The organism is Chthoniobacterales bacterium (assembly GCA_018883245.1).
In the GTDB taxonomy this organism is placed as follows: domain Bacteria; phylum Verrucomicrobiota; class Verrucomicrobiia; order Chthoniobacterales; family JACTMZ01; genus JACTMZ01.
In genome coordinates this window covers 1-112838 of record VEQL01000001.1, presented here as the reverse complement: position 1 = coordinate 112838, position 112838 = coordinate 1, and the positions used below count along the sequence as shown (strand labels likewise).

General features: G+C 61.6%; 112 protein-coding genes and 2 pseudogenes (1 of these 114 running past the window's edge). 76 read left to right on the top strand and 38 right to left on the bottom strand.

What is annotated here, in order from left to right:
* Nucleotides 1-720, top strand: partial view of an FAD-dependent oxidoreductase gene (locus FGM15_00570; GenBank protein MBU3664360.1) — the 3' portion only. It extends 624 nt beyond the left edge of the window; 720 of the gene's 1344 nt are visible here — the last part of the coding sequence; its start codon lies beyond the left edge, outside the window; the stop codon is at nucleotides 718-720.
* A 44-nt stretch (nucleotides 721-764) separates the two neighbouring features.
* Here the strand turns inward: FGM15_00570 and argS are convergent, their stop codons facing one another.
* Nucleotides 765-2477: an arginine--tRNA ligase gene (gene argS, locus FGM15_00565; protein MBU3664359.1), complete on the bottom strand. Its 1713-nt coding sequence runs from the start codon at nucleotides 2475-2477 to the stop codon at nucleotides 765-767.
* Entirely contained in the window at nucleotides 2477-2944 is a 468-nt protein-coding gene (locus FGM15_00560; protein MBU3664358.1) for a PTS sugar transporter subunit IIA, read from the bottom strand. Before FGM15_00560 ends, argS begins: the two co-directional genes overlap by 1 nt.
* A 106-nt stretch (nucleotides 2945-3050) precedes the next feature.
* Between FGM15_00560 and FGM15_00555 the strand changes: the two genes are divergently transcribed.
* Entirely contained in the window at nucleotides 3051-4421 is a 1371-nt protein-coding gene (locus tag FGM15_00555; GenBank protein MBU3664357.1) for an aspartate aminotransferase family protein, read from the top strand.
* Here the strand turns inward: FGM15_00555 and FGM15_00550 are convergent.
* From FGM15_00550 to FGM15_00505, 10 genes are all read right to left on the bottom strand, one after another.
* A complete protein-coding gene (locus FGM15_00550) occupies nucleotides 4418-4795 on the bottom strand; it encodes an NADH-quinone oxidoreductase subunit A (protein ID MBU3664356.1) in 378 nt (125 codons plus the stop codon). The two genes, FGM15_00555 and FGM15_00550, sit on opposite strands and share 4 nt — an antisense overlap.
* 12 nt (nucleotides 4796-4807) lie before the next feature.
* A complete protein-coding gene (locus FGM15_00545) occupies nucleotides 4808-5107 on the bottom strand; it encodes a hypothetical protein (protein ID MBU3664355.1) in 300 nt (99 codons plus the stop codon).
* 69 nt (nucleotides 5108-5176) lie between these two features.
* Entirely contained in the window at nucleotides 5177-5728 is a 552-nt protein-coding gene (locus FGM15_00540) for a hypothetical protein (protein MBU3664354.1), read from the bottom strand.
* Between the two features lie 6 nt (nucleotides 5729-5734).
* Nucleotides 5735-6190, bottom strand: coding sequence for a tRNA (cytidine(34)-2'-O)-methyltransferase (locus FGM15_00535; protein MBU3664353.1), 456 nt, complete (start codon nucleotides 6188-6190; stop codon nucleotides 5735-5737).
* Nucleotides 6184-7626, bottom strand: coding sequence for an aldehyde dehydrogenase family protein (locus tag FGM15_00530; protein MBU3664352.1), 1443 nt, complete (start codon nucleotides 7624-7626; stop codon nucleotides 6184-6186). The genes FGM15_00535 and FGM15_00530 overlap by 7 nt, the downstream gene beginning before the upstream one ends.
* Nucleotides 7623-8849, bottom strand: coding sequence for a hypothetical protein (locus FGM15_00525; GenBank protein ID MBU3664351.1), 1227 nt, complete (start codon nucleotides 8847-8849; stop codon nucleotides 7623-7625). The genes FGM15_00530 and FGM15_00525 overlap by 4 nt, the downstream gene beginning before the upstream one ends.
* A 3-nt stretch (nucleotides 8850-8852) precedes the next feature.
* The gene (locus tag FGM15_00520; protein ID MBU3664350.1) at nucleotides 8853-9611 is read right to left on the bottom strand and encodes a type III pantothenate kinase; all 759 of its coding nucleotides are present in this window, start codon (nucleotides 9609-9611) and stop codon (nucleotides 8853-8855) included.
* Between the two features lie 9 nt (nucleotides 9612-9620).
* Nucleotides 9621-10265 (bottom strand): uracil-DNA glycosylase, encoded by a 645-nt coding sequence (locus tag FGM15_00515; GenBank protein MBU3664349.1) that lies wholly within the window; start codon nucleotides 10263-10265, stop codon nucleotides 9621-9623.
* Nucleotides 10262-11041, bottom strand: coding sequence for a methylmalonyl-CoA decarboxylase (gene scpB / locus FGM15_00510; protein MBU3664348.1), 780 nt, complete (start codon nucleotides 11039-11041; stop codon nucleotides 10262-10264). Before scpB ends, FGM15_00515 begins: the two co-directional genes overlap by 4 nt.
* A gap of 46 nt (nucleotides 11042-11087) precedes the next feature.
* A complete protein-coding gene (locus FGM15_00505; protein MBU3664347.1) occupies nucleotides 11088-12722 on the bottom strand; it encodes a tetratricopeptide repeat protein in 1635 nt (544 codons plus the stop codon).
* Nucleotides 12723-12831: 109 nt separating this feature from the next.
* Here FGM15_00505 and FGM15_00500 point away from each other — a divergent pair, with 109 nt between their 5' ends.
* The 4 genes from FGM15_00500 to FGM15_00485 all read left to right on the top strand — a co-directional run bounded on the left by FGM15_00500 (nucleotide 12832) and on the right by FGM15_00485 (nucleotide 15596).
* Complete coding sequence (locus FGM15_00500) at nucleotides 12832-13692, top strand: hypothetical protein (GenBank protein ID MBU3664346.1); 861 nt, start codon at nucleotides 12832-12834, stop codon at nucleotides 13690-13692.
* 72 nt (nucleotides 13693-13764) lie between these two features.
* On the top strand, nucleotides 13765-14376 hold the full coding sequence (locus FGM15_00495; GenBank protein MBU3664345.1) for a LemA family protein: 612 nt from the start codon (nucleotides 13765-13767) through the stop codon (nucleotides 14374-14376).
* 13 nt (nucleotides 14377-14389) lie between these two features.
* The gene (locus FGM15_00490; GenBank protein ID MBU3664344.1) at nucleotides 14390-15154 is read left to right on the top strand and encodes a TPM domain-containing protein; all 765 of its coding nucleotides are present in this window, start codon (nucleotides 14390-14392) and stop codon (nucleotides 15152-15154) included.
* Nucleotide 15155: 1 nt separating this feature from the next.
* Nucleotides 15156-15596, top strand: a complete 441-nt coding sequence (locus FGM15_00485; protein ID MBU3664343.1) for a hypothetical protein — start codon at nucleotides 15156-15158, stop codon at nucleotides 15594-15596.
* A 7-nt stretch (nucleotides 15597-15603) separates the two neighbouring features.
* Here the strand turns inward: FGM15_00485 and FGM15_00480 are convergent, their stop codons facing one another.
* Nucleotides 15604-16416, bottom strand: coding sequence for a hypothetical protein (locus FGM15_00480; protein ID MBU3664342.1), 813 nt, complete (start codon nucleotides 16414-16416; stop codon nucleotides 15604-15606).
* Nucleotides 16417-16627: 211 nt separating this feature from the next.
* Here FGM15_00480 and FGM15_00475 point away from each other — a divergent pair, with 211 nt between their 5' ends.
* From FGM15_00475 to FGM15_00420, 12 genes are all read left to right on the top strand, one after another.
* Nucleotides 16628-17164 (top strand): MotA/TolQ/ExbB proton channel family protein, encoded by a 537-nt coding sequence (locus tag FGM15_00475; GenBank protein ID MBU3664341.1) that lies wholly within the window; start codon nucleotides 16628-16630, stop codon nucleotides 17162-17164.
* Between the two features lie 5 nt (nucleotides 17165-17169).
* Nucleotides 17170-17586: a biopolymer transporter ExbD gene (locus FGM15_00470; GenBank protein MBU3664340.1), complete on the top strand. Its 417-nt coding sequence runs from the start codon at nucleotides 17170-17172 to the stop codon at nucleotides 17584-17586.
* Nucleotides 17587-17590: 4 nt separating this feature from the next.
* Nucleotides 17591-18541: a TonB C-terminal domain-containing protein gene (locus tag FGM15_00465; protein ID MBU3664339.1), complete on the top strand. Its 951-nt coding sequence runs from the start codon at nucleotides 17591-17593 to the stop codon at nucleotides 18539-18541.
* Nucleotides 18542-18636: 95 nt separating this feature from the next.
* Nucleotides 18637-19683: a type I glyceraldehyde-3-phosphate dehydrogenase gene (gene gap / locus FGM15_00460; GenBank protein MBU3664338.1), complete on the top strand. Its 1047-nt coding sequence runs from the start codon at nucleotides 18637-18639 to the stop codon at nucleotides 19681-19683.
* Between the two features lie 58 nt (nucleotides 19684-19741).
* Nucleotides 19742-20986, top strand: a complete 1245-nt coding sequence (pgk, locus tag FGM15_00455; protein ID MBU3664337.1) for a phosphoglycerate kinase — start codon at nucleotides 19742-19744, stop codon at nucleotides 20984-20986.
* 25 nt (nucleotides 20987-21011) lie between these two features.
* Nucleotides 21012-22610 (top strand): HDIG domain-containing protein, encoded by a 1599-nt coding sequence (locus FGM15_00450; GenBank protein MBU3664336.1) that lies wholly within the window; start codon nucleotides 21012-21014, stop codon nucleotides 22608-22610.
* Between the two features lie 123 nt (nucleotides 22611-22733).
* Nucleotides 22734-23186, top strand: coding sequence for an rRNA maturation RNase YbeY (ybeY, locus tag FGM15_00445; protein ID MBU3664335.1), 453 nt, complete (start codon nucleotides 22734-22736; stop codon nucleotides 23184-23186).
* Nucleotides 23187-23196: 10 nt separating this feature from the next.
* Nucleotides 23197-23796, top strand: coding sequence for a hypothetical protein (locus tag FGM15_00440; protein MBU3664334.1), 600 nt, complete (start codon nucleotides 23197-23199; stop codon nucleotides 23794-23796).
* Nucleotides 23793-24083, top strand: coding sequence for an ATP-dependent Clp protease adapter ClpS (clpS, locus tag FGM15_00435; protein MBU3664333.1), 291 nt, complete (start codon nucleotides 23793-23795; stop codon nucleotides 24081-24083). The genes FGM15_00440 and clpS overlap by 4 nt, the downstream gene beginning before the upstream one ends.
* Before the next feature lie 3 nt (nucleotides 24084-24086).
* A complete protein-coding gene (locus tag FGM15_00430) occupies nucleotides 24087-24566 on the top strand; it encodes a DUF2017 family protein (protein MBU3664332.1) in 480 nt (159 codons plus the stop codon).
* A 7-nt stretch (nucleotides 24567-24573) separates the two neighbouring features.
* The gene (gene recO / locus FGM15_00425; protein MBU3664331.1) at nucleotides 24574-25110 is read left to right on the top strand and encodes a DNA repair protein RecO; all 537 of its coding nucleotides are present in this window, start codon (nucleotides 24574-24576) and stop codon (nucleotides 25108-25110) included.
* Between the two features lie 38 nt (nucleotides 25111-25148).
* Complete coding sequence (locus FGM15_00420; protein ID MBU3664330.1) at nucleotides 25149-25862, top strand: tetratricopeptide repeat protein; 714 nt, start codon at nucleotides 25149-25151, stop codon at nucleotides 25860-25862.
* Here the strand turns inward: FGM15_00420 and FGM15_00415 are convergent.
* Nucleotides 25857-26609, bottom strand: a complete 753-nt coding sequence (locus tag FGM15_00415; protein MBU3664329.1) for a methyltransferase domain-containing protein — start codon at nucleotides 26607-26609, stop codon at nucleotides 25857-25859. The two genes, FGM15_00420 and FGM15_00415, sit on opposite strands and share 6 nt — an antisense overlap.
* A gap of 241 nt (nucleotides 26610-26850) precedes the next feature.
* Between FGM15_00415 and lysA the strand changes: the two genes are divergently transcribed.
* Nucleotides 26851-28155, top strand: coding sequence for a diaminopimelate decarboxylase (gene lysA / locus FGM15_00410; GenBank protein MBU3664328.1), 1305 nt, complete (start codon nucleotides 26851-26853; stop codon nucleotides 28153-28155).
* Between the two features lie 6 nt (nucleotides 28156-28161).
* Here the strand turns inward: lysA and FGM15_00405 are convergent, their stop codons facing one another.
* Nucleotides 28162-29289, bottom strand: a complete 1128-nt coding sequence (locus FGM15_00405) for a DUF1460 domain-containing protein (protein ID MBU3664327.1) — start codon at nucleotides 29287-29289, stop codon at nucleotides 28162-28164.
* Between FGM15_00405 and FGM15_00400 the strand changes: the two genes are divergently transcribed.
* From FGM15_00400 to sufD, 4 genes are read left to right on the top strand one after another with little or no spacing between them, the layout of a single operon-like run.
* Nucleotides 29161-29613: a transcriptional repressor gene (locus tag FGM15_00400; protein ID MBU3664326.1), complete on the top strand. Its 453-nt coding sequence runs from the start codon at nucleotides 29161-29163 to the stop codon at nucleotides 29611-29613. The two genes, FGM15_00405 and FGM15_00400, sit on opposite strands and share 129 nt — an antisense overlap.
* Nucleotides 29614-29617: 4 nt before the next feature.
* Entirely contained in the window at nucleotides 29618-30385 is a 768-nt protein-coding gene (sufC, locus tag FGM15_00395; protein MBU3664325.1) for a Fe-S cluster assembly ATPase SufC, read from the top strand.
* 15 nt (nucleotides 30386-30400) lie between these two features.
* Nucleotides 30401-31810 carry a Fe-S cluster assembly protein SufB gene (gene sufB, locus FGM15_00390; protein MBU3664324.1) on the top strand — a complete coding sequence of 470 codons (1410 nt, stop codon included), beginning with the start codon at nucleotides 30401-30403 and terminating at the stop codon, nucleotides 31808-31810.
* 19 nt (nucleotides 31811-31829) lie between these two features.
* Nucleotides 31830-33146 carry a Fe-S cluster assembly protein SufD gene (sufD, locus tag FGM15_00385; GenBank protein ID MBU3664323.1) on the top strand — a complete coding sequence of 439 codons (1317 nt, stop codon included), beginning with the start codon at nucleotides 31830-31832 and terminating at the stop codon, nucleotides 33144-33146.
* 7 nt (nucleotides 33147-33153) lie between these two features.
* Here the strand turns inward: sufD and FGM15_00380 are convergent, their stop codons facing one another.
* From FGM15_00380 to FGM15_00370, 3 genes are read right to left on the bottom strand one after another with little or no spacing between them, the layout of a single operon-like run.
* On the bottom strand, nucleotides 33154-34389 hold the full coding sequence (locus FGM15_00380; GenBank protein ID MBU3664322.1) for a 2-oxo acid dehydrogenase subunit E2: 1236 nt from the start codon (nucleotides 34387-34389) through the stop codon (nucleotides 33154-33156).
* 5 nt (nucleotides 34390-34394) lie between these two features.
* Nucleotides 34395-35360, bottom strand: coding sequence for an alpha-ketoacid dehydrogenase subunit beta (locus FGM15_00375; GenBank protein MBU3664321.1), 966 nt, complete (start codon nucleotides 35358-35360; stop codon nucleotides 34395-34397).
* A complete protein-coding gene (locus tag FGM15_00370; GenBank protein MBU3664320.1) occupies nucleotides 35357-36319 on the bottom strand; it encodes a thiamine pyrophosphate-dependent dehydrogenase E1 component subunit alpha in 963 nt (320 codons plus the stop codon). Before FGM15_00370 ends, FGM15_00375 begins: the two co-directional genes overlap by 4 nt.
* A gap of 183 nt (nucleotides 36320-36502) precedes the next feature.
* Here FGM15_00370 and FGM15_00365 point away from each other — a divergent pair, with 183 nt between their 5' ends.
* From FGM15_00365 to FGM15_00280, 18 genes are all read left to right on the top strand, one after another.
* Nucleotides 36503-38566 carry a hypothetical protein gene (locus FGM15_00365; protein ID MBU3664319.1) on the top strand — a complete coding sequence of 688 codons (2064 nt, stop codon included), beginning with the start codon at nucleotides 36503-36505 and terminating at the stop codon, nucleotides 38564-38566.
* Nucleotides 38567-38569: 3 nt separating this feature from the next.
* Nucleotides 38570-39532 carry an ABC transporter permease gene (locus FGM15_00360; GenBank protein MBU3664318.1) on the top strand — a complete coding sequence of 321 codons (963 nt, stop codon included), beginning with the start codon at nucleotides 38570-38572 and terminating at the stop codon, nucleotides 39530-39532.
* Nucleotides 39529-40428, top strand: a complete 900-nt coding sequence (locus tag FGM15_00355) for an ABC transporter permease (protein ID MBU3664317.1) — start codon at nucleotides 39529-39531, stop codon at nucleotides 40426-40428. Before FGM15_00360 ends, FGM15_00355 begins: the two co-directional genes overlap by 4 nt.
* Nucleotides 40425-41267, top strand: a complete 843-nt coding sequence (locus FGM15_00350; GenBank protein MBU3664316.1) for an ABC transporter ATP-binding protein — start codon at nucleotides 40425-40427, stop codon at nucleotides 41265-41267. The genes FGM15_00355 and FGM15_00350 overlap by 4 nt, the downstream gene beginning before the upstream one ends.
* 38 nt (nucleotides 41268-41305) lie before the next feature.
* A complete protein-coding gene (locus FGM15_00345; protein ID MBU3664315.1) occupies nucleotides 41306-42049 on the top strand; it encodes a ribonuclease PH in 744 nt (247 codons plus the stop codon).
* The gene (gmd, locus tag FGM15_00340) at nucleotides 42046-43053 is read left to right on the top strand and encodes a GDP-mannose 4,6-dehydratase (GenBank protein ID MBU3664314.1); all 1008 of its coding nucleotides are present in this window, start codon (nucleotides 42046-42048) and stop codon (nucleotides 43051-43053) included. Before FGM15_00345 ends, gmd begins: the two co-directional genes overlap by 4 nt.
* 23 nt (nucleotides 43054-43076) lie before the next feature.
* A complete protein-coding gene (locus FGM15_00335) occupies nucleotides 43077-43340 on the top strand; it encodes a 50S ribosomal protein L28 (GenBank protein ID MBU3664313.1) in 264 nt (87 codons plus the stop codon).
* 43 nt (nucleotides 43341-43383) lie between these two features.
* Nucleotides 43384-43587: a hypothetical protein gene (locus tag FGM15_00330; GenBank protein ID MBU3664312.1), complete on the top strand. Its 204-nt coding sequence runs from the start codon at nucleotides 43384-43386 to the stop codon at nucleotides 43585-43587.
* 87 nt (nucleotides 43588-43674) lie between these two features.
* Entirely contained in the window at nucleotides 43675-44868 is a 1194-nt protein-coding gene (gene lhgO, locus FGM15_00325; GenBank protein MBU3664311.1) for an L-2-hydroxyglutarate oxidase, read from the top strand.
* 49 nt (nucleotides 44869-44917) lie between these two features.
* Complete coding sequence (locus tag FGM15_00320) at nucleotides 44918-46000, top strand: hypothetical protein (GenBank protein ID MBU3664310.1); 1083 nt, start codon at nucleotides 44918-44920, stop codon at nucleotides 45998-46000.
* Complete coding sequence (hisB, locus tag FGM15_00315) at nucleotides 45997-46584, top strand: imidazoleglycerol-phosphate dehydratase HisB (GenBank protein ID MBU3664309.1); 588 nt, start codon at nucleotides 45997-45999, stop codon at nucleotides 46582-46584. Before FGM15_00320 ends, hisB begins: the two co-directional genes overlap by 4 nt.
* A gap of 2 nt (nucleotides 46585-46586) precedes the next feature.
* The gene (gene hisH / locus FGM15_00310; GenBank protein MBU3664308.1) at nucleotides 46587-47246 is read left to right on the top strand and encodes an imidazole glycerol phosphate synthase subunit HisH; all 660 of its coding nucleotides are present in this window, start codon (nucleotides 46587-46589) and stop codon (nucleotides 47244-47246) included.
* 3 nt (nucleotides 47247-47249) lie between these two features.
* Nucleotides 47250-47990 carry a 1-(5-phosphoribosyl)-5-[(5-phosphoribosylamino)methylideneamino]imidazole-4-carboxamide isomerase gene (gene hisA / locus FGM15_00305; GenBank protein ID MBU3664307.1) on the top strand — a complete coding sequence of 247 codons (741 nt, stop codon included), beginning with the start codon at nucleotides 47250-47252 and terminating at the stop codon, nucleotides 47988-47990.
* 68 nt (nucleotides 47991-48058) lie between these two features.
* Entirely contained in the window at nucleotides 48059-48484 is a 426-nt protein-coding gene (locus tag FGM15_00300) for a hypothetical protein (GenBank protein MBU3664306.1), read from the top strand.
* A 54-nt stretch (nucleotides 48485-48538) separates the two neighbouring features.
* Entirely contained in the window at nucleotides 48539-49408 is an 870-nt protein-coding gene (locus FGM15_00295) for a prephenate dehydrogenase/arogenate dehydrogenase family protein (GenBank protein MBU3664305.1), read from the top strand.
* A complete protein-coding gene (aroA, locus tag FGM15_00290; GenBank protein MBU3664304.1) occupies nucleotides 49405-50700 on the top strand; it encodes a 3-phosphoshikimate 1-carboxyvinyltransferase in 1296 nt (431 codons plus the stop codon). The genes FGM15_00295 and aroA overlap by 4 nt, the downstream gene beginning before the upstream one ends.
* Nucleotides 50687-51367: a (d)CMP kinase gene (gene cmk, locus FGM15_00285; GenBank protein ID MBU3664303.1), complete on the top strand. Its 681-nt coding sequence runs from the start codon at nucleotides 50687-50689 to the stop codon at nucleotides 51365-51367. The genes aroA and cmk overlap by 14 nt, the downstream gene beginning before the upstream one ends.
* Nucleotides 51352-51990 carry a 1-acyl-sn-glycerol-3-phosphate acyltransferase gene (locus FGM15_00280; protein MBU3664302.1) on the top strand — a complete coding sequence of 213 codons (639 nt, stop codon included), beginning with the start codon at nucleotides 51352-51354 and terminating at the stop codon, nucleotides 51988-51990. The genes cmk and FGM15_00280 overlap by 16 nt, the downstream gene beginning before the upstream one ends.
* On the opposite strand, the gene FGM15_00275 is transcribed toward FGM15_00280, so the two are convergent.
* The 7 genes from FGM15_00275 to FGM15_00245 all read right to left on the bottom strand — a co-directional run bounded on the left by FGM15_00275 (nucleotide 51983) and on the right by FGM15_00245 (nucleotide 58255).
* Nucleotides 51983-52576, bottom strand: coding sequence for a prepilin-type N-terminal cleavage/methylation domain-containing protein (locus FGM15_00275; GenBank protein MBU3664301.1), 594 nt, complete (start codon nucleotides 52574-52576; stop codon nucleotides 51983-51985). The two genes, FGM15_00280 and FGM15_00275, sit on opposite strands and share 8 nt — an antisense overlap.
* Before the next feature lie 41 nt (nucleotides 52577-52617).
* Nucleotides 52618-54810 carry a 1,4-alpha-glucan branching protein GlgB gene (gene glgB / locus FGM15_00270; GenBank protein ID MBU3664300.1) on the bottom strand — a complete coding sequence of 731 codons (2193 nt, stop codon included), beginning with the start codon at nucleotides 54808-54810 and terminating at the stop codon, nucleotides 52618-52620.
* A 76-nt stretch (nucleotides 54811-54886) separates the two neighbouring features.
* A complete protein-coding gene (locus FGM15_00265) occupies nucleotides 54887-55984 on the bottom strand; it encodes a type IV pilus twitching motility protein PilT (protein MBU3664299.1) in 1098 nt (365 codons plus the stop codon).
* Between the two features lie 3 nt (nucleotides 55985-55987).
* Complete coding sequence (locus tag FGM15_00260) at nucleotides 55988-57118, bottom strand: PilT/PilU family type 4a pilus ATPase (GenBank protein ID MBU3664298.1); 1131 nt, start codon at nucleotides 57116-57118, stop codon at nucleotides 55988-55990.
* 22 nt (nucleotides 57119-57140) lie between these two features.
* Nucleotides 57141-57473: a hypothetical protein gene (locus tag FGM15_00255; GenBank protein MBU3664297.1), complete on the bottom strand. Its 333-nt coding sequence runs from the start codon at nucleotides 57471-57473 to the stop codon at nucleotides 57141-57143.
* On the bottom strand, nucleotides 57470-57874 hold the full coding sequence (locus tag FGM15_00250) for a hypothetical protein (protein ID MBU3664296.1): 405 nt from the start codon (nucleotides 57872-57874) through the stop codon (nucleotides 57470-57472). Before FGM15_00250 ends, FGM15_00255 begins: the two co-directional genes overlap by 4 nt.
* A 15-nt stretch (nucleotides 57875-57889) precedes the next feature.
* Entirely contained in the window at nucleotides 57890-58255 is a 366-nt protein-coding gene (locus FGM15_00245; GenBank protein MBU3664295.1) for a DUF883 domain-containing protein, read from the bottom strand.
* A 47-nt stretch (nucleotides 58256-58302) separates the two neighbouring features.
* Here FGM15_00245 and nuoF point away from each other — a divergent pair, with 47 nt between their 5' ends.
* Nucleotides 58303-60183 (top strand): NADH-quinone oxidoreductase subunit NuoF, encoded by a 1881-nt coding sequence (gene nuoF, locus FGM15_00240; protein ID MBU3664294.1) that lies wholly within the window; start codon nucleotides 58303-58305, stop codon nucleotides 60181-60183.
* Between the two features lie 45 nt (nucleotides 60184-60228).
* On the opposite strand, the gene FGM15_00235 is transcribed toward nuoF, so the two are convergent.
* Complete coding sequence (locus tag FGM15_00235) at nucleotides 60229-61059, bottom strand: hypothetical protein (protein ID MBU3664293.1); 831 nt, start codon at nucleotides 61057-61059, stop codon at nucleotides 60229-60231.
* Here FGM15_00235 and FGM15_00230 point away from each other — a divergent pair.
* The 6 genes from FGM15_00230 (at nucleotide 61058) to infA (ending at nucleotide 66478) form a co-directional block, all read left to right on the top strand.
* Nucleotides 61058-62071, top strand: a complete 1014-nt coding sequence (locus tag FGM15_00230; GenBank protein MBU3664292.1) for a hypothetical protein — start codon at nucleotides 61058-61060, stop codon at nucleotides 62069-62071. The two genes, FGM15_00235 and FGM15_00230, sit on opposite strands and share 2 nt — an antisense overlap.
* A gap of 85 nt (nucleotides 62072-62156) precedes the next feature.
* Nucleotides 62157-64265 (top strand): sodium-translocating pyrophosphatase, encoded by a 2109-nt coding sequence (locus FGM15_00225; protein MBU3664291.1) that lies wholly within the window; start codon nucleotides 62157-62159, stop codon nucleotides 64263-64265.
* 109 nt (nucleotides 64266-64374) lie between these two features.
* Nucleotides 64375-64599, top strand: coding sequence for a DUF2191 domain-containing protein (locus FGM15_00220; GenBank protein ID MBU3664290.1), 225 nt, complete (start codon nucleotides 64375-64377; stop codon nucleotides 64597-64599).
* A complete protein-coding gene (locus FGM15_00215) occupies nucleotides 64596-64976 on the top strand; it encodes a PIN domain nuclease (protein ID MBU3664289.1) in 381 nt (126 codons plus the stop codon). Before FGM15_00220 ends, FGM15_00215 begins: the two co-directional genes overlap by 4 nt.
* A 178-nt stretch (nucleotides 64977-65154) precedes the next feature.
* Nucleotides 65155-66255, top strand: coding sequence for a hypothetical protein (locus FGM15_00210; GenBank protein MBU3664288.1), 1101 nt, complete (start codon nucleotides 65155-65157; stop codon nucleotides 66253-66255).
* Nucleotides 66256-66259: 4 nt separating this feature from the next.
* Nucleotides 66260-66478, top strand: coding sequence for a translation initiation factor IF-1 (infA, locus tag FGM15_00205; GenBank protein MBU3664287.1), 219 nt, complete (start codon nucleotides 66260-66262; stop codon nucleotides 66476-66478).
* A gap of 7 nt (nucleotides 66479-66485) precedes the next feature.
* On the opposite strand, the gene FGM15_00200 is transcribed toward infA, so the two are convergent.
* The gene (locus tag FGM15_00200; GenBank protein ID MBU3664286.1) at nucleotides 66486-67733 is read right to left on the bottom strand and encodes an NADH-quinone oxidoreductase subunit D; all 1248 of its coding nucleotides are present in this window, start codon (nucleotides 67731-67733) and stop codon (nucleotides 66486-66488) included.
* Between the two features lie 231 nt (nucleotides 67734-67964).
* Between FGM15_00200 and FGM15_00195 the strand changes: the two genes are divergently transcribed.
* Complete coding sequence (locus FGM15_00195) at nucleotides 67965-68612, top strand: DedA family protein (protein ID MBU3664285.1); 648 nt, start codon at nucleotides 67965-67967, stop codon at nucleotides 68610-68612.
* Here the strand turns inward: FGM15_00195 and rlmN are convergent.
* Nucleotides 68603-69754, bottom strand: coding sequence for a 23S rRNA (adenine(2503)-C(2))-methyltransferase RlmN (rlmN, locus tag FGM15_00190; GenBank protein ID MBU3664284.1), 1152 nt, complete (start codon nucleotides 69752-69754; stop codon nucleotides 68603-68605). The two genes, FGM15_00195 and rlmN, sit on opposite strands and share 10 nt — an antisense overlap.
* Here rlmN and FGM15_00185 point away from each other — a divergent pair.
* From FGM15_00185 to FGM15_00155, 7 genes are read left to right on the top strand one after another with little or no spacing between them, the layout of a single operon-like run.
* Nucleotides 69753-70229 carry a hypothetical protein gene (locus FGM15_00185; GenBank protein MBU3664283.1) on the top strand — a complete coding sequence of 159 codons (477 nt, stop codon included), beginning with the start codon at nucleotides 69753-69755 and terminating at the stop codon, nucleotides 70227-70229. The genes rlmN and FGM15_00185 overlap by 2 nt on opposite strands.
* Nucleotides 70230-70276: 47 nt before the next feature.
* Nucleotides 70277-71440 carry an ABC transporter substrate-binding protein gene (locus tag FGM15_00180; GenBank protein MBU3664282.1) on the top strand — a complete coding sequence of 388 codons (1164 nt, stop codon included), beginning with the start codon at nucleotides 70277-70279 and terminating at the stop codon, nucleotides 71438-71440.
* 17 nt (nucleotides 71441-71457) lie between these two features.
* On the top strand, nucleotides 71458-72333 hold the full coding sequence (locus FGM15_00175; protein MBU3664281.1) for a branched-chain amino acid ABC transporter permease: 876 nt from the start codon (nucleotides 71458-71460) through the stop codon (nucleotides 72331-72333).
* Nucleotides 72333-73307, top strand: coding sequence for a branched-chain amino acid ABC transporter permease (locus FGM15_00170; protein MBU3664280.1), 975 nt, complete (start codon nucleotides 72333-72335; stop codon nucleotides 73305-73307). The genes FGM15_00175 and FGM15_00170 overlap by 1 nt, the downstream gene beginning before the upstream one ends.
* Nucleotides 73304-74080: an ABC transporter ATP-binding protein gene (locus FGM15_00165; GenBank protein MBU3664279.1), complete on the top strand. Its 777-nt coding sequence runs from the start codon at nucleotides 73304-73306 to the stop codon at nucleotides 74078-74080. The genes FGM15_00170 and FGM15_00165 overlap by 4 nt, the downstream gene beginning before the upstream one ends.
* Nucleotides 74073-74789, top strand: a complete 717-nt coding sequence (locus FGM15_00160) for an ABC transporter ATP-binding protein (GenBank protein MBU3664278.1) — start codon at nucleotides 74073-74075, stop codon at nucleotides 74787-74789. Before FGM15_00165 ends, FGM15_00160 begins: the two co-directional genes overlap by 8 nt.
* A 38-nt stretch (nucleotides 74790-74827) precedes the next feature.
* Nucleotides 74828-76879, top strand: coding sequence for a carbon starvation protein A (locus FGM15_00155; protein ID MBU3664277.1), 2052 nt, complete (start codon nucleotides 74828-74830; stop codon nucleotides 76877-76879).
* A gap of 10 nt (nucleotides 76880-76889) precedes the next feature.
* Here FGM15_00155 and alr read toward each other — a convergent pair whose 3' ends face one another.
* Both alr and FGM15_00145 read right to left on the bottom strand, forming a co-directional pair.
* Complete coding sequence (gene alr / locus FGM15_00150; protein MBU3664276.1) at nucleotides 76890-77996, bottom strand: alanine racemase; 1107 nt, start codon at nucleotides 77994-77996, stop codon at nucleotides 76890-76892.
* A complete protein-coding gene (locus FGM15_00145) occupies nucleotides 77996-78427 on the bottom strand; it encodes a hypothetical protein (GenBank protein ID MBU3664275.1) in 432 nt (143 codons plus the stop codon). The genes alr and FGM15_00145 overlap by 1 nt, the downstream gene beginning before the upstream one ends.
* A 75-nt stretch (nucleotides 78428-78502) precedes the next feature.
* On the opposite strand from FGM15_00145, the gene FGM15_00140 reads away from it, so the two are divergent.
* The 3 genes from FGM15_00140 to FGM15_00130 all read left to right on the top strand — a co-directional run bounded on the left by FGM15_00140 (nucleotide 78503) and on the right by FGM15_00130 (nucleotide 87781).
* Nucleotides 78503-82282 (top strand): hypothetical protein, encoded by a 3780-nt coding sequence (locus FGM15_00140; protein MBU3664274.1) that lies wholly within the window; start codon nucleotides 78503-78505, stop codon nucleotides 82280-82282.
* 194 nt (nucleotides 82283-82476) lie between these two features.
* Nucleotides 82477-86895 carry a fibronectin type III domain-containing protein gene (locus FGM15_00135; protein ID MBU3664273.1) on the top strand — a complete coding sequence of 1473 codons (4419 nt, stop codon included), beginning with the start codon at nucleotides 82477-82479 and terminating at the stop codon, nucleotides 86893-86895.
* 46 nt (nucleotides 86896-86941) lie between these two features.
* A complete protein-coding gene (locus FGM15_00130; GenBank protein ID MBU3664272.1) occupies nucleotides 86942-87781 on the top strand; it encodes a hypothetical protein in 840 nt (279 codons plus the stop codon).
* Here FGM15_00130 and xth read toward each other — a convergent pair.
* Genes xth through FGM15_00110 form a run of 4 tightly spaced genes read right to left on the bottom strand, consistent with a single transcriptional unit; the run spans nucleotide 87771 to nucleotide 91510 of the window.
* Nucleotides 87771-88532 carry an exodeoxyribonuclease III gene (xth, locus tag FGM15_00125; GenBank protein MBU3664271.1) on the bottom strand — a complete coding sequence of 254 codons (762 nt, stop codon included), beginning with the start codon at nucleotides 88530-88532 and terminating at the stop codon, nucleotides 87771-87773. The genes FGM15_00130 and xth overlap by 11 nt on opposite strands.
* A complete protein-coding gene (ligA, locus tag FGM15_00120; protein ID MBU3664270.1) occupies nucleotides 88529-90532 on the bottom strand; it encodes an NAD-dependent DNA ligase LigA in 2004 nt (667 codons plus the stop codon). Before ligA ends, xth begins: the two co-directional genes overlap by 4 nt.
* Nucleotides 90498-91130 (bottom strand): VanZ family protein, encoded by a 633-nt coding sequence (locus FGM15_00115; protein ID MBU3664269.1) that lies wholly within the window; start codon nucleotides 91128-91130, stop codon nucleotides 90498-90500. Before FGM15_00115 ends, ligA begins: the two co-directional genes overlap by 35 nt.
* A complete protein-coding gene (locus FGM15_00110) occupies nucleotides 90929-91510 on the bottom strand; it encodes a L,D-transpeptidase (GenBank protein MBU3664268.1) in 582 nt (193 codons plus the stop codon). The genes FGM15_00115 and FGM15_00110 overlap by 202 nt, the downstream gene beginning before the upstream one ends.
* A 341-nt stretch (nucleotides 91511-91851) precedes the next feature.
* Here FGM15_00110 and FGM15_00105 point away from each other — a divergent pair, with 341 nt between their 5' ends.
* The 12 genes from FGM15_00105 (at nucleotide 91852) to FGM15_00050 (ending at nucleotide 106517) form a co-directional block, all read left to right on the top strand.
* Nucleotides 91852-92559, top strand: a complete 708-nt coding sequence (locus FGM15_00105; GenBank protein ID MBU3664267.1) for a response regulator transcription factor — start codon at nucleotides 91852-91854, stop codon at nucleotides 92557-92559.
* A gap of 8 nt (nucleotides 92560-92567) precedes the next feature.
* Nucleotides 92568-93851: a hypothetical protein gene (locus FGM15_00100; protein ID MBU3664266.1), complete on the top strand. Its 1284-nt coding sequence runs from the start codon at nucleotides 92568-92570 to the stop codon at nucleotides 93849-93851.
* Between the two features lie 23 nt (nucleotides 93852-93874).
* Complete coding sequence (locus tag FGM15_00095) at nucleotides 93875-94489, top strand: hypothetical protein (protein MBU3664265.1); 615 nt, start codon at nucleotides 93875-93877, stop codon at nucleotides 94487-94489.
* Between the two features lie 325 nt (nucleotides 94490-94814).
* Complete coding sequence (locus FGM15_00090; GenBank protein ID MBU3664264.1) at nucleotides 94815-95444, top strand: hypothetical protein; 630 nt, start codon at nucleotides 94815-94817, stop codon at nucleotides 95442-95444.
* Nucleotides 95445-95510: 66 nt separating this feature from the next.
* On the top strand, nucleotides 95511-96419 hold the full coding sequence (gene miaA / locus FGM15_00085) for a tRNA (adenosine(37)-N6)-dimethylallyltransferase MiaA (protein MBU3664263.1): 909 nt from the start codon (nucleotides 95511-95513) through the stop codon (nucleotides 96417-96419).
* Nucleotides 96416-97687: a GTPase HflX gene (hflX, locus tag FGM15_00080; GenBank protein ID MBU3664262.1), complete on the top strand. Its 1272-nt coding sequence runs from the start codon at nucleotides 96416-96418 to the stop codon at nucleotides 97685-97687. The genes miaA and hflX overlap by 4 nt, the downstream gene beginning before the upstream one ends.
* Nucleotides 97688-97808: 121 nt before the next feature.
* Nucleotides 97809-98585, top strand: a complete 777-nt coding sequence (locus FGM15_00075) for a hypothetical protein (GenBank protein MBU3664261.1) — start codon at nucleotides 97809-97811, stop codon at nucleotides 98583-98585.
* Nucleotides 98586-99007: 422 nt separating this feature from the next.
* Complete coding sequence (locus FGM15_00070) at nucleotides 99008-101587, top strand: choice-of-anchor D domain-containing protein (protein ID MBU3664260.1); 2580 nt, start codon at nucleotides 99008-99010, stop codon at nucleotides 101585-101587.
* A 7-nt stretch (nucleotides 101588-101594) separates the two neighbouring features.
* The gene (locus tag FGM15_00065) at nucleotides 101595-102533 is read left to right on the top strand and encodes a PEP-CTERM sorting domain-containing protein (protein ID MBU3664259.1); all 939 of its coding nucleotides are present in this window, start codon (nucleotides 101595-101597) and stop codon (nucleotides 102531-102533) included.
* A gap of 277 nt (nucleotides 102534-102810) precedes the next feature.
* Nucleotides 102811-103500: a PEP-CTERM sorting domain-containing protein gene (locus FGM15_00060; GenBank protein MBU3664258.1), complete on the top strand. Its 690-nt coding sequence runs from the start codon at nucleotides 102811-102813 to the stop codon at nucleotides 103498-103500.
* A 113-nt stretch (nucleotides 103501-103613) separates the two neighbouring features.
* Nucleotides 103614-105356, top strand: a complete 1743-nt coding sequence (locus FGM15_00055; protein MBU3664257.1) for a hypothetical protein — start codon at nucleotides 103614-103616, stop codon at nucleotides 105354-105356.
* 468 nt (nucleotides 105357-105824) lie between these two features.
* Nucleotides 105825-106517 carry a choice-of-anchor E domain-containing protein gene (locus FGM15_00050; GenBank protein MBU3664256.1) on the top strand — a complete coding sequence of 231 codons (693 nt, stop codon included), beginning with the start codon at nucleotides 105825-105827 and terminating at the stop codon, nucleotides 106515-106517.
* Nucleotides 106518-106574: 57 nt separating this feature from the next.
* Here FGM15_00050 and FGM15_00045 read toward each other — a convergent pair whose 3' ends face one another.
* Complete coding sequence (locus tag FGM15_00045; protein ID MBU3664255.1) at nucleotides 106575-107147, bottom strand: hypothetical protein; 573 nt, start codon at nucleotides 107145-107147, stop codon at nucleotides 106575-106577.
* A 274-nt stretch (nucleotides 107148-107421) separates the two neighbouring features.
* Here FGM15_00045 and FGM15_00040 point away from each other — a divergent pair, with 274 nt between their 5' ends.
* From FGM15_00040 to FGM15_00025, 4 genes are all read left to right on the top strand, one after another.
* A complete protein-coding gene (locus tag FGM15_00040) occupies nucleotides 107422-108186 on the top strand; it encodes a hypothetical protein (protein MBU3664254.1) in 765 nt (254 codons plus the stop codon).
* A gap of 513 nt (nucleotides 108187-108699) precedes the next feature.
* Nucleotides 108700-109776, top strand: a complete 1077-nt coding sequence (locus FGM15_00035; GenBank protein MBU3664253.1) for a PEP-CTERM sorting domain-containing protein — start codon at nucleotides 108700-108702, stop codon at nucleotides 109774-109776.
* Nucleotides 109777-109921: 145 nt separating this feature from the next.
* Entirely contained in the window at nucleotides 109922-110137 is a 216-nt protein-coding gene (locus tag FGM15_00030) for a ribbon-helix-helix protein, CopG family (protein ID MBU3664252.1), read from the top strand.
* Entirely contained in the window at nucleotides 110134-110538 is a 405-nt protein-coding gene (locus tag FGM15_00025; GenBank protein MBU3664251.1) for a putative toxin-antitoxin system toxin component, PIN family, read from the top strand. Before FGM15_00030 ends, FGM15_00025 begins: the two co-directional genes overlap by 4 nt.
* 58 nt (nucleotides 110539-110596) lie before the next feature.
* Here FGM15_00025 and FGM15_00020 read toward each other — a convergent pair.
* The 3 genes and pseudogenes from FGM15_00020 to FGM15_00010 all read right to left on the bottom strand — a co-directional run bounded on the left by FGM15_00020 (nucleotide 110597) and on the right by FGM15_00010 (nucleotide 112308).
* A pseudogene (locus FGM15_00020) lies at nucleotides 110597-110857 on the bottom strand (hypothetical protein).
* Complete coding sequence (locus FGM15_00015) at nucleotides 110847-111062, bottom strand: hypothetical protein (protein MBU3664250.1); 216 nt, start codon at nucleotides 111060-111062, stop codon at nucleotides 110847-110849. Before FGM15_00015 ends, FGM15_00020 begins: the two are co-directional and overlap by 11 nt.
* A gap of 661 nt (nucleotides 111063-111723) precedes the next feature.
* Nucleotides 111724-112308, bottom strand: coding sequence for a hypothetical protein (locus tag FGM15_00010; GenBank protein MBU3664249.1), 585 nt, complete (start codon nucleotides 112306-112308; stop codon nucleotides 111724-111726).
* A gap of 153 nt (nucleotides 112309-112461) precedes the next feature.
* Between FGM15_00010 and FGM15_00005 the strand changes: the two are divergent.
* Nucleotides 112462-112554 (top strand): annotated as a pseudogene (locus FGM15_00005) (PEP-CTERM sorting domain-containing protein).
* The last annotated feature ends 284 nt before the right edge of the window (nucleotides 112555-112838 follow it).

Genomic DNA, 112838 nt, shown 5'->3' with positions numbered 1-112838 from the left:
TTCCTCGCGGCCCGCGGGCCGGACAGCATTATGGGTGACCGGACGGTGGAGACGATCCAGCGGCTGAACGCGTCGGGCACGCACGTGCTGCCGCGGGCGAAGATCTTTCTGTTCGAGACGCCCCGCCCTGGTGAATTGCTGTGCAACGCGACCCGGGTGATCGGCCGCGACGGCCGCGAGCTCGATCCCGTTCGGATCGCGGACCTCACCGAGGCGGAGATCGAGGGCCGCAGGCAGGTGCGCGAGGTCGAGCGATTCCTCCGGGAACACGTGCCAGGCTGCGAGAGCGCGTGGCTCAACGACACCGGCGTGCAGGTCGGGGTGCGCCAGACTCGCCAGATCCTCGGCGTGATGACGCTGGGCGTCGACAATATCGTCGGCAAGGCCCGCTTCGACGGGGGCATCGCTCGCAGCCCCTGGCCGGTGGAACTGCACAGCGGCGAAAAGCCGCGCCTGGTGTGGATCTTTGACGACTACTACGAGGTGCCCTACGAATGCTTCGTGCCCCGGCACGGCGAATCGCTGTTGATGGCGGGGCGGTGCCTCTCGGCCCAGCACGAGGCGATGGCCTCAGCCCGCGTGACGGCGCAGTGCTTCGCCTACGGCCACGCGATCGGCCACGCAGCGGCCATGGCGCTGCGCGAGAATCTGCCGCCGCGGGCCATCGCGGGCCGCGAGTTGCGTGCCGTCTTGAACCGCGACGGCGCCCGCCTCGACTGAGCACCTTTGGTCCCAATGCTGCGCGGGGCCGGATCTCGCGCTCGTCACATCCGCTCCGGGACTTCGACGCCTAGAAGGTCCAGTCCCTGCCTGAGCACGCGAGCGGTGGCGTCGCACAGCACGAGCCGCGAGTGCTGCGTGTCGCCCTCGGACTTCAGCACAGGGCAAGCCTCGTAGAACGCATGGAACGCGTTGGCTGTCTCGAAAAGATGGTTGGCGAGAAGGTTGGGACGGAACTCGTTGAGGACCAGCGGGACGGTCTCGCCGAACTGCAGGAGTTTTTTCGCAAGCGCGAGTTCCGAAGGTTCGGTGAGGCGCACATTTGTCGTGTCGCCGAGTTCGGAGCCGAGCTTGCGGAAAATCGAGCGCACTCGCACGTAGGCATTCTGCAGATACGGGGCCGTGTTGCCCTGCAGCGACAGCATCTTTTCCCAGGAAAAAACATAATCGGTCATGCGGTGCTGGGAGAGTTCCGCGTATTTGACAGCGCCGAGTCCGACGATGCGGGCGGTGCGTGCTTTCTCCTCCGCGGGCAAATCCGGATTTTTTTCCTCGATCAGCGCCCGGGCGCGCGCTTCCGCCTCGTCCACAAGGTCGCGCAGCGGGACATTGTCGCCCGAGCGCGTTTTCATGAGTTTGTGGTCGTCGCCCAAAATGCTTCCGAAGGCGATGTGTTCGAGATCAACCGCTATTCCCATGCGCCGCGCGGCAGCGAAGACCTGCTGGAAATGGAGTTGCTGCGGCGCCCCGGTCACATACCAGATGGCGTGCGGATCCCAGCGTTCGAGACGGTATTCGATCGTGGCCAGATCCGTCGTGGCGTAGAGGAAGCCACCGTCGCTTTTCCGGACGAGGCAGGGCTTGTCGGCCAAGGCGGGAATGTCGGCAAAGAAAATGCAGGCCGCGCCCTCGCTGATCTGCGCGATTCCGGCGGAGAGGAGCTTGTCCACCATCGGGCCAAGCGCGGGATCGTAGAAACTTTCGCCCAGGCGCTCGTCGAATTTGATGCCGAGCCTGTCGTAAATGTCCTGGAACTCGGCCCAGGACATTTCGACGAGCTGTTTCCATATGGCTCGGTTCTCCTCGTCCCCCTGCTGCAGCTTGACCAGTTCCTCGCGGGCTTGCCTGTGCACCGCGGGATCGGTCTGTTCGAGGGCGTTGACCTCGCGGTAAAGTCGCGTCATTTCCGCGACGGGGTCGCGCCCGAGCGCCTCGCGGTCGAGAAGATGTTTCCATCCGTAGAGCACCTTTCCGAACTGCGTGCCCCAGTCGCCGAGATGGTTGTCGGTGACAACTTCGTGCCCGGCGAAACGGGCGATTCGCGCGAGCGCGTCGCCGAGGATGGTGCTGCGGATGTGGCCCACGTGCATCGGCTTGGCGACGTTGGGCGAGCTGAAGTCGATGACGATGCGCCGCGGGTCCGCGGTGGCCGGGACGCCGCAGCGCGGATCGCCGGCGAGATCCTGCAGCTTGCGGCTGATCCATCCGGGTTGCAGCCGGAAATTCAGGAAGCCCGGGCCGGCGATTTCCGGACGCTCGCAAATGTCGTCCGCCTCGAAGTAGTCGGCGATTTTCGATGCCAGTTCGCGGGGGTTGGTCTTGGCCGCCTTGGCCAGAATCATGGCGGCATTGGTCTGGTAATCGCCGAAGCGCGTGTCGGCCGCGGCCACGACTTCACCGCGCTCGGGTGGCAATCCTGCCGCCACCATGGCTTCGTGCAGCCGTCTGGTCAGCACGGCCTGCGGCGTGCTGTTCATCAGCGGTTGCCGCCGCGGTTGGTGAAAACCTGCAGGATGGCTGCCGCATCGGGCGCGGCGGCAAGCTCCTCGCGCACTTTGCGGTCGTTGAGGAATTTTGCGATGGCGGCCAGGGTGCGGAGATGCACCTGGAACTGGTCGCGCGGGACGATGAAAAGCACGATGAAATGCACGAGTTCGTTGTCCAGGGAGTCGAATTCGATGCCTTTGTCCGAGCGGCCGAATCCGGCCACGACTTCCGTGACGTGTTCCGACGACGCGTGCGGGATGGCGATGCCGAACCCGATGCCTGTGCTCATCGTCTCCTCGCGCTGCTTGAGGGCTGCAAGGATATTGTCGCGATATTCGGACTGTATTCGTCCGCGCGAAACGAGAAGATCCACGATTTCTGTGATCGCCGGCCACCTCTCCGTGGCCTTCATTTCGGGAATTATCTGCCCGATCGTGAGCAAACTTGACAGGGTCATGCGCCTTGACCCGCCACGTTAGCAACGTGCCGACGCGAGGCAAGATTGATTTGGCCCCTTGGAAGTGCGGATGACAGGGACGTGCGGCGCTGTTAGAGGTGAATAAATGCTGCCGGAGTTGCGCACCGAGATCCCTGGCCCGCGCTCGCGCGAATTGGGGCTGCGCCTGCGCCGTGTCGAGTCCCGCAACATCACCATGGTGAACGAGCGTTGGCCCGTCTTCTGGGAACGTGCTGCGGGCGTCAACGTGTGGGATGCGGACGGCAACCGTTTCCTCGACTTCACTTCCGGTTTCGGTGTGGCGGGCCTTGGTCACTCGTTCGAAGCGGCACGCGAGGCGGTGGCCGCGCAATCGCAGCGTCTGATCCATGCGATGGGGGATGTGCATCCGGCCGAAGCGAAGGTTGAGCTTTGCGAGAAACTTGCGGAAATAACCTTCGGACGCTGGGGTGCGGGGCCGGCGAAAGTGATCCTCGGCAACACGGGGTCTGACGCGATCGAAGCGGCGCTGAAGACTGCACTGATGCACAGCGGGAAGCCCGGGGTTCTCGTTTTCGAGGGCGCCTACCACGGTCTGGGCTACGGTGCGCTCGAAGCTTCGGCGCTGGGGTTTTTCCGAGATCCTTTCCGCGCACAGCTCGGTCGTTTTGCCGTGGCTTTGCCTTACCCGTATTGCTACCGCTGCCCGCTCGGCCACGGCGGGGCATTCGCCCTCGCGGGCGGTGAATTTCCCAACTGCAGCACGGGATGCCTGGAGGAACTGCGCCGGAGGATTTGCAGCGAGCTGCGGAAGCGTGAAATCGGCGCCATCCTTGTCGAGCCGATCCAAGGCCGCGCCGGCGAGATTGTGCCCCCCCGCGATTTTTTGCGACTGCTGCGCCGCATCTGCGACGAGGAAAAAATTCTCCTTGTCGCGGACGAGATCTATACCGGGCTCAACCGCACGGGCCGGCTGTTCGCCTGCGACCACTCCGGTGTCGTGCCCGACCTTGTTTGCGTGGGCAAAGCACTCACTTCCGGATTTCCGCTCTCCGCCTGCGTTGGTCGCGCCGATGTGATGGACGCTTGGCCCGATTCCACCGGAGAGGCGCTGCATACGAGCACTTTTCTGGGCAACCCGCTTGGTTGTGCGATGGCTTTGGCCTCGCTGAACGAGCATGCCAAGCCGGAGACTGCCGAGCGCGTGCGGACGGCTGCCAAGCATCTGCGCACCGGTCTCGAGGCCATACCCTCGCCGCGCATTGGACAGGTGAGGGGAGCAGGCCTGCTCTTCGGCATGGAACTTGTGGATTCATCAGGCGCGCCGGATGCCAAGGCGGCTGCGGATTGCGTGATGGGGGGTCTGCAAGCGGGGCTGATCCTCCTCGCCGGCGGGCGCCAAGGCAACGTGCTCTCGTTTACGCCGCCCTTCGGTATCGCACCGGAGGAGTCGGACTTCCTTGCCGCTCGGATCGGCGGGTTGCTCGGCGCTGATTAATTGCGCCAGTCCAGCGCGCCTTTTTTGATGGCGTAAATGTAGCCTGCTGTCAGCACGGCGACAAAGCCTGCCATGCTCCAGAAAATGACGGCGCCGTGCTGTGCGAGAAACTCGCGGTAAACAACGGCCCAAGGATACATGAAGACGATCTCGATATCGAAAAGTATGAACAGCATGGCCACGAGGTAGAACTTCACGCTGAACCTCGGGGCGGCGGCATCACGCACGGGAATGCCGCATTCGTAAGCCATGTCCTTCGCTGCGCTGCGGCGCCCGGCGCGCCCGGCCACCATGCTCGAAATGAAAATGGCGACGGCCAGCCCGATAGCCGTGATCAGATGCAGCGCGAGCGGCAGGTATTGCTCGGTGAGCATCGGCAATGCGCGTCAGCGTGCCGGCGCGTCTGCCGTATCCAGTGCGTTGGCCAGCGAAGCGAGCCCGCGGTATTTTTTGCCGGTCTTCTTGACCATGCCGCGGGAGACAAGATTCTGCAGTTTTTCGTAGGCGCGAAGCCGGAGCATTTCCTCGCCCCCGCTGGCGGCGCCGCGTTTGCGCAGCTTCTCGTGCACAAGATCGAAGAGCTGTTTGAACTCGAAAGATGTTTTCTTCGAGAGGACGCTGACCAGCTCTTCGGTCACCAAATCAGGCAATCGGCGTGAAAACGCACTCTTTCTCTGTATTGGCATAGTGAGCGAATATACGCCGACCGTGGGTTTGGGGCCAGCAAAAATTGACCGATTTGCACAAAAATCGGCCTAAATCGCGCCTAATTCTTTTGCCAAATCTCTGACTGACAATGCGATATGATCGGTTCCGCTGTCCGGAGGCTGGCTTGGGCCGCGGTGACCCCCGCCCAACATGCGGACCAGGATCCGCGGGCGTCCGGGCACATCATAAACATTCCAATAGCGGATCCGGCCGGCCTTGTGCAGGGCTTTGGCCAGAGCCAGGAATTTTTGCTCGATCATGGGTTGGTGCTCGGCGCGGCAGAGTGCCACGACGAGATCCGCCTCGGTGAGGTCCTCGACATCCAGAGCGAGGGGATCGCGGGGTTCGCCGGCCGCGGACTCCATGCCGCGGCCCCTGAGATAAGACACCACATGCTCGGAGATGCCTTTCAATTCTCCGGTCTGCAAAAGTCCGCGCGACTCGGCCTCCCAAGCCAAGCCCGCTGCCGAGGCTTCGGCATTGAACAGAATTTCCGCCAAACGGCTGCGGTAATAGTTTCCGCTGCAGATGAAAAGGACGCGTTTTTTTCGCGGCAATCCGGGCGCTGCGTAGCCCGCTGGTTTTTGCTCACCTTCCATGGAACATCATTTACCTGCCCGGATTTGCCTGCATGCCTCGTAAAGGACAATGCCCGCCGCCGCCGCCAAATTCAAGCTGCGCGCCTCCGCCTGCATGGGGATGGTCAGCAGATGCCCTTGCTCGGCGGCGAGCAGGCTTTCCGGCAGACCGCGCGTCTCTCGTCCGAAGACCAGATAATCGCCGTCCCGGAACTGCGCGTCCCAATACGGATGCCCGGTTTTGGTCGTAAGAAAATGAAAACGACCGTCCGGTGCGGCGGAGCGCAACTCATCGAGCGAAGACCACTGCACGATGTCGCATTTTTCCCAGTAGTCCATCCCCGCCCGGCGCAGGGCGGGCTCGTCGATGCGGAATCCCAGTGGTCCGACCAGATGCAAACGCGAGCCCGCGGCGAGGCATGTGCGCGCGATGTTGCCCGTGTTTTGCGGGATTTCCGGCTCGACCAGAACGACGTTCAGCATGTCCGTCTCTTTCCGCCCTCGTTGACCACGAGCGATTTGAGTGCGGTCATTTCCTCCATCGCGTAGCGCACGCCTTCGAGCCCGCACCCGCTGTCTTTCACCCCGCCGTAGGGCATGTTTTCCGTGCGGAAAGTCGGCACTTGGTTGACCAGGACCGCACCGGCTTCCAACTCGTCGTAAGCCCGCGCGATTTTCGCTTCATCCTTGGTGAAGACGCCCGCTTGCAGGCCGAAGCGCGATTCGTTCGTCGCCGAAAGCGCTTCCGCAAAGTCGCCGTAGGCGCGCAGCGCGGCGACCGGTGCAAAAGCCTCTTCGCACCAGATCGCGGAGTCTGTCGGGACGTTTTCGAGGACGACCGGATGGAGCACTTGGCCTTCCACGCGGAGCGGGGTGAGCATCCGCGCGCCGTGCGCTTGGGCATCCGCGATGCGTTCCAGCGCCAGTTCCAGCGCCCCGCCGGTGATCATGGGTCCGACGACCGTGTGAGGATCGCGAGGATCGCCGGCCGGCGCCGACTCCGGAAGCCGCGCGAGCAATTCGTGTTTGAAACCGTCGTAGATGCGCTCGTGCACGAAGATCCTTTGCACGCTGATGCACGACTGACCCGCGTAAGCGAAGGCGCCGGCGGCAATTTTTTCCACGTGGGATTTCCAATCCGGGTCCGGTTCGACGATGCACGCCGCGTTTCCGCCCAGTTCGAGCGTCACGCGCTTTTTCACCGCTTTTGCTTTGAGCTGCCAGCCGACATCCGCGCTTCCGGTGAAGCTGAGCATTTTGATCCTCGCATCACCGAGAAGCCCGGCGACGCGGCCGTGGTCGAAGGGAAGGACGTTGATCTGGCCCGGCGGCACGCCGCACTCCCGCAAAACTCCGGCCAAACGCAATGCGGCCGAAGGTGCGCGGGGCGACGGCTTCAGGAGCATGGTGTTGCCCGCGGCGATGCACGGGGCGATTTTGTGCGCCACGAGGTTGAGGGGGAAATTGAATGGCGTGATGCCGAGGACCACGCCGAGCGGAAAGCGCCGCGCCGTTCCATGGTGCCCTGCGCCTGCCGCCGTGGCTTCCATGTGAATATCGAATGTGCACGGCTCCCTCGCGGCATCCGCAGCCGCGGCGAAAGTCGTCACGGCGCGTTGCACCTCGGCCCGGGCCAAGCTCACGGGCTTACCCGCCTCGGAAACGATGATCTCCGCGAATTCGTCGGCGCAGCGAGCGATGCACCGGGAGATTTTTAGCAGCAAAGCCGCGCGCTCTTCGGCGCCAACATGGCGCGTCGTGAAAAAGGTTTTGTGCGCGAGCGCCAGCGCCTCTTCGATCTCGCGCGGACCGGCCATGCAGACACGGGCTGCGACAGATCCGTCGTAAGGGTTGGCGACCTCGAGGATTTCCCCCGTCGCCACCTCGCTGTCGCCGAGCAGGAACGGCGCCGGTTTCATAGGCGCTCGGTTTCGCGCTTTTCGACAAAGACCGGAAGGCCTTCGTGGCTGAAGTGCGACATCAGTTCGTCGGGATGCAGGGCCTCGGGCATCATCACCCCGCGTTCTTTGATCTTGCCCTCGACGAGCAGTCGCGCGGTCAGCGCCGCGGGTATCCCCGTCTGCACGAGCGTGAGCGAGTAGCCGTGCTTGGCGTAACAGTCGTGGTGGTTGTCCATCGTGTAGATGAAGTATTCCACGTGCCGCCGGTTGATCGAGCCGCGCACTTCGGTGCCGACGCAAGAGTAGCCGTCCACCGTCGAACCGAGCTGCGCGGGCTTGGGCAGGGCGTGGGTTGCCACGCGCACGGGGGAAACTTCCGAGCCGTCCACCTTCACTTTTTTCCACGTGTCGAGATCGAGGAGACCGAGAGACCGCGAGAGGTTTTTCACCTTGTCGCTCACGCTGTATTTGAAGACCGAGTAGCGCACGCCTTTGCGCACGAAAGGCGGATGCAGCCCGAGACTCACGCCTTCCTCGTGCGCCACGGCATAGGTCGGTTGAAGGCCGATCGGCTCGGGGAAACGTATCCACTCGAACTCCGACTCCAGCGGTTTGCCGGCCGTGACTTTCCCGTTTTTGACGAAATACGGGGTGGCTCCGAGTTCCTCGAAAAAAGTTTCCGGCGAGAACAGCACGGCAAAGCGGTATCCTTTGACTTCCGCGTTGTCCGCATCGAGGACGCGGATACTCGTGGCCGTGTCGAGGCGATCGACGGCCCAGCGGGCGAAGACGTTCACCGCGCCGGGATCCATACCCATGCACAGGATGCCGGCAAGATTTCCCGCGCGGAAAATCGCGTCGAAGTTTTCGATCTCGGTGTCGAAGGAGTTTTTCGACGAGCGGCGCGCTCCCGGCGGCGCATAAATGTCTGCCGCCATGTCGATGTAATGCGACCCGGCATCCGCGCACGCGGTGAGCACGGCATGGTTGGTCGCGCAGTTGGCCGCGTTGCAGGTGACTGCGACTTTGTGCTGCCGCATCAGAGCCGCGGTGCTTTTGGTGTCCGTTGCGTCCGCGCGCACGACGACAAAACGGTTGCGGGGAATGCGCTTGGCCAGCTGCTCGGCGAACACCGGGTCGCGGTCGGCGCAGACGATGGTGTCGATGGAATCATAGCCGTGCAGTTTCTGGGCGATGACCGAACCCACGCCGCCCATGCCGATGACCATCGCGTTAGCCATTTATTAACCCTCTGTTTCCATCTGGTCTGCCAGCGCGGCAATGCCGCGCAGTGTCCACAGCGTATCGACATTCGCGCTCAGTCCGGTGAGGCGCTTCACGATCCGCGCATCTCCGCCGGTGAAGATGATCTTGGGCCGCCGTTGACCGAAGTTTTCGGCGCAGAGTTTTTCCAGCATACGAGAAACCAGCGCGGCGTATCCTCCCGCCATACCCGCACGAAGCGCCTCGTTCGTGTTGCGTCCGGTCCAGCGCCGCGGCCGCACATCCTGCGCGGACGGCAGTAGCGCGGCGCGCGACTCGAGCGCGTCGGACAACGTGCCCCATCCCGGCGCGATGGCGCCGCCGGTGTGGCATCCGCCTTGATCGAGGACGTCGAATGTCGCGGCGGTGCCGAATGACGCGACGATGAGGCCGCGGCGGTGGCAGCGGAACGCCTCGGCCATGTTCGCCAAGCGGTCGGCGCCGATCGTCCGACGATCGACGAGCGTTTTGAACTCCAGCGGCGTGCGGGGACCGATCAAAAGAATCCCAGGACACGCCGTGCGCAGGATGCGCGCGACACCCGGAACGACGCAGGCCGCTGCGGTTCGTTCCGGCCGGATTTTTTTGCACAAGGCTTTCACTTGCGCGGCGGTGAGCGAGGCTGTCGGCAGGGTGGCAAGGATTCGCGGACGGAGGTTCCCCTGCGATTTCACCGCGAACTTCACCGCGGAGTTGCCCGCGTCGACGAGCAGGATCGGGTAGGCGCGATTCTTTGCCACGGATCGATTTTAGCGCGAAACGGTGCCGAGAACACCGCTTTCTCCCCGACTCAAGCTCCGCATGGCAGGGTGCGAGGATAGCAACCGGAGTGCGCGGCGCAGCAGAGTCTTCCCGGGTTCCGTGCGGTGCCAGGTCGATGCGCCCGAGGGATGGGGCAGGGCGACGAGATCGAATTCAAACCCGGCGCGTTCCGCGCGGATTTTGCGTCCGATCACCCCGGCGAGTTTCTCCGCCTGAAAGAATTGCGCGATGGCGAGTTTCCCCACCGGGATCACGAGTTCCGGACGCAGCAGGGCGATTTCGCGATCCAGCCACGGGGCGCAGTTGGCGATTTCCTCTTCATCGGGAACGCGGTCGCCGCTTCCCTTCGGATGCTTGCCGGGAAAGCAGCGGCACACCGCAGCCATGTAAATATTGCCCCGGAAAAATTCCTCGCCGAATCCGCAGGCATCCTCGAACCAGCGGAAAAGCGTTTTGCCCGCGGTCCAGGCAAACGGCCGCCCGAGCTGCGGTTCCTTCACTCCCGGTGCCTGGCCGACGAGCATCACTTTGCTGCGCACGGGTCCGCCCGACACCGGCGCCGACGCCATGCGCGGGCACTTGCGGCAGGCGTGCAACTCCGCCACGTGCGCATGGAGCGTCCGTGCGGTCATCGCCCCTTGAATCGCGGAGGCCTTTTTTCTTTGAAAGCGCGGATGCCCTCGGCGTAGTCCTCGCTGTCATAAACACGACGGCGGATCGCCTGGATCTGCTCGGCGGTCTCGGCGTCGATGTGATGCCCGCGTGTGAGCAGGCGGAATTCCGCCTTGAGCGCCCGCACGGCAAGCGGGGCGTTGGCCGCGATGGCGCCGGCGATCTTCATCGTGCATTCCTCGAGCTGGTAGGGCGGCACAACGTGGTTGACGAAGCCGTTGTTCCACGCGTCGCCAACCGGCACGGGTTCGGCGGTGAAGAACATTTCCTTGGCTTTGTTGACTCCGATGATGTTGGTGAAGTGGATCAGGCCGGAGGCGTTGTAGGGAATGCCGATCTTGGCGGGGGTCATGGCGAAGGTGCTTCCCTCGGCCGCGATGACGATGTCGCTGGAAAAACAAAGGTCGCAAGCGCCACCCCAGACGGACCCCTCGACCATGGCGATGACCGGGACCGGGCAGTCCTGGATCTTGCGCAGCAAGGTCTCGAGCGAGTCGAAGTAGGCGAGGGGGTCGCGGCGCGGCTCGGGCAATTCGTTGATGTCGTGGCCCGCAGACCACACCTTCGCGCCGGGTGCCGCGCGAAGCACGAGCACATTGGCCCCGTCGGACACCAAGCCGTCGAGCGCATCCATCAGCTCCTGCATCATTTCGCGGTTGAGGCAGTTCTTTTTGTCCGCTCGGTTGAACTGCATCACGCCGATGCTGCCGGAAAGCGTCCGTTCGATCAGTGCCATCGCATCCGTTGCTACGGCACCCGCCCCGCCGAGTAAAGTCCGGCCGTCAGTGCGTTTCGACGGGCTGCATCAGCGCGGAAAGCTCCTCCGCTGCCTCGCGGTTGCCGGGCTCCAGTCTGACGAGGACGCCCAAGGCTTCGATCACGCCCTGCTTGTTGCCGCATTGCGCTTCCATCCGGGCGAGATTGGCCGCCGAGCCGGGTGTCGCGCGCAGCGCCAGCGACCGGCGCATGAGCGCCACAGCCTCCTGCCGCCGCCCGAGTTTCCACACGATGACCGCAAGATCGTTGTGCGCTTCGGCGCTGTCCGGTCTCCGCGCGATGACTTGCCTCATCAACGGTTCCGCCTCCGCGGTGCGTCCGCGGTCGTCGAGCGCCGACGCGTAATTGTGCATCGCTTTCCAGCTCTCCGGGTTGACCGCCAGTGTGTCGGCAAAAAGTTTCAGGTCCTCCGACCACAGCGGGAGTCTCCACGCGCTGAGGAAGCCGAGCATCACGGCGCAGGCGACGACAGCAGCATCGATCCAGCGGCGGTTGGTTTGAACGAGGATCATCGATGCGGCGAGCGCCGGTCCGAGCATCGCGAAATAGGCGTAGCGATCGGCTACTGTGCTAACGACTTGGAAATTGAAAGGAACGAGACCCAGCGTGGGGAGCAGCGCGGCGGCGAAAATCCCGAAGGGAACCAGATAGACGCGCAGGGGCTTGAATGCGGCGAGCGCGGCAACCACGGCGCACGGCACGATCCAGATCCACCATAGCAAACCGGATGCCATCATGCTGTCGGGCGAGCGCCCATAGTCGGCCGCCAAGGCAGCGGGCCACAACGCTTTCCCGATATAGAAAGTCAGCGCGTCCGCCGCGACCAAAGGCCTGACCCACACGGGGACAAGTCCTGCGGCGAGTTCGGCGGCCCACTGCGCGCTGCTTGTGATGAGAACCCACGCGGCGCCAATGGCAAGCCAGGGCCCAAGCGCCGTGGCGATTTTGCGCCAAGGCCACGTGAAGGGTGCGACGGCGAGAATCCCGGCGACCAAAGGCAGCGATACCCCGGCCGGCTTGGCGGCCAGCGAGGCAACGAAAAGCAGTGTTGCTACGCCCCAGCGCGCGGGCGTGAGACGTTCCGCGCCGAAAAGAACCGCGAGCGAGGCGAGTCCGAGGCATCCTCCCAGCACGTCGCGCAGTCCCGAGACCCACGCCACGGGTTCCACTTGGAGCGGGTGCAGGGCGAAAATCGCCGCGCCGACCGCCGCGGCGAGGTCCGCGCGCCCACCGGTCGCGCGCGGGAAGAAGCGGACGGCAGTTCGTCGCAGGAAGACGAAGACCAGCACTGCCGAAACGGAGTGTGCCGCAACATTCGCCCCGTGGAACCACGCAGCGTTAATCGGACCCGATACAATCGGAATCCCGTCCCACCACCTTGATGCCGCCGCCATCGCCGCCCACACGGAGTAGGTAAGCGGGATGTAAAGCTGCTGCCAAGGCCCCGACCAGAGCGCCCGGATCCCGGACCATGAAAGCTGCGCCACGTGCGGGTTGGCGTGGACGTGGATGTCGTCGTCCCAGAAAGGAAAAAACGGGAATCGCACTGCCGGAAGAAAAAGAGCCAGCGCGACCATTGCCACCGCCAGCCCCCAAGCCCATGCGGGCACCGTTGGGCGTCTCGACTCCATGACCCCCATTCATCGCACAAAGGACGCCCCCGGATCCACACTTGGAAAATCGGCTTCCCCAAGGCGGGGCTTTCGCTTTCAAATACGACTTCACTCCAAACTCATAAATTTTGACGAAATGAAACCTTCTTCCCCGCTCGCCCTTATACTTTCCATCGCATCAGTCGTCGGCGTGTTGATTCTGTTGCTGCTTTACTTCGGGCAGCGCAGTGCTGCCCGCGAACTTCGCGCCATGGTCCTGAGCGATCGCGCCAACGCGGCCCTTAGTGCCAATGCGGGCGCGGACGCCGAGACCATGCTTGCTGAAGTTTACGAACTCAAGCCGTCCACCCCGAACCTCTGGCGCCGTCGCGCCATCGCCCGCATGATGGCCGGCCAGAATTTCGAAGCTATCACCGCTGCGCGCGAACAACTCAAAGCGAATCCCGGGGACACGGGGATGTCCGCGCTTTTGGGTGCGGCGCAGATCCTGACCAAGGACTACGATGGTGCCGACCAGACTTTGACTGCAGCGCTTCAGCTCGCGCCGAACCAGCGAGATCTGGTGCAAAATCTTTCCGAGCTGCGGCGGTTGCAAAAACGTCCGGCCGATGCCGCCAAGCTCATCGACCAATATCTGGCGCAAAATCCCGGTGATGGCTTCTTCCAATACAAGCGCGCCATGGCCGATGTGGCCGGCGACCTTCCCGCGCAGCGCCGCAAAGAAATCGCCGAAGCCATCGCCGCCGGCAACGGCACCGCTGGAATTTACGTGGTCGGTGCCGCGATCGATTTCCGCGACGGCAAGCCCGATGCCGCCCGGCAGAAACTCGAGATGGCCAATCAGCGTTCGAGTGCGCAGGACATGCGCACGATGCTCGAGGACGAGTTTTTCCGCGATCACATCCAGTTCAACGCTCCCGGTGCGGCCGCCGGCCAATCCGCCGCGCCTGCGCGCTCTCCCGCGGCGTCACCGTCGCCCGCAGCCTCGCCGAGGTAATTCGCACCCGGCGCGGTCCCGCGCAATTTCTCCTCGCCGCAGGCAGGCACACCCGCCATACAGGGCGAAGCTATGAAAAACCTCCGGCTTCTCACTTTGGTTTTGGCCTTCGTGCCGATCCTGCTCACCGGCTGCGGATACAATCGCCTCGTCGGCTTGCGCCAGCAGACCGACAGCAGCTGGGCCGACGTGGAAAACGTCTATCAGCGGCGCGCGGACCTCGTGCCGAATCTCGTCAAAACGGTCGAAGGCGCGGCAAACTTTGAAAAATCGACGCTTACCGATGTTATTCAGGCGAGGCAGCAGGTGACGAATGTCAAAATCGATCCGAACAGCCCGCCGGCCACGCCCGAGGCCATGGCCGCTTTCCAGCAGACGCAGGATGCGCTTTCCGGCGCGCTCTCCCGTCTGCTCGTCACGGTCGAGCGCTACCCCGAACTGAAGGCCAACGCGAATTTCCAGAATCTTCAGGTGCAGCTCGAGGGCACGGAGAACCGCATCGCGGTCGAACGCCGAAAGTTCAACGAGTCGGTGCAGCAATACAACACGGCCATCAAACAGTTTCCGACGATCGTTTACGCCGGTTTCCTCGGGTTCAAAGAGCGTCCGTATTTCGCCGCGCGCGCCGGGGCAGACCAAGCGCCCGATGTGAATTTCAACTTCGGCGGACCGCCGGGGTCCTGACCTGCGCAAAGTCGTGCGCGCTCGCGTTCTCAGCGCGTTGTTCCTGGTCGCCGCGGTGCTGTCTGCGCCGGCGCGCCAGACGCCGCTTCCGCCGCCGCCCGCGGACTACGTGCTCGACCGCGCGGGGGTGTTCAGCCCCTCGCAAAAAGCGGCGCTGGCGGCCGAGTTGGCGCAGTTCGAGCGCGAAACATCGAACCAGCTTTGGGTCTGCGTCCTGCCGGAGGTCCCGGAGGACTTTGCGATGGAGGATTTCACCCAGCGCACAGCCGAGGCGTGGGGTGTCGGGCGCAAGGGCCGGGACAACGGGATCGTGCTTTTTGTTTTTCCCCAGTCGCGCCAGATGCGTGTCGAGGTGGGCTACGGGCTCGAAGGTGCCGTGCCCGATGCCCTCGCCAACGGGATCATCAACGCCGAAATGGTTCCGTCCTTCCGCGCGGGCGACATGGCCGGCGGGATTTTGCGCGGTGCGGGCGCGCTCATGGCGGCAGCGCGAGGCGAATACCGGGGCAGCGGGCGCACCGCAGCCGAGGAGCAGCAAACTGAGGCGGACCCCGCAGCGTCGCTGGTTTTTTGGATCATTCTGATCATCATCCTTATCATCGTCGTGCGTCGCAGCCACAGTCACGGCGGGACGGTTTATTCGCCGCGTGGACGTCGTGACGTCTTTTTCCCGGGAAATTTCGGTGGTGGCGGCTTCGGCGGTGGAGGTGGGTTCGGGGGAGGATCGATCGGAGGAGGCGGCGGTTTCGGCGGCGGGGGAGCCAGCGGGAGGTGGTGAAATGAACGCGCGCGAATTTCTTTCCACGATCGACGAGGACGCCGTGCTCGAGGCGGTGAGGCGCGCCGAGCAGCGGACCTCCGGCGAGGTGCGTGTGTTTGTCTCGCGCCGGCGTTTGCGGTGGCGCGAAGCCAAACAATGTGCGCTGCGTGAATTCCGCAGGCTGGACATGGATTGCACGCGGGAGCGTAACGCGGTGCTGATTTATCTGGTGCCGTCCGACCGCGCATTCGCTGTCATCGGCGACGACGCGGTTCATGCGAAATGCGGGCAGTCGTTCTGGGATGAAACCGCCAAAGCCATGGAGGCGGACTTTGCGGCGGGGCGGTTCACCGAAGGTCTTGTCGCAGGCATCCGGCGTGCCGCCGATCTGCTCGCGGAGCATTTTCCGCGTGGCCACGGCGACCGCAACGAGTTGCCGGATGCTTTGGCTGGGGATTGAGCTGCGCTTATTCCCGCGTGCTGGCGGAGCCTGATTCGAGCATTTTCTCGAAGAGTGCATTCAATGCCGCGGCCGGCAGCTCGAGCGGTTGCGATCCTTCGTCCGGTTGCCATGCGGCCTCGGGGAGCCATTCGGCGAAATTGATTTTTTCCACCTGCAGATCGATCGCGTAGCCCGTGCTTTCGATGGCCACACGCACCGGACGGTAATCGGGCGCAATCCATGCGCGCGCGGTGAAATCGGGAGCCCTGATGGCATTGCGCACGTCCGGCAAAAGCGCAAATTGCAACATGCGCAGCGAGGAGCCTTCTTCGATGCCGAGATCTTTCACGTCGAAAACGAGCGGAAGGAAAGCGAGCATTTTGGTGTCGAGAGCCAGCGGCACGAGCGGCGGCGAAACGGGGTTTGCTTCGCTTTTCCGTCCGCCATCAAGTCCTGCCGAGGCAGCCAGCGCACCCATCGTCTCCGCGGGAACGGCCCAAAGTTCCGTGCCGTTGCGACAGGCGGTGAGGACGGCTCCGTTGGCTGCAACATCGACCCTGAGGCGGTCGGGTGCCTGCACCGCGAGACGGAAGCGCGCGCCCTTGGCCGGAACCAGCGGACCGGTGGCGTCGGTCACTAGGCATTCCGCAACCATTGCGCCGGACGGCTTCCCGTTGTCGCCGAAAACGGCTGCGGAAATCGGGGCGATCGCTTTGGCGAAAACATCGTAAGCGGTGCCTTCCGCGGCCGGGGCCCCGTGACATGGTCCCGCCAAAAGAACCCCCGCGAGAATCTTGCACGCGGCGCGTGCCGTTCTACACTGCGGTGCGAAGCGCATGGACTTTCTCTTCGTTCCGAAATTCGTCGCCGCAGACGGACTGTTTTTCGCCTTCCAGGAGTCCACGGTCGCGGGCCACGCGGTCGTTGTCGCGCTTTTCCTCGCTTCGATTTTCAGCTGGTCGGTCATCATCACGAAATTCCGCATGATCCGGTTTGCCCGCAAGCAAACCCAGAGATTTTTCTCCGTCTTCCGCAAGGACCGCCAGCCGCTGCGTCTTTACGAGACGGGCATTTCTTTCGAAGGTTCGCCGGCCTTCGAGGTTTACCGTGCGGGCTGTGCGGAACTGGCCCTGCAGATGCTCGGTTCGCCCGAGGTCGATGACACATTCGCGGCACGCGTCGAGGTGGCGGACAAAATCACGCCGGCGCAGATGCGCGCGGTGAGCGTGGCGATGGAACGCGCGGTGGGCGAAGCCGGTCTGCGGATGGAATCACAGATGATCATTCTCGCCACGGCGGTGAGCGGATCGCCCTTCCTCGGCTTGCTCGGAACGGTGTGGGGCGTGATGGACGCCTTTGCCGGCATCGCCGTCGCCGGAACGCCGAACCTCGCGGCGATGGCGCCCGGCGTGGCCGGAGCCCTCGTCACAACGGTGATCGGACTGCTCGTGGCGATTCCGGCCATGTTCGGTTACAACTTCCTCATCACCAGCCTGCGCGCCCTCATCGTGCAGACCGACAATTTCGCGGCCGAGCTTTCCTCCGAGTTCGAGCACCGCTTCGTCAACTTCAACCGCGGGGGCTGAGGGACATGCGTCGCTATTCGGACAAGCAGGCGCTCTCCACCTTGTCGGAGATCAATATCACGCCCCTGCTCGACCTCGCCTTCGTGCTGCTGATCATCTTCATGATCACCACGCCGCTGCTGGAGAACAGCATGGATCTCGTGGTGCCGACGAGCGGCGAGGCGGACAAGCCGGTCGATACCCAGAAGGTGCAGACCGTATCGATCGACAGGAACGATGTGCTCAAGCTGAACATGAATGCGGTCACGCCCACCGCTCTCGAGCAGCAACTCATCGCCTTGCGCGCCAAAGATCCGCAGGTCGCCGTGGTGGTGCGCGCGCACAAGGATTTGCCCGTGCAGAAGTTCATCGGCGTAATGGATGTCATTTCGCGCGCCGGCATCATGAAGGTGGGGGTTATGACACGCCCCTCGGAAGACTGACGCCATGGGCGACCCCCGCTTCCGGCGCACGGTGTTCGCCGTGGCGATGCTGCATGCGCTCGTCATCGGCACCCTCGTCTGGTGGAGCACGCGGGAGATCAAAGTCCGGCAGGGCAAGGCGGAAATAAGCTGGTTCAATCCGGCCCAATTTTCCGCGCCGGATTTCCTGCCCGAGGCGGACGAAGAGGAAGCGGAAGAAACAAAGGAAGAAGCAAAACCGGCGCCGTCGGCGACTCCGGAACTCACGGCTCCTCCCGGAAAGAGCGATATCACGCTTCCAACGCCCACACCCACGCCGACCCCTACACCTACACCGACGCCTACCCCGACACCCAAAGCGACGCCGAAGCCGAGTCCGAAGCCAACCCCGAAACCAAGCCCCAAGCCGTCGCCGAAACCCTCTCCAAAGCCGACTCCTAAGGCCACGCCCAAAGCCAGTCCGAAGCCCTCGCCCAAACCTTCACCGAAGGCTTCGCCCGGTGCCTCGCCAAAATCTTCGCCGAGTCCTTCACCCAAAGCCTCGCCCGGCACAGGTGCATCGGACGCTCCGCCCGGCGAGGTTCGTAAGGCGGAAGCCTCAGGTTTATCGGGCTCGCGGACTGCCGGTGCAACGGCCGGAGGTTCCTCCGGCGGGGGAACCGGCGCGGGCGGAGCCGGTGGAGGCACGGCCAACTTCGGCACCTATCACGAGCATATCCATGACCGCTTTTTCAGCGTTTGGGACCAGCCGACCAGCATTGCCAGCTCCGCCCAATTCACTACCGGCCTGCGCATCCGCATCGAAGCGGATGGGCGCATCTCCAGCTTTAAAGTGGTCCGTTCGTCTGGAAACGTGGTTATGGATGAAAGTGTTCTGGCCGCTGCAGCCAAAGTGCAAAAGATCAACAGCCCGCCCGGCGCACTTCTATCATCTGGCGGCGCTTACGAAGTGACTATTAATTTTGAGCTTGAGTGAACTCATGTTGCAGTCACGTTCCTTTCTTGACCTGTCTGCACAGCTTTCTTTCAATGGCGGATCTCCTCGGGCATCAACACACAGACACATAAAAAATGACTAAAATTGGTATCAATGGGTTCGGGCGCATCGGGCGTCTGGTCTTCCGCGCCATCGCGGAACAGGGCTTGCTCGGCAAAGATTTCCAAGTTGTCGCGGTCAATGACCTCGTCCCCGCCGACAACCTTGCCTACCTCCTCAAATACGATTCCACACAGGGGGCGTTCAAGGGCACGGTCTCGAGTGAGAAATCTTCGGCTGCCGCCGCGGAGGACGACGTCCTTGTGGTGAACGGTCAGAAAATCAAATGCCTCGCCGTCAAAGAGGGTCCGGCGGCGCTCCCGTGGAAAGATCTCGGGGTGGACGTTGTTCTCGAGTGCACGGGTCTTTTCACCGATGCCGAAAAAGCCAAGGGTCACCTGGCGGCCGGGGCCAAAAAAGTCATCATCTCCGCGCCCGCCAAAGGCGAAGACATCACGGTTGTCCTCGGGGTCAACGACGACAAATACGACGCGGCCAAGCATAACATCATTTCCAACGCGAGCTGCACGACCAACTGCCTTGCGCCGGTTGTTTACGTCCTTCTCAAGGAAGGCTTCGGCATCGAAGAAGGTCTCATGACCACGGTGCACAGCTACACCGCGACGCAAAAGACCGTCGATGGTCCGTCCAAGAAAGACTGGAAAGGCGGGCGTGCCGCGGCGATCAACATCATCCCCTCGACCACGGGTGCGGCCAAGGCCGTCGGCCTCGCCATCCCCGAGATCAAGGGCAAGCTGACCGGCATGTCTTTCCGCGTGCCGACACCCACCGTGTCGGTGGTCGACCTCACGGTCAAAACTGTCAAGGAGACCAGCTACAAAGAAATCTGCGCGGCTATGAAAAAAGCCAGCGAGACCTACCTCAAGGGCATCCTCGCTTACACCGACGACGAAGTGGTCTCTTCCGACTTCATCCACAACACGGCCTCGAGCATTTTCGACGCCGGCTCGGGCATCGAGCTCAACAGCCGCTTCTTCAAGCTCGTGAGCTGGTATGACAACGAGTGGGGCTACAGCAACCGCTGCGTGGACCTGCTCAAGAAAGTCGCGGCCAAACTCTAAAAGACCAACTTCACCGCGGCGCCCGGGGCAACCCGGGCGCCGTTTCCATCCCCAAGCCATGGCCAAATTCAAAACTCTTCGCGACCTCGATTTCGCCGGCAAGCGGGCGCTCGTCCGCGTGGACTTCAACGTGCCGCAGGACAAGGCATCCGGCGCCATCACCAACAACCAGCGCATTGTCGCCGCGCTGCCGACCATCCAGCATGTGCTCGATCACGGCGGCTCCGTCGTGCTGATGAGCCATCTCGGGCGCCCCAATGGCCGGAAAGTGGAAAAATTCACCCTCAAGCTCGTCGCGGCGGAATTGGAAAAACTGCTCGGACGCCCTGTCAAATTCGTTCCCGAGTGCTCGGGCTCCGTGGCGGAGGCAGCGTGCGCGAACCTGAAACCCGGCGAGGTCGTGCTCCTCGAGAATTTGCGCTTCCACATCGAAGAGGAAGGCAAGGCGAAGAAGGATGACGGCACATCGGTGAAAGCTGACCCCGCCAATGTCACGGCGTTCCGTGCCAGCCTGAGCAAGCTCGGCGATGTTTACGTGAACGATGCTTTCGGCACGGCGCACCGCGCGCACTCGTCGATGGTCGGTGTCGATCTCCCGCAGAAAGCCGCCGGCTTTTTGATGGAAAAGGAACTCAACGCTTTCGCCGCGGTGCTCGAGCATCCGAAGCGTCCGCTGCTTGCCATTCTCGGCGGTGCGAAGATCGCGGACAAAATTCCCCTCATCACCAACCTCATCGAAAAAGCCGATGAGATCATCATCGGCGGCGGCATGGCTTACACGTTCAAGAAGGTCCTCGACGGCATGGAAATCGGCGGAAGTCTTTTCGATGCCGAGGGCGCCAAGATTGTCGGTGATCTCGCGGCAAAGGCGAAGGCACGCAACGTGAAGCTGATCTTCCCCGTGGATTACGTCTGCGCCGACAGTTTTTCGGCCGACGCCAAAACGCAGCCTGCCGATGACGCTTCGGGGATTCCCGCCGGATGGGAAGGGCTCGACGCCGGTCCGAAATCCATCGCGCTTTACCGCGAGGCGATCCTGCGCGCCAAAACAATCATCTGGAACGGGCCTCCGGGAGTTTTCGAGTTCGACAAGTTTTCGGGCGCGACCAAGGCCATGGCCGAGGCGGTGGCGGAAGCCACGGCCAAGGGCGCGACAACGGTCGTGGGCGGGGGAGACACCGCGACGGCGGCGAAAAAATTCGGCGTGGCCGACAAGGTCAGCCATTGCTCCACCGGCGGCGGGGCCAGCCTCGAATTCCTCGAGGGCAAAGAGTTGCCCGGCGTTGCCGCGCTCGGGGGCTGAAAGCACCTCGCGGCTTGCGCGCAGCATGCCGCGGACTCGTATGCTCAAATTCCTTCATCGGCAGCAGTTGGTCAAAAAAGGCCTCGCCTGCGGAAAGTCGCGGCGGAAAGTCGAAAATAGTCCGCTGCGCGAGGCATTGGCCTGCGGTTGGCTGCCGCGGGTGGTCGTTTTCGTCGCCTTCGCCGTCGGACTCGGATTTCTCATCTTCAGCGGCGGAGCGCAGGAGGAGCCGCTCAAGAAATTCCTCATCTGCCTGCTGGTTTTCGCCATCTCCATCGCGCAGCTCTGGATCAACCATCCGCAGGCGTTCTACCGCAACTCGAGCCTCGCCCTCATTTATTTCATCCTTCTGCTGCAGCTCGGCACGATCAAGGGGCTTCTCGTGCTCGCCGACACGGGACGCATCGACCTGCAGCTCGTGCCGATGCTCATTCCCTACGCCTTCGCTCCGCTCGTGTTTTCCGTTCTGCTCGGGCGTCACCTCGGGCTCTTCGGCGCGATGGTCGTCAGCCTCTGGGGCGCGTTTCTCATGCCGGTCATCGACACGGTGTTCCTCGTCATTTCGCTGATCTCCGGCGCCGTCGCCGTTCTTTGCACCTTGCAAGTTCGCCGCCGGGGCCAGCTTGTCCGCGCCGGGCTCTACGTCGGCCTTTCCGTCTGGCTGCTCGCCGCGATCTTCGGCCAGATCGGTCCGGCCATCATCACCGCGCCGCAACTCACCGACTGGGCCATGGTCGGATGGCAAACGCTGGCCGCTTTCGGGGTCGGCGTGGGCACGGCGGTGCTTGTGAGCGGGATTCTCCCGGTGCTCGAGCACATCTTCGGCATCACGACGGACATCTCGTGGCTCGAGTCGGCCGACCTCAACCATCCTCTGCTCAAGCGCATGACGCTCGAGGCGCCCGGCACTTACCACCACAGCCTCGCGGTGGCCAATCTCGCGGAAGCGGGAGCGGAGGCCATCGGCGCCAACCCGACGATGTGCCGCGTGTGCTCGTATTTCCACGACATCGGCAAGCTCGTGAAGCCGGAATATTTCACGGAGAATATGGCGCCGGGCGAAAATCCCCACGACGATCTCGCGCCTTCGATGAGTTCGCTCATCATCATCTCGCACGTCAAAGAGGGCGTGGATCTGGCACTCAAGCACCAGCTCAACGACCGTGTGGTCGATGTCATCCGCGAGCATCACGGCAATTCGCTGGTGCGATTCTTCCACGACCGAGCCCTCAAGCAGGCGGAGGACGCCCGCCTCGGTGGGAAAATCATGAACCTGCGTGCCGAGGACGTGCCGGCGGTGCGTGAGGAGAACTTCCGTTATCCGGGCCCGAATCCGCAAACGCGCGAAAGCGGCATCGTCTGCCTCGCCGACGCGGTGGAAAGCGCTTCGCGTGCGCTCAAACATCCCACGCCCCAACGGGTGGAAGATCTGGTCGATGAGGTGATCGAGCGGAAAATGGACGAAGGGCTGCTCGACGAGTGTCCGCTCACGCTTGATGACATCCGCAAGCTCGGGGCCAGCTTCCGCTTCACTCTCCTCAACATGATGCACAGCCGCATCGCCTACCCGCAGGACGACGAGGCGCCGGTGAAGTCCGACGCCCAACGCAAGGCGACAGCGTGAAAGATCGTGCTCCGGCGGGATCTCTCCTTGTGCTCTGCGTGGGCCGGTTCGGTTGAGCCACTGGACACCCATCCGGCCTCCTCTGTTCTTGGCAGAAGCTCTGCCCGCCCTTAAGGAAAGTTTGTGGCTGCGCAACCCGTCCTTGTCTGGTCGAACCGCCAGCGGACGGTTCCGGCACGTCAACTGCGCCTCGCACGCGTCAGCCGTGCGTTGCAAAACGCGCTACCCTTGATTCTCGATGCGGCGCGCAAGGGATCCGTGCTCGCGAGGTTGCCGGAAGTTTGGTTCGTCATCGTCTCGGATGCACGCATCACGGATTTGCACGACCGTTTCCTCGGTGACCCTTCGCCTACCGATGTCATTACGTTCCAGCATGGCGAGATCGCTTTGAGCGCGGAGACTGCCCGTCGCGAGGCGCGGGCGAGGGGACTGGGCGTCCCGGAGGAAATCGCCCGCTACGCTGTTCATGGTCTCCTGCATCTCGCGGGCTGGGACGACGGCACACCATCGTCAGCATCCTCGATGCGAGCCACGCAGGAGAAAATTTTGCGACGCGCATGCCGCGGCGTGTGCTAACTTGCGGGGCATGTCCCACACCGTTCCCGCCGATCAGACTGCCGCGGAGCTATCCGCCTGGTGGCGCCTGATCGAACTGTGTCTTCCGCTGCACGACACCTGCGGTGCGCTCACCTTTCGGCCGTCCGGTGCCGAAACCATCGGTTCGGACTGGGACGAGTGGCTGGTGGGTGTTTATTTTCCGGTCTTGAGTCCGGCTTTCGAGCAGCTTCTGGCTGCCGCCTGCGCGCAGGATCTGCAGGCCGTGCGCGCCGCCGATACCGATCTGGGCAAATCGCTCGCGCCCGCGTGCGCGCGGTCGAGCCTCGGCGTCGGACGCCGTGTGCTTTCCGACTGCCTGCCGCCCCAAGGCGCCAAGTTGCTGGAAAATCTGCGGCTCTGGGCGGAGCAAGACACGACGGCCGGACACGCCGCCACCGTTTTCGCTGTGCGGGGCCAGGTTTTCCATCTTCCCGGCGTGCAGCTGGCGGCCGCTTTTCTCCTCGCTGAATGCGTCCTCGGTGCGGAGGCCGCCGGTGTCACGCTCCCGGCCGCGCGTGCCGCCGAACTGGTGCGAGGCGGCTTGGCCGGATCGCGGCGCGATGCCGCGGTGCAGCTCATGGCCGTATGACGGGGACCGCGGTTCTCACGGAAGTCGAGACGCGGGATGAAGATGCCGTGGCTCCGCCGTGGAATGTCGTGGTCCACAACGACCCTGTGAATCTCATGTCCTACGTCACGATGGTCTTCCAGCGCGTGCTCGGGTTTCCACGTGACAAAGCCACGCGCCATATGCTCGAGGTGCACCACAAGGGGCGGTCGCTGGTCTGGACGGGCGAACGCGAAAGAGCCGAAGCGATCGTCGAGCAGCTTCACGGATATCTCCTGCTTGCCACGCTCGAGCAGGCCGAGGTTTGACCCATGCGCTTCCTGCGGACCGACACAGGCGTTGTGGAGTTGCGCGAAATGCACCCTTTTTTCGCCGGCCTTGTCGCCGAACTCCCCCGGGTGGCCGCGCGCCATGAAAAGGCGCAGTCCCGCCTTTATCCCGATCCCGCGGGAGACGGCGCCGACCAAGAGTTGCGCCGCGATTGGGAGGAGCATGTGCGGCCGGGCTTGGAAAAACTTTTTGCCGCGAGCCGCGAGATCGTGGCCGGCGATGTCGCGTCCATGCGTCCGGATCAGGAGGACAACCGGCTTGTCATTCCGCGCGACCATATCGACGCATGGCTCAACGCTCTCAACCAGGCCCGTCTCGCCATCGTCGAGGAAAACGGATTCGTCGAGGCCGACCTGGACCACCGCGAGCCCCCGGATCTTGGCACGCCGCGCGGGCTGTTGCTTCTGAAGGTCCATTTTTACGCGCATCTGCAGGAGCTGCTTGTGGAAGCGATCGGCTGAGCGAGTCATGCAGTCCGCCGAATCGACGCACGCGATTCTCCTGCGCAGGGTGCGTTTCGGGGAGACGAGTTTCGTCCTTGTCTGGCTGTCGGCGGACCACGGGAAAATACGCACGGCCGCACGCGGCACCGGCCGCCGCGACAGCAAACTGCGCGGCCGCATTGATCTCTTTTACCGCGCGGAGATCCAGTTCGCCCCGGGGCGCAAATCCGATCTTCATTCGCTGCGCGAGGTCAGGCTGATCGAAACATGGGAAGGCTTGCGCGAGTCGTATGCCCGCCTCCTTGCGGCCTCTTATTTCGCGGAGCTGTGTGACCTGCTCTCGGAGCCGGGCCATGCGACCCACGGTCTGTTCGATCTGCTCTCGCGGGCTCTGGCGCATCTGTGCATGCATGATCCGACGCGGAGGGCGGTCGAGCACTTCGAATCCGAGGTCTGTCGCGTGCTCGGTTTCGGCCATGCCAACAACGCGCTGGGTGCGATCGAGTCCCATGCCGGACGTGTGCCTTCCACCCGCCGCCGGCTCTTTGGCTGTTTTTCGTAAAGCGGCTCGGGGGATTGCCGTCCCTTCGCGGCGCATATATGCTCGTTGTCATGGCCCGGACGCTCCCCTCGGATGACGTCGCGGCGGGTCGCGGGGAAAAAGCCTCGTCTTTGGAGGTTTCCGGCGATGCCGCTTCCGCGCGCGGGGACCGCAAAGAAGCGCTTTCGTGCTGGTCCGAGGCTTTGGAGATCTTCACGGACCAAGCTGCTCGCGATTCGGCAGCGCGGGTCGCCTTGAAGCTGGCGATGACAGAGGAGACTCTCGGGGAGTCCGCCTCCGCTTGCACACACTACCGGCAGGCCGCTGATTCATACGCGCAGGCGGGAGAAGCCCGACGTGTTCCCATGTGCCTGAACAATCTGGCCATGCTGCGCAAAATATCGGGTGACTTGGAAGAAGCGGCATCGCTCCTCGAAGAGGCTTTGGAATTGGCCGCGAATTGCCACGGGCAGCTTCATGCCGAGACCGCCCTCATCGCAAGCAACCTTGGCGCGGTTCTGTGCGAGCGGGGGGATCTTCTCGGTGCCGAGCAACGCCATATGCAGGCTCTGGGCATCCGTGAGCAGCTCTTCGGCCCCACGCACCCGGACGTCGGGCTGACTCTCGGGCACCTTGCTGTCATACACCAAGTGCGCGGTGACGACGAGCGTGCCCGCTCCTTTTACTCGTCGGCTCTGGCAATACTCGATGAATTTCCCGGTTTGCACGAAGCCGAGCGCGCCGTGCTCCGCGAAAATCTCGAGGAACTATGAAACGTCTCGCCGGCGCGGCGGCTTTTGCCGGAGTTTGACGGTCACCCATTTGCCTCGCCGGGTTGTTTGCTCCTCGGCGAGACCGAGTGCGACGAAGGCAGCGACGGTTTCCTGTTCTTGGGCCCGCAGAATTCCCGAAAGCACAAGGCAGCCGCCGGGTGCGACGGTGCGCGCGATCCGCGGCGCGGCGGCGCGGAGGATTTCGCTGAACACGTTGGCCACCACGACCGGATGACGGGTGCGGCCCGGATTCCACTTAAGAAGGTCCGCAGCCTCGACGGTCACGCGCGTGCAGCGATTGCGGTGCACGTTGGCCTGTGCGGCCCGCACAGCGCGCGGATCGTGGTCGAAAGCCTCGACGCGCGCGGCGCCGAGCTTCTCCGCGGCGATGGCGAGAATGCCGGACCCCGTCCCGATATCCAGCATGGTCCATCCGCAACCGAGCGATGCTGCCTCGTGCCTCAAAAATCTTAGGCACGCGGATGTTGTGGCGTGCTCGCCCGTGCCGAAGGCCATGGCCCCGCCGATGCGAAGCAGGATGTGGGGCTTCGGCAGCGTGGAGGGCCAGATCCCATGCGTGTCCATCACAGCGAGATCCCCCGCCAGTCGCAGAGGCTTGCGCGGGGCGCCCGCCCGCGTTGCAATCCTTATAACGTCGATTTTGTCGACGGCTCCCCCGAAATCCCGTTTTGCCTTCCGTAGTGGTGCAGCATCTGCGGAATAAACCTCGAACCGGATCGTTTTCATTCCGGGACGTCCGGTGACGGCGATATTTTCCGGCCCCAAAAAGGACAGGCGGTTCCGCCAAACGTCTTCCCGCGCCGGATCGACACGCCGGACCCAGCGCCAACAATATCGGGTGGGGCGGGCTTGTTTCACCGGATCACGTTGAGGCGCGCAGGTTGCGCGGGCAAGCCCCCTTGCTGCACCTTGGGCGGCGAGGCTTATTCTTCAATTTTCGCGCGGGCGTGACTACATTGGCCGGCTTATGCACGAATTTGCTTACCGCGACGGGCGCCTTTTCTGCGAGGGCGTTTCCTTGGAAGGCTTGGCGGACGAGCACGGCACGCCGCTTTACGTTTACAGCGCGAAGACCATACGCGAGCACTATCGGCGGCTCGATGGGGCGCTCGAAGGCCTCGATCACCGGGTGTGCTTCGCCATGAAGGCCAATTCGAATCTCGCCGTGCTCGATCTTCTCGCGCGCGAGGGCGCAGGTTTCGACATCGTGTCCGGCGGCGAATTGTTCCGCGTGCTCAAGGCGGGCGGAAGAGCGGATCTCTGCACCTTCGCCGGCGTCGGCAAGACGCGCGAGGAAATCGAATACGCCCTCGAACAGGGCGTTTACTCGTTCAATGTGGAATCGGAGCCGGAACTCGAGTTTATCAACGAGATCGCGGCCGCCATGGGGAAAAAAGCACCGGTCGCCCTGCGCGTGAATCCCGACGTTGATGCCCAGACGCACAAATACATCTCGACCGGCAAAAGCCACAACAAGTTCGGTATCGGCATCGATCGTATCCTCGGCATCTACAAAGAGGCGTCGAAATTGCCCTACCTGCAGCTGCGCGGAATCCAAACCCACATCGGTTCGCAGATTTTGGAAACAACGCCTTTCGTCGAGGCCGTGCGCAAGCTCGTGCCGATCGTCGAGGAGCTGAAGAAACTTCACGGCATCGAGTTTTTCAGCATCGGCGGGGGTGTCGGGATTATTTACCGCGGAACTTTGGAAAGCGGTGCCCCGGATTGGTGGAAGCGTGCGGATGAAGACGGCGGGAAGCGTATCGGTTTCGACGACTACGCAAACGCCCTGGTTCCTTTGCTGCAACCTCTGGGTTTGAAAATCCTTCTCGAACCCGGACGCAGCCTCGTCGGCAACGCCGGCGTCCTGCTGGCTTCCGTGCTTTATGTGAAGCGCACACCCGCCAAGACATTCGTCATCACCGATTCCGGCATGAACGACCTCATCCGTCCGGCGCTCTACGAGGGGCACCACGAAATTGTGCCGCTCAAAGAACCGGCAGCAGGTGCGCCGCTTAGTCCGGTCGATGTGGTCGGCCCGGTTTGCGAAAGCGGCGACTTCTTCGCGCAGGATCGCGGGTTGCCCGAGGTCGCCGCGGGCGACCGTCTCGCGCTGCTCAGCGCGGGCGCCTACGGGTTTGTCATGGCCTCGAATTACAACTCGCGCCGCTTGCCCGCGGAAATTCTCGTCGATGGCGACAAGGTGCTGATCGTGCGCGAGCGCCAGACGTGGGACGACCTGATCGCGGGGGAGAAAATCGCGGCTGCCTGAACCGCGTCAGCGCGCGGCCATTTCCTGCGTTGGCGGAAGATCCAGCGGGCGCACCACGTAGATGCCTGCGTGCGTGCTGAACTTGTTGAGGTAATCGCTCAGGCGCGAGTCGAGCACGACTTTGCGGTAGTTTTTCGAGGCGTGGAGAAAACGCAGATCGCCGCTTTTGTCGCGCGAGGCGATGCCGACATGGGACGTGTAGGATCCGTGCCAGTTGGTCACGATGCAGACAATGTCGCCGTTGCGGAGTTTGGATTCGATACCCGGCACCCTCGATTTCGGGATGTAGCTGATACCGCGGCGCGAAAGCTCGTTTTCGATGCGGATAAATTCGGGAACCATCGAGGGATCAGCGCGCAACTGGCGGTAGAGGTGCGGCTTGGCACCCATGTCCTGCATGTCGCGATGAAGCTTCACGCCCCCCAGCGAAGGTGTGACATTCTGCACGAGACCGCGCGCCTCGTTGTCGTAAAGCCATTGCTCGAGATGGTGCAACCGCGAATCGAAGCGTCCGGTGCAACGGCCGCCGCGGTAGCGGTCGATTTCGATCAGTCGCAGCATCTCCTGCGGGGAATACGGGGGCGGATGCATCGCAACCAGGCGACCCATGGCCAGAGCCGTCTCGAACAGCGTCCAGCAATCCATGCCGTTCATGTTGACCGAAGGCGCCTCGATGCGGTCGTGCAGCTCGAGCGTGTAGTTCACGTAAGGGGTCCCCTGCAGCGCGAGGGCGAACTTGTTGACGCGCTCGCCGAGCGGCAGTGCACCCCATCCTGCATCGTAGCCGCGCTTCATCAACTGATGGAATTTCGCCGGTCCGACAAAAGTTTTTTCCAAAGGGAGGCCGGCAGCGGCTGCAAGCGAAGAACAGAAGAAGAGAAGTGACAGCGAGGCAAGAAGGGGTCTCATGGGCGGCAAGATAGCACACTGCGGAAGCATTGCACTGCCGTCCTTATTAAGAATTATTCTTGAAATAAATTGTCCGGCCTCTAGCTTCCCGCTTCCATGACCGCTGTCACCGCCAGCTCCAAGCGTCAGCTCAAGCGCTACGAAGAGTCGATTGCGCAGGACGGCCTGCGCCTCACCCGCCAGCGCCGGCACGTTTACGAGGTGCTCCTGGGCCGCCAGGACCATCCGACAGCCATGGAAGTTTTTCTACGGGCCAAGCCGCGGATGAAGACGCTTTCGCTGGCCACAGTTTACAACGTCCTCGAAACGCTGGCCGACCGCGGCCTGGTGCGCAAAGTGCACCTCGACAGCGGATCGACCCGCTATTGCGCCAACAACTCCAAGCACGGACACTTCACCTGCACTTCCTGCGGCGCGGTGATGGATTTGCCGCTGTTGCCCGGTGCGCAACTTGAAAAACTCCATCAGCTGCCCCGGGGATACACGGTGACGCAGCAGGAGGTTTCGCTGCACGGTCTCTGCGCAAGCTGCCGCAAAAACCACAACTGAGCTTATGAAACACCTGAAAATCGAAAACCTTCATGTCAGCATCGGCGACCGCGAGATTCTCCGCGGCCTCTCCCTCGACCTGCCGACCGGACAAGTGCACGCCATCATGGGCCCGAACGGCTCGGGCAAGAGCACGCTGGCCAAAGTCATCGCCGGCCATCCCGACTACACTGTCACATCCGGCAATATTCTTTTCGACGGCGAGAGCATCCTCGAGATGGAACCCGACGAGCGCGCGCGCAAAGGCATCTTCCTCGCCTTCCAATATCCGAGCGAAATCCCGGGCGTAACCATCGCCAATTTCATCCGCGCGGCCCTTCAGGCCCGCTTGCCCGAGGGTGAAGAACTCGAGGCCACCGATTATTACGCCAAGCTCTACGAGAAGATGGACCTCCTCGAGATGCCCCGCCAGTTCACCTCGCGCTCGGTCAACGAGGGCTTTTCCGGCGGCGAGAAAAAACGCTGCGAGATCCTGCAAATGGCCATGCTCCAGCCGACGTTCGCTTTGCTTGACGAGACGGATTCCGGCCTCGATATCGACGCGCTCAAGATCGTTTCGCACGGCGTGAACTCCCTGCGCGGACCGGACACCGGCATGCTGGTCATCACGCACTACCAGCGGCTGCTCAATTACATCGTTCCGGACGTCGTCCACGTGATGGTCAACGGCCGCATCGTCGAGAGCGGCACGAAGGAACTCGCCCTCAAGCTTGAAGCCGAGGGCTACGACTGGGCCAACGAACCCGAGGCGGAGGAAGCCGCTGCACGTTGAACCGGAGGACAAACCATGAGCGACGCACAGACCCAACTGGAAATCGACCGCGAGAAGGGCAACTTCCGCTACGACGTCGATTACGAATTCGACGCCGGCACCGGGCTTACCGAAAAGACCATCGACTACATCAGCGGCGTCAAAGGCGAGCCCGATTGGATCCGCGAATTCCGCAAGGACGCGCTGAAAAAATTCCTCGAGAAGCCCATGCCCACCCATTGGGCCTCGAAGGACCTCGAGAACATCATTTTCGACAACATCCGCTACTACCTTGCGCAGGGGCAGAAGCCCAAACGCTCGTGGGACGAAGTGCCCGATGAAGTTAAGAAGACTTTCGAGCGTCTCGGTATTCCCGAGCAGGAGCGAAAGTTCCTCGCGGGCGTGGAAGCGCAATTCGACAGCGAGGCGGCCTACTCCAATATCAAGGAAGCGGTCGGCAAGCAGGGCGTCATTTTCGTCGGCAGCACCGAGGGCCTCAAGGAGCACCCGGAAATTTTCCGCAAGTGGTTCGGCAAGGTCATTCCGACCGGCGACAACAAATTCAGCGCGCTCAACAGCGCGGTCTTCAGCGGCGGCTCGTTCATCTACGTCCCGCCCGGCGTCAAAGTCTCGCACCCGCTCCAAGCCTACTTCCGCATCAACGCGGAAAACTTCGGACAGTTCGAACGCACCCTCATCATCGCCGACGAGGGCTCCGAGGTCACCTACATGGAAGGTTGCACCGCACCGAAGTTCGACACGGCCACGCTGCACAGCGCGGTCGTCGAGCTGGTCGCGCTCAAGGGCGCGAAAATCCAATACATCACCGTGCAAAACTGGTCGAACAACGTGTTCAATCTCGTGACCAAGCGCGGCCTGGCCATGGAAGATGCCGAGGTCAAGTGGATCGACTGCAATATCGGTTCGCGCCTAACCATGAAATATCCGGGCGTCGTCATGAAGGGGCGCCGCGCCCGCGGCGAAGTGATCTCCATCGCCTTGGCCGGCGATGGACAGCACCAGGACACCGGCGCGAAAATGATCCACGCCGCCGACGAGACCACGAGCAACATCGTGTCGAAGTCGATCAGCGTTGGCACCGGTCGTGCCACTTACCGCGGACTGGTCAATGTCCCGCGCCACCTCAAAGGCTGCAAAAACAACACCGAGTGCGATGCGTTGCTTATCAACAGCAACAGCCGCACCGACACGTATCCGGCCATCACCGTGCGCGGCACCGGCAACGCCTGCCAGCACGAGGCCAGTGTCAGTCAGGTCAGCGAAGAGCAGATCTTCTACATGCAGCAACGCGGACTCACCGAGGCGCAGGCCATGAGCCTCAGCGTGAACGGATTCGTCAACGATCTCGTGCGCCAATTCCCCATGGAATACAGCGTCGAACTCAAACGCCTGATCGATCTCGAAATGGAAGGGTCGGTCGGCTGAGCAGTCCGGAGGGCTGAACATGATTATGGCTACCGCACCTGTTTCCGGCGTCCCCTTGATGGAAGGCGCCCTTGTCGAAGGTAATTGGCCCGAGTGGTTCGTCGCGTCGCGTCAGCGCGGATGGGAGGATTTCCAAAGACTCCCAGCGCCCGCGGCGAAGGACGAAAAATGGCGTTTTTCCAACGTCAAAGCCCTCGCGCTCGACGGCTTCCGTTATCCCGCGGCGGTGACTGATGCCTCTGCGCTGGTCGAACGCTCAGTTGGGCTCGGCGAATCCGCAGCCCGGTTCGTTTTCGGCAACAATCGTCTTCTGTCTGCCACCGCTCCCGCCGCGGATCTGGTCAAAGCCGGTCTTGTGGTCATGACCCTCGAGGAAGCTGCCACGAAACATGCTGATCTCGTGCAAAAGCATTTCATGGCGCAGGAAGCCAAACTCGGCTCGGCCAAATACGCCGCGTTACACCGCTCGGGTCCGGTCAGCGGCGTCTTCATCCGCGTGCCCAAAGACCTCATCGTCGAGAAACCGATCGAGATTTTCCATTGGGTCGAAGGTGAAAACTCCGCCGTTTTCCCGCACACGCTCGTCGTCTGCGAACGCCACAGCAAAGCGACGGTCGTCGATTGCTTCCGCAGCGCCGATGACGCTGCTGCCTTCGTCTGCGGGGTCAACGACCTCGTTGTCGAGGACGGTGCCAAGCTGAACTACGTCGGCGTGCAGCAATGGAGCGCCGGCACCACCGCGTTCCATCTGAACTCCACCACGGTCGGACGTGACGCGTCGTGCCTCGGCATGCAGGTCAATCTCGGCGGCAAATTCGTCCGCAACGAGAGCTACAGCCGCATGGTTGCCGAGGGTGCGCGCAGTGACATGCTCTCGGTCAACATCGCGTCGAACGAACAGATGATCGACCAGCGCACCTTCCAGGATCACGCCAAGCCGAATGCCACGAGTGATCTGCTTTACCAGAACGCCCTGACCGGCAAAGGCCGCACCGTGTTCTCCGGCGTCATCCGCGTCGAACCCGGCGCGCACAAGACGGATGCCTACCAGAAAGTGCGCAACATCGTTCTGAGCGACGATGCCGAAGCCAACAGCATGCCCGGCTTGGAAATCGAAGCCGACGATGTCCGTTGCACGCACGGAGCGACCACCGCGCAAGTCGATGACCGCGAGCTGTTCTATCTGCAGGCGAGGGGTATCCGCCCCGAGACTGCGCGGCAATTGCTCGTCATGGGATTCTTCAACACCGTCCTCGACCGCCTTTCGGACACCACACTCCGGGGCCACATCGAGACTCTTGTCGATAAACGCCTCGCCACTGCTCTCCGCAGTTGAGTTTCGTTCAAAGTTGTTCGGGACTGTTGAGTAAGTCTGCTATGCGGGTGAGCAGGCGGCCGGCGGCGCCGCCGTCGAGCACGCGGTGATCGAAGCTCAAAGTGAAGCGCGCGACGGTGACAGGCACGAACTGGCTTTTCTCTTTGTCCCATTTCGGCTCGATGCGCCCGGCGCCGAGTCCGAGGAGCACAGTCTGCTCGGGCAGGGGAATCGGTGTGGCCAAAGTCAGGCCGAAGGTGCCGTAATTGGTCACGGTGGAAATGCACTGTCCCATGTCGGCCGGCGTGAGCCGGCGCTGGCGCGCGAGTTCGACCAAGCGCGCGTAAATCGGGACCAGTTCTTTCAGCGTGTGCTTGTCCGCATTCCTTATAACCGGCACTAGCACCCCGTCCTCGGCTTCGACCGCGAAGCCGATATCGATCGAGCCAGGATGGATCACCTGGCTGCCGATGAGGCGTCCGGCTGGCGCGCTGTTTTCCGAAAGCGCCATGGCCAACGCGCGCAGTGCATAAAGTGAAACGCCGGCTTTTTCCGCGGACGCTTTACGGTGAGCGAGCATCTTGTCCAGTTCGACGGGCAAGACCACAGTGGCCAAGGGGCGCGTCCAACTGCGGCGCATCGCGTCGGCCACGGCCACGCGCATGGAAGAAGCTTCGGTGACCTTCTGCTGGTCGAGATTTTCCATGAACCGCTCGAAGTCCTCGATGGTCACGCGTCCTCCCGCGCCGCTACCGGCCACGCCGGCCAGATCGGCGGCGCTGAGTCCGAGTTCTGTCATGCGCGCCTTCATGCGGGGGGAAAGATATGACGCACCTCCGGCATGGGCGGGAACGGGAAGACCTTTGATGACAGGTTCGGGCTTGTCCGAATGTTTCACCTCGGGCTTGGCCACGCGTTTTTTCTTCGGGGCTTCGGGAGCGCCGGCCGGCATGGAGCCGACGGGTTGTCCGTTGGCCGCGGTCTCCTCCGGCTCGAGGTAGCCCATGCGTTCCGCGTCCTCGTCCGACACCTCGAGATAGCCGAGGGTCGCGCCGACGGCATAACTTTCTCCCTCTGCCGCGCGCAGTTCGACGAGTTTGCCGCTGCAGGGGGCCACCACGCCCATGACCGCCTTGTTCGTCTCGACTTCCATCACGTCCGTGTCGCCGACGATGTCGTCTCCGGGTTTGGCGATGAGACGAACGATGGTGGCCTCGGCGATCGATTCGCCGAGTTGGGGCATGAGCAGAGGAATGCGGGCCATGGGAATTATTGGGTGAGAAGCTGGCGCAGTCGCGCGGCGATGGTGGTGGCGGTCGGCCGGTGCGCCGCCCACAAATCCGGATGGTAAGGCACGGGCGTTTCTTTGGCGTTGAGGCGCATCGGTGCCGCGTCGAGAAGACCGAATCCTTCGGTGGCCACGCGCGCAATGACTTCGGCGGTCACGCCGCCCCACGGCCATGCTTCGCCGACAGCGAGCATTCTTCCTGTGCGCGCGACCGAGGCGAGAACGGTGTCGGTGTCGAGAGGTTTGACCGTGCGCAGGTCGATGACTTCTATTTGCCAGCCTTCTTGGACGAGTTCCTCGGCCGCCTGCAGCGACTCGTGGAGCATTGCGCTGTAGGTCACGACGGTCGCGTCGCGACCGGCGCGGGCGATGCGCGCCTTGCCTGCGGGCATGGCAGTGTCGGGAAGTTTTTCGGCTTTGAGGTGGTAATAGAGTAGCTTGTGCTCGCAGAACACGACGGGATCGTCGATCGACACAGCTTCAAGAAGCATGCTGTAGGCGTCCTCGACCGTCGCCGGTGTCATAACGACAATACCGGGATAGTGCGAATAAATCGCTTCCATGCTCTGGCTGTGGAAGGGACCCGCGCCGAGTGTGCCGCCGCTGGGCAGGCGCACAACTATTGGGCAGGGAACATCCGTGCGGTAATAGAGCGTGGCCGCCTGGTTGACGATCTGGTTGAAGCCGACGGTCGAAAAGTCGGCGAACTGCATTTCCACGATGGGCCGAGCGCCTTCGATGGCGGCTCCTATGGCCATGCCGACGATGGCATCTTCGCTCAGCGGCGAGTCCATGACGCGACCGGGAAATTCGGCGGCGAGATTTTTCGTCGCTTTGAACGCGCCACCGAAGACACCGACGTCCTGACCATAAATGAACACGCGCGGATCTTCGGCCAGCGCTTTTTCCTGTGCGGCGCGGATCGCTTCGAGATAGGTGACGCTCATTCTTCCTCCGCTCCGGAATGCCCGTCGATGAGCCGCGCGGTGGAAATGGCGCACCATTCCTCCGCGGACGGATCGGGTCCTTTTTCGCGCTGTGCTTTGTTCAGTGCCGCTTCGACTTCGGCCTGTGCCTCCTTGGTCCAGGCCGCGATGTCCTCGGGGCGGGCGAGCCCGTTTTCGGCGAGTTGGTTCGCGCCGACTTCGAGGCAGTCGCGTCCCACGTTGGCCTTGCGCAGGCTGGCATCGACGTAGCCGGCGTCGTCGTGCTCGCCGTGGCCGACAAGACGCAGGAGTGTGGCAACCACCATCTGAGGTCCGTTGCCCTCGCGGGCGGACTGGACCGCCATGTGCAAAGTCTCGAGGCACGCCGCGGGATCTGTGCCGTCGCATTTGTAGCCTGCAATCCCGTATCCGGCGGCTTTGTCCAGCAGGTCGCCGCAGGCGAACTGGCGGTTGTTCGGCGTGGAGTATGCGTATTGGTTGTTCGCGATGACGACGACGAGCGGCAAGCGCTCGACGGCGGCGAGGTTGATGCCCTCGTGGAAGGCGCCCGTGGATGTTCCGCCGTCGCCGATCGAGGTGACCCCGACAACTCCCGTCTCACCGCGCAATCGCCGCGCGTAAAGTCCGCCGGCCACGACGGGAACCATCGCACCGAGATGGCTGATCATCGCGTAATAGCCTTCGCGCGGGCGGCCGCGGTGGATATTGCCGTCGCGTCCGCGCATGGGGCCTTGGGCTGATCCGAGATAGGTGCGGAAGGTGTCGAGCACGGTGTCGCCGAACGCAAGGCGTCCGGCCTGATCGCGGATGAGCGGGCCGAAGATGTCGCCTTTGCGCAGAAAAATGGCCGAGGCGGTGCTGAGTGCTTCCTGCCCTTTGCCGAGGAACACTCCGCCCTTGATCATGCCGGCTCGATAAAGGCTCGCCAGCTTGTCCTCCGTGGCCCGCGCGAGCAGCATGTTGCGGTAAGCGCGGACGTAGAGCGCAGGGTCGTTGGCCGACTGTGTGTTGGCACCCGCGTTTTCCTTGACTGCCGTGACCATCAGAATGCGCGAGCATAGCCTCCATGGCGGGTGCGCTGCAAAGGCAAAAGGGGAGCCTTTTGGCTCGCGATGGCAGTTGCATAAGGGAAAATGCGCGCGATGCCACGTTTGCGAACGTTGATAACGGGGGTCCCCTTGCTGCTTGCGGCGGTCACGGCCGTGGCGCTTTGGACCGTGGCCCGGGTCTCGGTGCAGAAGAAAAACGAGATGTATATCGGAAGCATCGGGGAGCCAGCCACCCTGAACCCGATCCAGGCATCGGATTCGGCATCGGGTTCGGTGACCGGGGTTATTTTCAACGGCCTGCTCAAATACAATGCCGACTTGGAGATCGTGGGGGACCTTGCTTCGGACTGGCAGCTGAGCCAGCAGAGCACGTTTTTCTTCGCCGGTCCGGGCGAGGCATTGCAGGCTGCGGCGAACATGGAATCGGCGATGACCGACCGCGCCGCCCTGCATCTCGAGCGCTACCGCGCCGAAGGCAACAGGCTGATTCTCGAGCTTTCGCTGCCGGGTGTGCGGGACTCGGAAAAACTCGCGGGTTTGTTCGGCGATGCGCGGCCGATTCCTGTCCACACCCTGGCCGTGGTGTCGCCGCAGCCTTTGGGCAAGGCGCTCGAGGAGTTCGCCGCCGCCGACCTGGCCGCGCGTGTCGTGCGCATCTGGAGCAACGGAAATTCGGGCGAGCTGGTTTTTCTCGGCAACGCGGAAACGACCAAGGACCGCCTGCGCTCTTTCCTCGGCAACCCGGACGGGTTGATTATCGAGCCGGTGACCGCGCCGCCGTTTCTCGCGGAGCCGCAGATTCTTTTCCGGCTTCACGACAATGTGCGCTGGCATGACGGTGCGTCTTTCACCTCGCGCGACGTGAAATTCACCTACGACGCGATCATGGACGATCGCGTGGCGTCGCCGCGCAAGCCGGACTACGAGTTGGTGCTTTCGCTGGACACCCCGGACGAGCGCACGGTGCGCGTCGTTTACCGGCGACCGTTTTCTCCGGCCCTGGAAAGCTGGATGATGAGCATGTTGCCGGCGCATCTGCTGGCTGGCGTGGCGCCGGACCGCTGGCCGCTGGTTTTCAACCGTTCGCCCGTGGGCACCGGCCCGTTCAGGTTCGCCGAGTGGAAAACAAACCAGTTCGTCCGTGTCGAGCGCAACGACGACTATTTCCTCGGGCGTCCGCATCTGGACGGCATCGTTTTCCGAACATTGCCCGACCCGCTGACGCTCCGGCTGGCTTTCGAGACGCGTCAGGTGGATTTCTGGTCGGCCGACCCATGGGCAGTCGGAAGCTTCAAGGACGATCCGCGTTTCACCGTGTTCACTTCTCCCAGCAATTCTTACAATTACATCGGCTGGAATTTGCGCCGCCCGATGTTCCAAGACTTGCGGGTGCGCGAAGCGATGGCGCACGCGGTGAATACCGGCGACATGATCCGTCACGTGCTTTACGGCTATGGCACGCAGAGCACGGGGATCTTCACGCCGGAAATGTGGTTCTTCAACCCGCGCGTCCGGCCGCTCTCCTACGATCCGGAAAAGGCCAAACGGTTGCTCGACGAGGCCGGATGGTTGCCCGGGCCCGGCGGCATCCGCACGAAGGACGGCCAACGCCTGGCGTTCACCCTCATCACGAACAACGGCAACGCCATCCGCAGCGACATTGCCACGCTGGTGCAGGCCGGTCTCAAGGCGGTGGGTATCGAGGTGAATGTGGAGATGTATGAGTGGGCCGTGCTCCTGAAAAATTTCGTCAACAAGGGCGAGTTCGATGCCATCGTGCTCGGCTGGGCGCTGGGGCAGGGGTTCGACCAATTCCAGATCTGGCACTCTTCGCAGACCGAACCCGAGCGTCTGAACATGGTGGGATACAAGAGCAAGCAGGCCGATCGTTTGCTCGAAGCTGTGCGCGAGGAATTCGACCGCGACGAGATCATACGCATGTGCGGCGAACTCCAGCAGTTGATCTACGATGACCAGCCTTACCTTTTTCTCTTCGTTCCGGAGGGGACGTCCGTGATGTGGAAGGATGCTTTCCGCGTCAAGCGTCCCGGACCCGGTGGAACGTGGATCGACGAACCGGTGAAAATGACCAAGGCCGGCTGGAGCCATTACCTCGAATGGTTTTACCGTCCGGAATACGCGGAGGCCACGAACTGACCCATGGCCGCCTTCATCGTCAGACGCTTGCTCATCTCGACCGTCCTGCTGTTTTTCATCAGCCTGATTTCGTTTTTCATCATCACGCTGACCCCTGGCAGCCCTTATCCGTGGGGCGAGCTGAATCCGAAAATTTCCGAGGAAGTGAAGCGTGTTTTTCGCGAGAAGTTCCATCTGGATCGACCGCTGCACGAGCAATACGCGCTGATCATGCGAGACCTCTTCACGGGTCGTTTGCGCAGCATCAAGGATGAGCGGCCGGTCTTGGAAAAGATCGGCGAGCGGCTGCCGGCCACGGTCGCGCTCAACCTCGGTGCGCTGGCGCTCTCGCTGAGCTTCGGGCTGCTGCTCGGTATCTACGGTGCGCGGCACGCGGGACGTCCGCCTGATGTCATTACCAGCATCATAGCTTTCGTGTTCATCGCCCTGCCGGGTTTCTGGGTTTCGTATTTGGCGGCTATCGCGCTGGTGGATTGGGCGGCCGTTCCGATCCTCGGAACGCACACCATCGGCGTGGCGTTTTCCAATGGTGCCGAGGTCCTGCTCGACCGTTGGTGGCACGTGATGCTTCCGGCTTCCATTCTCGCGATCGGCGGTATTGCGGTGCAGTCGCGTTTTATCCGCGCCAGCATGATCGAGACTTTACGAGAGGACTACATCCGCACCGCACGTGCGAAAGGGTTGGACGAGAATGCTGTCTTCTACCGCCACGCCCTTCGCAACTCGATCCGCCCGCTCATCACCGGAATCGGCATGCTGTTGCCCGCGCTGATCGGCGGTGCGGTGATCGTTGAAAATATTTTTGCTTACCCGGGAATGGGGCGTCTGGGTTACGAGGCGGTGCTTGAGCGTGATTACCCCACGCTCGTGGCGTTGAACTTTGTCACCGCGGCACTCGTGCTTCTGGGCAACTTGCTGGCCGATGTGCTCTATGCCGTGGTGGATCCGAGAGTGAGGCTCGAATGATCACGACGACTCCGGAACCGGTTGAGCAGGCCGCAGTCAGCCCGGCGGGGCGTGCTTTGCGCCGCTTCCGCGCCAACAAGATCGGCATGGCGGCTGCGAGTCTCGTCGTTTTGCTCGGGCTGGTCGCCCTTGTTTTCTTCATTCTCGACCGCCTCGGTATCCCGTGGCCGATGGATCCGAACGCGACAAACCTCGAGCGCAAACTGCTCCCTCCCAATGCGGTGAACTGGCTCGGCACGGACAACCTCGGGCGTGACGTGCTGAGCCGCCTGCTCAACGGTGCCTACATTTCGCTCACCGTCGGTTTCATCGCCGTGTTTGTTTCGCTGTTCATCGGGGTGACGGTCGGTGCGGTGGCGGGGTATTACGGCAAATGGGTGGACAACGTCATCATGCGCGCGGTCGATGCCATCATGTGCTTCCCGACGTTTTTCTTGATCCTCACTGCGGTGGCGCTGCTCGGTCCGAGCATCATCAACATCATTGTGGTCATCGGCTTGGTGAGCTGGACGGGCACCGCGCGTCTGGTGCGGGCGGAATTTCTCACTTTGCGCGAAACATCCTACGTTCAAGCGGCGCGTGCGCTGGGCCAGCGGGCCCCGGGAATCATCTTCCGTCACATCCTTCCCAATGCGGCGGCACCGATTGTTGTCACTGCCGTGCTCGGAGTGCCCGAGGCGATCCTGGCCGAGGCAGGACTGAGTTTTCTTGGTTTCGGTGTCCAACCCCCGCAAGCGACCTGGGGTAACATCATCGCCGACGGAAAGACCTACATTCTCGATGCGTGGTGGCTGATTCTGTTCCCCGGGCTTGCCATTCTCGTCGCGGCATTGTCGTTTTACCTGACCGGCGATGCGCTGCGGCAAGCGGTGGAGACCCGGTCGGAAAGACAATGAGCAAACCCATCCTCCAAGTCCACGACCTGTGCATCGAGTTCGTCCTCGAGGACCGGACCATCGAGGCGGTGAAAGGCGCGACCTTTGAACTGGCCGCGGGTGAAACGCTGGCTATCGTCGGCGAAAGCGGCAGCGGCAAGAGCGTCACCGCGCTGGCCCTCACGCGGCTGCTGCCGGTGCCCCCGGCGCTGATCAAACGCGGCGAAATCCTTTTCCGTGGAGAAAACGTCATGGCGATGGACGCGGCGCAGCTTCGCAAACTCCGCGGCGGGAAAATCGCCTATATTTTCCAGGAGCCGAGCACGTCGTTGAATCCGGTTTACACCGTGCGCAGTCAGATCGGTGAGGCCATCCGCTTGCACCGTCCCGACGTGACCGACGTCGATGCGGAGATTGTCCGCTGGCTCGACGCCGTGGGCATCGTCGATGCGGCGCGGCGCATGCATGACTATCCGCACCAACTCAGCGGCGGCATGCAGCAGCGTGTCATGATCGCAATGGCCTTGGCCTGCCAGCCGGACGTGCTGGTCGCCGACGAACCGACCACCGCACTCGATGTCACGATCCAGGCTCAGATCATGGACTTGCTCGGCTCGCTGAAGGAACGCTTCGGCATGTCGATCATCCTCATCACACACAACTTCGGCATCGTCTCGGGTTTTGCCTCGCGCGTGCTCGTCATGTATCGCGGAAAGATCGTCGAGCAGGGTTCCACCGCGGAGGTTCTGGAGCATCCGCGGCATCCTTACACCCGCGCTTTGATCGATTGCATCCCACGGCTCGGTTCGAAGCAAAATCGTCTCAAGACAATCGACCACGCGGCAATCGGAGCAGCTTGAGTCTTGATTTGCGGCCGCGGTCCCACTTGGATGCGCGGATGGAACGTTCTTTCGGACGGCTTGCCGACGGTCTGCGCCCTGTGAGTTTCGAACAGGGCATCGCCCCGCATGCCGCGGGCTCGGTGCTGGTGTCCTTTGGCAACACGAAAGTCCTCTGCGCCGCGACGATCGATGAAGCGGTGCCGCGTTGGATGCAGATCCAGAAAGTGCCCGGAGGCTGGCTCACGGCCGAATATTCGATGCTTCCTTACGCGACATTGGACCGGAAGCAGCGCGACATTTCCCGAGGGAAACTCGACGGAAGGACGACAGAAATCCAGCGGCTGATCGGCCGCTCCCTGCGTGCCGTGGTGGACTTGGACAAGCTCGGGCCGCGGACGTTGTGGGTCGATTGCGATGTTTTGCAAGCGGATGGCGGGACGCGGACTGCGTCCATCACCGGGGCCTGCGTCGCGGTGGAGTTGGCCTGCCGGAAATTGATTGCTGAGGGAAAAATCAAGGAAACGGCCCTCAAGGAGCGCGTGGCGGCAATCAGCGTGGGCGTTGTCGGCGGCGAGGTGCTGCTGGATTTGGACTACATGGAAGACAAGGACGCCACCGTGGATATGAATCTGGTCATGACGCAAAGCGGCGAGTTCGTCGAGGTCCAAGGATCGGGGGAGGAGGCCACTTTCGGTGAAGAGGCCTTGTTTGAAATGCTGCGCGTCGGGCGCTCGGGCATCGAAAGTTTGCTTGCGCTTCAAGAGGCGGCTCTTAGTCTCCCTGCCCCGTCAAAAGCATGAAAAAGGCGCTCGTCACAGGCATCACAGGGCAGGACGGTTCGTATCTGGCCGACATGCTTCTGGCCAAGGGCTACGAGGTTCACGGGATCATCAGAAGGGCGAGCACGTTCAATACCGCCCGTATCGACCACCTTTATCAAGATCCGCACGTCAACGGTGTCCGGCTCTTTCTCCACTACGGCGACTTGGCCGACTCGGTGAACCTCACCAAGCTTCTCTACGATCTGCAGCCCGACGAAGTCTATAACCTTGGCGCCCAGAGTCATGTGCGGGTCAGTTTCGATATCCCCGAATACACGTCCGATGTCACCGGGGTCGGCACGATCCGGATCCTTGAAGCCATCCGCGAGTCCGGGGTGAAGCCGCGTTTTTACCAAGCCTCGAGCAGCGAAATGTATGGCAAGGTTCAGGAAGTGCCGCAGACCGAGAAAACACCGTTTTGGCCGCGCAGTCCCTACGGTTGCGCCAAAGTATTCGGCTACTGGGCCACGGTGAACTACCGCGAGAGCTACGGGCTCTTCGCCTGCAACGGCATCCTGTTCAACCACGAGAGCCCGCGCCGCGGCGAAACCTTCGTGACCCGGAAAATTTCCCGCGCCGTGGCGGCGATCAAGCTCGGCCTGCAAAACGAACTGTATCTGGGCAATCTCGATGCCAAGCGCGATTGGGGTTACGCCCCGGAATATGTGGAGGGCATGTGGCGGATGCTGCAAGCCGACCAGCCCGATGATTACGTTCTGGCCACCAACGAAACCCATACGGTCAAAGAGTTTGTGCAGGAAGCCTTCGGTCACGTCGGGCTCGATTTGGAGAAACACGTCAAATACGACGCCCGCTACGAGCGGCCGGCCGAAGTGGATCTTCTGATCGGCGACCCTGCCAAAGCCAAGCGCCAGCTCGGGTGGGAACCGAAGGTCCGCTTCAAGGAGCTTGTCCAGATCATGGTGGACGCCGATCTGGAAATGCTTGAAGGAAAGGGCCGGGTCCACCAACATCAAGACTGATCAACAGAAGAAACGGAAAATCTATGTCCAGAGTTTGCAGTGTCACAGGAGCCAAACCCAAGCGCGGCTCCACCATCCATCGTCGCGGTATGGCCAAGAAGAAAGGCGGCGTCGGCCGTCACGTCACGGCCAACACGCCTCGCTATTTTACCCCGAACCTCCAGGAGAAGCGTATCTGGGTTCCGGAGTTGAAGCGGTTCGTCAAAGTCAAACTGACCGCCCGCGCCCTCAAAACCATCAACAAGAACGGGGCTTACGCGACTCTCAAGAAGGCCGGCGTCATCTGACCCTCTTGAATCCCACCAAAACTAAGAAAGGAAACACATCATCATGGCATTCAGCACAGTCAGCAAAAAAAGCGGCAAAACCTATTACCTTCACTCGCGCCTGCAAAAGTTGCGCGGCGGTCAGGAGGTGACCCTGTATTACTTCGCCGGCGCGCCCGGTCAGGGCGCGATCGATGCCCTTCCCCAGGGTTACGAAGTTTCGGAAAACGAGCGCACGGGTCTGCCTCTGCTCAAGAAAAAGAAGTAAGGCGCCAGACCAGACGTTTTTTCATGAAGCGGCCCGGCACTCGATGCAGGGCCGCTTTTTCTTTGTGCGGATCGCGGTGAAGCGCCTGTGAAAAGTCCTTTGATCATCGGCGGCGGCCTGGTCGGCCTCGGCACGGCGTGGCAGCTGCTCCGCTCCGGACGCGTGCCTGCTCTCACGTTGTTGGAAAAGGAGGCGCGTGTCGGTTCGCACCAGAGCACGCACAACAGCGGGGTTCTCCACGCGGGGCTCTACTACAAACCCGGCTCGCTCAAGGCGCGGCTTGCGGTCGAGGGCATCCGCGAAATGACCGCTTACTGCCGGGAGAAAAATGTTCCGCACGAAATCTGCGGCAAGGTGGTGGTCGCCGTGGATGAAGCCGAAGTGGCGCGACTGCGCGAACTCGAGGCCCGCGGCAAGGCCAACGGTCTGGCCGGCCTGCGTTGGTTGGACCGCGACGGACTCCAAGCCCTCGAACCCCACGCCGCCGGAGTGGCCGCGCTCCACGTTCCCGAGGAAGGCATTGTCGATTACGCGGCCGTTTGCGAGGCATTGCACGCCGACATTACGGCGATGAATGGGCGTGTCGTCACAGGCGCCCGAGTCGCCAGCCTTCGCGAGACCACGGACGGATGGGTTGCTGCGACGACAGTTGCCGGCGAGTTCACCGGTGATTTCCTCATCAACTGTGCCGGACTGCAAAGCGACCGCGTGTGCCGGCTGGCAGGCGTGGACCCGCGGGACCGCATCGTTCCTTTCCGCGGCGAATACTACAAATTGCGGCCGGAGGCCACGCGGCTCGTGCAGAATCTTATTTACCCCGTTCCGGATCCCAAATTTCCTTTCCTCGGCGTGCACTTCACGCGTTTGATCCACGGAGGCGTCGAGGCCGGCCCCAACGCGGTTCTTGCGTTTGCGCGCGAGGCCTACCGCAAAACCCAGTTCGATCTCCGCGACATGGCGGATGCGCTGGCTTTCCCCGGACTCTGGAAGTTTCTTGCCCGCCATCCGCGCATGGCATGGGACGAAGGAATCCGGTCGTTGAGCAAAAAACTGTTTTGTAAATCTCTCCAGCGCCTGGTTCCCGGATTGCGTGAAGATGATCTGGCTCCCGGCGGTGCTGGCGTGCGCGCGCAGGCCATCTCGCAGGATGGCGAATTGGTGCAAGACTTCCGCTTGCTCAAAGGCGTGCGCGCTCTGCACGTCGTCAACGCGCCGAGTCCAGCCGCCACGGCATCCCTCGCCATCGGACGCGAAGTCGCCGCGCGGATCGGGTTGTCTTGAGCCGCGGGAATTCCTTCCGTTGCCGGCGGCGTGCGGTTAGTTTTTCGCGGTGCAAAAATTTCTGTCCGTAATTCTCGCGCTGATCCCGCTCGCGGCATCCGGTGCCGAGTGGATCGAGTTGAAAGACGGCACCAAGGTGGAGGGAAAAATTTTGTCCGTTGGCGCCGACAGCGTTTTGATCGAGATGCAGGAAAGTCCCACGATCCGCGGGGAAAAATCCTACGCTCGCGGCGAAATATCCAAGATCCAACGCGCAACGCAGGACGACATAGCTTTCGAGGAAATTGCGGCTCTTTCCATTCCGCCCACGGCCGACGATCCAAGTCTCCACGACGCGCTGTTGGATAAGGTGCGTCCATTCATGAAAAACTATGCTTACAGCAAGCACATGCCGGCTGCGCGCCAGCTTGCGAGCACTCTCGAAGCCGAACGCGCGCGGCTTGCGGCGGGCGAGGTGAAAATCGACGGACTGTGGGTCGGTGCCGATGCCATGGTATCGGACAAAACCGAGATTGGCGGACGCTTGCAGTTGTCAAAGATGAAAAACACGGCGGATCCGGTTGCGGTGCTTTCCGGATTCGAGACCCTCGAGAAAAGCTACGGCAATTCTTCCTCTTACCCGGAAGGCGTCGCGCTGGCCCGTGTCGCGCTCGGGCAAATGCGCGGTTCCCTGACCCGCGCCCGCGCGGATCTCGAGCGGAAGAACCGTGAACAGCAGCAGGGACTTCAGTTGGCCAGTGTTGATCGCCGTGCGCTCATGGAAAAAGGCATCGAACAGGAAAAGGCAGCGACACAGGCCCAGATCGACCGCACCAAGCAGAGCGGCAAGAAGTGGTTTCCAATCCTGCTTGATACGAAGGCGCTGGATGAATTGTCCAAGCTCGTGGACAGCGAGGAAGCGCGTCTTTCGAAGATTGACGCGCAGAGCATGGCTTCCGCCGTGACAGCCGCCGGCGAAGCCAAGCAACAAATCGCGGATGGCCGTCTCGCGGAGGCGAAGCTCAGTATTGAGCGCGCCCGGACACTCTGGCCGAAATATGCTTTGCTTGCGCAGTTCCAAGAATCGCTCAAAAAAGCCGAGTCTGACGCTGCCCTAAAAACCCAGGAACCCAACAAGCCCGCCGAGCAATGAACCGCACCGCCACCGTCAAAAGAAAAACCAAGGAAACCGACATCGAGCTGAATTTTGTCATCGATGGCAGCGGCCGTTCGGAAATTTCCACGGGCATCGGATTCTTCGATCACATGCTCGACCTGTTTGCCAAGCACGGGCTGTTCGATTTGACGCTCAAAGCCAAGGGCGATCTCAACGTCGATGCCCACCACACGGTTGAGGATGTCGGCCTCGCCTTGGGTCAGGCTTTGCGCGAGGCCCTGGGAGACAAAGCCGGGCTGGCCCGCTACGGCTGGTGCCTGTTGCCGATGGATGATGCGCTTGCCCGCATTGCGCTCGATTGCGGCGGCCGGCCTTATCTTGCCTACGATGCACCGGACGAAGCGGGGCCGATCGAAAACTTTCCCTTCCAGTTGCTCGAGGAATTTCTCCGCGCGTTCAGCGTCCAAGGCGGCCTTAATCTGCATGTGGCTCTCCTTGATGGACGCGATGCACATCACATGGCTGAGGCGGTGTTCAAGGGTTTGGCCCGCGCTCTCGACCAGGCCACACGGATCGATCCGCGCGTGCAGGGCGTGCCGAGCACCAAAGGCACCCTTTGAGCATGTCCTTGGTTGATGCAGGCAACGAGGCTGCCCGGCCACGTGTGGCGCTGATCGATTACGGAAGCGGGAACTTGCGAAGCGTGGAAAAAGCTTTGCAGCACGCCGGCGCCGAGGTGGTTCGCTGCGCCGACCCTTCGTCCATGGGCGAGTGCCGCGCCATCGTTCTTCCCGGCGTCGGATCGTTCGGTGATTGTGTCCGCAATCTCGACAGCAGGGGATTGACAGAACCGCTGCGGGAGTGGCTGGCGTCGGATCGCCCGTATCTTGGAATCTGCCTCGGTTACCAGATTCTTTTCGAGCGCAGCGTCGAATCACCCGAATCGAAAGGCTTGGGCCATTGGCGCGGCTCGGTCGTGCGTTTTCCCTCCGGCCCCGGTCTCAAAGTCCCGCACATGGGCTGGAACAGCCTCCTCTGGCGGCAGCCGGACCGGCTTTTTGAGGGCTTGCCTGATCCGGCGCATGTTTTTTTCGTTCACTCGTATTTTCCCGAACCCGAGGACACTTCAATTGTCACCGCCGTATGCACGCATGGCGTGACGTTCGCCGCGGCAGCCGGTCGTGGCAACGTCCGCGGCGTGCAGTTTCATCCCGAAAAAAGCCAAGCGACCGGCTTGCGTATCCTGGAAAATTTCGTGCGCGGTTTGGCCGATGCGACCTGATTTATGCTGCTTTATCCCGCGATCGATCTGATGGATGGCAAAGCGGTCCGCCTCAAGCAGGGACGTGCCGCGGACAAGACCGTTTATTCCGACGACCCTGTGTCCGTGGCGCGCGACTGGGAGACCCGCGGGGGAGACTGGCTCCATGTTGTCGATCTCGACGCCGCATTCGAGGGGCGACAGGCCAATCTCGACGTCGTCCGGCGCATGGCATCGGCAATAAGTGTTCCCCTCCAACTGGGTGGAGGCATGAGGGATGACGTTGCGATAAGAAAAGCACTCGACGCCGGTGCGGCACGGGTCGTGATCGGGACGCGTGCGGCGGAGGCGCCGGATTTTGTCGCGGGTGCGGTCAAGAAGTTCGGCGGCGATAGAATCGCGGTGGGTATCGACGCGAAAGACGGCTTTGTTGCGGTCAAGGGCTGGACCGAGGTGACCGGTCTGGCGGCCATCGATTTTGCGCGGAAGATGCACGCCTGCGGCGTCGGCGCGATCATCTGCACGGACATCGCCACGGACGGCATGTTGCAGGGACCGAATTTTCAATCGGTCGAAGACATGGTTTGCGCGGTCGATTGCCCCGTCATTGCCAGCGGCGGCGTGTCGTCCGCCCTCGATCTGGCTCGCTTGGCGCGCATCCCGCGCCTTTCTGGGGCCATCATCGGTCGGGCACTGTTTGACGGCTGCATTACCGGCGACTTGCGGGCAGCTATGGCGCGCGCAGCTGCCGAGGCCGGCCTGTAGCAGACGGCGGGGCGCATTGCCCGAGTTTGGCCTTGCAGTCCCATGCCGACTCTGATCATTTCGCTGGTATGAACCGACTCATTCCGGCCGCGTCCTTGGTTTTGCCCTTGGCGCTTCTTCTTCCTGCCTGCACGGAAAGCAAGCCGCCGACCACATCTCGCAACCGCTACGGCTACGGCGGAACGCAAACTTTGCAGCAAACCCAAACAACACCTGCGACTCTGCCGCCGCTGGCAGGAACCGATACTGGTGTTGGAGTGACTGATACGGCTTTGGTCAACCCGGTTCCCAGCGCCAATCCCACCCCGGCGCCGACGCCCCCGCCCGTGAGTCTTCCCACGCCGGACATCTCCTACGGAATTCCCGTGCCCGGCAAACCCGGTTTCGTCACCAGCCCGCATGCGCCCAGCGCGGGGTTTGTCGATGTCCGTGGTTTTCCTCCGGGAACCGAAGTCAAAGATCCTTACACAGGACGCATCTTCCTCGTTCCCTGACGAACGATTTTCCGGCGTGAGGTCCGCGCCTTTGCCTGCCATATTCGGCAGGTCATGAGCGCCCATCCTTCATCCGTCGCCGTATTGGGCCCGGGGCTGATGGGTGCTTCGTTGCTCATGGCTTTGCGCCGCAGGATGCCCGGCACCAGGCTTGCCGCATGGGCCCGACGCGACGATGCGCTCAAAGAACTGAAAGATCGCGGATTGGCTGACGTCGTTTCAATCGATCCTGCAAAGGTGGTCGAAAGTTCCGAGATAGTTGTCTTTTGTGTCCCCGTGGAAACCATGACCAGCCTGGCCGAGTCCGTCGCTGGGGTCGTCGGCCCCGCAACACTCGTCACCGATGTCGGCAGCGTGAAGGGCCAAGTCGTGCGGGAGCTGGAGGAAGTTTTTGCGGTCCATCGGAATTTTGTCGGCAGCCATCCGATGTGCGGATCGGAAGAGGCCGGTCTCGCGGCGGCGCGGGAAGATCTTTACGAAGGAGCAGTCTGTGCGGTGACGCCGAGTGAGAAATCCCGGCCTGATCGGGTTGCCGCCGCCTCGGATTTTTGGAGCGCCCTCGGCGCTCGTGTTATCACGCTGTCCCCTGAACAGCATGACCGAGCCGCCGCCATGGTCAGCCATGTTCCGCATGTTGCAGCATCGGCACTGGTCGAAACGGTCTTTGCCAGCGAGCCCGTGTGCCGGACGATGTGTGCCGGAGGATTCCGTGACACAACGCGTGTGGCCTCCGGGGCGCCGGATCTTTGGACCGGGATCCTTTCCTCGAACCGGGCTGAGGTGGCCCGGGGAATCAGCTGCCTGATCGACTCTCTGCAAAGCATCAGGATCGCCTTGGAGAATAACGACATGACCCGCGTCTCGGATTTCCTTCGCTCGGCCGCCGAGCATCGGGCCCAAATTGTCGGGCAAAGGGCGACATGACTTTAAGAGTCCATCGTGCGCCGCCCATCAAAGCGGCCATCAGTGTGCCGCCCGACAAAAGCATGTCGCATCGCGCAGCCATGTTGGCGGCGATCTCCGACGGCTCTTGCACCGTGCGGAATTTTCTCATGGGTGAGGATTGTCTCGGAACAATCCGCGTCCTTCGGCAACTCGGTGTCGCGATCACGGATGCGGGGCCGGGCGAGTTTTTGATCCGCGGATGCCGCGGCAGCTTCACCGCTCCTGAAGGCGATCTGGATTGCGGAAACTCCGGAACCACGATGCGACTGATGTCCGGTTTGCTCGCTGCGCAGCCATTCAGTGCCAGGCTCATCGGCGATGATTCGCTCTCTCGCCGTCCCATGAAGCGTATCATGGGGCCGCTTGGCCTCATGGGCGGCAACCTTCGGACGGAGGGACCGGGGGATTGCCCTCCCTTGGTTGTTGATGGGAACCCCGCGTTGCGAGGCATCGAATACTCGTTGCCGGTTGCAAGTGCCCAAGTGAAGAGCGCGGTTCTGCTCGCCGGATTGTTTGCCTCGGGAAAAACAACGGTGATCGAGCCGGTCGCAACGCGAGATCACACCGAGCGCATGCTTAACCATTTCGGCGTTACGGTTCACCGAGAAGGAAATCGCATCACGGTGTCCGGCGGCTGCTTTCCCAAGGCCCGCGATTTCACCGTTCCGGGCGATGTTTCTAGCGCGGCTTTTTGGTTTGTTGCCGCCGCGGCGCAACCGGGGGCGCGCTTGTGCGTGCGTGACTTGGGTCTCAATCCGACGCGCACGGGTGTTCTCGGCGTTCTTTTGCGCATGGGGGCGCGAATCCGGGAAGAGCACAGGAGCCAGGGACCCGGCGAACCATCCGGCCTTGTCGAAATCACCGGCAGTCCGCTCAAGGGGACAATCATCGTAGGAAAAGAAATACCCAATGTCATCGACGAGCTGCCGGTGCTTGCGGTGGCGGGTGCGCTGGCATCGGGCACGACCATTATCCGCGACGCCGCGGAACTGCGCGTCAAAGAGTCCGACCGTCTTGCCGTGGTGGCGCATCATCTGCAAGCGATGGGAGCCGATGTCACTGAACACAAAGACGGACTCGAGATCCGCGGTGGCAAACCGTTGCGTGGAGCGACGCTTCCGAGCCATGGGGACCATCGGATTGCCATGGCGTTTGCCATTGCGGGACTTTTTGCGGACGGCGAGACGGTGATCGAAGATACTGCCTGCGTCGAAACATCGTATCCGGGATTCGAACGGCAACTACGGGAGGTTGTTGATGGACGCGCGTGACTCGACGGTCGTAATCGCCATGGACGGTCCTGCTGCTTCGGGTAAGAGCACGGTGGCACGGGAATTGGCGCGCCGGCTAGGTTACAGGTTTTTCAACTCGGGGGATCTTTACCGGGCCATGACGCGGGGCTGCCTTCGCCAAGGCGTGGATTGCCGCGATGCACGCGCGGTCGCGTTGGCCTCGGAAAATGTGCAAATCGACATCGCCGCGGATGATCACCAGTATTTTCCGATAATCACCGGCGAGGACGCGCGCCCGTATCTGCGCGGCGAGAATGTCAACGCAAACGTATCGCACGTCTCGGCGGTTCCCGAAGTGCGTTCGGTCATCACGGATACCATCCGGAAGCATGCGCAAGGCCGTCAAACCGTGATCGAGGGTCGTGACATCGGATCAGCTGTCTTTCCCGAAACTCCGTTCAAGTTTTACATTGATGCGAGCCCCGAAGTGCGCCAGCAGCGGCGCCGCAACGAGGGACAGACGGAGGAAATCGCCCGCCGCGACAGCATCGATTCGACGCGCAGCACCGCACCGCTGAGCGTTGCGCCCGGGGCGGTTGTCATCGACACGTCCGATCTCGCGGTGGCGGGCGTGGTTGCAGCGATACTCGGCAAACTCCGCGAAATGGGACTGCCGGCCGCAAGTGCTTTATGCAGCAACGAATGACCTTCTGGTATTTGCTCGGCTATTCGCTGAGCAAGGCTATCGCGAAGACTTTTTTTAGCTACCGCGTCATCGGGTCGGAAAATATCATTGAAGAAGGACCGGCCATCATTGCGGCCAACCATGCCAGTTTCCTCGACCCGCCGCTTGCCGGTGTCGCTTGCCAGCGAGCCATCCATTACCTCGCACGCAAATCCCTTCTCGATTGGCCCGTCATGGGGCCGATTATGCCCGAGTGGAATGTCATTCCCGTCGATCCGAAAAACGCGGAGCGTAGCGCGCTTATGGGTCTTATCCGCGTGATCCGCGCAGGCGGCGCAGCTCTGATCTTCCCCGAGGGCACAAGGTCAAAGGACGGTCACCTTCAACACGCGCAACCGGGAATTGGGATGATTATCGCCAAGACAGGTGCCCCGGTGGTTCCTATGCGCATCTTCGGATCATTCGAGGCCTTTCCCCGCGACCGCATGATGCCGCACCGGGTGCCGATCACTGTTGTTGTGGGCAAGCCGCTTTACTTTGACAAAATTCCCGCCGACCGCGACTCCTACCAAAAAGCAAGCGACCGCGTCATGGACGCGGTCGCCGCTTTAAAGCTCGATCAAAAAAATCGCCCCTCTAGTTGAGCGGCGTGAGATTGTTGTAATTGGTCGAAACTACAGACGAATTGGTAACGTCTGTCGGGCGGTTGTAAACGCCACCATCCCCACCCTTGCGGAATACTACGAAGCCCTTATCCCCGTAGGGAGCGTTGGTGGTAAGGCCAGATGCACCCCAGTTTTTCGTGATCACGAAGGGTTGATCTGAAGGACTGGACTCCGTTGTCTGCATGATCTTAAAAGCGATGCCCGTCGCCGTGAAATTGGTATTGGCCACGATCACGCCGGGAGCTGCATAAATTTTTTGGAGATCAGCACCTGTGAGATATTTGCCATCCGTCAGAGCCTGACTGAATGTGGGGACAGTCTGCACGGTATTGCTGGCATTCATGGTCCAAGAAGCACCGCTGCCTGCCGTCGTCGTATCGATCGACATTGTTTGAGTAGCCAGGGTCAGTTGGCGGCCGTTGTTCAGTGTTTGTGTCATCTGTCCGCGCACCAGTGCGCTCGAGACGGCAGGAACTGCCAACGATGCCAGAATGGCTATGATTGAAATGACGACAAGAAGTTCGATGAGGGTGAAGCCCCGGAGGGAGCGACGGAGATTTTTCATACCCCAACCCAACTATTCGTCTTGGGGACGAAAGGCAACATCTATTCCAACACAAAACCCACAATTGCCAGAGGCGGCAGTTCGATTTGGATGGAGTGATCGCGGCCTTGCCAGGGGATGGCATCGGAGGGCAGACCGCCCATGTTGCCCACATTGCCTCCGCCATAAACCTCGGAGTCGGTGTTGAGGATTTCCCGGTAAAAGCCCGTTTCCGGCACGCCGATCCTGTAGCCCGAACGCACCACCGGCGTGGCATTCATGGCAAACACGAGGATTTGGCCGTCCAACGACTTGCGCAGGAAGGCGACAACGCTGTTGTCCGAATCGTGGAAGTCGATCCACTCGAAGCCCTCGTGGGTATCATCCAGTTCATAAAAGGCCGGGTAGCTTTTATAGATATGGTTGAGGTGCTGGACGAGGCGTGAGAGCCCGGCATGCAGCGGGAACTGTGTAAGGTGCCAGTCGAGGCTCTGGTTGTAGCGCCACTCTTCCCACTGGCCGAACTCTCCGCCTTGGAAGAGCAGCTTTTTCCCGGGATGCGCCCACATGAGCCCGTAGAACATGCGGAGATTGGCGAACTTCTGCCACATGTCTCCGGGCATTTTGCCGAGCAGCGATCCCTTGCCGTGCACGACTTCGTCGTGGCTGAGCACCAGGATGAAATGCTCGTGGAAGGCGTAGAGCAGCGAAAACGTGATGCTGCCCTGATGGTAGCGCCGGTAAACCGGGTCGAGGCTCATGTAATGGAGGAAGTCGTGCATCCACCCCATGTTCCATTTGAAGCTGAAGCCGAGTCCGCCCAGATAAGTCGGACGCGACACGCCGGGCCACGCGGTTGATTCCTCGGCGATGTTGATGATCCCCGGAAAGCGCTCGTAGCTCACCTCGTTGAAGCGCTTCAAAAAATAAATCGCATCGAGGTTTTCCCGGCCACCGAAGCAATTCGGCACCCATTGGCCCGGCTCTCGCGAGTAGTCCAGGTAAAGCATCGAGGCGACAGCATCCACGCGCAGGCCGTCGATGTGGTAGCGGTCGAACCAGAACAATCCGTTTGCGATGAGAAAATTCCGCACCTCGTTGCGCCCGTAGTTGAAAATGTGCGTGCCCCAGTCGCGGTGTTCTCCCTGCCGCGGATCCTCGTGCTCGTAAAGGTGCGTGCCGTCGAATCTGGCCAATCCGTGCGCGTCCTTCGGGAAATGCGCCGGCACCCAGTCGAGGATCACGCCGATGCCCGCCTTGTGGCAGTTGTCGATGAAATGCCGGAACTCGTCCGGGTTCCCGAAACGGCTGGTCGGCGCGTAGTAGCCGGCCACCTGATACCCCCACGAACCGTCATAAGGATGCTCCGCTATCGGCATCAGCTCGATGTGGGTGAAACCCATGTCGAGGCAGTAGGGAATGAGACGGTGCGACAATTCGATGTAGCTCAGCGGGCGGTTGTTGTCCTCGGGCATGCGCTGCCATGACCCGAGGTGCACTTCGTAGATACTCAGGGGCCTTTTGTGCCACGCCTGCTTGGCGCGGTATTCCATCCATGCCTCATCCGACCATTGGAAGCGGTCGAGGTCGCAAACGATGGAGGCGGTCTGCAGCCCGTGCTGGCCGTAGAAAGCGAACGGGTCGCTTTTGAGAAAGACGTCACCGTGGCAGCCCTTGATCTCGAACTTGTAGTGCGTGCCCTCCTTGATGCCGGGAATGAAAATTTCCCATACGCCGCTGCCCACGAGCCTGCGCATGACGTGGACGCGCCCGTCCCAGTGGTTGAAATCCCCGACCACGCTGACGCGTTGCGCGTTGGGCGCCCAAACGCAGAACACGGTGCCCTGAACCCCGTCGATCTCGGTCAAGTGTGCGCCGAATTTGTTGTAAAGGTCCCAGTGGTTGCCCTCGGCATGCAGATAGACATCCGTGTCACCCAGGATTCGCCCGAACGAATAAGGATCGCGCTCCTCCCATTCCGTTCCCGTGTGGCTGCGCATCCGCAGCAAGTAGGGAAACTCCGCCGCGCCGGCGGGAAGGACGGCTTCGAAAAATCCGTCCGTGTGGATTTTCTTCGCCTTGAAAGCGCGCGTCCTGTTTGTCGCGTCGATCACTTCGACCGATGCCAAGTCGGGCCGGAAAACACGCACCGCCACCGTGCCGCCCGCGCGGCGCATGCCGAGCGTGTGGAAGGGATCGGAGTGCCGCGCGTCGAGGAACGCGGCAAGCTCTTCGGGAGGAACGGTCGGCTTCATCGATGAGGAGGCTGTCACGAGCCGGGTTTTCAAATTATCCGCCGCAACCCATGGCGGCAAGGTAGGAACAGACTGCTCAGCCCGCGCCGCCGGCGGAATTGGCCAGTTCGGCCTCCTCCGGCGGGAGGAAGGCTTTGAAGCGGTTCTTGTCGATCGCCTTCATAAACGCCTCGTGAGGGGACACGTGCCCCTGCTGCAGTTGCGCCCAGATGGCGTCGTCCATGAATTGCATCCCCTGCGATTTTCCTCCCACGATGACGTCCTGCAGCTTCTGCGTGGCGCCCTCGCGAATAATGGCCGCCACCGCGCTGTTGACCACAAGGATTTCATTCACCGCGATGCGTCCGCCGCCGTCCTGGCGTTTCAGGAGGAGTTGGGCCACCACGCCGCGCAGTGAGGCCGAGAGCATCGTCCGAACCTGCGACTGTTGGTCGGACGGAAACACGTCGATCATGCGGTCCACGGTCTTGCGCGCGTTGTTCGTGTGCAGCGTTCCGAAGACGAGCAGGCCTGTCTCGGCGGCGGTGAGGGCGAGGGAAATGGTCTCGAGGTCGCGCATTTCGCCGACAAGCACGATGTCGGAATCCTCGCGCAGCGCCGCTTTCAGGCCGGTGGGAAAGTTGATCGCGTGCTCGGGGACTTCACGCTGCGTGATGATGCTGCGCTTGTTCGAGTGCACGAATTCGATCGGCTCTTCGATCGTGACGATGTGGCGCGTGAAGTTGGTGTTGATGTAATCAATCAGCGCGGCAAGTGTGGTGCTTTTGCCCGAACCGGTCGGTCCTGTGACAAGCACGAGGCCCCCGCGCAAATGCCCGAATTCCTTGATCACCGGCGGCAAACCGAGTTCCTCGAGCGTGGCGATGCGGGTGGGGATCAGCCGGAACACGGCGCCGAGCCCGTGCACTTGCTTGAAATAGTTGCAGCGGAAGCGGCTGTCCTCGTTCATCTCGTAAGCGAAGTCGAGGTCGCCCTTCTGCTGGAATCGCTCCCAGTTCCGCGGCGTGCAGATCTCGCTCAACATGTAATTCATCTCGTCCGCCGTGAGGATTTCCTCGCGGATCGGAATGACGTCGCCGTGGCGGCGGATTTTTGGCGGCTGTCCCTCGGCGAGATGCAGATCGGACGCGCGCGCGTTGATCAGCACCTGGAAAAATTGGTCGATGTAAGCCATGGGTCAGAGGAGTCCGCAAACCTGCTTCATCAGCGGCTTTTGCTCGGCGCGGGAAACCGCCTCGTCGGCCGAAATCATCCCGGCCCGGAAAAGGTCCGCCAACGAGTCGTCCATGAGTTTCATCCCGAGTTTTTTTCCGGTTTGGATGATGCCCGGAAGCATGAAGGTCTTGGCCTCGCGGATCACGTTGGCCACGGCCGGCGTGTTCATCAGGATCTCGATGGCCAAAGCCCGCCCCGTCCCGTCGGCTCGCGGCACCAGCTGCTGCGAAATGATGCCGCGCAGCGACTCGCTTACCATGATGCGGATCTGCTCGCGCTGATCCACCGGGAAAACGTCGAGCACACGGTCGAGCGTGCGCGCGGCGTTGCCCGTGTGCAAAGTTCCGAGCACAAGATGCCCGGTTTCCGAGGCGGTGATGGCGAGCGAGATGGTCTCGAGATCGCGCATTTCACCGACCATGATCACGTCGGGATCCTCGCGCAGCGCGCCGCGCAGCGCGGCGCCGAACGACTCGGTGTGGGTGTGGACCTCGCGCTGGTTAACTTGGCAGCCCTGCGGCGTGAAAAGGTATTCGATCGGATCTTCCAACGTGATGATATGCTCGTGCCGCGTGCGGTTGACCTCTTCGACCAGTGCCGCCAGCGTGGTGCTTTTGCCGCTGCCGACCGACCCGGTGACCAGCACGAGACCGTTCTGGTATTGCGTGAGCATTTTGAGCTGCGGGGGCAGTCCGAGTTCGTCCATCGTGCGCACCGTGGTCTGGATGATGCGGAAGACGAGATCGTAACCGAGTCTCTGACGGACGACGCTCGTGCGGTAGCGGCCCTCGGCGTTGGAGTAGGCGAAATCGACGTCGCCGCGCTCGGCGAGCAGTTTCTTTTGCTGGTCGTTGAGGAAGCCCATGGCCAGCCGCTCGGTATCGGCAGCCGAGAGTTTGTCCGCCTGCAGCCAGATCGGTTCGAGCGTCCCGAAGCGCCGCCAAGTCGGCGGCATGTTGACGCTGAGATGGATGTCCGAAGCGCCCGATTCTTTGCCGATCGACAAATATTGATCGACGTGGCCGAGAACGTGCACCGATTCCGGTTGTTCGGAAACGACTTCGACGGCTGCGACTTGTGGCGACTCGGACACGGAAGCGGTGGGAGAGGAAACTTTAGCGTTTGTGTCCCGACCGCAAACTCAAAAAGAGCGGGACCAGTTGTGCCAGGACTGCCGGCAGCAATTTCAAAAGCGTGGGCACCCAGAAAGCCGCACCGCTCTGCGGCTGTGCACCAGTGCCTTTGGCCGTTTTCCCGCGCGGCATGCGAAGCAAACGGGCCGCGGCGAAGCCGGCCACCGATGCTCCGGGAAGCCACCATTTCCAGTCGCGGGCCACTTCGCCACGCAGCTGGTTGATGGGATTCGCCGCCTCGGCCAGCAGCCGCCCTTTGGCCAGAAGTTCGCGCCCTGCCGAGTCGAGTTCGCGCAAGTATTGCTCGCGGTTCATGAAATTCGTGAGATCTCCCGGCGCACCGCTTCGCGCGTTCCGGGGAAAAGCGGGCGCCGTCCGCGTTTGACCAGCACAAGCAGAAGCACTGCGGCCACAAGCAGGTGGAAGATGAACAGGATCGCCGCGGTGGCAAACCATCCGCCCCCCATCCATGACGCGAGAGAGACGGCCATTGCCACGATCAGGAACAGGTAAGCCAGCGTGGCCGCAATGGCGAAGCCCAAGGCCAAGCCCGCCAACAACAGCACATGGCTGCCGGACTCGCGCAACTCCAGCCCCAACAGGCCTCCCAGCGCGCGCAGATACGCCGATGCCGCCCGGCCAAAGTCGCCGCCGGCCGACGAAAGCGACAATCCTTCCGGCGGAGGCGTGCGGTCTTCGCCGGAGTCCGGACTCATGCAGATTTCGGAAACTTAGCGGCGCAGGATCAAGCCCAGGACAAATCCCGCAGCCAGCGCGATCCCGACAGCCTGCAGCGGATTTTCGCGGATGTAGTCCTCGCCGTCCTCGGTCAGCGTGCATGCGCGTCCGGTCGTGTCCGACCACACGCGGTTGGCCCGCTCCCGGTATTCGTCGGCGCGCTGATTCAGCGTGTCGCGCAAATCGTTGAGTTTGGCCGACGCGGCTTCCTTGAATTCTTGGGCCGCTTCGGCGGCGTGCGTTTTTCCGCGCTTGAATTTTTCCGCGGCCTCTTTTGTTTCTTGTTCGCTCATGTTGTTCCTTTCGTTTCGATGCGATCTTCGCAGATGGTGCGGACACTGGCAAGAGCGCCACGGCATCGTTTTTCTTGAAGCCGGACCTTCCTTCGCGGACAACTAACCGTTTCATGAGTGACCGCCAAGCCGACCATCTGCCGCAGGACCTCTTGGCGCGGATCGACGAGACCGTGACGCATTATCCGGTTTCCAAGCGCAGTGCCTCGGTTCCTCTTCTTCATCTCTGGCAAAACCACTTCGGCTTTGTCGATGACAGCGGGATCGATTGGATCGCGCGCCGGCTGGATCTGGAGCCGATCAACATTCTCGAGCTGGTCACCTTCTATCCGTGGTTCCGCCGGACGCCGCCGGGCAAAACAACCATCCGGGTCTGCCGCACGCTGTCCTGCGCCATGGGCGGATCCCACGAGGTGCGCGACGCGCTCTGCCGTGCGGCAGGGATTGAAAACGGCGGGCACGACCATGGCCACGGGCTTACCAGTCCGGACGGACGATACACCGTCGAATTCGTCGAGTGTTTGGCCAGTTGCGGGACGGCTCCGGTTGCGCTTGTCGGCGACAAGTTGCACGAGCGCCTCAAGCCCGCGGATGCCGAACGCCTGCTCGCCGATCAAGACCGCTCCTACGCCAAAACCCTGCGTGCGCCGCATCCCCTCGAGCGCCGCATGATCCTGAAAAATGCCGGGCGCGCCGACTACGACCCTTCGCTCGAGTGCTACCTGCGCCATGGCGGTTACGAGTCGCTGAAAAAAGCCCTCAAGATGCAGCCCGCGGAAATCACGGCCGAAGTGAAGGCGGCCAATCTCCGGGGCCGTGGCGGCGCGGGATTTCCCGCCGGGGTCAAATGGAGTTTCATCAAGCGCGACGACGGCAAGCCGCACTACCTCGTGGTCAATGGCGACGAGTCCGAGCCCGGAACTTTCAAAGACCGCTACATCCTGCACGAGGATCCGCACCAGCTTCTCGAGGGAATGATGATTGCCGCTTGGGCGCTCAACGTCCATCTGAGCTATGTCTACATCCGTTGCGAATTTCCCGCGGCTGCCCGCATCGTGGAAAAAGCCATCACCGAGGCCCGGGCCGCGGGTTTCATCGGCAAAAACGTCCTTGGCAGCGGTTTCGATTGCGACATCTACGTGCACCAGGGTGCGGGAGCCTACATTTGCGGCGAGGAGACCAGCCTTCTCGAATCGCTCGAGGGCAAGCGCCCGTATCCGCGCATCAAACCGCCTTTTTTCCCCGCGGTATTCGGACTCTATAATTGCCCCACCATCGTCAACAACGTCGAGACGCTCTGCCACGTCAAACACATCATCGCCATGGGCAGCGCGGAGTTCGCCAAACTCGGCTCGCCGGGCGACGGAGGCACGCGGACCCTGTGCGTCAGCGGAGACGTCCGGAATCCGGGCTATTACGAACTCGGGTGCGGGCAGGTCACCGTCGGCCAGTTGATCAACGACGTCTGCGGCGGAATGAAACCCGGGCGCAAACTCAAAGCGGTGATTCCCGGCGGCAGCTCGGCGAAAGTTTTGCGCGCCGGCGAGAAATACAAAATGAAGCGCAAGGGGCCGGATGGCGCGGAAACGACCGTTGAGGTTGATCTCATGGATCTCGTGATGGACGCCAACTCGCTCTCCGCCGCGGGTTCCATGATCGGAAGTGCCGGCGTCATGATCCTCGACGATTCGCGCGACATGGTCTGGGTGCTCAACAACATCAACGACTTCTACGCGCACGAAAGCTGCGGGCAGTGCACGCCGTGCCGCGAGGGAAGCCTGTGGATGTCGAAAGTCACCACACGCATGGTCCACGGCGACATCAAGCCGACCGATGCCGACCAGCTTGTCGGGATCGCCGACAACATCGCCGGCCGGACGATCTGCGCGTTCGGCGAGGCGTGCTCCTGGCCGACGCAAAGCTTCGTCGCCAAATTCCGGGAGGAGTTTGCGCCGCGCGATGCCGGATCAGCCAACGGGTCGAACGGGCACTGATCGTCGCCGGTCTCTAGCCGTTGCCGCACACGGCGGCTACCTCAATTACTCCGGCAGCGTGTAAATAATCCGTCCGCACTGTTCGCAAGACACGACCTTGCCGCCGACTTTGGCGTCGCGCAGCGTGGATGGCGTGACCGTCATGTGGCACCCCGTGCAGTGGTTGCCTTCGAGCGGGACGATGGCGCGTCCGGCTTTCGTGCGGAAAAGCTTTTCGTAAAGGTCGAACAGGTCCTCGTCGGCGGCTTTGATCTCCGCAGCGATGGCTTCGCGCTCGACTTTGAGTTCGTCGGCGCGGCCTTGGAGAACCCCGACTTTCTCGTCGGCCGTTTTGACCAACGCCGCCACGCGGTTTTTCTCGGCGGTGAATTTTTGATCCGCTGCGGCGATGGCCGGCTTGAGGTCCTCGAATTCCTGCATCAGCTCGAGTTCGCGGTCCTCGATGGCGACGATGTCTTTTTCCGCCCTCTCGATTTCGTGCTTGAGCGCGGCGTATTCCTCGTTTTTGCGCGTCTCGAGTTGCTGTGTCTGGTATTTCGCGATCTGCGTGCGCTTCGCGTCGGCCTCGACCTCGAGGCGTTTGCGCTCGATCTCGATCTGGGTGGCGCGGGTCTTGTCGTTCTCCAATGTGCGCTGCGCGGCCTCGAGTTCCCTCTGCAGCGCTGCCTTCTCGCCGGGAACACCGTTGATCTCGTGAAGGAACGTCTGCAATCGCTGGTCGCGCTCTTGCAGAAGGAGAAGTTTCTCCAGGATTTCCACCATTGCGTCCGTTCTAGGCCCTCGGCGGCGGCGCGGCGAGAAAGAATTGCCGGGTCCGGCTCCCCTGCGTCCGGAAATGGGTTTCCGTGTGGCGGACAAATGACAAGATAACCCCATGACCGAAAAAGGGACCGAACTCTTGCCGATCGAGCGCCGCGTGCTGCGGTGGATCGAGTGCTCGGCCCGGGATTCTTTCGATGGTGTGGCGGCGGCGCTGCATGCGCACCACTACTCGGCCAATGAACCGTATCGCGCGTTCTGTCGCAGCATGGGGGTGGGGGAAGCCGTGGCCGATTGGCGCGAAATCCCGTGCGTTCCGCAGGACGCCTTCAAACACTCCGAGCTTCGCAGCTTTCCTGCCGCGGAGACGTGCAAAACGTTCCACACCAGCGGCACGACCGGCGAGGGATTCGGCCGCCACCATTTCCGCACCCTGGAAATCTACGAGGCCTCCATCCGCCGTGGATGGGAACAGGCCGGCCTGCCGCCCGGGCCGTTCGTCGTCATTGCCCCCCATCCGCACGAAGCCCCGCATTCCTCGCTCAGCCACATGCTCGCGACGCTGGCACCGGAAGATGCGTTCGTCGCGCCCGGCGGCAATATCGATCTGCGGCGTCTGCGCGAAATCCCCCGTCCCGTCTGCCTGCTCGGGACCGCTCTCGGTTTTTTGCGGCTGTTCGAGGCCATGGGCGGGACGTCCATCACAATGCCACCCGGTTCTTCCGCCATGGAAACCGGGGGCTACAAAGGCAGCGGACGCGATATTTCACGCGCGGATCTTTATGAAATGTTCGGCGCCAAGCTCGGCATATCGCCGGGAGACATTTTCAATGAATACGGCATGACCGAGCTGAGTTCGCAGTTTTACGCACGCGGCCCCCGCGGTCTTCACCAAGCGCCGCCATGGGCGCGCGCGGTTGTGGCCGATCCCGTGACAGCCCGGGAGGTGGCGGAAGGGGAAACGGGTATTCTGCTTGTTTATGACACCGCCAACGTCGGCTCGGCGGTTGGGGTCCGCACGCGAGATCTTGCCGTGCGCCGCGGCGGAGCCTTCGAGTTGTTGGGGCGCGATCCCGCGGCTTTGCCGCGCGGCTGCTCGCGTGCCGCCGACGAATGGTTGGGCCGCTGACCTCTTGCTCGTCCAATTCGTCTTGTCCGCAACGGCCGCATGGCTAATCTGCGCGCTCTTGTATCAACCCCTCATTTTTTAATTTATGTTTAAAGTTTCCCTTGTCACAGACGGAGTGCTCATTTCACTGGCCTGCGCACTGCTCGGCCTTGTTTACGCGGCTTGGCTCATACGCTGGATTCTTGCCTCGCCGGCCGGCAATGAACGCATGCGCGAAATTGCTTACGCCGTCCAGCAAGGCGCGAAGGCTTATCTCAACCGCCAGATTCTCAGCGTCGGAAGCATCGCGGTGGTGATCGTCGCTTTGGTCTGGGCTGGCCGGGGTCTCGAGTCAGCCGTCGGATTTCTCGTCGGTGCCGCGTGTTCGATGGCGGCGGGATACATAGGCATGACGATTGCCGTGCGGGCGAATGTGCGCACCGCGCAGGCGGCGACGCATTCGCCGCGTGCCGCCCTGCGCGTCGCCCTCAATGGTGGTGCTGTCACCGGACTGCTTGTCGTGGGCCTTGCGCTGCTTTCGGTGGGTTTGATCTACCTGGCCGTGCGCCACTTTTCATCCGCGGCGGATCCCACGCACGCGGCCCTCGACGCGCTGGTGGGCACGGCCCTGGGCAGTTCTCTCGTTTCTGTGTTCGCCCGTCTCGGAGGGGGGATCTACACCAAGGCCGCGGACGTCGGTGCCGACCTTGTCGGCAAGATCGAAAGCAAACTCGACGAAGACGATCCCCGCAATCCCGCGACCATCGCGGACAATGTGGGCGACAACGTGGGAGACTGCGCCGGCATGGCGGCCGACGTCTTCGAGACCTATGCGGTGTCGCTCATCGGAGCGGTGCTGATCGGATTTCTCACGGCCACAGGTGACGCGGCGCAGGCCGCGCTCGTCTATCCGTTCCTTCTCGGCGGGGTGTCCGTCATCGGCGCGATCGTTTCCATCGCGTTCGCCAATATCACGAAGTTTTCCCCGCGCCACGCACTGCAGGCTGCGGTTCTCACCAGCGCCGTTCTTTCGGCCGTCGCGTTCTGGCCCCTCACGCACGCCCTTTTTCCGCAGGGCGTCGAGATCCAAGGAAAAGGCGTGTGCACTCCCACGAGCGTCTTCTGGGCCTCGATCATCGGGCTTGTCATGACCTACGTCGTGCTGCTCATCACCAACTACTACACGTCGACGGACCAGCGGCCTGTGCGCCTGATCGCCCAGGCTTCGGAGACCGGCCACGCCACCAACATCATCGCGGGACTGGCCACGGGACTGCACGCCACGGCGCTGCCCGTCGCGTTCATCGGCATCGCGATCCTGCTGTCCTACCACTTCGCCGGACTCTACGGGATTGCGGTCGCCGTCATGGCCATGCTCTCGATGTCCGGCATCGTCATCGCGCTCGATGCTTTCGGTCCGATCACCGACAACGCCGGCGGCATCGCCGTGATGGCCGGGCTCGACAAAAATGTCCGCCATACGACCGACGACCTCGATGCCATCGGCAACACGATGAAAGCCGTGACCAAGGGTTACGCCATCGCCTCGGCGGGTCTCGCGGCCCTCGTGCTCTTCGGAAGCTATGTGGAAGAACTTAAAAATGCCTACGCCCAGCTCGGCGCGCAATTCAACCTCGCCTTCGATCTACAGGACCCGAACGTCATCATCGGTCTCTTCATCGGAGGCGGTCTCCCGTTTATTTTCTCGGCCTTCAGCCTCGACGCCGTCGGCAAGGCCGCCGGAGCAGTGGTCAAGGAAGTGCGGCGCCAGATCACGGCGAAACCCGGGATTCTCGACGGTCGCGACACCCCCGAATACGGGACGTGCGTGGACATCGTGACCAAGGCCGCGTTGCGCGAGATGATCGTGCCCGCCATTCTTCCCGTCGTGACGGTCATTGCCGTCGCATGGTTGCCCTTCTTCGGTCCGAAGGTGCTCGGCGGAATGCTCGTCGGCACGATTGTCACGGGTCTCTTCATCGGCATTGCCATGACCTCGAGCGGCGGTGCGTGGGACAACGCCAAAAAATACATCGAGTTGGGAAGCCACGGCGGCAAAGGATCGCCGGCGCACGACGCGAGCGTCACCGGCGATACCGTTGGCGATCCTTACAAGGACACGGCTGGTCCGGCGGTGAATCCCATGATCAAGGTCGTGAATATCGTGGCGATCCTCGTCATACCGGTGTTCATCAAACTCTGGGTCGGTTCCTGATACCGGCATTCGTCGCGCGGCGGTATTTTGGAGTGCGCCGGCATGACGGCACTTTGGATTGTGGATTACAACAGTGCGTTGACAGGATTCCTGTCGCGCCTAATTTGGAATCATGAAAACTACGCTCGATGTTCCGGATGAGGCTCTTCGCGAAGCCATGAAATTCACCGGTGCCACCACCAAGCGCGAAGCAGTCGTGACCGCCTTGGAAACCTTCAACAAGCTGAAGAGGCTCGAGCAACTCAATGCGAAGGTGCGCGGACGCTTCCGTGATTTCATGTCACAAGCGGAACTGCAGGCAACACGTGCGTCCGATACGGTTAAAGCACGATGACTCTGGTGGACACGTCGAGCTGGGTGGAATACCTGCGCGAGCGCGATTCCGAGGTCGGCGACCGTGTTGAGATGCTCGTCCTCTCCGGCAACGCCGCATGGTGCGACATGACGCTCGTTGAGCTTTGGCACGGGGTCCGTGGTTCGAATGAAAAGCGACATCTTGCCGAAATGGAAAAGGAAATCGGCCGCGTCCCGGTCGATCCGCAAACGTGGAGGATGGCGTCGCGGCTCGCACTCCGCTGCCGCGAGAAGGGACTTACGGTTCCGAGCAGCGACATTGTGATCGCCGCGTGCGCCCTTGCCCATTGTTTGGACTTGGAGCATTGCGACAAACACTTCGACCGGATCCTCGCCTTGGCCAAGGCTGGGAGCTGAGTTTGTTGGAGGGTATTATGGAGTGCGCCGGCATGACGGCGCTTTCTCTTGGCGGACGCGGCGAGGTGGGCTTTGCCCTACGCCACCGCACTCCAAAAAGTTTGCGTCGCATCCTGTAGTGCGGTGCAAAGTTCTCGCCAGTGCGCGGCTCCGGCGGAAACATCTGCTGCTTATCGTGATGAACACACGGCAACGCGCCCTATCGCTCGCTATTGCAGCGGAGCCATTCCGCGCGCTGCTCGGTTCGACGACGGCGGACGATCTGCTTGCGTGGGTGCGTGCGGAACTCGGTGATGTGAACGCTCTCGATGCTTGGGTGCCGCACGGCGACGGCAAAACCAAAGCTGTTGCTCCGTGCACGATTCTGCACGTGGTCAGCGGCAACACGCCGCACGCGGCCTTGCAATCCCTTGTCGGTGGACTTCTCCTTGGCAGTCGCAACTTGTTGAAATTGCCGCGGGGCGGATTGATCGAAGTCGATGAATTTGTTTCTCGCTTGCCCGATGCGCTGGGTGGTCAGGTTGAACCACGGGAAGATTTGCCCGGCGAATGGATGGAGCGGGCGGACGCGGTGATTGTTTTCGGGATGGACGAAACCGTCGCAACCATCCGCTCCCGCTTGGCTGCGGACAAAATCTTCATCGGCTACGGCCACAAGGTCAGCCTGGGGATCATCTGGCACGATCCCGCTCTTTCCTCCTGCGCGGATGCGGCCCGCGACGCGTCGCTGTTCGACCAGCAGGGTTGCCTCTCGCCCGTGGTTTTCTATGTGCGCGAACCGGAGCCGGGATTCGCGCGTGCATACGCCGGGGGCCTTGCTGCGGCCATGGAGCAGTTCAACCGCACGCATCCGCGGGGTGCGCTCGGCGCGGGAGAGAAAGCCGCCATCGCGGATCTCCGTGCGGCCTATCGCTTTCGTGCCGTTGCCGATCCATCGGTGGCGATTTGGGAAGGTGGAGCCAACCTCGATTGGACTGTGGTCCTGGACAACGACACGGGATTTCCCGCGTCACCTCTCAACCGCGTGATTTTTGTCCGACCTTTGCCGGATGATCTTGCCGCCGCGCTCGGACCGGCGGCCGCGCACCTGGGGGCCGTCGGCCTTTACCCGTGCACCGAGGACACAGTGAGGCGTTTCCCGGCTCTGCGACCTTCGCGCTTCTGTCCCGTGGGCCGGATGCAACTTCCACCGTGGACTTGGCACAATGGCGGAGTCGGGCGCTTGGCTTCGCTCGTCAAGTGGGTTGATTTCGAGCCGTCCTCCGGCTTCACTGGCTGATCACATGGCCAAGGAAGATTCCATTCCCGCGGAAGGCGTTGTTGTCGAGGTTCTGCCCGGCACGATGTTCCGCGTGAAATTGCCGAACGATACGGTCGTCCTTGCCCACATCGGCGGCAAAATGCGCAAGCATTTCGTCCGCATCGTCCCGGGCGACAAAGTGCAGATAGAAATTTCGCCCTACGACCTGACCAAGGCGCGCATCACCTACCGCGAAAAGTAGAAGCGCCCTAACGGTCGCATTCGCCCATCACAAAATCGATGCTGCCCAGAATCGCCGGCACGTCGCTCACGTAGTGCCCCGGCAACAACTCCGGCAAAATGCTGAGATTGGCGAAGGAAGGGGCGCGGATCTTCAGGCGGTAAGGAACCCCGCCGCCCTTGCTGTTGATGTAAAATCCAAGTTCCCCCTTGGGATTTTCCGCCGCGAAATAGACCTCGCCGACCGGCGCGTCGATGCCCTGCGTGGTGATGATGAACTGGTGGATGAGTTCCTCCATCTTGGTCATCACATCGGTTTTCTTCGGCAGGATGTTTTTCGGGTCCTCCACGTGGATGGGGCCGGACGGCATCTTGGCGAGAGCCTGTTCGAGGATGCGCACGCTCTGGCGCATTTCTTCCATGCGGACGAGGTAGCGGTCGAAGCAGTCGCCCGTCGAACCGACCGGGACGTCGAAGTCATACTGCTCGTATCCGAGGTAGGGGTGCGTCTTGCGAAGGTCGTATTCCACGCCCGAGCCGCGAAGGTTCGGACCGGTGAGGCCGTAGGCGATGGCGCGCTCCCTGCCGATGACCCCGATGTCCTTCGTGCGATCGATCCAGATCGGATTGCGGGTGAGAAGTTTGTCCACCTCATCGAGGCTCGGGAGCAGATCCTTGATGAATGCGCGCACGCCTTGCTCGAAGCCCGGCGGCATGTCGCGGGTCATTCCGCCCACCCGAGTGTAAGAGGTGGTGAACCTCGCGCCGGTGAGCTGCTCGCACAGATTGTAGATCGTTTCGCGGTGGTTGAAGGTGTAGAGGAAAACCGTCATTGCCCCGATGTCCATCGCGTAGCAGCCGATGCCGAGAAGGTGCGAGGAAATGCGCGCCAGCTCGCAGCAGATGACGCGGATGGCTTGTCCGCGCGGGGGCAGTGTCCAGTCCATGAGTTTTTCAACGGCCAGTGCGTAGGCGACGTTGTTGGCCAGCGGTGCCAGGTAATCCAAACGGTCCGTGTAGGGCACGAACTGGTTGTATTGCATGTTCTCGGCGATTTTTTCGTCGCCGCGGTGAAGGTATCCGATATCCGGGGTGGCCTTGGTGATGATCTCGCCGTCGAGTTCCAGCACGATGCGGAGCACTCCGTGGGTCGAGGGATGCGACGGACCCATGTTGATGGTCAGCGTCTCGCCGAGGAGCTCTCCTTTTTCGCGGGCTTTTCTTTCGGCCTCGCGGGCGCGAGATGCAGTGTCTGGTGACTCGATAACGGTGGACATCGCGGGGATTTTTACGTTTGCGGGGTGCATTTGGCAACTTCCGGCGTCGGTTTGTCGGCACCTTGGCCTTTTCGTGTGTGAGGCTGTCTGCCAGCTGCGTAAAATTGTCCCTTTTTCCATCGGGAAAAATGAGGGTCTCCTGGTCCTCAAGTTTGTGCGCTTTGAAAATTTCCAAGTGCGGGCGCTTTGCGTTTGCCACGGCTTCGCACCGGACCTAAAAAGCGCGGTCCCATGGCCGAAATCATCGATTTTTTCCTCCACGCCGAAAGGCATCTCGAATGGTTCATTACCAACTACGGTCTGTGGATCTACGTGCTGCTCTTTCTCATCATTTTTTGCGAGACCGGGTTGATCGTGACGCCGTTTCTCCCCGGCGATTCATTACTCTTCGCGGTCGGCGCCTTGGCGGCCAAGGGGTGGATGGATGTGCGCATTATCACGCCGCTCCTTCTCATCGCCGCCATCCTCGGTGACGCCGTCAACTACTCGATCGGCAAATGGATGGGCCCTAAAGTTTTCCACTACGAATCCAGCCGCTTTTTCAACAAAGAGCACTTGATGAAAGCGCACGCCTTTTACGAGAAATACGGCGGACGCGCGATCATCCTCGCGCGCTTCGTCCCGATAGTGCGCACCTTCGCCCCGTTCGTTGCGGGCGTCGCCTCGATGACCTATTCGAAATTCGCGTTCTTCAACATCACCGGCGCCTTTTTGTGGGTCGGGCTTTTCCTCGGCGGCGGTTACTTCTTCGGCGGCCTCGAAATCGTGCAGAAGAACATGAAGCTCGTGATCCTCGGCATCATCATCGTCTCGGTGCTGCCGATTGCGTGGGAATTCGGGAAGGCTTGGCTGACCAAGCGCCGCTCGGCTCAGGCTTGAGCCGCGGCCAATTCGTCCTCGGCGCGCAAACGCAACTGTCCGCAGGCGGCATCGATGTCGTGGCCTTTTTCGCGGCGGATCGTTGCCACCACACCGCCGGCCCGGACAATTTTCGCGAATTCCTGCTGGCGCGCGACGGACGGTCGTTCCCATGGCAGTCCTTCCACTGTGTTGTAGGGAATGAGGTTCACTTTGGCGTCGAGCCGCCGCGCGTGCATGGCGAGCCGCCGTGCCTGCTCGGGCGCGTCGTTCACCCCGGCGATGAGGATGTATTCGAATCCGAGCTTTTGCTTGCGGCGCGAGGTGAAATACGCACACGCGTCGAAAAGTTCCTTGAGCGGATATTTCTTGTTCACCGGCATGATTTGATCGCGCACTTCGTCCGTCGCCCCGTGCAACGAGATGGCCAACCGCACCGGCACGGGATGGTCGGCCAACTCGCGGATCTGCGGGACGAGTCCGCTCGTCGAGACAGTGATGTGGCGCGCGCCGATCTCGAAACCCCACGGGGCGTTGAGAATCTCGATGGCGACCGAAAGATTTTTCCAATTCGCCAGCGGCTCGCCCATGCCCATGAAAACAATGTTGTCCACGCGTTCGCCCGTGGCCTGCCCGACATGGAAGACCTGCGCGGTGATCTCTCCGGGTGTCAGATTGCGTTTCCATCCGCGCAGACCGCTGGCGCAGAACTTGCATCCGTAAGCGCACCCCACCTGCGTGGATACACACAGCGTCTTGCGGTCCGATGTCTCGCCGTAGAGTGCGGGCGAGGCGGGGATAAAAACGCTCTCGATGAATTGGCCGTCGGGCAGGCGGAAAAGGAATTTGCGTGTGGTGTCCTCCGACCCGGTCATCCGCACCTGCCCGAGTTTTTCGGCGGGAAATTCCACGGTCAGTTGCGCCCGCAAGCCCGCCGGCAGGTCGGTCATCGCCGCGAAATCCGCCGCGCGTTTCTCGTGGATCCATTCCATGACCTGCCGCGCGCGGTAAGGCTTGTGCCCCATGGCTCCCAACCGGGCAGTCAAAGAATCCAGAGTTTCCCCGAGGATCGGTATCACGCGCAGACCATGCCACGGAAGGGCGGGGGATTCCAATGCAGGATGCCTTGACCCGCGCCGGGGTGAAACTACCGTTGCGCCCATGCGTATCACGGCTTTCCTCGTGCTTCCCGCCCTTGCCGCGCTTCTGGGCCTCGCGGGTTGCCAGACCACCGGATCCACGTCCGCCAAGCCCGACCCGCGTGCTGCCGCGATGATTGCCGCCGAAAAACCCGGCGCCTACTACATCGGACGACGCTATTACAAAAAAGATTACAAAATGTGGGGCTGGGTGCGCCGCCCGGGCCAGCCTTGGAACACGGCCCAGCTGGTGATGATGAACGAGAACACCAAGCTCGCGCCGGACCGCGCACAGGGCGTGCTGGGTATCGACAACAACACCGAATACCGGCTGCAGGGGCGCTTCACCGGCGGCAAGGTTTACGAACCCGCAAGCAATGATTTCTACCCCGAGTTTGTTCTCACCGGATACGAGGTGGTTTCCAACGCCCCGCCGATGATTTACCCGGATCGCCGCGCGCTCGATCCCGCCGTGCGCATCCTTGCCCCGCCGCGTTGAGCCCAAATTCCCTTGCCGGTCGTGCAGCGCACGCCTAAACACCCCGCATGACAAGATCTATACGGCTGTTTTCCGCTGCGTTGTCCGTGGTTTTTCTCGCCGCTTGCGGCGGTCCGAAAAGCGACGCGGTCAAAATCGGTATGAACCTCGAATTGACCGGCGACATCCCCGCGGTGGGCGCCTCCAGCAAAAACGCCGCGGAGCTTTTCTTCGAGCAGATCAACAAGGAGGGCGGCGTAGCGCTCGAGGGCGGACCCAAGAAAGTCGAACTCGTTGTCCGCGACAACGGCGCCAAGGCCGACCAAGCCGCGTCGGTCGCCCAGCAGCTCATTTCCAGCCAGGGTGTTGTCGCGATGATCGGGCCGAACTCCAGCGCCTGCGCCATTCCCGCCGGGGAAATCGCCGAGAGCCTCAAATGCGTGATGATGTCGCCGTGGTCCACCAACCCCAGGACAACGACCGACACGACTTCCGGCGCGCCGAAGCGCTACGTGTTCCGCGGATGCTTCACCGATCCATTCGAGGCGCTCGTGCTTGCGAAGTTCGCCCTCAACAACCTCGGGGCAAAGCGGGCGGCCGTCCTCTATGACGTGGCCTCCGAGGCGCCCGTGGCGCAATCCGCTCTCTTCAAGGAAACCTTCACCGCCAACGGCGGCGAGATTGTCGCGTTCGAGACATTCACGACCGGCGACAAGGATTTCTCCGCACAGCTCACCAACATCCGCGAGGCCAACCCCGACATCATTTTCCTTCCGACGTATTACAACGACGTCCCGCTCATCGCCCAGCAGGCGCGCCGCCTCGGGATCAATGTCCCGTTCATCGGCAGCGACGCATGGAGTTCGCCCGAGATCATCAAGCTGGGAGGAGCCGATGTCGACGGCTCGTATTTCTGCAACCACTTCTCCACGCAGATCGCCACCGACGAAGCCAAGAAATTCGTCACCGACTACACCGCCAAATACGGGCAGGCGCCCGACGACGTCGCCGCACTCACCTACGACGCCTGCGGTCTCATGACCGAAGCCATCGAGAAAGCCGGCAAGAATGACCGAGAGGCTTTGCGCGAAGCGCTGTCGCAGATCCGCGAATACAAGGGCGTGACCGGCACCTTCCGCTTCGAACCCGGCTCGGGCGATCCGATCAAGAGTGCCGTCGTCCTCCAGATCAAAGACGGCGCCTTCCAGTGGGTGACGAACGCGCAGCCTTGATCGTCTGAGCCGCGCGCATGGATTATTTCGCGCAGCAGGCGATCAACGCGGTCCAACTCGGATCGATCTACGCGCTCATCGCGCTCGGCTACAGCATGGTCTATGGCGTGCTGGTCATGATCAATTTCGCCCACGGTGATGTGTTCATGGTGAGCGCGTTCTTCTGCTTCCTCCTGCTTCTCGTCGCGCCCGTGCCCTTCGTGGCGGCGCTCCTCATCGTGATGCTGGCCACGGCGCTCCTCGGCGTCTGCATCGAGCGGCTGGCTTACCGTCCGCTGCGCAACGCCCCCCGCGTTTCGGCCATCATCACCGCGCTCGGCTGCGGTCTTGTCATACAGAACACCACGCTCAGCCTCAGTCCTTACTCGCAGCGCATGCCGGAAATTTTCAAATCGGTGACCTGGCATCTGGCCGGGATCAGCATTTCCTCGCTGCAGCTTCTCATCATCGGCGTCTCGGTCGGACTCATGGTCGCGCTGGATTTCTTCATCCGCAAAACACGCTACGGCATGGCCATGAGGGCCATCGCGCAGGACCGCTTCAGCGTGCCGCTCATGGGTGTGCCCGTTAACACGATCATCAGCGTGACATTCGCGATCGGCGCGGCGCTGGGCGGCGCGGCCGGCGTGCTCTACGGACTGGCCTACCCGGTGATCGGCGCATCCATGGGTATCCTGGTCGGGTGGAAGGCGTTCGTCGCCGCTGTCATCGGCGGCATCGGCAACGTGCGCGGCGCGGTGCTCGGAGGCTATTTGCTCGGCGCGGTGGAAGTTCTCATCGTCACCGTGATGCCCTCGACTTACCGCGACCTGGTCGTCTATTCGCTTCTCCTGGTCATCCTCGTCTTCAAACCCTACGGCCTGCTCGGACGTCCCGCGGTGCAGAAAGTCTGATGCGCTGGCTGCGACAACCCCCGCCGCGCGGCGTGCTCCTCGCCCTTCTCGGGGTCTGCCTGGCCGCGTGCTTTGCCGTCGAGAGATTCGGACTGGTCGATGACTACGTCCGCTTCGTTCTCGTCACCCTCGGTATCAACATCATCCTCTGCGTGAGCCTCAACCTCGTGAACGGCTGGATGGGCGAATTCTCGGTCGGTCATGCAGGCTTCATGGCGCTGGGTGCTTATCTCTCGGCCTGTGTCTCGGTCAAATGGCTGGAGTGGGGCGACCCGCTCTGGATGTTCCCTGTCGCCGTTTGCGCCGGAGGACTGCTGGCTGGTGCGGTCGGATTCCTTCTCGGCCTGCTTTCGTTCAAAACCCGCGGCGATTACCTGGCGATCATCACGCTCGCCTTCCTCATGATCGTCAAGTCGGGTTTGGAAAATATCCCGTATGTGGGCGGGCCGCGCGGATTCCTCGGCATCGGCAGCCACACCACGCTGCTTTGGACGGCGCTGTGGGTTGTCGTCACGCTCTGGACGATCCGCAATCTCGTTTATTCGCGCTTCGGCCGCGGTATTGTCGCGGTGCGCGAGGACGAAATCGCCGCCAACGCGATGGGCGTGGACACGCGGAAAGCAAAGCTGGCTGCTTTCGTTGTCTCCTCCTTCTTCGGCGGCGTGGCTGGCGCGCTCTTCGCCCACCAGCTACAGTTCATCAACCCCTCGGTGTTCGACATCGTCAAGTCGACCGAGATTCTCGTCATGGTGTATCTCGGCGGCGTCGGCTCGCTGGCAGGCTCCATCCTCGGCGCCACGGTCTTCACGATCCTCGCCCAGTTGCTCCAGCCGCTCGGGACGTGGCGCATGGTCATCTTGCCCCTTATCCTCGTGCTGCTCATGATTTTCCGCCCCCGCGGAATCATGGGCATGCGTGAATTCGCGTGGTTTGTCCCGCGGCGCGAATTCAAACGCAAGGAGGACGGCAAATGAGCGCGTTGCTCGAAGTGCGTCGCGTGACCATGCGGTTCGGCGGCCTTGTTGCCCTGTCGGATTTCTCGGTCGATGTCGAACAGGGTCATGCCCACGGGATCATCGGTCCGAACGGCGCGGGCAAAACCACGGCGTTCAATGTCGTGACCGGCATTTACGCTCCGACCGAGGGTGACATTCTTTTCCGCGGGGAATCCATCGCCGGCAGGCGTCCCTCGGCCATCGCGCGCGGCGGCATCGCCCGGACGTTCCAGAACATCCGCCTGTTCCGCGACCTCACCGTCCTCGACAACGTCCGCATCGCGCACGACGCGCATGCGCGCTACTCGTGGCCCGGGGCCATGATCCAGCTGCCGTCGGCGCGCCGCGCCGAAAAGAAGACGATCGCGCGATGCGAGGACATGCTGGAAAAATTCGGGCTGGGCGATGTTTCGCGGGAGCGGGCCGGCGACCTTCCCTACGGATCGCAGCGCAGGCTGGAGATCGCCCGCGCCATGGCCCTGAACCCCGCGCTGTTGCTCCTCGACGAGCCCGCCGCCGGAATGAATTCCGCCGAAACGCTCAAGCTCGTCGAGTTCCTCGGGTGGCTGAGAGATCATTTCTCGGTGACAATGCTCCTCATCGAACACCACATGCAGCTGGTCATGAGCTTCTGCGACCGCATCACCGTGTTGGATTTCGGCGCGACCATCGCCGAGGGAACGGCGGAAGAGGTGCGCCGCGACCCCAAGGTGATCGAAGCATACCTCGGACAGGAGGACACCCATGGGTGAAGCGGCGCTTGAGGTAAGAGACTTGGTGGTCCGCTACGGCGATATCCGCGCCGTGAAAGGTATCGGCTTCACGCTCATGCGCGGTGAAATCCTCGCCCTCGTCGGCGCCAACGGCGCGGGCAAGACGACGACCCTGCGCGCGCTTTCGGGTTTGCTGCCTTACGAGGGTTCCGTGCACCTCGGCGGTCGCGATATCGGCGACCTGACAGCCGACCGCATTGTCCGCCTCGGCATGGCCCATGTTCCCGAGGGGCGCGGGATTTTCGGCGGCCTCACGGTGATGGAAAACCTGCAGCTCGGCGCATGGGTGCGTCGCGACAAAGCCGCGCGCAACCGCGATCTGGAAAAAGTCCTTCACATTTTCCCGCGCCTTCGCGAAAGGCTCTCGCAAATGGCCGGGACGCTCAGCGGCGGCGAGCAACAGATGCTCGCCATGGCCCGCGCGCTGATGAGCGATGCGAACGTCCTCCTCCTCGACGAGCCCTCGATGGGCCTTGCGCCGAAACTCGTGCAGGAAATTTTTGCCGTGCTACGGCAACTGAACGACGACGGGGTCACGATCCTGCTCGTCGAACAAAACGCCAACATGGCGCTGCGCCTCGCGCACCGTGCCTGCCTGCTCGAAACAGGAAGCCTCGTTCTTGAAGGTCCCGCGTCCGAACTTCTCGACAACCCGCGGGTGCGCGAAGCCTACCTTGGCGCAGGTTGACGGCATCTGCGCGCTGCATTACGCAATGCGTTTGCACCATGACTGACCCCACGTCGCGTCGCCTGTCGCTGCCTGCACTGCTCGGCTGGTTCGCCGTGTTCGCTGCCGGCGCGGGTGCGCTCGCGGTTGTTTCCACTGCGCGCGGGGAGCACATCAGCGCGCTATGGATCGTCATCGCTTCGCTCTGCGTCTTCGCCCTCTCGTGGAGGTTTCATTCCGCCTGGCTTATGGCCAAGGTCCTCACGCTTGATGACGCGCGCGCCACGCCGGCTGTCCTCCGCAACGACAACCGTGATTATGTCCCGACAAACCGCTGGGTTGTTTTCGGCCACCATTTCGCCGCGATCGCCGGACCGGGCCCGCTGGTCGGCCCGGTGCTGGCCGCGCAGTTCGGCTATCTGCCTGGTCTGCTTTGGATTCTTGTCGGTGCGACCTTGGGCGGTGCGGTGCATGATTGCATCGTCATGTTCTGCTCGACGCGACGCGGGGGAAAATCCCTCGCGCGCATGGTGCGCGACGAGATCGGATCTTTCGCCGGCGGGGTGGCCCTCGTGAGCATTCTCGCGATCATGATTATTCTCCTAGCCGTGCTTGCCCTCGTGGTGGTCAAGGCCCTGGCTGAAAGCTCGTGGGGACTCTTCACCATCGCCGCTACCATACCGCTGGCCATGGTCATGGGATGGGGGATGAAGACGAATACGGCGGGAATGAAAGCCATCAGTATCTTCGGCGTGGCCGGATTGTTCCTCTCCGTCTTGGGCGGCCATTGGATCCAGGGCACCGCGCTCGAGCAGTGGTTTTTCTGCAAGGAGACCACGCTCGCGTGGCTCATTATGGGCTATGGTCTTCTCGCCTCGGTCCTGCCCGTCTGGCTTCTTCTCGCCCCGCGCGATTACCTCAGCTCTTTTCTGAAAATCGGTGCGGTCGGTTTTCTCGCGGTGGCCATCGTCTTCATCATGCCGGTGCTCCAGATGCCCGCGCTCACGCGATTCATCGACGGCAGCGGCCCCGTTTTCGCCGGTCCCGTGTTCCCGTTCTGCTTCGTGACGATCGCCTGCGGAGCGATCTCGGGTTTCCACGCAATCATTTCATCCGGCACCACGCCGAAGATCCTCGCGCGCGAGGCCGACATACGCTTCGTCGGCTACGGATCCATGATCACCGAAATGCTTGTCGCGGTGATGGCGCTCATCGCGGCCTGCACGATGAACCCCGGCGAATATTTCGCCATCAACATGAAGGGAGAGCCCGCGGCTGTGGTGGAAAAAGTCACGGCCCTCGGATTCCCGGTCACTGAACAGGAAATGTCCGGGCTGGCTGCCAGCGTCGGCGAGAAGTCGATGATCGGACGCACCGGCGGCGCGCCGACATTCGCCGTCGGCATGGCGCAAATGTTTTCCAAGCTCACGAACAACCCCACAGCCATCGCCATCTGGTATCACTTCGCCATCATGTTCGAGGCCCTCTTTATCCTCACGACGATCGACGCCGGGACGCGTGTCGGCCGGTTCCTCGTGCAGGATCTGCTCGGGCACGTGTGGAAACCGCTCGGGGACACCGAGTCCGCAGCCGGAAATTGGCTGGCCAGCATTGCCTTCGTCACCGCGTGGGGATGGTTTCTCTACCAGGGCGTCATCGATCCCCTCGGCGGCATCAACTCGCTCTGGCCGATTTTCGGCATCGCCAACCAGCTTCTTGCCGTCATCGCGTTTTCGCTCGGTGTCACGGTGCTCCTCAAAATGGGACGTGCGCGTTACGCGTGGGTCCCGCTCGTTCCCATGGCTTGGGTCTTGGCTGTCACCATGACCGCGGGCTGGCAGAAAATTTTTGCCGCGGATCCGCGCCTCGGATTTCTCAGTGCTGCAGCGGAGTTGCGCGGCAAAATCGCCGCGGGCGGCACGTCGGATCAACTCGCCACTTGGGAGCACCTGCTGATGAACAACAACGTGAACGCCGCGGTCACGTCGGTGTTTCTGGTCTTGGTTCTGCTGATTGTTCTCTCTTCCGCGCGCGTATGGTGGCTGATCCTCGCGCGGAACCGCGTCATTCCCCTGCGGGAGGACCCGGCTGTCGCGCTGCCGGCGGCCTGAGCCTCTTTGCTCAGACTTCCAGATGCACCAACTGCACGCGGCGTCCGAGGCGTGTGAAGATATCCCAGGTGATGGTTTCAGACCATGACGCAACTTCCTTGACCGCGATCTCGCCGCCGTCTTGCTTGCCGAACAGAACGACTTCCTCACCGGGTGCGATATCGCGCGGCAGGTCTGTGACATCGACCATCAATTGGTCCATGGTGATTCGACCGAGGGTCGGACAACGCCGGCCGCGCACGAGCACCTGCGCGCTCTTGTTGGAGGTTTGTCGCGGATAGCCGTCCGCGTAGCCTATAGCCAGCGTGGCGACGCGCATGGGCTTCGGCGTGATGAAATCGCGTCCATAGCTGATCCCGCGTCCCGGCCCGAAATCGCGCACCAGCGTGATGCGCGTTTTCAGAGTCATGACCGGTTTGAGCAGCTTTTCGAACGCGGGGAGGGGAGAAATGCCATAGAGCGCAAGGCCCGGACGCACGCGGTCAGCGGCGTATTGCGGGCGCTCGAGCGAGGCTGCGCTGTTCAGTGCGTGAAATTTCGCGCACGGCAAAATCGGACGTAGCTGCGCGACAATTCTGTTCCATGCTTCCAGCTCGGCCGAGGTGAAATCCGGATCGCTGTCCGCCGCGGGCAAATGCGTCGAGACGCTTTCCACTTCGATGCCGGGGATCGCGGCGATTTCCCGCGCGGTTTTTATGGCCTCATCCTGCCACACGCCGATGCGTCCCATGCCGGTGTCGATGCAAAGATGAATCCGCACGGGTTTCCCTTGAGCGAGACGTGCGTAAGCTTTGGCCTCGGCCGTGCTCGAAACGACGGGAATGAATCCTACCTTCACAACCTCTTCGCGTTCGGCGGGCAGGCACGGACTCAAAAGCAGAATATCTTTCTCCGGCACGGCAGCGCGGACGGCCCGTGCCTCGTCCAGCGTGGCTACGCCGAATTGCTCGACATGCGGCGCCAAAGTTTTTGCCACCGCGGGTCCGCCGTGACCGTAGCCATCGGCCTTGACCACCGCAATGATGCCTGATTTCCCGCCGATTGTGCGCCGGAGAGCCTGCGTGTTGTGGCGCAGCGCGTCGTGGTCGATTTCCGCCCAACAGCGGTGTGCGGACATCACCAGGCTTTCTTTCCGCGCCGCGCGTCAATGAACGACTTCACACAAAGCGCGATGAACACGATGCACAGCACCGCCATCACTGCCTGCGTGGCGACCGCAGCCGGGCGGTCGAGCGGAGCGCCAGAAAAAAGTGCCGGAAGTTTGATCAGGCTTTTGGCCGTCCCGAGGAACCCTATTACTCCAAGCAATGCCGCAACGTGACCGCCGTGTTTCAGGCTCTTGAGCGAAAATCCGCCGGCCAAAGCCAGCAGGAGCCCGAAAATCGTTGGTATAAGCGCGGTCCAAGACTGCGCCCCGGTGACCAGATAGGCCCCAATTCCCAAGAGGACAAAGATGACGGCAAAGACAAAGATGATGCGTGGCATGTTCATGGCTTGGGAGCTTACGTGCGGTGTGATCGCCTGCCAAGGCAGCAAGGGCGGAAGCACCTCACCAAGTTTGTTATTAACCCCTTGCTATTGGCTCCGAACAGGTGTCTTGTCTCCCTTCAGGCGGAACACCCCATGATCAAAAAACGCACCTTCTTCGCGCCGCTTTATTTTGCTCTGTCGGTTTCTGTCATTCTTTCCGGTCTTCCCCGCACAACGCAGGCGCAGACGCCGTCCTACGACCCGCTTGAGGTTCGTTTTTACAACAACACCGGGAACGGCGATGACAATGTCCAGTTGCTCGTCACCGGGACCGACCCGACGGACGCCGCACAATTCAATGTTTATACTTCGAATGGCATAGCGACGTCGGTGCCGAACGGAACGTCGGTTTCCCTGACCAATCTCACACCTGTGACTGATTCCACAGGCACCTACCGTCGTCTTTATGTGCAATACACTAAAAGCGGTTCTTTTTGGGTTGGGCTGACCAACCAGCAATACAGCACCGGCGCCAACAAGGGCGGCAATCCCTCGCCGGTCGGCCCGTCCACCAATCAGTGGGGCATGGCGCCATTCGTCCAGGTGGAATACGCCTACTTCGGCAGCGGGTTCGACACCGTGGACGTGACGGCCATCAACGAACTATCCGTTCCGACGTATGCGGTGGTGCGCTCGAATACAACGTCGCCCGTCATACTGCAGGGTCCCGCGGGGGCGACCAACGGCGCCATTCTTCCCACGGTCCTGACGAATCTTCGCATGACCCCGGGAGTCAACTGGTTCGGGTCCGCCACGAACAACAACACGTTGCGCTTGGTCGGCCCGAGCAGCGCGGCGGCTCCCGGCTTGATGATGCCCATGGGTGCCTATTTGGGGCCCGGTGCCTCGGGCACGGTCAATTTTCTCCAAGGATGGCCCGGCTTCAGCGCGCCATCACTTTCCCGATACGTCAGCCAAGTGGCTTACAACACCACGAACAATGCGAACGCCCCCGACGGAACGCCGTGGGGCATGACGAAAATTCATGCCGAGGTCGGCGATCCCGTGCCCGGTGGCTACTTCTTTGTCTGGAATGCGGATTTGACCTTCCAGCCGAACACCAATGCCCAAGCCGTTTCATCCTACGCCAATACTAATTACGTCACTCCCGTTCCGGTGCTGACGAATGTTTCCGTCGGGGTCTACAGCAACTACGGTGCTTACACCAGCGGTGCGACGCCGATAACGAACTTTCCCGCGAGTCTCGGTTGGACCATCCAATACACGCCCGACTCCGGCAACCCGCAGAATGCGGTCTTCTCCGGATACATCTACAGTGCGCCCGCAAGCTTCATTGGCAGCAGCAATCAGGGTTACGTCAGCTTCTGGTCCGGAGGTGCGGCCAACAACTGGATCACCAATGTTGCGGCATTGGGAAGCGAACACTTTTACCCCAGTGTGCTCGACCGCTTCCTCAACGAAATCGCTTTCGGATTCGCCGGCGGCTTTGTGCAAAGCCCGGTCAACGGTTGGACCAACGGCTGGCAATACAACTCGGACGGCAAAATCACAAACAACAGCAACAGCGGTTCGCCCAACGTCCTCATCGGCCGGATGAACTCCACGCAGTGGTGGGATCAGACCAACGGCCTTTACCGCGCCAACAGGACCAATGACGACGGTTGTTACTCTGCGTGGGGCAACCAGATCTTCCTGCTCAGTCCCACCCTCTATAGTCACCCGATCAGCGACCGCATGCTTTACGCCGCTTACACGCCAGGCGTCCCGCTCTATCAAGCCCACAGCAGCACCAATGTCTGGCTCGAAATCCATCTCACCAATGCCGTCTCCGCGCCCCCCGCGGGCGCATCGCGTCCTGGGATCTCGTCGGTCTCCTTCAATACCAACCTTCCCGTTGGTCTGGTTTATTCGAATCAAGGCGGCAACCTCGTGGTCATGACCAACACCAATGCAGGAGGTCAGATTGTTCCGACCAACCAACTTCCCTTCGGTTTTGTCCCCACCGCCAACGGCTCGGGCACTTCGCCGGCTTTCTGGCAGAACAACATGATTGTGTTGACCAACACTTCGACGCCCCAAAGTGGAGGCGGTTTGACCAACGTGCCGATCCCCGAGATCACGATCACCACGACCAATACCAACGGTGGTGGCGTCTGGCTCAGCGCGTTGCCCTACGGCGTGATCGCCACGACCAATCAAGACGGAACGTTGACACTTTCCGGCCATCTGATTCCGCAATCGTATGTCGCGCCGGCTGCGGGCGGCGCAGTCTCGGTTGTGAACTACAGCGGCATGGGTCCGAACGGGGCTGCCCCCATCGCCAGCATCGGCGTGATGACCTACGGCACCAACAACACGGGAGAGCTGGACGTGACCGTCAACGAGATACCCATTTTCGTCAATGGCACCCAACCCGGGCCGACGGTGCTCGGCTTCGATCCCGTCGCAGGCGGCCCGGGAACAAAAGTTAAAATTTTGGGGGCCAACTTCGTCAAGCCGCAGGCCGAAGGACCTGCTTTGCAGAATTTCAACGCGGTCTATTTTTCCTCGTCAGTTTATAATTCTCCGGTCGGCTACTGGGTCGAAGCGCAATACACTTGGCCCTACACGAATAATCTCGGTCAGGTTGACTCAAATGCCTTGGCCGCGGTCGTCCCATCGGGGGCTTCTACCGGCGCGATCCTTGTGGCAGTCACCAACGGCGAAGGCATCCTCAGTGGCGTCGGGAGCACGGACGTTTTTACGGTATTGCCCGCCCCCGCAGGCTTCTGGCAAGTCCCCCAAGGGGGGGGAGGGTATAACTTCTCGGGTATCGGGTTGGGACATTTGTTCACGACGAATGCGAATTGGCAGGATCTGGATACAATGCAGTTGACTGTGCTGAATTGGCAGCAATCCATGACCGATCCCGCAGTCGGTTCCAGCGGCTACTACTCGACAAACCTTCCCCGCGGGTTGCACCTCATAAACCGCTGGGTCACCACTAACAACACGCCTGGTGTGGTGAGTAACTCGTGGCAGGGCTATATCGTCGGACGGATGGTTGACCAGTGCCCCCTTTTGATGTCCTCGACGTTCACGAAGGTCTACGCGCAGACTTCATCTATCACAGCTTACAATTTTGTCGGGCAAACGAACGACACAAACTTTGTTCTGGAGTTGGTGGTCAGCGGTAAAAACGCTCCCTATCCGAACTCCAGCACCAACACCAACGCGCCCGTTCCTTACGGCACCACGACTTTCAACGCCACCAACGCGCTCTACTTCAGCAACGCCCTTTATTACTCCAACACGCCGTCCTATTGGGAAGCGACGGGCTTGCCGGCGGGCCTCGCATTGAGCGTGGATCTCAATCCGGAAGGCACCGATGTGCAGGCCTCCATCGTCGGCACACCGACCAACGGCAGCGGCACCATGACTGCCACCGTCTATGCCGTGAATGTGCTGAGCAGCAATTCCCCCTACAACAGCATGCCGGCGACTAACATCAACACGATCACCTTCAATTTTGGCGCCACACCGTCGTCCTATTTGACTTACAGCAACTGGGTCGGCGCTTGGGCGCTTTCCGGGTCGAACACCAACACCACGGCCGATCCCGACGGGGATGGTTATGACAACTATGACGAATACGCGTTCGGAGGCAACCCGACCAACCCCACGCCGTATCTCATCAACATCTCCGGATCGAACATCAGCTACGTCGGACTCACCAACGCCGGCACCAACTACTCGGTGCAAAACACAACCAATCTCTCGACCGGTCCGTGGACGAACTACAGTGCCACGGTGACGAACGCGACCAACCAGCTCAACATCCCGCTGCCCGCCTACTACCACCGCAAAGAATTTACCGTTCCCATCACCCCGGGCACGAATAATTTCTACCGCGTTACTTTCACGAACCAGTAGGCCTTCGCACCAGGCCGCTTCGCGTCGGGTAGTCAGGGGCAGGCTGCGGCGCATTAATGGATGTCTGTGTTGCGCGCGGTGCGCCTGACTGCTTGTAGCGGTTTTTTGCCCCCGGCGAAATCGCCGGCGTTTAGGGCTTTTCATTGGAACCAAAGAATATTTCCTGCTGTGCAGGCGACTTTTCACTGGCCGCAATGATGAACATGTTGCAACTTGCCTTCGTGAGCTCGCTCCCGCGCTCCGCGAAGTTCTGCCTCCCGGTTCTCCTGCTTGCAGCCTTCATGCACGCCTCCCACGCTTTGCAGGCGGGATTCGATAACAACTGGCCCTCGCGCATCGAGGCCAACAGCGGGACGGTGCAGGTGCTCTATTCCAATTTGCCGGTCACGAATATCACCAGCGCCACGGCGAGCTTGGTTTCTTCGAGCGTGCCGGCGAATACGACCGGTTTCCAGGTGAGTCCGTCTCCCGGCACCACGCAACCCGTTTCCGGCGACGGGGCGGGGAGCAACAGCCTGATTTTGTATTTCACTCCGGGCACCAACGCGGCCCCGTTTACGAACACGGTGCAGATTGCGCTGACCAATTCCCCGGGCGCAACCGGCGCTTCGACCAACATCGACATCGTCGTTTTTCCCAGCCCCGCGCAGCTCGAGATCCGCTTTTACAACAGCAGCACCAACGCAGCGAGCCAGGTATTCATCCTGCCCAACGCCAAGCAAGACCCGCCGAATCCGAACTTCACGTGGACGAACACCAACACGGGCGCCAATTCATGGACCAATTGGATGGCTACGACGAAAAAAATGACCGTCACCCTCGCTGATATCGGCGTAACCGGGACCAACACCGCGGGGCAGTCTTACTATTCGGTCTATACGACCAACTTCAACAATGCCGCCTGGTGGGTCAGCTATGGCGGAGGACATTTGCCGGCGCCGACCAACGGAACCGGAGCGTGGGACGGGACCACGCTCATCGGCGCACCTCCCAACGCCGGGACGCCCTCCGGGCCGTGGGGCTTCCACCAGTGGAACACCTTCGAGGTCACCCTGGACGGCAGCGCGCAAGACGTCGGCGACACCACCTACATCAACCAATTCTCCATCCCTCTGGCCATGCGCGTTTTCACCAGCGTGACGAATGACTCGACGAAATATTACCAGCACGGGGGGTGGACCAATTTCAGCAAGTCGAACTTCAACATTCTTGCGAGCAACATGATCACGAGGTTCACCAATGCCCTGTGGAGATCGCCGAACGGCAGCAACGCCGTGCTCGTGGCGTTCCCCAGTTCCGCCGCTGCCGGCAGCGTGGTCACGCCCATACCCGCCGCCTACACCCCGTCGACTCCGAACTCGTTCCCGCTCTTCGCCGACTACTTCAACGCGGTCAAGACGAACACGGCGCGCACCAACAAGATCAAGGACATGATTTCTTTGGACGACACCAACGGCGGCAACGGCGCGTGGCTTTTCTTTTACGACTTCGATCTGGCTGTGACGGCCAGCAACACGCTGCTGCTCTCCGGGAAAATTTTCACCACGAACAATTCGACCAACGGTCCCAATGCGGGCCTGAACACCAACGCCACGGGTCTGACCATGGAGATCGGAGCCGACACCGGTGGGCCGACCGACAACTGGGCCACGTGGACCGTTTACACCGCGCCCACGCCCGCGGGTTTTACGTGGGCGTCGAACTCTTCCACGCCGAACCATCTTCTCCGCTACTCCACAAACTCGTGGGTGCCGTCCAACCTCACGAACGAGCGCGTGTTGAAAACGAGCGCGGGATGGACCTCGGTCGCGGCTTTCAGCGGCTACACCGCCGCCGATGACATCGCGCTCTACAACAACAAATTCGGCACCGCCATCATGGGCCGCATTCTCGGCGACTTGGCGGCCGGCTTCGCCCTCGGCTTCGTCAACAGCAGCGTCGTCAATCCTGCCTACACGGCGAATTACGCGGGCGGCTCGAATACCGCTTATGGCGACAGTCCCAGCGGTTCATGGTGGGGAGGTAATTTGTTTCCGCTCTGCGGAACCAACCGTCTGGCGTTCGGTGGTGTCCAACCCGCTCGCAGCACCAACAACAACACGTTTTACAGCGAGTTCGGCGGCATGATCCATGACAGCGGAACAAAGCTCACCTACATGCATCCCATTTACGACCGCATGCAGGTTTACGGAGGACAAGCGGTCGCGGCGGGCACGCCCAAGCAGCAGCTTCAGCCGTCCACGGCGACCAACGCCATACCGCCGATTTTTGTCGTCGAGATCGAGATGTATGACGGCCTGCTCAGTGCGCCGCAACCCGTGCTTCCTCCGGATCCGGGTGCGGTGCCGGTCTACCAGGCTCCCACCAACGCGTATTCCGCCGCGCAGGGACTGACCGAAGGCAATGCCTACGGGCCGAGCGAGCTTTCCGCGCTGCAAATGCGGGCCCCTGCCTCCTGGGTTGTGCAAGGATTGCCCGCCGGCGTGACCTTTTCCAACAAGACGAACAACGGCATCGTTTACGGTTCGATCAGCGGCACTCCGGCCGCCGGATCCGGACTCAATCCGCCGCGCATTTACGCGGTGAACGCCATCATGTCGAACAGTTATGACTTGGTCGCAACCAACGTTTCCGGTCCGCTCAACACGAAGGGCTTTTACGTCCAGGTATCAACGACGGGCGTAGCACCGGCCAACACGCCAGCCACATTGGTCGCTGTGCCGTCGCCTGTCGCGCCTATGACTGCCCTGCTCAACGCGCCTTCGTCACCGGCTTCTTTCCTCGTCCAAGGCGTCAACCTCTCGAATACCGCCGTGACCGTCACGGCTCCGGCGGGATTCCAAGTCTCGACCAACAGCGTCACCGGTTTCGGTGGCACGGCAACGTTGACGGCGACCAATGCTCCGTCCTTGCTCACTACGAATCTCGCGCCGGTGCCTGTGTATGTGCGTCTGGCCGCCAGCGGAACCGCCGGCACGCTGTCGGGCAATGTGACCGTCGCCAGCTCGAGTGTTCCTTCGACGCAAGTTGCCGTGACCGGCACGGTTAGCGGTGCGCCTGCACCCGCTCCGCCCTCCGCGCCGACCATCACGGGTATCACGCCCGGCAACAGTCAACTTGCGGTGGCCTTCACCCCGCCTTTGTCCGGCGCACCTTTCAACAATTACGAATATTCGACCGATGGCGGGAGCACATGGACCGCGCACGCCCCCGTCGTGACCAGCAGCCCGTTGATCATCACGGGTTTGGTCAACGGAACAACTTACCCGGTGCAAATCCGCGCGGTGAACACCGCCGGATCCGGTGCCGCCTCGGCGACGGTCAACGGCACTCCGACCGCAACGCCCGCACCGGTTCCACCCGGTGCGCCGACGATCACTTCGATTATCCCCGGCAATCAAAGGCTGACAGTGTCTTTCACCGCGCCCTCATCGGACGGCGGTTCAGCGATCACAAACTACGAGTATTCCACCGACGGCGGCACGACTTGGAACCGGCGTTCGCCCGCTTCCACGAGCAGCCCCATTTCCATCACGGGTCTCGCCAACGGAACGACGTATGCTGTTTGTATCCGCGCGTTGAATTCCGCGGGATACGGGGCGGCCTCCAATGCGGTGAATGGCACGCCGGTTCCGGACACACCGTCCGAGCCGACGATCACTTCCATTCTGCCCGGAAACCAGCAATTGTCGGTTGTCTTCACCGCGCCTGTGTATGACGGAGGTGCCCCGGTCACCAACTACGAATATTCGACCGACAACGGCGCATCATGGAACCCGCATGTTCCCGCCGTGACGACCAGCCCGGTCGTCATCACCGGTCTCACCAACGGTGTCGATTACACGGTCCGCATTCGCGCGGTGAATGCGGCCGGCCCGGGCGATGATTCCAATCCTGTCGAGGGAACTCCGACCGGTTCGCCGGTGCCTGCCCCTCCGTCTGCCCCATCGATCACTCTCGTGCAGGCGGGCAACGGTCAACTGACGGTCGATTTCCTGCCGCCTGCCGACGATGGCGGCGCGCCCGTCAACAACTATGAATTTTCCACCAGCAATGGCGCGGTCTGGACCCGGCGCGAACCCGCCTCGGCCGCCAGTCCGCTGGTCATTACCGGCCTGAGCAACGGCACGACCTATCAGCTCAAAATCCGGGCCGTGAATTTGGCCGGCCATGGCGCGGCTTCCACTGCCGTGAGTGGCACGCCGACCGACAACCCTTCGTCGTTCCTCGCCTACAATACTTGGCTTACTGCTTATCCCGGTCTGACCAACACCTCCCCGGGCGCCGATCCCGACGGGGACGGTTTCAGCAATGTGAAGGAATACGCCTTCGACGGCAATCCGACGGTCGGCACGCCTTCGCTTCTCGCTTCCTCGAACAGCGGTGCGTTTGTCGTGTTCCGCTTTGTCGGACTCAAAGGCGCAGCCGGCAACTACGCGGTGCAGAACAGCACAAATCTGAGCACCTCCGTCTTCACCAACACCGCGATTCCGGTTGCCACCTCCGCCGACCAAAGCGGCGTGCTTCTCCCTTCGTCCTACGAGCGTCGCGAATTCTCCGTCCCGCTCGGCAGCACCAACAATTTTTACCGCGTCCTCTTCACGAACCAATAAACGCCATGCTCTGGTTCCGCCCCGCCGGCAGTGGTAGTCTCCGTTCATGACGCGACGGTTGTTCCCCTTCATGCTATGTCTTGCGGCGACGGTTCGCGCGGTGCCGGTGCCGGATTTGCAGAGGTTCGAGAATTGCACCCTCGCAGCTTCGGAGTGGGCGGATGGCGACAGCTTCCCGGTGAAAATCGGCCCGGGTCGCGAGGAAGTGGTGCGACTCTATTTCGTCGATTGCCCGGAAACATCGGCCGGCACCGAAAGCGACCAGCGGCGCGTGCGCGAGCAGTCGGCCTATTTCGGCGTCGAGGATCCGAAAGTGACCCTGGAATTCGGACGCAAGGCGAAAGACGAAGTCGCGCGCATTCTCTCGAAAGCTTTCACGGTGCAAACCGCGTTCTCCCGCGCTCTCGGGCGCTCGGCAAAGCCGCGCATCTACGCCTTCGTCACCACTTCGGACGGCAAAGATCTCGCCTCTTGGCTCGTGGAAAACGGCCTTGCCCGCAGCTACGGCGTGGGGCGCACTTCACCCGAAGGTTTGTCCGATGATGACGCCAAGGCCAGGATCGATGACATCGAGTTGCAGGCCGCGTTGGAAAAGAAGGGGCTTTGGGCGAAGACCAACCCGTCGAAACTCGCCGCGATGCGGGAAGAGCGCCGCGAGGAAAAGCGCGAACTCGAAGAGGAGTTCGGCGCGCAACCCGGAGGGATGGTCGATGTGAACACCGCGTCGTTCGAGGATGTGGAGCGCCTGCCCGGGGTGGGGAAAACCCTGGCGCAAAGAATCATCGATGGCCGCCCTTATGCGACAGTCGATGATGTGCAGCGGGTTTATGGCCTCACCTCGAAAAAATTCGAGGCGCTGAAGCCGCTGCTCTCGGTCAGTCCTTGATTTCCAAAACGACCGGGCAGTGGTCCGAGCCGGGCACGTGGGGCAAAATGCGCGCGGATTTCACCCGCGGCACCAGTTCCTTCGATACGAGAAAATAATCGATGCGCCACCCGATATTCCGCGGACGCGCGTTGTTCATGTAGCTCCACCAAGTGTAATGGCCGTTTCCTTCGGTGAAGAGCCGGAAGGTATCGACAAAGCCCGCGTCGATCAGGGCTTGGAATTGCGCGCGCTCCTCGTCGGTGAAACCCGCATTGCGCCGGTTGGTCTTCGGATTGGCGAGATCCGACTCGGTGTGCGCGACATTGAGGTCGCCGCAGAAAATAACCGGTTTTTTCTTTTCCAAGTTCTTGAGGTGGCTGCGGAACGCGGGTTCCCACTTCTCCGTGCGGTATTCGAGCCGAGTGAGTTCGCGCTGGGAATTCGGCGTATAGACGTTGACGAGGAAAAATGTGTCATATTCCAGCGTGACGACACGCCCTTCGCGGTCATGTTCCTCCACACCGATGCCGCGGGTTGCGCGCAACGGCTTCTTTTTTGCGAAGGCGGCGACACCCGAATAACCGGGCTTCTCCGCGCTGTTCCAATGCGGTTCGAATCCCCGCGGCCATGCCACGTCGGCAACCTGCTCCGGCTTCGCCTTGGTCTCCTGCAGGCAGAGCACATCGGGCCGCTCGGCGCCCCAAAAATCCAGCAACCCTTTGCCCAGAATCGAGCGGATGCCGTTGACGTTCCAAGAGACGAGTTTCATGCCAGACGTGCGCGCAAAGTTTCCTCATCGGCCACGGGAACACCCAGGGACTTGGCCTTCTCGAGTTTGCTGCCGGCTTCTTCTCCGGCGAGGACGAACGATGTTTTTTTGCTCACGCTGCCGCTGACCGTTCCGCCGTGGCGGCGGATGAGTTCGGCGATTTCGTCGCGGGGGCGGCTCAACGTGCCGGTGATCACCCATGTTTCGCCGGCGAGTTCCTGCGATGCAGGTGCGGCGCTCTCGTCATGTTCGCCGAAGTTGAGCCCGTGTCCGCGCAGGTTCTCGATCAGCCTCTTGTTGTGCGGCAACCGGAAAAAGCCGTGGATTTCTTCGGCCACGATTTCGCCGACATCCTCCGTGCCGAGGAGTTCCTCCACCGATGCGGAGGCGATGTTGTCCAGCGTGCGGAATTTGCCGGCGAGCCTGCGGGCGAGGGATGCCCCCACATGCATGATGCCGAGACCGAAGAGCAGACGCCACAGCGGCTGCTTTTTGCTGCTTTCGATTGCGGAGAGCAGATTGGCAGTGCTTTTGTCGCCCATGCGCTCGAGGGCGGAGACTTCATCGGACTTCAGCGCGTAAATGTCGGGCAGGGCGCTGACCAATCCCGTGGTGACGAGTTGATCGACCATGGCTTCGCCCAGCCCCTCGATATCCATCGCACCGCGCGCGGCGAAGTGCTCGAGCCGGCGGCGGATTTGCGCGGGGCAATCCGGGTTGATACAGCGCACGGCCGTGAGTTCGGGATCGCGGAAAACTTCGCTGCGGCACGACGGGCATTTGTCGGGCATGCGGAATTTCTCTTCGCGTCCGGTGCGTGCCTTCACATCGACGCCGACGACAGCGGGGATCACCTCGCCGGCTTTTTCGACAAACACGTGGTCGCCGATACGGATGTCTTTGCGGGCGATTTCCTCCTCGTTGTGCAGCGTGGCGCGGGCCACGCGGCTTCCGGCGATCTGCACGGGCTCAAGTTCGGCCACGGGGGTGAGCGTTCCGGTGCGTCCGACCTGCACGGTGATGTCGTTGAGCCGCGTGCGTGCGCGTTCAGCCTCGTATTTGTAGGCCATCGCCCAGCGCGGCGCTTTGGAAGTCGCACCGGCCTGTTCGCGTCGCCGGAAGTCATCGAGCTTGATCACCGCACCGTCGGTCTCGAAGGCGAAGTCGTTGCGGATGTTTTCGAGCGAGGCAACGGCTTCACGGATTCCTCGCGGGCTGTCGGCTTCCCAGAATTTCGGCACGATGGGCAATCCGGATTCTTGCAGCCAATGGAGCAATTCCACCTGCGTGGCAGGTGCCGATCCGCCTTCGACGGCCCCGAGTCCGTAGAACACCGCGTTGAGTCCGCGCCTTGCGACGACCGAGGAATCGAGAAGTTTGAGGGATCCGGCTGCCGCGTTGCGCGGGTTGGCAAACAGCGGCTCGCCGTTTTTCTCACGCTCCTCGTTGAGCGCGGCGAATTTTTTCTTCGGCAGGTAAACTTCCCCGCGGATTTCGACGACTTCGGGAGCCTTGCCCCCGAGTTGCAGCGGAATCGAACGGATGGTGCGGATGTTCTGCGTGACGTCATCGCCCGTGGTGCCGTCGCCGCGGGTCGCCGCCAGTTCGAGGGCCCCGTCGCGGTAGGTCAGAGAGATGGCGACACCATCCACCTTCGGCTCGATGGTCCAGCGCAGCTCCGCTCCCGGCAGGAGCTTTTCCACGCGTGCGATGAACGCATCCGCCTCTTCCAGCGAGTAGGTGTTGTCCAGGCTCTGCATGGCGGCGCGATGTCGCACCTGCCGGAAGCCATCGAGCGGTTTTCCGGCGACGCGCTGGGTGGGCGAGTCGGGCGTGCGCAGCGCGGGGTGCGCGTCCTCGAGATCGCGCAAATCGCGCAAAAGTGTGTCATATTCCCGGTCGGTTATTTCCGGCGCAGCCTGCTCGTAATAGAGGCGGTCGTGCCGCGCGATCTCGCGCCGCAGTTTAGCGACGCGTGACGAGACGTTGGAGTCGGGCATGGGTCAAAAGGTTCAGCAGCGTGCCGAGCATGGCGCCGAGAAGATCGGCGATCCAATCAAAGATGTCACCGCCGGACCGGCCCGGGGTGAATGTCTGGAGGGCTTCGTCGAAGGCGCCGAAAAGGGCGACCAAGAGCACGGCGGACACAAGAAGCCCGCGGACGGGCCGCTCCGGCCACGTGGATCGCAGGGCACTGGCGGCGAGCCATCCGCCCGCGGCGAAGGCGGCCAGATGGTTCAGCTTGTCCCATGTGACGAATGCGGCGCGCGGAAGAGATTCCGGGGTGAGGGATGAGATAAACAGGATTGTCGCGGCCCACGCGAGCAGCGCCAGCCACAGCATCCATGTCAAAACAATGCGGAGCATGCCGGACTCCGCGGGCTCTCGCAGGCGGTTCAAAGTTCGCGGGCCGCCGCCGGGATCGCCGCCATTTCTGCGGGAGTCGCGGCAGGCTGCGGGGCTGGAGCAGCATGCTCCTGCTGTTTGAAGAGCTTCGGGAAGCGAACGGCCAGCGGATCGCGGAAGATATCCACCTTCGCACCGACGCCGACACGGGCGAACAATTCGGTCACGTCCTTCGACCGCATGCGGATGCATCCGTAGCTGGACGGCGAGCCGATGTTGCGTTCCTCGGGTGTGCCGTGGATGTAAATGAGCCGCGAAAAACTGTTGCCGTTGCCGCGCTCCACGCCGCGCAACCACAGGATGCGCGTGACGATCGGATCGCGTCCGGGTGCATCGACCGGAAGAATCTCGCCGGTGAAGCGCCGTGATTTCAGGACGGCACCCAGTGGCAGGCCGTGGCCGATTTTTCTCGCGACCCGGTGCTTGCCCAGCGGCGTGCCGTAGCTGCCCGGGCGCGAACTCAGGCCGTATTTCGAAGTCGAAATGGGGTAGGTGGAAACCGCCTCGCCGCGGTCGGTGACCAGCATTTTCTGGTCGGCAACGCTCACATGGATCACATGCCGTTTGTCCATCGGGCTGCAGGCAGAAAGCCAAGCAACGGCGACCAACGCTGCAACAGGATAGAAGCGTTTCATCATGGAATCTCCGGACTTTAGCACGGATGCCCGCCGGAAAAAGGGCCAACGGAAGGCAATGTTCGCCATGATAAATTATTCGCAAACCTGCTGCCGGGGTCATTCGCTTTTACCGGATTCTTTTTTTGAACGCCCGAGGCCGGGAGCGGTCGAAACACATGGTTTGGTTTGCGCCAAGAGCCGCCGGGCCGGTCAGTTTTCTTGTTTTCTGACTGGGAATACCGGCGGCTCACTTTTTTGCGTTTGAGGGCGAGACGCTTCGTTTTTAGGTTCGTGGGATGCCCTCGACGCAGGACTCAAAACCGCGAATTCTCGTCGTCGAGGATGAGACAGACGTCCGCAATCTGATCTGCCTGCATTTGAAAAAGGCCGGCTACCGTCTGCGCGAGGCCTCCGACGGTTTGTCGGGATTGGCCGCGGCCAAGGAGGAAGTGCCCGATCTCGTCATTCTCGACCTCATGTTGCCCGAGATGCGCGGCGAGGATGTCTGTCGCGCGCTCAAAGCGCATCCCCCGGTGGCTGCCGTCCCGGTCATCATGCTCACGGCCAAAGCGCGCGAGGAGGAAAGGGTCGCGGGCCTCGAACTCGGGGCCGACGATTATTTGACCAAGCCGTTCAGCCCCCGCGAACTTGTTCTTCGCGTGCAAGCACTGCTGCGGCGCTCGGTTGCGTCTGCTCCGGCGGAAAAGCTCGCGGCCGGCCCCTTCGAGTTGGATCGCGGAAAATTCGACATCCGCATGGACGGCAGCAAACTCGACCTCACCGCGATGGAGTTCAAGTTGCTTGCCATGCTGATGGAAAACCACGGCCGCACCTTGGGACGCGACCGCCTGATGCGTGACGTCTGGGGTTACCGAAGCATGGTGGACAGCCGCACCGTCGATACGCACATGCGCCGCCTGCGCGCCAAACTCGGCAAGCGTGCCGCTTGCCTCGAAACGGTGAGGGGAGAAGGCTACCGCTTCCGCGCAGGGGAGGAACATTGAGCTGGTGGATGATCGGCGCTCTCGCGGTCGCGGGCGTATTGTTGTTGCTCGCCTACCGCTACGCGCGGGGCTTGGCCATCCTGCGCTCGGGTCTCCGGCGATTGGCGGCCGGGGACACCAACTTTCCGCTGATGCTCGAGTTGCCCCGTGCGCTGCGCCCTGCCGAACTCGACCTACGCACGGTCGCGCTGCGCTTTGAAGAACTCGAGCGCGTCTCCCGCGGAGAGCGTTTCGGCTTGGAAACGATTCTCTCCGGCATTGCGGAAGGTGTCTTCGTCGTCGATCAGGCTTTGCGCATCCGCATGTCCAACCCCGCCGCGGAGGCCATGGCGCCGTCGCCCGGTCCGCTATCCGCGCGCACGATCGTCGAAGCATTCGGCAATGCCGACATGCATCATCTCGTCCGGGAGGCGGTGCTGTCCGGTCGCCTGCTCTCCGGGGAAGTCACGCTCGACCGCAGCCGCGAGGTTGCCGTCTATGAAGTGGCCGTCTCGCCCCTCCCGGAAACGGCGGAGAGCCAACGCGGTGCCGTTGTGGTGATGCGCGACGTCAGCCGCATCCGCAATCTCGAGCGCTTGCGTCGCGAATTCGTCGCCAATGTTTCGCACGAACTGCGCACCCCTCTCACCATCATCAATGGCTACCTCGAGACATTGTCCGATGGAGGCATCGATGACCGTGCTCTCGCCGCCAACGCCCTTGATGTGATGTCGAAGCACACCGACCGCCTCAAGCGCCTGGTGGACGATCTGCTTGTCATTTCGGAGTCGGAGTCGCAGTCCTTGGCACTGCAAGCCGGCCGTGTCGATGTCCGCGATTTGCTCGATCGCGTGGTGCGTCAATTGGAGGAGCCGATCCGCGCGCACGAAGCCGCGGTGCGCGTAGTTGCCGGCGGCCATGATCTCGCGATCGAGGCGGACGCCGGCCGTCTCGAGCAGGTCTTTCTCAACCTTGTCGAAAATGCGATCAAGCACGGCAACCGCCGGCCCCTCGCCGTGGAATTGCGCGCAACGCGCGGCGAAGAAGAAATCAGCGTGGAAGTCGCCGACAACGGCATCGGCATTCCTTACGGCGACCAACAGCATGTGTTTGAAAGATTTTACCGCGTCGAGAAGCACCGTTCGCGCGAAACCGGTGGAACCGGACTCGGTCTCGCGATCGTGAAAAACGTGGTGCAGGCGCACGGCGGTCGCGTTTCCCTGGAGAGCACGCCGGGCCAAGGCTCGACGTTCCGCATCGTCCTGCCCGTGCGTCCGGTGCCGTCGGCGGAAAAAGACCGCAACCCCGACTGACGGCCGGGGTTTCAGCCAGTGTTATGAAACATCTCATCACCGCCGCGATTTGCGGCACAGCGTTCGCATTGTCCTTGCCGACGGCACAGGCGCAAGGCCCGGGCCACTCTGGCGGTCCCCATAAAAAAGGTCCCCCGCCTTGGATCGAAGCCAAGCTCTCGCCCGATGAGGCCCAGCGTTTGGCCGCGGCCCGCGAGAAAGTCAAAGACGACCCGACCATCAAGTCCTTGCGCGAGTCGCACAAGGCCTTGAACGATCAACTCGAGAAAGCCTTCGACGCAGCCATCGTGGCGGCGGATCCGGGCCTTGCTCCCGTCCTGGAAAAGATCAAGCAGGCCCGCACCGAGGCCAAGGGCATGCGCGACCGTTTCGACTCGCTCACGCCCGACCAGAGAGAAAAGCTCAAAGCGGCCCGCGAGGCGGCGAAGAGCGATCCTGCCGTCGCCGCAGCCCGTGAAAAGATGCAGGCGGCCCAGACCCCGGAGGCCAAGCGCGAGGCCAGACGCGCAATGCACGAGGCCATGCAGGCGGCCATGGTGAAACAAAATCCGGACCTCGCTCCTCTCATCGAGAAAATCCGGCCCAAGCACGATGGCCCCGACGGACCACCTCCGGGAGGTGCACCGGGCGGGGAGTAAATCCGGTCCGGAATCTGTCTCAAGAAATCGCCGCCTCTCAGCGGCGATTTTCTTTGTTGCTTCCGCTTGGGGTGGGGGATAATTTACGTGGTCTTTTCCGAGGTCACAGTCATGGTATTTGTATCCTCTTGGCTGCAGGCACTTTGCAAGTTCGGTTGCCCCAAATCCGACCTCTGCGGTTTCCTGCCCGGAAAATACACGGCTTCACCCGCATCGGCGGGATACAGCGCTGGGATGGCGCGGCAGCCGACCACAATCCGCGGGATCATCTCTATGCGCAATCGGCGCACCCCGCGAATCACCACAAACAGCATCGAATACTCAAATGCAATCACGTCATTCCGGTCCGGGATCGCGTCGCCGCCGTCGCGGTGGTCGTTCCCGCTCGTCCTCACGTCCACGTTCAGGCGACACGTTTCACGTCCGCCGCGAACCCCGCAAGCCGGCCGGCCTGTGGGATAAAATCAAAGCGTTCTTCGGCCTCGCGCCGCAGCCCGCGAAACCGTCGGAAGGCGGACAGGAGCGCCGCGAGCGCACCCGCGACGAATCCCGCGAAGCCCGTCCGCAGCGCGAGCCGCGCACGCCCCGCGAACCGCGGAAACCCGAAGCCGTCGAAGTCACGTCGCCGCGCCTCTACGTCGGGAACCTGTCCTACGACGCCGCGGAGAGCGATCTTTTCGATCTCTTCTCCGGCGTGGGAACCGTGGCCAATGTCGAGATCGTCACCAACAAGCATACCCAGCGCTCCAAGGGTTTCGGCTTCGTCCAGATGACGAGCGTCTCCGAGGCCAAACGCGCCGTGGACGAGTTGCATGACAAGGACTACATGGGCCGCAAGCTCGTCGTCAGCGGAGCCAAGCTGCCCCCGGATCGTGCCATCGGTCGGGAAAGCGGCGATGCCGCGCCCGCCGGGGAAATCGCGGCGGCGCAGGAAGAGTCCGCCCGGCAGGCCTGATCTTGCTTTGAAAAATCATCGCGCCCGTCCCCGGTTCATCGCCGGGAACGGGCGCCTTTATTTCCCGTGAACGCAGGGACGGCTTTGCGACGCGCCGTGTTCGTCGCCGGCCCCACGTCGGTGGGAAAGTCGGAGATCGCGCTGCGTCTGGCGCAAAAACACGGGGGCGAAATCGTCTGCGCGGATGCCTTCCAGCTCTACCGTGAATTTCCCGTGCTGAGCGCGCAGCCCGCCGCACAAGACAAGGCGTCCGTCCCCCATCACTTGTTCGGATCCGTTTCCTGCGCGGAGGAGATGGACGCAGCGTGCTATGCCGCGCTGGCCCGCGTCGCGGTGACGGACATCGCCGCGCGCGGCCGCATTCCCTTCGTCGTCGGCGGGAGCGGACTTTACCTCCAGGCGCTCATCGCCGGCCTGCCGGACTTGCCCGCGATCGATCCCGCTGTCCGCGACGGGGTGAGAGCCATGACGTTGCGGCAAATGCTCGCGCGTTTGCGGGAACTGGATCCCGCCAGCCTGAGTGTCATAGACGTGCACAATCCCCGCCGCGTGGCGCGTCGCCTCGAGCTTTGTCTGCAAACCGGGCGCCCCGCGTCGGAAATTCTCGTCCCGCCCGCCATCCCAGAAGGTTTGCGCGGCGTCGTTTTCACGCGCGACCGCGGGGATCTGCACGCGCGCATCGCGGCCGCGGTGGACGCACGCCTCGCACGCGGGGCGATCGACGAGGTCCGCGCCGCGCAGTCGATCGCCGGCGGCACAGCACGGCAGATTCTCGGCTGGCGTGAAATCAACGATTACCTCGGGCAAAAAATATTGCTCGATGAATGCCGCGAACTTCTCACCGCCGCCACCCGCCGATATGCCAAAAGGCAGTTGACGTGGTTCCGGGCCAAGTCCACTTTTCCCGTAGAAAATCTTTCCACCGTGACGCCCGCCGCATTGGACCGCCTCGCCCTCCGCTTGGGCCTTTCATGATCGTCACTGCCCCCCCTCCCAAAGCCACGGAAAAAACCGTCCTTGTCGGGCTGGAGCACGATGGCGTGACCAAGTGGGATCTCGAGGAATCGCTGGCCGAGTTGCGCGAGCTGGCCGCCACTGCCGGGGCCACCGTGGTTGATACCGTCACGCAAAAACTCCAGCACCCCACCGCCCCCTATTACATCGGCAAAGGCAAAGCCGAGGAGGTCGCCGCCCGTTGCGCCGAGCACGGTGCGGGCTCCATCATTTTCGACGACGAATTGTCTCCCGCCCAGGGGCGCAATCTCGAGAATGTCACTTCGAAGAAAATTCTCGATCGCACCCAGCTCATCCTCGACATCTTCGCCCGTCGCGCGCGAAGCCGCGAGGGGCGCCTCCAGATCGAACTCGCGCAACTTCAATACCTCCTGCCGCGCCTCACCCGCATGTGGACGCACCTTTCCCGCCAGACCGGCGGCATCGGCACGCGTGGTCCGGGTGAAACCCAGCTCGAAGTGGACCGCCGCCGTGTGCAGGAGCGCATCGCGCGTCTGCAACGCGAGCTGGAAGAAGTGCGCAAACACCGTGCCATCCAGCGCGAAGGCCGTGCCCGTCATCAATGGCCGGTCGTCGCCATCGTCGGCTACACCAATGCCGGAAAATCGTCGCTCCTCAACCGTCTCACCAACGCCGGCGTCGTCGCCGAGGACAAACTCTTCGCCACGCTCGACCCGACCACACGCCAATTTGTCCTCCCCAACAAATTGAAGGTCCTCTTCACCGACACCGTCGGCTTTATCCGCAAGCTCCCCCACACGGTCGTCGAGTCGTTCAAGGCCACGCTCGAGGAATTGAAATCCGCCGACCTTCTCGTCCATGTGGTCGATGTGAGCCATCCGCAGTGGGAGGAACACATCGCCGCGACCGACGCCGTCATCCGCGAACTCGAGGCCGACGGCAAGCACACGCTCGTCGTTTTCAACAAGATCGACCGCGTCACAAATCCCGAGGCCGTCGAAGCCGCGCTGGCCCGCTACCCGCACAGCGTCGCCGTCTCGGTGAAGACCGGTGAAAATCTCGCTGACTTTGTCGATGAATTGCAAAACCAGCTTTCCTCATGGCGCATGCGCCAGAAGTTCCGCATCCCTCAGTCCGACAGTGCCGCGCTCGCCGAGTTGCATCGCGCGGGTCACGTGGTGGAAATCCGCTACGAAGGCGACGATGCCCTGGTCACGGCGCACATCCCGCCCGCGCTGGAGACGAAGTTCGCACGCTACGCGGGGTAGGCTGTAAGGCTTGTAATTTTACGAATCAGGCTGCCGGTGGATTTTACCCTATAGTGGGTATTGTGGAGTCACTCCCAAGGACGTAAATTGCACTCACGGCTCCGACCCGAGTCTTGTTTCGATGAATACCGCCAAATTTCTACTCGCGCTCGTCACGGTGAGCGTCGTTGCGCACACCGGCTTGGCCAACCTCATCGTCAATGGCAGCTTCGAGTCGGGGAATACCGGCTTCACCAGCGACTACACCTACAAAGTCCCCAACTCGCCTGGTCTCATGAATGCGGGCGAATACAGCGTCATCCAGAGCCTGAATCAGGTGCATTCCATCTGGGCCGGGGCGGGCAGTCTTTCCGCGCAGAGCGGCACAAACTATCTTGCCGCCAACGGATCGACCGACACCAACGCTTCGCCTTGGATGCAGACGATCACGGTCAATCCGGGCGACATCACCGTGAGCACGACCAATGCGCCGGTCTATTACCGCTTCCAAGCCTATATCGCCAGCGTCTATCCCGCCGCGCCGCCGCAATTGGCCTTCGAGATGAGCCTGAACAACTCGGGTGCGTGGCAACAACTCACCACCTCCGTCACTATCCCTACGAATTCCATCGACATTTGGTATCTGACTTATCGCGACGGATATTTCCTGTCCGCGCCGACCACGATTTCCTTCCGTCTGCGCAACACGGTCTCCGCCGAAGGCGGGAACGATTTCGCCATCGACAGCATCTACTTCGGTCTTTCGACGAACGCGCCGAGTTATCCGGCGAACGCGATCAACAGCATCGGCCCGATCACCGGCGGTGTTGTTCCCGAACCCGGCACATGGGCCGCGGCGGCGCTGCTCGCCGGAACGGCGGGCTACATCCGCTGGCGGAAACGCGCCAAGCTGTCCTGATTTTTCTTCGACCCATGGCTCATCCGATCGCAGGGGATTGTGCTTCGTTATGATGGTCGATCCGCTCTGCGGTCATCCCACTTATGCAGTTTTAGCAAACAATCAGCCGTCGCGCGCAATTCGTCGTCACAACCGTTTGAAAAACACACAGAAGTGAACTATTTTACCGACATCAGAGATATGACAAAAAGTTGTTTCATACTTCGTGCCGTAGGTTGCGCTTTCAGAGTTGGCCTCTTCGCTACTCTTTGCTCCGGCTTGTGGACAGGTATCTCCTCCTCCGTCCAGGCCCAGAGCATCCTGATTTCCTCGAACTCCGGCTCGGCCATTGCGCAGCTCTACACGAATCAGTCCTACAGCTACAATTTCGGCATCACTACTCTCGGCGGCGGTCAGCCCTGCTGACCAACATCGGCATCTACATGGACCGTGGCAACAGCACCACGCAGCCATTCAGTGTCGCGATTTACGGTGGCTTGGGGGCAACTGGCCCGCTGCTGACAAACTTCACGGTGGCCGCGACCAACATCGGATCCAGCATGGGACTGTTCAACCTGCTGTTCCAGAACAGCCTCTATCTTACCAATGGCAATTATTCACTGACTCTTTCTACTTCCGCAGCCTCCGGTGGCAGCACGCAATACACCCTGCGCCAAGGCACTCTCGGTTTGATCGATTCCAACAACGCTCCGCTGCCCCTGACTTACTGGGTGCAAGACAACAACACGAGCGGAACGGCCGGCACAAATTTCCAAGCGAGCTTCGTGCTCGCGGACTACCAGATCACGACGAACAGCATCAACTACGGCAACTATCGCATCGGTCAGACATTGAGCACGTTAGTCACCCTGACGAACAACGCCATCTACGCGACCAATGCTTCTGGCGGCGTTGTCACTGAAAGACTGAGCGCCGCCACCAGCACAACAAACTCAGCGACCGTCTCCGGCCTGAGCACAAATCCCGTTTCGGTAAGCCAGACGACCAACTTCACGGTAGGCATGTCCTCCGCGAACGTCGGCTCCAATTCGGGCGTGATCTCGCTGACCTATAATTCCGTTTCCAACGGCACAGCCTCCACGCGTCCAGCCAGCTTGGGCACAAATCCGGTCGGCGTCGGTTCCCAACAAATCACCGTCAGCGGCGTGGGCTACCGCTTGGCCACCGATAGCGTCAGCACCACGAATGTCGCGCTCGGCAATTTCCGCCTCGGCGCCAGCAACGTCACCTCCGCCGTTGGCATCACCAACACGGCGGCCAACGACGGTTACAGCGAGAAGCTTGGAGTTTCCAACAGCGCCATCACCGGCAGTGCCACCGTGACCAATATCCCCGGCTCGCTCATCACCCCTGGGAGCAATGCCACCATCACGGTCGGTCTGAGCAGCGTCTCCACCGCGGGCACCAACAGCGGCACGGTCACCCTCGGTTTCCAATCTTCGGGCACCGGCACCAGCGGATTCGCTGCGACCAACATCGGCACAACCAATATCAATGTCTACGCCGTCGGTTACCGTTTGGCGCAGGACGCCGTCAGCACCACCAACCTCAGCCTTGGTCGTTTTCATATCGGCTACACCACGAACATGGGTTCGCTCTCGGGGACAGTTGGTATCACCAACACGGCGACGGCGGATGGATTCAGCGAAGGTCTGGCTGTGGCGAACAGCGGAAATACCGGCGGTGCCACGGCAAGCGGCATTCCCGGCAGCCCCATCGCCGCCGGTGCCAACGCAAACATCACTCTTGGCCTCGGGTCTGTCGCGTCGGTGGGAGCAAACAGCGGTTCGGTCACCCTCGGTTTCCAATCCTCGGGCACCGGCACAAGCGGACTCGCCGCAACGAACATCGGCACGCAGGTGGTCAACGTCAGCGCGCAAGGCTATAGCGGTCAGGCATTCTGGAACACCGATGCCGGAGGATCGTGGAATAATTTCGACAATTGGGATGTCCCCGGCGGCACGCCCGGCATCGATGGCGCTCTGCTCAGCACGAACGACCAGGCCAGCTTCGGCAGTGCGATCAGCACTGCGCGCACCGTGAGCCTCAACGGGCAAATCCCCGTCCTCACTCTGCTCGCTTTCTCCAACGCGTCAGCCTCCTATACCATCGCACAGGGCTCGGGCGGTTCTATCACCATGGGCACTCCCACCGCCTCGCAGACCATCATCTCGAACGGAGCGGGCGAGCACACGGTCAGTCCGGCTGTCTCTTTGGCCCGCGCCACCCAAGTCATCGTTGCGACCAACAGCAAATTGAACCTCTCTGCGGTCAATGGTTCCGAGAACTTCAACAAAAGCGGCAGCGGCACATTGTCCATCACCGGCAACGGCAATCTGAGCGGTTCGACCACGGTCACGGGTGGCACGCTCAAGGTAAACGGTTCCATCTCCAACAGCACCGTCACCATGTCGACCGGCACGGTCTTGAGCGGCAGCGGCACGGTCGGTGAGACGACCATCGCCAACGGCGCGACCATCAGTCCCGGTAATTCGCCAGGCACGATCACCATCAACGGTGACCTGAACTGGTCTTCCGGCGGCAATTACAACTGGCAGATCTATAACGCAGCGGGCGCCGCCGGCACAGGCTGGGACTTGTTGACCGTCACCGGAACACTCGACCTTTCCGCACTTTCCGTCGGCAGCGAATTCAACATCAACATATGGTCCTTGTCGCAGGTCACACCCGACGTGGAAGGCGAAGCGATCAACTTCAACCCGGCGCAGAATTACGCTTGGACCATCGCCACCGCATCGGGCGGTATTAGCGGCTACAGCGGCACCAGCCAATTTTTGATCAACACCAACGCGATCAACGGCACCGCCGGATTTGCCAACCTGCTCGATGGCGGAAGCTTTTCTATCGTGAAGAGCGGAAATAACCTCAACCTCGTATTCACCTCGGCCACCGCCGCCGTCCCCGAACCCGGCACATGGGCCGCGGCGGCGCTGATGGTCGGAGCTGCCGGTTACGTTCGCTGGCGGAAACGCAATTCATGACCTTGCTATGACAAGAGGAACAAGAGATGTTGAAAAAAATACCGTCAAACGCATGAAAACAAAAATCCTCCAGATCCTTGCCGTCGTTTGTTTTGTTACTCTGGCGCTGGGCACTTCGCTCCGTGCGTCCATCGTCACCCCGATTTACGCGGTTGCGAGACTCAGCTACGCGGAAGGTCCGCCCTTCAGCGGCTACCAATTCGGAGTCTTCGACCTCGGCAGCCCGACCGGATCACCAGGCTCTTACCAATATGCTTGGACCAGTTTGGGCAGCGCCTCGTCCGAGCCTTTGGCCAATCTCGCCCTCAACCCGGTCACTTCGCAGATGTATGTGCAATACTTCTTCAACGAATACCGCACGGTCAGCACCAGTGGCGTCGTCGGCGGCTCCAGCCTCGGGGCCATGGACACACTCTTCGGTATGTCCTTCGACAACTCGGGCAATCTCTACGGAGCGTATAGCACCGACTGGTATACGCTCGATTCCTCGACAGGCTCGACCACCAGCACTGCGCCGGTTGTTAACTCGCTTTACTCGCAGTTCGGTGGCGGTCTGGCCTACGCCTCCGACGGAAATTTTTACTTTGCCTCCTCTTATCCCAGTTCGCTTTACCGTATCACGGCCGGCGGAACGGACACGCCGGTCGGTGATTTCGCGGGGACAAATTATGACGAGAACGGGTGGAACACCCTCTTTAGTTCCGGAGTGAACTCCTACTTGCTCAACGAAAATCGTCTGTATCAGGTCAACTTGTCCGATGCTTCACTGTCCCTGATGGGAACGATCACCGGATTGCCGACCGAGTTTAGCTCGGGTTTCTCCGGTGCAGTGGGTCTTGCTTCCAGTCCAGCCGCGGTGCCCGAACCCGGCACGTGGGCCGCGGCGGCTTTGCTCGCTGGCGGCGCAGGCTTCATGAGGTGGCGCAAGCGCGCGAAAGTTTCTTAAGCGACAAAGCGCCGCTCGCTTCACGACACCCGCGCGGAAACGTGCGGGTGTTTTGTTCTTGGCAGGCGCGAGTCAAAAAACGCGGGCCACCGGTTGCACGGTGAGGATAGAAGGCGAGTTGAATGCGAAAGAGAGGGCGGAGACTTGAGTTTGACGCTTGAGTGAAAAGCTGCGGGGGTCACCAGTGCTCCCCGCGCCCAGCCGTTTCGTCACGCTATTCTACGGATTCGTCACATTTCCATTGTCGTTCCACGTGCTGCGAGGGGAAATTCGATTCATGAACACGTGCACGTCTCTCCACCGAAATATCCTCACGCTGACTCTCGCCTTGGTTGCAATGGCCCTCCCGCTGCAAGCCGCCCTTATTATTCCGGTAACCTACCGCGGCAATGTTGAGAGCAATGGCATCGGAAACGGTGCGTATCAGCAAAATAATTTTAAAGCGGAGCAAGGCAGTTACAACAACTGGTTTGGATTTAATCTCGCCAGTCAAGGTCCAACCACCATCACCTCGGCAAAACTTTATCTTCATAACGAACTCGATGGCGTCACCGGCAGTGGCACTTTCACCATCTACGATGTCAGCCCTGCGAGCCAGGCCACCCTGAATTCCGGCAATACTACCCCGGGTGTGGGCGTCTTTTCAGACCTCGGTAGCGGCACTTCCTACGGCTCGACGGGATATTCCACGGCGGACAACGGCAACTACATGATCATCGAACTCAACGTCTCCGGTCTGTCCGATCTGCAAACGGCTTGGGGCAGCGGCTTCTTCAACATCGGCGGTGCCGCCACGGGAACCGGCTACACCTTCGGCTATAGTGGATTCGTCCTGCCCGAACAGACATACCTCGAGATCACTTCTGCGCCCGCTGCCGTCCCTGAACCCGGCACGTGGGCTGCAGCGGCGTTGCTTGCTGGGGGTGCGTCCTTCACCCGCTGGCGCAAGCGCGCGAAGGTTTCCTGAGATTTTTCAATCTTCGGCTCACGCATCCGCCCAGCAGGCGAGGGATGGGGTTTTTCATCAAGCGTGCCGCGCGGTCTTTACCCGATGAGCGTTCGCCCCGAAAATCGCCCGTCATGAGTAGCAATGCCACCCAAAGCGTGAGCCAACTGAAGCTCCGTCGCGCGTTGATCTTTTTCGTCGTCGCGGTGTTGCTGGTCGGTCTGGTCGGTGCCGCAGGTTACCACTTTTTCACCGGCTGGCGCGCACGCGATCTGGCCGCCAAAGCGAAAGAGAATTTCGAAAAAGCCAACTACCGCATGGCGTGGCTGCAGATCAACTCGGCCAAGGAGTTGCGCGGCGAGGATCCCGAAGTGCTGCGTGTGCTTGGTTTGATCGAGGGCGCCATGGGCCGGGCCGATGCGCTCGACCACTACGAAAAGCTCTCGGTCAAAAGCGATCTCACACCGGAGGATCTCAAGTCGCGGGCTCAGATCGCCATGCGTTTCAGCGACGATACCCGGTTCAACGCAGCGGTCGCCGATTTGGAAAAAGCCGGTTTTTCTTCGGAAGCGGGATCGCTGCGCACCGCCCGCAAATTGCGCAAAGGCGATATCGACCGTGCCGTCACCGAAGCACGCATCGCGGCCCGGGCTTCGGACGATCCCGCGCTCCGCTTGGCCTTGGCCCGTCTGCTTGTGCAACGCTACCAGCCGGAGTCGGGACCCGGCAAAACACCCAGCTCCGAAGCCGTCGCCGGTGCGGCCGAGACGGTGGAGTTGATCGACGGCTTGCTCGACACGCCGTTGCGCAACGAGGCCCTGGCCTTCGGGCTTAATCAGTTCAACGCGACACCGGCGAACCGCCAGCGCTGGGCGGCCGCCGCCATGGAAAAAATCGATACCGACAATCCCGCGCTCTTGCCGGCGGCGGCCGTGCTTGTGCGGTCCGGACAAAAAACGCCGCAGCAGATCCACGGTCAACTGCGTCCGATCTTCGACGCCGCGCCACTCGAGCGCCGCGCCGCCTATGCACTCTGGTTGACCGGTGTCGGGATGCCCAAAGAAGCGCTCACGCTCATCACCGCGCAGGAAGCCGGAGAATCCACCGCCGCTTTCGGGGCGCGCACCGAAGCGCTCTTCGGCATGTCGAACCTCGATGCCGTGCTCGCTGCAGTCGAGGCCCGAGGCAATGTCGATGCGGACGTGCTCCTTGCCGTGAGAGCCCGTGCGGAATACGCGCGCGGACGCGATGCGGGAGGAGCGCAGGCCCTTCGCGAAGCGATGGACGCTGCGGCCAAGAGCGGTCGCCTTGAATTCATTGTTCCGACGGGCGATTCGCTCGGTGCTTCCAATGTGGTCGATGAAAAACTGGCCGAGCTTTGCGGCGATCCGGCGGTGACTGATTATGTTTTCCGCGTAGCCCGCGATCGGTTCAGCCGCAACGGCCGCGCCTCGCTTCTGTCCGCCGCGTTTGAGCGGGCCCGCGGCGCCTCGCCGCAGAGTATTGCCGTGCAGGATTACCTGCGCTATTCCGCGCTGATCGGAGATGGGACGGTCAGCCTCGAGGACACCGCTGCGGCCTGCGCGGCCGAGCCTGCCAATGTCACCTTTCGCATCACCCACGCCCTGAATTTGCTGGAAAGCAACCAGCCCACCGAAGCGCTGAAAACTTTCGACGACATCACTGTCTTTGCCGACCGCCTCCCGCCCGGACAACTGTCGGTCCTTGCCGCCGTCCTCGCCGCCAATGGCGATACAGCGAGAGCCCGCGGTGCCGCCGCTTCCATCAATCCCGATCTCCTCACTCCGGCCGAATATGCCCTCCTTCTCCGGCTCCGGGGTGGAAGCAGGCAAAGAAGCTCAAAGGATCTGCGGTGACCGTTTCACGGTCGAGTCCTGTCAGGTCGAGAAAGCGTTTGTTCACAAAAGCGAACCGAGCCATTCCGCCCGTGGCCGATTGAATCATCGTGTAAGTGCCCACCAGTAGGTTCTCCGTCAGGTAGTTGGCAGCTTGCGGGGTATTCACGGTGGTGGGAAATGTCCGAGCTTTTGGTTTGAGCATCAGCTATTGCCCTTGGGGGTAACCGATGCGTAATAATGACAGATCGTTATGCATATTATACGGACCGTAAAGCGAAAAGATTCCTGTGAACGAGAGCCGAAAGCCTTTTTGGCGTAGGTCAAGAATTCGGGCCGGACTCAGTCAAGGGGTAACAGGTTCCAGCTGTGACCAAATTATGTGTAAAGCACTTGATAACAGCGAATTGTCCAAGCAACATGAAAGTTACGATATTGCGTTGACTTGGTTTTCAAGGGTGTTATTTTCCTATGCAAATTTCGTAACCCATGAAAAAAGCCTTTGCCCTCGCCGCCGCTGCAATGCTTTCCGTTGTCAGTGCCCACTCTGCGATCGTTTTGCAGACGCAAAATTACAGCAACGTGGGTTCGACGGCGGCCCTCCTTACTTGGAACAAATTTGACCTGAACCTTGGAACACTCACAGCGATCACACTCGAAGCAACGGGGGTTCTCAGCGGTTCCTACGATGTTGATAACCTCGATCTCGAGGCTCCGGCGACCCTGGTTCTAAATTCTCGTGGACGCATACGCCTGACCTTTTCGGGAGTGGGCGCGCCGACCGGCATCAATGGCTCACTGATCGACCCGCTGAGCACTTCACCAGTCTCTACCTCGGGGCAAACCATAGCCCCCGACACCTTGCAAACCTTCACTCTATTAAGTGGTGCCGGTGTCAACGAGTCCAGTTTCAGCAGTGATCAACTTGCCAATGCTGCTTACTACAGCGCGATCGGCGGCGGAACCTTTAATAGCAGCCTCTTGCGTGTGGTAAGTCTCGCCGTCAGCGGCACGGCTTTTAATACGGATACTGCTGGAGTCCTGGCAGGAGGGACCATCAACCTCACTTACGAATACACGCCGGCTGCAGTGATCCCCGAACCCGGCACATGGGCCGCGGCGGCGCTGCTCGTCGGTGGCGCGGCGTTCATGCGCTGGCGCAAACGCGCCAAAGTTTCGTAGTCATCCAAGCGCCGCTTCACTTCACGACACCCGCGCGGAAACGTGCGGTTGTTTTGTTCAGGATGCCTGAGACTTCGCCTCGTCGATCAGTTCCTCCAGACCCGCCAACCGATACGAAGCGCAGAGCCTGCGCATGGCATCCAGGTCGGCATCGGGGTTGCGCAACAACACTTCGACGACATCCGCTTTCGACTTCATCCCGCCCGCGTAGAGCTTGAGTGCAACGAGGTGCGGTAGCGGAACAAGCTTCAATGGACTGCCTGCGCGCACCGACATCTTGGCCTCGCGTAAAGCATCCTCAATGACGGCCGGAAATTTACCCGCGTAACTGATGATCTGCAGAACGCCGAACGGGCCCTCCACATCGATGACGCCTCCCAGTGCATCCTGTGCGTCGGGTTCGTGCAGTGAGGCACGATACCCCTCGGTATTCAGCGTGGCAGCAAGCAGCCGCAGGTGTTCCAGATCGGCGTTGACCGCCATGTCGAGATCCTCGGTCTGTCGCACGTAGCGGTGGGCCGCCAAGGCCACAGCGCCGATGACCACGGCATCGATGCGATGCCGTTGCATGATCTGCAGCACGTTTTCCGCCGCGTCGAGAATGTCCGGCGGCGTTTCCACCGGTCTCAAGCCGTGATTGGGGCGGGGCTCAGCCGGGCGAAGCGCCGACGCATCCCAAGTGCCGCGCGGATGCGTTCCTCGACCGACATGGCCTCGATGCGGCGCATATCGGAGCGGCGCGCGGCGGCGGCCGATGCGCTGGAGCGAGGCTTTGTGCTGGGCCGACTGCGACTCATGAGCCTGTTCTCGCATGGCCTGCGGTGCGCGTCAACGCGTGGCATTGGCTTCTTCCGGGAGCGCGGCGGCGGTTTGACAAGAGGGTAAATTTTACGAATATTACGTTATGCGCTTTGGCGTGTTCTCCGCCGCCGTTTGGCTCCTCTCTACTCTCGCTGTGGGCCACGCCAATCTCATCGTCAACGGCAGCTTCGAGTCGGGGAATACCGGCTTCACCAGCGACTACACCTACAAAGTCCCCAACTCGCCTGGTCTCATGAATGCGGGCGAATACAGCGTCATCCAGAGCCTGAATCAGGTGCATTCCATCTGGGCCGGGGCGGGCAGTCTTTCCGCGCAGAGCGGCACAAACTATCTTGCCGCCAACGGATCGACCGACACCAACGCTTCGCCTTGGATGCAGACGATCACGGTCAATCCGGGCGACATCACCGTGAGCACGACCAATGCGCCGGTCTATTACCGCTTCCAAGCCTATATCGCCAGCGTCTATCCCGCCGCGCCGCCGCAATTGGCCTTCGAGATGAGCCTGAACAACTCGGGTGCGTGGCAACAACTCACCACCTCCGTCACTATCCCTACGAATTCCATCGACATTTGGTATCTGACTTATCGCGACGGATATTTCCTGTCCGCGCCGACCACGATTTCCTTCCGTCTGCGCAACACGGTCTCCGCCGAAGGCGGGAACGATTTCGCCATCGACAGCATCTACTTCGGTCTTTCGACGAACGCGCCGAGTTATCCGGCGAACGCGATCAACAGCATCGGCCCGATCACCGGCGGTGTTGTTCCCGAGCCCGGCAGTTGGGCCGCAGCGTCCTTGCTCGCGCTGACCGCGGGATTTGTTCGCTGGCGCAAGCGCATTTGATTGCTATGCAAAATGCGGCGTCGAAGTCATGCGTATTTCTCGCGTGTTTGCTGCTCGCGCAAACCACTTTCGGGGGAATTATTTTTTACAGCAGCAGCTTTGACAGCACGAGCGGTTGGACTTCGCAATTGAACGCTCCTCCCGCATCGGTCGGCGCGACGCTCGAGGCTGCGGCTCCCTTCGTTGTCGGAGGCACGTCAATGGGCTCCTACCTGTCCTCTTATAATTATCCGGCCACGCTGGTCATGCCCGCGGCAGCCTCGGTCAACCCCAGCGTGTGGTTGGGATTTCTGCTCCGCAACGACTCCGGCACACCGTGGTTGGGCGGCGTCGGTCTCATGGGCGGAACGAACAATCTTGAAGTCCAATACACCGGTCCTTGGTTCGGGCAGGTTGGGTCCTATCAAGTGGCATCCGCCGAGCCGAACGTAACGCTGATAAACTCGGACTGGAGCGGATGGGCGACAAACTCGTTTGCGCTCACCAACGGACAGCAGGTCGCCGTCCTCGCCCATGTCTACGACAACAGTGCCAGCGGTGTCTATGACACGGCGGACCTCTGGGTGCAGTCCGATCTCACGTCCCCCCTTTTCCAGGGTGTCTCGCAGTCCAACGCGGTGGTTTACGGGTTCGACCTCGGCAACACCTCGAGCCAGGCCATCCGCTCGCTCCGATTGGCTGGGGAATTTGGCGTGCAGTCCTACGATAACCTCGTCATGGCCTCCACGAGTGCAGATGCAATCACTTTTCTCCAGGATCCCGGTGCAGGCTCTGTCCCCGAGCCGGGCACATGGGGCGCTGCGGCGATGCTCCTCGGTGCGGCGGGTTACGTTCGCTGGAACAGACGGGCGAAAATTTCGTAAAATGCTCTGTCACCTCCGCAATTTTTTCTTGGTGTGGGCATGTCTTCTTCTCGGGGCGGTCTCCTCGCGGGCCGAACTTATCGTCATGAATCCGACGTATGTGAACCGGATCATCAGCTACGTCTGGTATCCGTTCGAAGATACCGTTTTCCTGAACGACTATTTCAGCACTCATTACAATCCTGCGCCCAATTACAACTACCAGCGCTCTATGATCTACACCCCGGGCAGTGATTTCGAAAACGCTTTGGTGGGCGCTCTGGGCGCGAACTACACGATCAACTCGGTGCAACTCATCGTCGGTTCCAGCACGAACGTGGACAGTTATGGTCCTTATATTTCGTTGGGAGCCAAGGGCGCCTATGAAGTTCTGACCGCTTACAACCCCGCGACGGTCACATGGAACAACTTCAATTATGGCGGCGCGGCGGGCACCAACTGGGCGAGTTCACCCATTTCCACGGGGACCATTTCGGGTGACACGGTGGTATGGGATTTCTCGCCCTCGCTGATCCAAGGGTGGATCGATGGCGGCACCAACCTCGGCCTGATGTTCCCCGATTACGGCGCCAGCGGCGACATCCAGGACACCACGCAAGCCTCGAACGTTTATTGGTCTATCAACGCCACCGCCGCCGTCCCCGAGCCCGCCACATGGGCCGCGTCGTCCTTGCTCGCGCTGACCGCGGGATTTGTTCGCTGGCGCAGACGCGCGAGAGTTTCTTAAGCGACAAAGCGCTGCTCACTTCGCGACACCTGCACGGAAACGTGCGGGTGTTTTGTTTTTGCTGTGGGATTTGTGACGCGCCCTGAGTCGCCGTTAGCGTGGGGTTGACTCCTTCGCCAAGACGCACTACGGTGTCTTACACGTTATGACAACTTTGACCATCCGCCTACCCGACACACTGAAGGGCGACCTCGACAAGCTCAGTCGCAGGGAGAACAAGGCCGTGAGCGACATGGTCCGTGAATCATTGCGCCGCTACGTGGCCGTGGAGAAATTTCGCGCGGTCCGGAAAAAAATTCTGCCGTTTGCCGAGGCCCAGGGGCTCCTAAGTGACGAGGATGTGTTCAAGGCTCTCTCATGAGGGTCATCCTTGATTCGAACGTATTCATCGCAGCGGTTGCCTCCCGCGGTCTGTGCGAAGCGATCGTAGAACTTTGCCTTGAGCGACACAGCCTGATTGCGGGCGAGGGAATTCTCGATGAGGTGGAGACCAAACTCACGACCAAGCTCAAGGTTCCGTCCCGCGTGGTTGCAGAATACGTCAAGTTCCTGCGACAACACGTCGATCTCGTGAGGCCCGAGAAACTTGATCCCAAGACGTGTCGCGATCCGAAGGACCTCATCGTGCTTGGGTTGGTTTCGCCGGGAGCTGCACAAGCTATCGTGACAGGCGACAAGGACTTGCTGGTGCTGAAAAGTTCCAAGGGCGCAGCGATCATGACTCCCCGCGCGTTTTGGGAGTGCAGTCAGGCCGAGGACTGATCAAGCGCGCGTCAGCGCAAGGATGTGGGCGTGCAGGAACGCGTTAGTCGGGGCGGCTTCAGCGCCGCTTGATTAGTCGCTCATACGCGGTGTGCGAGCCAATCCAGAACCAGAGCGCCGTATCACCATCAACCACGGTGAGCGCGCGATAAGAATCCGTGACCCGGCAAGACCAATAGTTCTGCACTTTCTTGAATTGCAGCGAAGGGTGTCCGGGATCTTTGGCCCACAGCTTTTATTGCTTGGCGGCCAACCTCTGAATGGGCACCGGAAGTTGCCTGAAATTTTTCCAGAACTTCTGGCCCGCTTTACTCTTTATCGGCCGGCATGGGAAAGCTCTGGCCGGCACGATGTTCGGCGATCGCTTCCGCGGCCAAGTCGTCGAGTTTACCCGCGACAATATCCTGCTCGATCTGACGATCCCACGCGTCGGAAAAGCGCTCGGAGATCCAGTCCGTCAGTTGAAAAAGCTGCTCGTTCGGCAATTTTTCAATGGCCTGTTCGATTTCGGCCAAGGTGCTCATGAGGGAAGATTAGCGTGCGAGGGGAGGTATCGCAAACGTGGATTCCCCCTTCCAGCCTCTGACCTCGTGACCAAGCGCGGTTTCCAAATCTGGATCGTATCGAAACGCGCAAGGCGCGGAGTTTTCAGAGGTCAGTCGGCAGCCTTCAGCCTGAGGGACATTTTCTTCGGCATGACGATGGTTGCCGTTTAGCGTGCTCTTTTGCGGCAGGCTTCATGCGCTGGCGCAAACGCGCGAAAGCTTCTTGAGCGACCAAAGCGCTGCTCACTTCGCGACACCCGCGCGGCAACGTGTGGGTGTTTTTTTGTCGAGGGGTCGGCTCAGCGAACGAAGCTGCACTCATAACAACGTCCCCAAGAACGTTAACTTAACAGCATTCTCTCGCGGTGGGGTCCGCTGGCCTCTCCGAGCCGTAGGCTCTACGAGCAGGAGGCCACCGGACTGCTGCATCTCTCTGCTTGGCGTGCGGACGGCTGGGCCAGCCGTCCCTACCGAAGGTGGTGAAAAGTAAAAAACCTTTCGCCTTTGGTATTAGCATTCCTGGACGACCAACTTGAGCCCGAAGCGCGCATTTTCACGTTCGGCGACTTTCTGCGCTCGCCGCATGGCGGCAACGGCTTTGCGCGTGAAGTCCGACGAGGACGAACGCTTGGCGCGGGATTCAGATTTTGGCTTGGCGAACGACGCCTTCATAGATCCCCTCATCTTTAACCTCTTTTTGGTCCCCTGCCCAGCGGGCAATCAGTCGTGGAGGATGCGATGCGGCATCGAAGAGGAGAGCTTCATCGGCGAGCGGGAGGTATTTGTGGAAGAAATTGACGAGACTCGGAATGAATCTCCGCCGCACATCACGCTCCGGAACATCGTGGCCGCCAGTGAGGACTCTTTGTTTCACACGGCGCAGCGAGATCCGCACGTGCGGCAGCCAAAGGTAGGCAAGGCGGATGCGGTAACCGGCGGTTTTCGCCTCCATAAGCATGGATGCGTAGGTGCGGCCGCTCAGCGTGCTTTCGAAGGCAAAGTCACGGCGCATGGCGACCAACTCACGCCATCGCGCAAGAATAAGCCGCGCTGAGCGGACAGACATCGCCTTTGGGCGCAGAGGAGAGAGTCCAGCCGCGAGGAGGTCTGCGTTGAGGAACTCGACAACATGCGCGGAGGGCAGAAACTCCTTGGCAAAAGTCGTTTTGCCCGCACCGTTAGGACCGGCGATCAGGTAGATGATCGGTGCTCGCTCGGAAGACACAAAATGAACATCGACGGCGTGCCGCAAGTGTCAATGACCATGTCACGGGAACGTGCGTGGCTGCGCGGGTGTGGGGAAGGGCGGGGCCGGTCACGGTTTCAGCGGCATGACGGATTGTCTTTGGTCTAGAGCTATGACGATCGCTTTGCCGCCGCCGTCCCCGAACCCGGCACCTGGGTCGCGGCGGCGTTACTCGCCGGCGGTGCGGCCTTCGCCCGCTGGCGCAAGCGCGCGAAGGTTTCTTAAGCGACCAAAGCGCTGCTCACTTCGCGACACCCGCGCGGCAACGTGCGGGTTTTGTCTTTAGGCGGCTGGCTCTTCTGTCACGGAGGGAGCGCCGGCGTCGTCGGTTAGCTTCGCTTGCAGGCCGCCGGATTCGACATGGTTCTGTGCGATCGTGATCGTGTTGCCGTCCGGCAGGGTGATGCGCCACATGCTGCGCTTGCCGAAGGAATAGTCCGGCACCACGTAGTGCCCTTCGCCGCGGATGATTTCCGTGAAAGGCCAAAATACGAATTCCTCCCGCACCA

Excerpts from the sequence above, each read along its gene's own strand:
- FGM15_00335 (MBU3664313.1), top strand. The coding sequence starts at position 43,077 with ATGTCCAGAGTTTGCAGTGTCACAGGAGCCAAACCCAAGCGCGGCTCC.
- FGM15_00050 (MBU3664256.1), top strand. The coding sequence starts at position 105,825 with ATGAAAAAAGCCTTTGCCCTCGCCGCCGCTGCAATGCTTTCCGTTGTC.
- FGM15_00405 (MBU3664327.1), bottom strand. The coding sequence starts at position 29,289 with ATGGTCCTGGCGGCCCAGGAGCACCTCGTAAACGTGCCGGCGCTGGCG.
- FGM15_00380 (MBU3664322.1), bottom strand. The coding sequence starts at position 34,389 with ATGGCCCGCATTCCTCTGCTCATGCCCCAACTCGGCGAATCGATCGCC.
- FGM15_00155 (MBU3664277.1), top strand. The coding sequence starts at position 74,828 with ATGACTGACCCCACGTCGCGTCGCCTGTCGCTGCCTGCACTGCTCGGC.
- alr (MBU3664276.1), bottom strand. The coding sequence starts at position 77,996 with ATGTCCGCACACCGCTGTTGGGCGGAAATCGACCACGACGCGCTGCGC.
- FGM15_00105 (MBU3664267.1), top strand. The coding sequence starts at position 91,852 with ATGCCCTCGACGCAGGACTCAAAACCGCGAATTCTCGTCGTCGAGGAT.
- FGM15_00165 (MBU3664279.1), top strand. The coding sequence starts at position 73,304 with ATGAGCGCGTTGCTCGAAGTGCGTCGCGTGACCATGCGGTTCGGCGGC.
- FGM15_00040 (MBU3664254.1), top strand. The coding sequence starts at position 107,422 with ATGCGCTTTGGCGTGTTCTCCGCCGCCGTTTGGCTCCTCTCTACTCTC.
- nuoF (MBU3664294.1), top strand. The coding sequence starts at position 58,303 with ATGAGTGACCGCCAAGCCGACCATCTGCCGCAGGACCTCTTGGCGCGG.
- FGM15_00060 (MBU3664258.1), top strand. The coding sequence starts at position 102,811 with ATGAACACGTGCACGTCTCTCCACCGAAATATCCTCACGCTGACTCTC.
- FGM15_00400 (MBU3664326.1), top strand. The coding sequence starts at position 29,161 with ATGACCGCTGTCACCGCCAGCTCCAAGCGTCAGCTCAAGCGCTACGAA.
- recO (MBU3664331.1), top strand. The coding sequence starts at position 24,574 with ATGCAGTCCGCCGAATCGACGCACGCGATTCTCCTGCGCAGGGTGCGT.
- FGM15_00530 (MBU3664352.1), bottom strand. The coding sequence starts at position 7,626 with ATGAAACCGGCGCCGTTCCTGCTCGGCGACAGCGAGGTGGCGACGGGG.
- sufD (MBU3664323.1), top strand. The coding sequence starts at position 31,830 with ATGATTATGGCTACCGCACCTGTTTCCGGCGTCCCCTTGATGGAAGGC.
- FGM15_00235 (MBU3664293.1), bottom strand. The coding sequence starts at position 61,059 with ATGGGGTTATCTTGTCATTTGTCCGCCACACGGAAACCCATTTCCGGA.
- FGM15_00440 (MBU3664334.1), top strand. The coding sequence starts at position 23,197 with ATGTCCCACACCGTTCCCGCCGATCAGACTGCCGCGGAGCTATCCGCC.
- sufC (MBU3664325.1), top strand. The coding sequence starts at position 29,618 with ATGAAACACCTGAAAATCGAAAACCTTCATGTCAGCATCGGCGACCGC.
- FGM15_00500 (MBU3664346.1), top strand. The coding sequence starts at position 12,832 with ATGAAACCTTCTTCCCCGCTCGCCCTTATACTTTCCATCGCATCAGTC.
- rlmN (MBU3664284.1), bottom strand. The coding sequence starts at position 69,754 with ATGGGCGCAACGGTAGTTTCACCCCGGCGCGGGTCAAGGCATCCTGCA.
- infA (MBU3664287.1), top strand. The coding sequence starts at position 66,260 with ATGGCCAAGGAAGATTCCATTCCCGCGGAAGGCGTTGTTGTCGAGGTT.
- FGM15_00560 (MBU3664358.1), bottom strand. The coding sequence starts at position 2,944 with ATGACCCTGTCAAGTTTGCTCACGATCGGGCAGATAATTCCCGAAATG.
- FGM15_00015 (MBU3664250.1), bottom strand. The coding sequence starts at position 111,062 with ATGAGCACCTTGGCCGAAATCGAACAGGCCATTGAAAAATTGCCGAAC.
- FGM15_00450 (MBU3664336.1), top strand. The coding sequence starts at position 21,012 with ATGCCGCGGACTCGTATGCTCAAATTCCTTCATCGGCAGCAGTTGGTC.
- FGM15_00025 (MBU3664251.1), top strand. The coding sequence starts at position 110,134 with ATGAGGGTCATCCTTGATTCGAACGTATTCATCGCAGCGGTTGCCTCC.
- FGM15_00245 (MBU3664295.1), bottom strand. The coding sequence starts at position 58,255 with ATGCCGTGGCGCTCTTGCCAGTGTCCGCACCATCTGCGAAGATCGCAT.
- FGM15_00540 (MBU3664354.1), bottom strand. The coding sequence starts at position 5,728 with ATGGAAGGTGAGCAAAAACCAGCGGGCTACGCAGCGCCCGGATTGCCG.
- FGM15_00420 (MBU3664330.1), top strand. The coding sequence starts at position 25,149 with ATGCTCGTTGTCATGGCCCGGACGCTCCCCTCGGATGACGTCGCGGCG.
- sufB (MBU3664324.1), top strand. The coding sequence starts at position 30,401 with ATGAGCGACGCACAGACCCAACTGGAAATCGACCGCGAGAAGGGCAAC.
- FGM15_00135 (MBU3664273.1), top strand. The coding sequence starts at position 82,477 with ATGATGAACATGTTGCAACTTGCCTTCGTGAGCTCGCTCCCGCGCTCC.
- FGM15_00485 (MBU3664343.1), top strand. The coding sequence starts at position 15,156 with ATGAACGCGCGCGAATTTCTTTCCACGATCGACGAGGACGCCGTGCTC.
- FGM15_00075 (MBU3664261.1), top strand. The coding sequence starts at position 97,809 with ATGAATACCGCCAAATTTCTACTCGCGCTCGTCACGGTGAGCGTCGTT.
- FGM15_00250 (MBU3664296.1), bottom strand. The coding sequence starts at position 57,874 with ATGAGTCCGGACTCCGGCGAAGACCGCACGCCTCCGCCGGAAGGATTG.
- FGM15_00185 (MBU3664283.1), top strand. The coding sequence starts at position 69,753 with ATGCGTATCACGGCTTTCCTCGTGCTTCCCGCCCTTGCCGCGCTTCTG.
- cmk (MBU3664303.1), top strand. The coding sequence starts at position 50,687 with ATGGACGCGCGTGACTCGACGGTCGTAATCGCCATGGACGGTCCTGCT.
- gmd (MBU3664314.1), top strand. The coding sequence starts at position 42,046 with ATGAAAAAGGCGCTCGTCACAGGCATCACAGGGCAGGACGGTTCGTAT.
- FGM15_00090 (MBU3664264.1), top strand. The coding sequence starts at position 94,815 with ATGCAATCACGTCATTCCGGTCCGGGATCGCGTCGCCGCCGTCGCGGT.
- FGM15_00180 (MBU3664282.1), top strand. The coding sequence starts at position 70,277 with ATGACAAGATCTATACGGCTGTTTTCCGCTGCGTTGTCCGTGGTTTTT.
- FGM15_00175 (MBU3664281.1), top strand. The coding sequence starts at position 71,458 with ATGGATTATTTCGCGCAGCAGGCGATCAACGCGGTCCAACTCGGATCG.
- FGM15_00225 (MBU3664291.1), top strand. The coding sequence starts at position 62,157 with ATGTTTAAAGTTTCCCTTGTCACAGACGGAGTGCTCATTTCACTGGCC.
- FGM15_00280 (MBU3664302.1), top strand. The coding sequence starts at position 51,352 with ATGCAGCAACGAATGACCTTCTGGTATTTGCTCGGCTATTCGCTGAGC.
- FGM15_00525 (MBU3664351.1), bottom strand. The coding sequence starts at position 8,849 with ATGGCTAACGCGATGGTCATCGGCATGGGCGGCGTGGGTTCGGTCATC.
- FGM15_00140 (MBU3664274.1), top strand. The coding sequence starts at position 78,503 with ATGATCAAAAAACGCACCTTCTTCGCGCCGCTTTATTTTGCTCTGTCG.
- FGM15_00030 (MBU3664252.1), top strand. The coding sequence starts at position 109,922 with ATGACAACTTTGACCATCCGCCTACCCGACACACTGAAGGGCGACCTC.
- FGM15_00555 (MBU3664357.1), top strand. The coding sequence starts at position 3,051 with ATGCTGCCGGAGTTGCGCACCGAGATCCCTGGCCCGCGCTCGCGCGAA.
- hflX (MBU3664262.1), top strand. The coding sequence starts at position 96,416 with ATGATCGTCACTGCCCCCCCTCCCAAAGCCACGGAAAAAACCGTCCTT.
- FGM15_00295 (MBU3664305.1), top strand. The coding sequence starts at position 48,539 with ATGAGCGCCCATCCTTCATCCGTCGCCGTATTGGGCCCGGGGCTGATG.
- xth (MBU3664271.1), bottom strand. The coding sequence starts at position 88,532 with ATGAAACTCGTCTCTTGGAACGTCAACGGCATCCGCTCGATTCTGGGC.
- FGM15_00275 (MBU3664301.1), bottom strand. The coding sequence starts at position 52,576 with ATGAAAAATCTCCGTCGCTCCCTCCGGGGCTTCACCCTCATCGAACTT.
- ligA (MBU3664270.1), bottom strand. The coding sequence starts at position 90,532 with ATGCCCGACTCCAACGTCTCGTCACGCGTCGCTAAACTGCGGCGCGAG.
- FGM15_00370 (MBU3664320.1), bottom strand. The coding sequence starts at position 36,319 with ATGCTGCTCGCGCGGGCCACGGAGGACAAGCTGGCGAGCCTTTATCGA.
- FGM15_00415 (MBU3664329.1), bottom strand. The coding sequence starts at position 26,609 with ATGAAAACGATCCGGTTCGAGGTTTATTCCGCAGATGCTGCACCACTA.
- FGM15_00515 (MBU3664349.1), bottom strand. The coding sequence starts at position 10,265 with ATGACCGCACGGACGCTCCATGCGCACGTGGCGGAGTTGCACGCCTGC.
- lysA (MBU3664328.1), top strand. The coding sequence starts at position 26,851 with ATGCACGAATTTGCTTACCGCGACGGGCGCCTTTTCTGCGAGGGCGTT.
- FGM15_00255 (MBU3664297.1), bottom strand. The coding sequence starts at position 57,473 with ATGAACCGCGAGCAATACTTGCGCGAACTCGACTCGGCAGGGCGCGAA.
- FGM15_00300 (MBU3664306.1), top strand. The coding sequence starts at position 48,059 with ATGAACCGACTCATTCCGGCCGCGTCCTTGGTTTTGCCCTTGGCGCTT.
- FGM15_00070 (MBU3664260.1), top strand. The coding sequence starts at position 99,008 with ATGGACCGTGGCAACAGCACCACGCAGCCATTCAGTGTCGCGATTTAC.
- FGM15_00495 (MBU3664345.1), top strand. The coding sequence starts at position 13,765 with ATGAAAAACCTCCGGCTTCTCACTTTGGTTTTGGCCTTCGTGCCGATC.
- glgB (MBU3664300.1), bottom strand. The coding sequence starts at position 54,810 with ATGAAGCCGACCGTTCCTCCCGAAGAGCTTGCCGCGTTCCTCGACGCG.
- FGM15_00355 (MBU3664317.1), top strand. The coding sequence starts at position 39,529 with ATGATCACGACGACTCCGGAACCGGTTGAGCAGGCCGCAGTCAGCCCG.
- FGM15_00035 (MBU3664253.1), top strand. The coding sequence starts at position 108,700 with ATGTCTACGACAACAGTGCCAGCGGTGTCTATGACACGGCGGACCTCT.
- FGM15_00505 (MBU3664347.1), bottom strand. The coding sequence starts at position 12,722 with ATGGGGGTCATGGAGTCGAGACGCCCAACGGTGCCCGCATGGGCTTGG.
- FGM15_00100 (MBU3664266.1), top strand. The coding sequence starts at position 92,568 with ATGATCGGCGCTCTCGCGGTCGCGGGCGTATTGTTGTTGCTCGCCTAC.
- FGM15_00465 (MBU3664339.1), top strand. The coding sequence starts at position 17,591 with ATGGGCGACCCCCGCTTCCGGCGCACGGTGTTCGCCGTGGCGATGCTG.
- FGM15_00055 (MBU3664257.1), top strand. The coding sequence starts at position 103,614 with ATGAGTAGCAATGCCACCCAAAGCGTGAGCCAACTGAAGCTCCGTCGC.
- FGM15_00330 (MBU3664312.1), top strand. The coding sequence starts at position 43,384 with ATGGCATTCAGCACAGTCAGCAAAAAAAGCGGCAAAACCTATTACCTT.
- FGM15_00230 (MBU3664292.1), top strand. The coding sequence starts at position 61,058 with ATGACCGAAAAAGGGACCGAACTCTTGCCGATCGAGCGCCGCGTGCTG.
- FGM15_00360 (MBU3664318.1), top strand. The coding sequence starts at position 38,570 with ATGGCCGCCTTCATCGTCAGACGCTTGCTCATCTCGACCGTCCTGCTG.
- FGM15_00350 (MBU3664316.1), top strand. The coding sequence starts at position 40,425 with ATGAGCAAACCCATCCTCCAAGTCCACGACCTGTGCATCGAGTTCGTC.
- FGM15_00345 (MBU3664315.1), top strand. The coding sequence starts at position 41,306 with ATGGAACGTTCTTTCGGACGGCTTGCCGACGGTCTGCGCCCTGTGAGT.
- FGM15_00375 (MBU3664321.1), bottom strand. The coding sequence starts at position 35,360 with ATGAGCGTCACCTATCTCGAAGCGATCCGCGCCGCACAGGAAAAAGCG.
- FGM15_00115 (MBU3664269.1), bottom strand. The coding sequence starts at position 91,130 with ATGCATCCGCATGCGGTCGAAGGACGTGACCGAATTGTTCGCCCGTGT.
- FGM15_00535 (MBU3664353.1), bottom strand. The coding sequence starts at position 6,190 with ATGCTGAACGTCGTTCTGGTCGAGCCGGAAATCCCGCAAAACACGGGC.
- FGM15_00170 (MBU3664280.1), top strand. The coding sequence starts at position 72,333 with ATGCGCTGGCTGCGACAACCCCCGCCGCGCGGCGTGCTCCTCGCCCTT.
- clpS (MBU3664333.1), top strand. The coding sequence starts at position 23,793 with ATGACGGGGACCGCGGTTCTCACGGAAGTCGAGACGCGGGATGAAGAT.
- FGM15_00480 (MBU3664342.1), bottom strand. The coding sequence starts at position 16,416 with ATGCGCTTCGCACCGCAGTGTAGAACGGCACGCGCCGCGTGCAAGATT.
- aroA (MBU3664304.1), top strand. The coding sequence starts at position 49,405 with ATGACTTTAAGAGTCCATCGTGCGCCGCCCATCAAAGCGGCCATCAGT.
- FGM15_00545 (MBU3664355.1), bottom strand. The coding sequence starts at position 5,107 with ATGCCAATACAGAGAAAGAGTGCGTTTTCACGCCGATTGCCTGATTTG.
- hisA (MBU3664307.1), top strand. The coding sequence starts at position 47,250 with ATGCTGCTTTATCCCGCGATCGATCTGATGGATGGCAAAGCGGTCCGC.
- FGM15_00430 (MBU3664332.1), top strand. The coding sequence starts at position 24,087 with ATGCGCTTCCTGCGGACCGACACAGGCGTTGTGGAGTTGCGCGAAATG.
- FGM15_00470 (MBU3664340.1), top strand. The coding sequence starts at position 17,170 with ATGCGTCGCTATTCGGACAAGCAGGCGCTCTCCACCTTGTCGGAGATC.
- gap (MBU3664338.1), top strand. The coding sequence starts at position 18,637 with ATGACTAAAATTGGTATCAATGGGTTCGGGCGCATCGGGCGTCTGGTC.
- FGM15_00265 (MBU3664299.1), bottom strand. The coding sequence starts at position 55,984 with ATGGCTTACATCGACCAATTTTTCCAGGTGCTGATCAACGCGCGCGCG.
- hisH (MBU3664308.1), top strand. The coding sequence starts at position 46,587 with ATGTCCTTGGTTGATGCAGGCAACGAGGCTGCCCGGCCACGTGTGGCG.
- pgk (MBU3664337.1), top strand. The coding sequence starts at position 19,742 with ATGGCCAAATTCAAAACTCTTCGCGACCTCGATTTCGCCGGCAAGCGG.
- FGM15_00550 (MBU3664356.1), bottom strand. The coding sequence starts at position 4,795 with ATGCTCACCGAGCAATACCTGCCGCTCGCGCTGCATCTGATCACGGCT.
- argS (MBU3664359.1), bottom strand. The coding sequence starts at position 2,477 with ATGAACAGCACGCCGCAGGCCGTGCTGACCAGACGGCTGCACGAAGCC.
- FGM15_00365 (MBU3664319.1), top strand. The coding sequence starts at position 36,503 with ATGCCACGTTTGCGAACGTTGATAACGGGGGTCCCCTTGCTGCTTGCG.
- FGM15_00110 (MBU3664268.1), bottom strand. The coding sequence starts at position 91,510 with ATGGACAAACGGCATGTGATCCATGTGAGCGTTGCCGACCAGAAAATG.
- FGM15_00160 (MBU3664278.1), top strand. The coding sequence starts at position 74,073 with ATGGGTGAAGCGGCGCTTGAGGTAAGAGACTTGGTGGTCCGCTACGGC.
- FGM15_00195 (MBU3664285.1), top strand. The coding sequence starts at position 67,965 with ATGGCCGAAATCATCGATTTTTTCCTCCACGCCGAAAGGCATCTCGAA.
- FGM15_00065 (MBU3664259.1), top strand. The coding sequence starts at position 101,595 with ATGACAAGAGGAACAAGAGATGTTGAAAAAAATACCGTCAAACGCATG.
- scpB (MBU3664348.1), bottom strand. The coding sequence starts at position 11,041 with ATGGCACTGATCGAACGGACGCTTTCCGGCAGCATCGGCGTGATGCAG.
- hisB (MBU3664309.1), top strand. The coding sequence starts at position 45,997 with ATGAACCGCACCGCCACCGTCAAAAGAAAAACCAAGGAAACCGACATC.
- FGM15_00210 (MBU3664288.1), top strand. The coding sequence starts at position 65,155 with ATGAACACACGGCAACGCGCCCTATCGCTCGCTATTGCAGCGGAGCCA.
- FGM15_00215 (MBU3664289.1), top strand. The coding sequence starts at position 64,596 with ATGACTCTGGTGGACACGTCGAGCTGGGTGGAATACCTGCGCGAGCGC.
- FGM15_00130 (MBU3664272.1), top strand. The coding sequence starts at position 86,942 with ATGACGCGACGGTTGTTCCCCTTCATGCTATGTCTTGCGGCGACGGTT.
- FGM15_00200 (MBU3664286.1), bottom strand. The coding sequence starts at position 67,733 with ATGTCCACCGTTATCGAGTCACCAGACACTGCATCTCGCGCCCGCGAG.
- FGM15_00095 (MBU3664265.1), top strand. The coding sequence starts at position 93,875 with ATGAAACATCTCATCACCGCCGCGATTTGCGGCACAGCGTTCGCATTG.